The organism is Mycobacterium sp. (genome assembly GCF_965230835.1).
Taxonomy (GTDB): Bacteria; Actinomycetota; Actinomycetes; order Mycobacteriales; family Mycobacteriaceae; genus Mycobacterium.
Window position 1 is genome coordinate 4,093,290 of record NZ_CBDDLW010000002.1, and the last position, 115,343, is coordinate 4,208,632.

The window sequence follows — 115,343 nt, forward strand, 5'->3', positions numbered from 1 at the left end:
TACCTGTTCTTGGATGCCTCGAACTTTCGGATGCATCCCAACGCCCCGGCCGAGCCGGTGCTGGCCGCCTGGGGCATCTGCACCGACGGCAAGCCCCTGTTTATTGGGCTGGCCCCAGCCGCAGCGGAGTCGGCTGATGCGTGGGCCGACTTCTTGGCTGACCTGAGGAACCGGGGACTACGCCCGCCGCTACTGGGCATCTCCGACGGGGCGCCGGGCCTGATCGCCGCATGGGAGACCACGTTTCCGGCAAGCCTGCGTCAGCGGTGTCTGATCCATCGCTGCCGTAACGTCATCGCCAAGACACCTGTCGCGGTCCAGGACGAGATCAAAGCCGCGTTCTGGTCGATCTTCGATGACATTGACCAGCCACCCGGCCAGCAGGCCGTGGATGAAGCCACCCGCCGCGCCGAGGAGTTCACCACCACATACCGCGGGCTCTACCCAGCCGCGGTCGCTTGCCTGGCCAACGACTTCGCCTCGCTGAGCGTGCATTTGCGCTTCCCCCGCCAACACTGGACACGCATCCGCCATTCCAACCTCATCGAACGCACCTTCGGAGAATCCCGTCGCCGGGTCAAGGTCATCGGCCGCCTACCCGGCGAAACCAGCTGTCTGTCGCTGGTATGGGCCGTCCTCGACCGCGCCAGCCGCGGCTGGCGCGGAGTCACCCAAACATCAGCGACCAGCCGCCACCTCCAAGAACTACGCCACCAACTGCTCGAGCCACCCCGCCCACTGCATCCCCCCACCACAACAACCACGACCGACACCACCGCCGCGTAACATGACCACCAGGAACATGCGCCCAGCGTTTTTACACCAGTCCTAAGACGCCACCCTGGGTAGAGCCCGCGGTATGTGGTGGTGAACTCCTCGGCGCGGCGGGTGGCTTCATCCACGGCCTGCTGGCCGGGTGGCTGGTCAATGTCATCGAAGATCGACCAGAACGCGGCTTTGATCTCGTCCTGGACCGCGACAGGTGTCTTGGCGATGACGTTACGGCAGCGATGGATCAGACACCGCTGACGCAGGCTTGCCGGAAACGTGGTCTCCCATGCGGCGATCAGGCCCGGCGCCCCGTCGGAGATGCCCAGTAGCGGCGGGCGTAGTCCCCGGTTCCTCAGGTCAGCCAAGAAGTCGGCCCACGCATCAGCCGACTCCGCTGCGGCTGGGGCCAGCCCAATAAACAGGGGCTTGCCGTCGGTGCAGATGCCCCAGGCGGCCAGCACCGGCTCGGCCGGGGCGTTGGGATGCATCCGAAAGTTCGAGGCATCCAAGAACAGGTAGTCCAACACCAGCTCATCAAGGCGTCGAGACGACCACGCAGCGAACTCGTCTTTGATGGCCGCACAAATCCGGCTCACCGTCGAGCGCGACAACGCCGCCTGCGAGCCCAGCACCTCGGCCAACGCGGCCTCGATGTCGCGATCCGACAAACCGCGCACCCATCCCGAAATCACCAACGCCTCCAGAGCGTGGGTGCGCGTCACCCCGGCACCGAATAGCCGCGAACAGAACCGCTCGTCGGTGTCGCGTAGTTTCGGGCGGCATAATTCGACCGAGCCCATCGTGGTCTTCACCGTCGCCGGCGGTTGATACCCATTGCGGTACCCGCCCGGGCCGTCCTGAACCCGACGCTGGTGACGGGCTCGGCCCAACACTGCTTCTACCTCGGCCTCCACGGCGACCTGAAACACCAGACGCACCGATAACCGCCCGACCTCCTCCAAAATCTCGGTCAACGGCCGCTCGGTCGCGGCGAACAACTGATCCATCTCAACACGCACACGCTCAATCGGCGATACTCGCTTGGTCACGGGCGTAGCCCCTCCTTCATAGCTTTCGTCGGTTGCGACGGAACCTACGCCCGTGACCATTTACACCAGCGATGAGACGCGACCAGCTGCGATATGTCGTGGTGTTGGCTCGTAGACCGTCTCGGTCGGCTAAACGCTCCCGATCCTAGCCAAGATTCGGCAGGCTCTAGCCAGGGTAACTCGGGCAAAGGCCAACAGTACAACGGCTTCTCCATCCAAAGCGCCCAGCAGAACGCGGCGGTAGTACTCGAGGCACTCAGGTACCAATTAGGCGGCGAAATCAAGGAAATGAGCTCTAGGCGCACCCGCGCAATATGGCAGTCGAGCTCCGGCTCAGCCACGCCATCACCACAAAGGGACGGCATCAGTTCGCGTTGGCATGCTCCACATCGTCTCGGTATACCGCAACGACAGCCCCTACGGTCAAAGCCCGACTTCACCGAGACCCTGAGCGCACGACCATAACGACACTCACAAGCCGCGGTTGGACAGCGGCCCCGATTGCGATATCATGATGATATCGTTGAACCGAAGGGGGCCTAATGGCGAATGTACTGATCCGCGATGTTCCTGACGACGTGCTGGCCGCGTTGGACCAACGGGCCGCGCGGCTTGAACTGTCCCGAACCGAATATATTCGGCGACGGCTGGCGCGGGATGCACGCACAGCAACGATCACTATCACCGCCGATGAGATCAGCGTCACAACTGACGATTGGAGTGGGTCGGCAGCCCCTTACTGCGGCCTCGGGGCATCCACGGTGGATCGCGCCCAAGAATGACTCGGCTTGCTTTGACATCAACCGAACGAAGCACCAGCGTAGAATCGACGCTACCTCTGCGTTAGTGTTTCCAACCATTCCAGACCGCCCCGTCGATTGCGGCGAATGATGTTGACGGGGCGGTCGATTGGTTTGCCAATGCGGGAAGGGGGCCCCGCACCGTCAAACGGGGCTTGGCGGTGTCGAACCGTCGTAAAAACCCAGCAAACGCGCCGTTCACCTGGCCCAACATCACCTGTCGCCCCGACACGACCGCAATGCCAACGGCTAGCGTATACGCGTAGTAGATATCTGGGTATCGCTGTGCGCCTGGGCATCCCGACTCTCGTGCAACGCCATGTTGCGTAGCTGGCGACGGGCCTGCGAAGCCAGCTCAACTGCATCCCACCCGACGAGTACAAGGCCGCCTACTACGCCCAACTCCGGGCGTCTCAGCCGGCGACGTCTCAACCATGAAGCCGGCATCAAAGCCGCAACGGTTCAAACCGATTGGACCTTGGCGCTATCAGCCCCGCCTTGGCGGGGCTGGCTTCTACATCCAGGCGTGTGGCAATTGGAAGGTCGCTATTCGCACCCAACTCCATTGCCGTCACGATCAAGACCGTAGATGTCAACTCCGATGACAGTCACCGGACCCGAGACGTAGGCTGGGCCGTTACCGCTACCGCCGGCGCAGTCGACGTCACGAGCGATCGGTACACAGGCGCCCGAGTAATTGGGGTCGCATGATGATCTTGGCTCTTGCGGCAAAGGTGCCCGATGAGGGGCGAAGGGCTGCACAACCGGCGCAGCGTCTGGATCGGCATTCGCCGCCGGAGCAAAGGCGAGCCCAACTGCGAACCCGATTGACATCATTGTCAATCGCCTCATAGTGAGGGATTTTAGTCAATTCTGTGTTGCCGGTAGCCAATTTTTGGCAAAAGAAAACTAGCCGCCGCAGCAGGGACTGTCGCGGGGACCGAGGTGGTCACCGCGACAATCAGCGCCGGAGCTGATACCAACCTCCCAACATTTCTGACCTGCTGGGCTGAGCATCCGCATATCCGATACTTCAGCGATCGGCGCGGCTTCGTGCGTGTCCGCCTCTCACCTGCCAAGTTGTGCGCCGACTTGAGGGTCATACCGTTTGTCTGGCGTGCCGGTGCCCAGGTTCGAACTAGCGCCTCATTCGTGATACCCGATCGGCTGGCTACTCCAACAAAGAGGGTTGAAGCCTGAGCGAACACCAAAGCGGTTCGCCAAAACCTGTACATATTGCGCACACCGCTGACCCTGGATTCGCTTGAACTGCTTCTTTGCTCCCGGTCGTGGGTGCCGACGTCTTCCGTTTGCCTGACGATCACGAGCTGGTCATGTGTTGGTGGCAACGTTTCGGCGTGTGCGGGGACGCGTCGAGGTGGCGTCTTAGGACTGGTGTAAAAACGCTGGGCGCATGTTCCTGGTGGTCATGTTACGCGGCGGTGGTGTCGGTCGTGGTTGTTGTGGTGGGGGGATGCAGTGGGCGGGGTGGCTCGAGCAGTTGGTGGCGTAGTTCTTGGAGGTGGCGGCTGGTCGCTGATGTTTGGGTGACTCCGCGCCAGCCGCGGCTGGCGCGGTCGAGGACGGCCCATACCAGCGACAGACAGCTGGTTTCGCCGGGTAGGCGGCCGATGACCTTGACCCGGCGACGGGATTCTCCGAAGGTGCGTTCGATGAGGTTGGAATGGCGGATGCGTGTCCAGTGTTGGCGGGGGAAGCGCAAATGCACGCTCAGCGAGGCGAAGTCGTTGGCCAGGCAAGCGACCGCGGCTGGGTAGAGCCCGCGGTATGTGGTGGTGAACTCCTCGGCGCGGCGGGTGGCTTCATCCACGGCCTGCTGGCCGGGTGGCTGGTCAATGTCATCGAAGATCGACCAGAACGCGGCTTTGATCTCGTCCTGGACCGCGACAGGTGTCTTGGCGATGACGTTACGGCAGCGATGGATCAGACACCGCTGACGCAGGCTTGCCGGAAACGTGGTCTCCCATGCGGCGATCAGGCCCGGCGCCCCGTCGGAGATGCCCAGTAGCGGCGGGCGTAGTCCCCGGTTCCTCAGGTCAGCCAAGAAGTCGGCCCACGCATCAGCCGACTCCGCTGCGGCTGGGGCCAGCCCAATAAACAGGGGCTTGCCGTCGGTGCAGATGCCCCAGGCGGCCAGCACCGGCTCGGCCGGGGCGTTGGGATGCATCCGAAAGTTCGAGGCATCCAAGAACAGGTAGTCCAACACCAGCTCATCAAGGCGTCGAGACGACCACGCAGCGAACTCGTCTTTGATGGCCGCACAAATCCGGCTCACCGTCGAGCGCGACAACGCCGCCTGCGAGCCCAGCACCTCGGCCAACGCGGCCTCGATGTCGCGATCCGACAAACCGCGCACCCATCCCGAAATCACCAACGCCTCCAGAGCGTGGGTGCGCGTCACCCCGGCACCGAATAGCCGCGAACAGAACCGCTCGTCGGTGTCGCGTAGTTTCGGGCGGCATAATTCGACCGAGCCCATCGTGGTCTTCACCGTCGCCGGCGGTTGATACCCATTGCGGTACCCGCCCGGGCCGTCCTGAACCCGACGCTGGTGACGGGCTCGGCCCAACACTGCTTCTACCTCGGCCTCCACGGCGACCTGAAACACCAGACGCACCGATAACCGCCCGACCTCCTCCAAAATCTCGGTCAACGGCCGCTCGGTCGCGGCGAACAACTGATCCATCTCAACACGCACACGCTCTGTCAACGGCAAGTGAAAACTGATCAGGTTTCGGCAATCGAAAATTGACCAGCTTGGTTTCATTGGTCCTCGGCTGTGGTGGTGTGGCCGAGGTCTCGGTCTTTGATGCGGTAGCTGTCTCCTTTGAGGGCGATGACTTCGGCGTGATGGACGAGTCGGTCGATCATGGCGGCGGCGACTACGTCGTCGCCGAACACTTCGCCCCACCGCCCGAAGGGCTTATTCGAGGTGACGATGAGACTGGCCCGTTCGTAACGCGACGACACGAGTTGGAAGAACAGATTGGCGGCTTCGGGTTCAAACGGGATGTAGCCGACTTCATCGACAACCAGCAGGGGGTAGCGGGCCAGCCGCGCCAATTCGGCTTGCAGGGTGCTGTTGTGATGGGCGCGAGCAAGACGATCAACCCATTGCGAAGCGGTCGCGAACGCAACGCGGTGACCTGCTTGACAAGCGCGCATCGCAATCCCGATCGCCAGGTGGGTCTTGCCGGTCCCTGGTGGGCCGAGGAACACCACGTTGTCTTTAGCGGTGACGAAGTCCAGGGTGCCCAGATGGGCGATGATGTCGCGTTTGAGACCGCGGGCATGATCGAAGTCGAACTCTTCCAACGATTTACGTGATGGGAAGCGGGCAGCGCGGATGCGCCCTTCGCCGCCGTGAGATTCCCGAGCCGACACCTCACGCTGCAGACACGCCGCGAGGAATTCTTCATAGCTCCACGCTTCGGTTCGGGCGCGCTCAGCGAGACGTTCGATGGCCTCACGCAGCGTCGGGGCTTTCAACACCCGGGTCAGATACGCCAGCTCAGCGGTGACATCACGGCTGCTGGTCGCGGTCTTGGCAGCCATCACGCCACCGGCCCGTCAAGGCCCAACAAGGCGTCGTAATCAGCGAGACGGCGTTGTTCGACCTCCACGTGATGCGGTGGACCAACAACCTCGAGCCGTTTGCGCCGCAGCAGTTTCGCGGCCTGGACATGTTCGGGATCGCTGATCGTTTGATGTTTGGCCCAGATCCGGTCGTGGTCGGCGACCAGCGTGCCGTCACACCAGACCCGCACCCGGTTTAGATCTGCGATGATCTCGATACGGCGGCCGATCGCGGCCGGATGCACCGAGTAATCGTTGCTGTCGAGGCGCACGTAATGATCGCGAGGCAACCGCGTTGAGCGTCGCCATCCGATGCTGGGCCCAACCGGCGGCAATGCCAGCATCGCTGCGGTATCGGCGGCGATGCGATCTGCTGGCCGGCATCCCAGCACCCGATGCTGGCGGTGGTTGGCCCCCACCAGCCAGGCCTGCAACTGGATGTTGAAATCGGCTGGGGAGCCAAACACCCGCCCCGGCAAAAACGCCCGCTCCAAATAGTCATGGAACCGTTCAACCAGACCCTTGGCCTCAGGATCAGCGGGTTTACAGATCCCTACCGTGGTGGCCAAGGTCCCGCGGAAAGCCTGACATGCCGGGGTCAACTCTGGTCGGCGTGCCCGCCACCGCCCGACCGCGCCCTCACCATCCCACACCAACACCCGTGGAACCGCACCCAACGTCGAAAGATGCTGCCACCAACCGGCATACAAGTCTTCGGCAGCGCGTGTCGGAATCAACAGCGCCGAAGCCCACCGTGAATACCCACACACCATGGTCAACACCGGTAACGTCGCCGCCCTACGAACCTGGCCATACCCCACCGGCACCACAACATCGGGAAACCAGAAGTCACACTGCCCGACCTCACCGGCCACATACGTCGTCCGTGACACCGGATCCGGCGCCAAATACAGTGGCCGTAACTCACGCACCCGCCCACTCAGTGTGCGGATCGAATACGACCAACCGATCCGCTCAGCAATCACCGTCGCCGGCATCCGCGGATAGGCCGCCAACAACTCCCGAATCCGCGGCTCGGCCTCATCAGCAACAGAACCCCTCACCGCACGCCGATACTTCGGCGGCCCATCAGAAGCCAACGCCGACTTCACCGTATTCCGCGAAATACCCATCACCCGCGCAATCTCGGCAATCGGCAACTGCTCCGACCGGCGCAACCGGCGAATCTCAGCCCAATCCTCCACGTTCAACACCTGCCTCCTCCTTGACACATAGCCAAGGCACTCTAGGAAGCTGGTCAATTTTCAATTGCCGCCCACTGGTCAGTATTCAGTTGCCGCCGACAACGCTCAATCGGCGATACTCGCTTGGTCACGGGCGTAGCCCCTCCTTCATAGCTTTCGTCGGTTGCGACGGAACCTACGCCCGTGACCATTTACACCAGCGATGAGACGCGACCCGCGTCGAAATCGCGTCGAGCATGGCTGGCTCAACGATTCCACGGATTCTGCGTTAAGGCCGTCGCGCGCTTGCCATGGCGGCTGAATCGCATTGTCGCCCCCACGTTCGTTGGCTTCGCATTGATCAATGTCCTCACCTTCGGATCGGACTTGCTGCTGCTCACCGCACTGCACGGTGGCCTCAATGTGCCCTTGCCCATCGCGTTGACGGCGGCATATGTGTGCGCCTTGACGCTGAGCTACCTGCTTAACCGGGTCTTGAACTTTCGCTCGCACGCCCAGGTAAGACCCGAGGTGCTGGTATACACCGTGGCGGTGGCGGTGAACTACCTGGTGTTCATTCTTGGTGTCTCCACCGTTTTGACGGCTGTCGGTCTCGACTATCAGGTCGCGCGGATCGTCGCTGGCGGATGCGAAGCCGTATACATGTACAGCGCGATGCGCTGGGTTGTTTTCCGCCGTAAAAGGGTCGCAAACAGACTGCGCTGAAAACGTTTTCAAACCCTAGCGCAGCTGTGGCCAAGGCGCACAAAAAGTCTCCTGCCTGGTCGAGGCCAAGACGAGCTATCGGAGCCGAACCGCTAGGAAGCTGATTTCTCTAGGATATGGACTCCGCAGGCCGAGCCCAGGCCAATCACATGGGCCAGGCCGACCCGGGCGTTCTCGATCTGACGGTCGCCAGCTTCTCCGCGAAGGTGATGGCAGACCTCCCAAATGTTGGCGATACCGGTGGCCGCTATTGGGTGCCCCTTCGACTGCAGTCCACCCGACACGTTGACCGGCTTGGATCCATCGCGCCAGGGGGCGCCTGAGGCGAAGAAGTCTGCGGCGCCGCCCTCTTCGCACAACATCAGGTTGTCGTAGTGCACGAGCTCGGCGGTGGCGAAGCAGTCGTGCAGTTCGACCAAACTGAGGTCGCTCGGGCCAACGCCGGCCTGTTCATAAGCGGTCGCGGCAGCGTTGCGGGTCAGCGTGTTGACATTCGGCAGCACCTGGCAACCCGCCTCGTACGGGTCGGTAGTCAGTACCGATGCCGATACCTTCACCGCGCGTCGACGCTGTTCGAGAGACAGCGTTTTCAACGTCTCGCCACTGCATACAATTGCGGCCGCGGCGCCGTCGCAGTTTGCTGAGCACATCGGGCGAGTATTCGGATAGGCGATCATGACGTCGCTCATGATCTGCTCCAGCGTGAATCTCTTCTGGTAGGCAGCCAGCGGGTTCAGTGTCGAGTGGGCGTGGTTTTTCTCGCTGATCTTGGCGAATAACTCAAAGCTCGTGCCGCCGTATTTGTGTCCATACTCCGTGCCGATCTGGGCGAACACGCCGGGCATGGTTTCGGTGCCGATCCGCCCGTCGACCGGTGCCACCGCGCCGTATCGGCCTGCCGGCTCCCAGACGTCGGCGTCCCCTTTTTTCTTGCCGCCCGCGCCAAGCAGCCCGGCACCTGATAGCTTTTCCACGCCGACGGCCATGGCGTAGTCGACTTCTCCGGCCTTCACGGCCATGATCGCGGTCCGCAGCGCGGTGGCCCCGGTGGCGCAGGCATTGGCGACGTTGTATACCGGGATGCCGGTTTGACCGATTTGCTTCTGCAGCTGCTGGCCGAGGCCAGCGCTAGCATTCATCAGGTTGCCGGCCGCCAGTACGCCGATCTCGGCCATGGTGATGCCGGCATCGGAGAGCGCCCCCAGCGCGGCTTCTGCCGCCAGATCAACCGAATCTAGCTCGGGATGCTTGCCGAACTTGGTCATCCGGATCCCCAGGATCCAAATCTCGTCGCTGGCGCTCATTATTGCTGCTCCTTAACGTGATTTAGTGAACGTCGGTTACGGCGCCGGCTCGAAACCGAATCCGATCGCCTCGGTACCCGCAGAGTCAGTGCCGATGGGGTAGGTCGCGAGCCGCACCTTCATCCCGTCGCTGATCTGTTCGGGATCGGGATCGATGTTGATTATGTTGGCGCGTACCTGGGTGCCGTCGCAGTCGACGACGGACGCGATGAACGGGGTCGGGATTCCCGGTGCGGCGAAAGTGACAATGGTGAACGTCCGCACCGTGCCTTCGGTCGCGACCGGGACTGCGACGAACTCGGTTGAAAAGCAGCCCGCGCACGCGTTACGCCGGTCGAAGAACCGTGCGTGGCACTTGAGGCATTCCTGTGCGACGAGGTGCGGTTCGCCATCGTCGAGCACGAGATAGTCGACGATGGGAATCTGCCCGGCCATAAGTAACCTCCGCGTCCATTATCTACTACTGGCGTGCCATCTCGTTATTCCATACGCGGCTCTAGACGATGATGTCGGGTCCCGAGAGTTTGCGCTGGGAGCTCAACGTTTCGTGAATGCGGTATGCAGAACGAGCCAGCGCTATCGGTGGTCGGTCGCAGCTGAGTCGCTAGATCTTGGCTGCTCGATTCCTTAGTCCACCGTGGGGTTAGCCAACGGCTCCGCATCGGTCAGCCAGTGACGTCCGGCTCGGCGGGCCTCCTCCCACTTGGGGACGCTCACCGCATCTTCTTGGCCTAGATCCTCAGGGGTGGGGCCGATTCGCTCGGCAAGGGGTGCCAGGGCGCCCAGATCGAAGTTGTACACCTGCGCAGCCGCCAGGCCCAGGATCTGTCGGGTTTCCTCAACGGGAATATCCCAGAACGAGCGCCGCAGCCAGTCACGGGTATGCGGCCAGGTGCCTTCCGGATGGGGGAAGTCGTTTCCCCACAGCATGTTCGAAACACCGATCTCGTAGCGCCGCGCTAGCTCCCTGCGCTCGGTGGTAGTGGCTCCGATAAAGCAGTTGCGGTCGAAGTAAGCCGAGGGGGGCATCGTCAGATCACCCTCCATCTGGCGGCTCATCTTTTTGGCCGAGTGCTCGCGCAGGTAGCGGGTGTCCATCAGCCAGAGCAGGTCGTTGGCCCAAAATGCGCCGCACTCGGTGGCGCCCCATCGCAGCCGGGGAAACCGCTCAAACACCCCGGACCACAAGGCGAACCATAGCGGTCGGACCCCCCACCAACGGACCTCGGTGACATAGATGCCCAGGTGTCCGCCGTACTCCTCCTGGGGGGCGGCGCCGACGTGGGTATGTACCGGCATCTGCAGGTCCTGACATGCGGCCCAGACCTTGTCGTATCGGCGGTCGTGGTATGGCGGGTAGCCGGACCACAGCGCCGGGATCATGATCCCGCCGCGTAGCCCGGACTCGGCCGCTCGGGTGATCTCGGCTACCGCGGCGTCGACATCGGCCAGGATCGGCACGACAGCGACTCCGGCGCGCCGTTCGGGGCTGTGGCTGCACAGCTCAGCCAGCCAGCGGTTGTGGGCGCGCGCCCCGGCCATGGCCCGCCCGGGGTCCAGGTCGCCTGACTGCGCGAGGCCGGCGCCAAACGGTGCTCCGGCCACTCCGGTGACGGCGTCGGCGTCGGGGAAGATGACCTCGCCGACCACCCCGTCGCCGTCGAGTTCTTTGTCCCGCAGACCGACGTCCCATCCGCCGGCGATGCCGTCGCCGTGCTCGGAAAACCACTGCTCGGCGAACTGCTCATCGATGAAGCCGCCGACTTGCAACGCGGCGGCTTTCTCTGCCAGGAACGACTCGAAGTCCTCTCGGTATTCAGGGTCGATGTATTCGCGGTACTGCTCGGTGGGCAGCTCGGCGTGGCAGTCTGCGGAGATGATGATGTAGGGGTCCACGATGGTCCTTTCGCTACCAGGCACGGATGGGGTCGTCCTCGAAGGCGGTACTGCTGGCGTCGACGGGCACGGTCGCGAGTGGCTCGGCCACCTCGGCTACGGTCGGGCCGATGTGGTTCACCAGGGGGGCGAGCGCTTCGAGGTCGAAGCCGTAGGTGGCCGCGGCATTCCCGCCTAGCATGGCTGCCACCTCGTCAGTCGGCACGCCGCTGAAGGTGTGGCGCAGCGCCTCCCGGGTGTAGGGAGCGGTCCCCTCGAGATGCGGGTAGTCGCTTCCCCACATGATCCGGTCGACGCCGATTCGGTAGCGCTCGGCGCACTCGACCGGGCGAAGGAAGCTGGCGCCTACGTAACATTGCCGGGCCCAGTACTGGCTGGGCTTAAGGGCCAGCGCACCGGCGCTGGGTCCGGCGAAGCGGGCGATCGCCGAGTTCGGCCGTCCGTATCGGGCGGCTGCGACGTCGAGCGAGTCAAGCGTCGCTGGTATCCATCCGGCGCCCTGTTCGGTCAGGACCAGGTTGAGGTTTGGGTGGCGATCGAGTGCGCCGCTGAAGATCAGGTGCCACAGCGCCCGGTGCGCGAACCAGTGTGTCTCGTACACCCACACCGCCAACGAGCTGCCCCACCCGTCGGTCGGGCTAGGCCCGGCGCCGCCGGCGTGGTGGTTGATCACCAAGCCCGCCTCCTCGCAGGCCGCCCAAAGCGGTTCCCAGTGCTCGGCATAAAGCGGCGGGATACCGGTGCCGGGGGGTACCCCGGGCAGCAGCACGCCGCCGCGCAGCCCAAGCTTGGCTATTTGTGCCACCTCGGCGACAGCTTCGTCGAGGTCCCCGAGCAGGATTTGGCCCACACCGGCGCGCCGCTCGGGTGACAAGCCGCAGAAGTCGGCCAACCAGCGATTGTGTGCGCGCAGGCCGGCCCAGCGCAGCTCAAGTTCGCGGGTCGTTGTCGGTGGCGAGGTAGCCAGGCTTCCATGCGGAAAAAACGGCGGCACAGTATTGGGGAACAGGACTTCTCCAGCGATGCCTTCCCGATCCAATTCGCTGTTACGCCGCTCGCTGTTCCAGTTATGTTCGGCATCGGTGTCGGTGAGGTCGGCGAACGGGTTCTCATAGGTTTTCGCCCAGCCGTCGAACTCGTCGCGGTATCGCGGATCGAGGTACTCGCGATAGTCGAGCAAGTCCGCGCCGGCGTGACAATCAGCTGAAATGACCGTGTACCGCTCCATGCGTCACGCCTGCGCCGGTTCGGGGCGGGGGGTGGCCGGCAAGGTGTTCTGGGCAGGGGGGTCGTCGTATCGCTGGTGCACATAGGGCAGCAGCCACTCCTGTGGCACTCGCGTCGCGATCCGCCCCACCTGGATGGTGCGCCGACGGCACCATGTGATCGACCGCATCTCACGGACCACGATGTCGGCCACCGGGTCAAGGGGCGATTCTCCCAACGTGAGGGTGCCGTCGATGCTTTCCAGCAGCTCGTAGTGTCGGTGGTATTCGCCGTAGACCAGGTGGGGGTCGGTGATGCCGTTGCCGTCTGGAGCGCGCAAGAATTTGAAGTAGAACTCGGTGTTTACCTGGTCGGGGGGCAACGGCGCCTGCCCGCTGATCCGGCCGCCAACTGCGATGAACTCATAGCCCAGCCGATCAACGGTCGCGCTGACGCGATCACCGTCGCGCTCCAGCGTGATGTGAGCCAGCTTCTTGGGCTCACCGAACGTTTCGCGCCCGCCGGTGAGCGATTGCTCGGTGGACTGGGGCATGACGAGGGGGTAGTCGCCCCACAGGTCGCCGTGGCGGGCCGCTACGGAAAAAACTGCCGAGCCGAACGGAGGCTTGCCGGCTATCTGGACTCGCTGTACCTGGACCCGCACCAGTGGTTCGTCGGCCGGTTCCAGCGGCTTGGGCAGCACCGCGGCCACAATCTCGGGATCGGTGAGGTAGGTGACCGTCACCGCCTCGGTAGCGATGGGCGCCTTGGTTGCGTCGACCTCTTTATCGACTTGCGCTTCGGGTGGGCGGGGGCCATAGCGGATTGCGTTGGTGCTCAACGGTTCTCTCCTTCGTTATTAGGCTGTTTGGCAGCACTCTGGCTGAGAACGTCGATAAGGTAGTCGGGGTCGCTGCGACCGAGGATCGACGCCGCCTTGCGGCTAACGACTTTCTCCGCGGGGGTGGGCGGTCCCAACAGCCAGAAGTTGTCCGCCCGGATTCCCTCCACCACCTGTTCAGCAACCGTCTCGAGCGGGGTGAATTCGACACGGCCGCCGCCGGCTTCGAAGCGTGCCACCACCGCGGCCAGAGTCGGCTCGGGTGTGCGACGCTTCTGGGTCGCCGCGTAGCGTTCCGGCCGGTGTCGCCATGACTCCCAGATGCCGGTGTTTAAGAACCCGGTTGGGAAAAAGGCATGTGTGCGTACGTGCGTGCCGGTCATTTCCAGGTGGCTGTAGAGGCTCTCGGTCAGGCAGAGCACCGCGGCCTTGGTCATCGGGTAGACCGCCATCGCCGGTCCGCCGGTGGCGCCTCGAGCGATCGGCGCGAATCCGCCGTTGCCCGAGCAGGTGTTGATCACGTGTCCCTCGCCCTGCTCGAGAAGGATGGGCACGAAAGCCTTGATTCCGTGGATCACGCCCAGCACGTTGACGTCGATTCCCCAGCGCCAGTCAGCCAGGTCGTGTTCCCACATGTAGCCCTCGGAGACTCCGCCGGTGCCGGCGTTGTTGCATACCACGTGCACCGCGCCGAAGCGTTCACGTGTTTCTTTGGCCAGCGATTCGACCGAGGAATAGTCGGTGACGTCGGTGACTATGCCCGCTGCCTCAATGCCCTCGTCAGCGAGGGCGCGAGTGGCCGCGTCAAGCGGTTCGGCGAGGACGTCGGCCAGCACAACCTTCATGCCCTCGATACCGAAACGCCTGCCCATGGCCTGTCCGATGCCTCCGGCTCCGCCGGTGACGACAGCCACCTTGTCGTGGAGATCCTTCATTGTGGCAATCGTCACATGCTTGTGCGGCCGCCACAAGGCGTTGCGGTGATGCGATGACGGTCCGGGCTATGTGCCCCGAGCGACGGCTCCGAGCGGATGGGTTTTGTCTCAAAGCAGGCTGCTGACACCGGGCGTGGCGCCCGCGACACCGAATGCGATCGCCATTCGTCGTCCGGCCTCAGGCGCGCCGGTAAGGGTGCTGCCGTCGGCGGCAAGGGCCTGTGCGAACGAAATTGTGCCTGCGCCGAGGCCAAGCAGCGTTGCTAGATCGGTGCGAAGCGTTGCGGCCGGTGCGGCGGCCCTACCGGTAGCCATCTCGACCGAACCGTCGCTGACGACTGCGTGAAAGACGAGGTTGTCCACCCGGAATTCGTAAGATTCGTCAATGCCGCGCGTCGCCTGGGGCTGGAAGCGAGCTCCGACCGCGCCAATGATGCCGTGTTGGCCACCGGTCGCCTCCAGGTGCGGTCCGACGATCGTGATCGCACGCTCAGCGGCGGCGCGGTCTCCTTCGATGCTGACCACGCCCTGTGTTTCGGCGTCGTCTAGTGCTATGAGCTGCCCGCCGACTGCCAGCAACGACGTCATGTCCGTGGAGATCGCACAGGCCCGATCAGTAGCGGGGCCGTGCCGGACCCCGATATCGCCGTCGGCGATACGAATGTGGAACACCTCGCCGTCGACGTGGAACTCATAGGTCTCCCACAAGGCGGAGGCTAGTTCGGGCCGGAAACTGGCCCGCAGGCAACCGAGCAGCCAGCCGAGCCGAAAGCTGTCTCGGGGTTGTGGCCCGTCGAGCAGCTGTAGGCCCCAACGAGTCAGGGCATCGACAACAGGTCGCAGACCTTCTCCGAGATCGGTGAGCTCGTAGACCACCGCAACGCCCGGTGGCGGCAGCTTGGTGCGCCGGACGATTCCCGTCGTGCGAAGGTCGCGGAGCCGTGCGGCAAGGACATTGGGTGTCACTCCCGGCAAGCCTGCTTCGAGATCGCTGTACCGCTTAGGGCCTAGGAGCAACTCGCGAATGATCAACATCGTCCATCGCCCGCCGATCTTGTCGAGTCCACGCGCCACAGGGCAGAACTGGTCGTAGCTTCGCATCGCCTTATACCGTCCTGCTCGCACTAGTGGACTCGCGCCTGTGGAGAAATTCTATCCTATTGCAAGTTGGAACTATGTTTTCTATAGTTTCGGTCATGGTGGCCGATGCCGACACCGGCTTGTCGCAACCCCCGCCCATAACCGGGGTGCGGCGTTCGTTTGTCATGGCGCGCGACGTTCGGTTCCATGTCACCGAAGCGGGCCCCGCGGAGGGCAGACCCGTCGTGTTGCTGCATGGCTGGCCGCAACACCACTACGCGTATCGGGATCTGCTCGCCGACCCGCCGGCGGGACTGCGCATCATCGCCCCCGATCTTCCCGGCTATGGCTGGTCGGGCCCGCCGCCGCATAAGTGGGCCAAAGAAGACATCGCCCAAGATGTTCTGGCGCTGTTTAATGAACTCGGCCTCGGTAGGGTCGTGCTGGCCGGCCACGACTGGGGTGGCTGGATCGGCTACCTGTTGATCCTCAACGCTGCAGAGCGATTCGACGGCTTCATGCCGCTAAACATTGCCCACCCATGGCAGTCCCCGCGCAGGCTAGGCCCGCATCTGTGGCGGTTGTTGGCATACCAGCCGGCCATGGCGGCGTTCGGGGTGCCGCTGCAGCGTCACACGAAGATGATCGAACGGCTGGTCTTCGGAACCGAAGCAGCTCGCGGGGCCACCTTCGACTCAGCGGACGTCCGAATCTACGCCGAGCGTTTCCGCGACCCGGTGTGTGCGCGAGCCGGCCGGGACACCTATCGGACCTTCCTGCTGCGTGAAATACCTGCCTCGGCGCGCTCGGGCGAACGGCGCCGCGCGACCGTTCCGATTCGTGCCCTCTTCGGGGTCAAAGACTTCGCTGTGCATTGGTCGTTGGCGTCGCCGGACAACGCGCGGGCCGACGACTACACGCTTGAAGAAGTTGATTGCGGGCACTTCATCGCCGACGAGAGACCGGACCTAGTACGGCAGCGGCTAGTTGAGCTGGCGGCCGATACCGAGCCGACAAAGAAGTGAGATAAAAAGGGGCAGAAAGTGTCTGACGAGTCTGGCGCAACCCTCAAATCGCGTGACGGCGCCTCCACGACCGCGTGCATCCTGTGCGAGTGCAACTGCGGCATCGAGATCAAGCTGGACGGACGCCGATTCGATCGCATACACGGTGACGAGCATCATCCGGCAAGTCAGGGATACACCTGTCAGAAAGCGCTGCGGCTCGATCACTACCAGAACAACCCGGACCGCATCACCACACCGCTGAGGAGGTGCGCAGACGGCACATACGAAGAGATTGACTGGCCTACCGCGATCGACGAAATCGCGGCCAAACTGGCGAAGGTTCGTGACACCTACGGAGGAGACAAGATCTTCTTCTACGGTGGCGGAGGCCAGGGCAATCATCTCGGCGGCATGTACGGAGCCGCGCTGCAAACCGCCGTTGGCGCAAAGTACTACTCCAATGCAATCGCTCAGGAAAAGACGGGCGAAATATGGGTCGACGGCAAGTTATATGGCGGCCACACCAAGGGAGACTTTGCACAAAGCGAGGTCGTGGTATTCGTCGGGAAGAATCCGTGGCAATCGCACAGCTTTCCGCGGGCACGGCCGACGCTCAAGCAGATCGCACGAGACCCGGCGCGGTCCATGATCGTTCTCGACCCGCGTCGTTCGGAGACCGCCGAAATGGCGGACTTTCACCTCCAGGTGCGCCCCGGCACTGACGCCTGGTGTTTGGCGGCACTACTGGCGGTCTTGGTCCGCGACGACCTGATCGACCACGAATTCATCAACACGCACACGTCGGGATCCGACTCCGTGCTGGCCGCACTTGCCGCAGTACCGATATCCGACTATGCCCAACGGTGCGGCGTTTCAGAGGGACTCATTTCCGCCGCAGCGCATCGTATCGGCACGGCATCATCGGTGACGACCTATGAAGACCTCGGTACCCAGCAGGGGCCGCACAGCACTCTGGTGTCCTACCTGAATAAGCTTGTCTGGATTCTCACCGGAAATTTCGGCGAACCCGGCACAATGTTTCTGCACTCCAGCCTCGTGCCACTGACCGGATCGCCGTCGTCGGGAAAACCGGAGCGCACGCCGAATCTCCTGCGGGACAAAACTTCCAGTGCGCTTGCGGCGGGATTTTCGGTGCTGGCCGCGCGAGTCGGCAAGCTGGTTTCTGCGCTTGCCGGGCGCCCCCGTACCGCGCCGATGACCGACCGTATTGCCAAAGTCGTTCTCGACAAGATTGCCGCTCGCGCCGCGACCATGGCGCCTGTGGTCGCGCCGGGCGGCACCGAGAAGCGGACCCCGGTCACCAAGGCGCCGATCATCGCCGGGCTGGTTCCGTGCAATTCGATTACTGAGGAAATCCTCACCGACCACCCGAATCGATTGCGGGCCATCTGGATCGATGCCAACAACCCTGCGCATTCGTTGGCCGATTCGCCGCGGTGGCGGCGCGCCATGCGTGCACTGGATATGTCCGTTGTCATCGATGTAGCGATGACCGAGACGGCGCGCCTGGCCGACTACGTCTTGCCCGCGAGCTCGCAGTTCGAGAAATGGGAGGCATCGTTCTTTAATTTCGAGTTCCCCCACAACGTGTTTCAGCTACGGGCGCCAGTGTTGGAGCCGTTGCCCGGCACGTTGAGCGAACCGGAGATTTATGCTCGGGTCATTCGCGCACTCGGAGTGGTCGACCAGGCCAGGATCGCCGAGTTGCGTGCCGCTGCCGAGGGGGGACGGCACAGCTTTACCCTTGCCTTCTTCGCTGCCCTCGCGGCTGACCCCGCGATCACAATGCTGTCTCCTTACCTGCTGTATGAAACCCTCGGGTGCACACTGCCCGACGGTGCCCGGCCCGCGGCCGGTCTGTGGGCGGTCGCCCACCTGTGTGCGTTGCACAACCCGCAGGGCGTGCGCGGCGCTGGATACACCGGACCCGGTTTCGAACCTGGTGAGAAGCTTTTCGAGGCCATCCTGACTCACAGATCCGGTATCACCTTCACCATCGACGAGTGGTCGAACGTGTGGAACTACGTCAACCGGCCGGACCGCAGGTTCACCATTGCCGTGCCCGAACTGCTCGAACAACTCGCCGGAATTGTCGACGATCCGGGCGTCTGGACCACCGACGAGTTTCCGCTGGTGCTGTCGGCGGGGGAGCGGCGCACCTTCACCGCAAACACCATCATCCGCGATCCCACATGGCGTCGACGAGACGCGGACGGAGCGCTGCGGATCAGCCCTGCCGATGCGCAGCGCCATGGTGTGACGAGTGGCGACCGTGCCCGATTGGTTACCGAGCGCGGTGCCGCCGAGGTGCTCATTGAGGTGAGCCCCATGATGCAGGCAGGCCACATATCGCTACCCAACGGCCTTGGTACCCATCACCGCGGCGCGGACGGCGAGCAAGTCCAGACCGGTGTCGCACCCAACGACCTCACGTCCGTGGAACGGCGAGACTGGCTGGCCGGGACACCCTGGCACAAGAATGTGCCCGCCCGCATCGAGCCTGCCGCGTATCCGTCGAATCGACTATCTGCGGACAAAGCGCGACAATAGGTCTGCACACGCGACAGCAACACTGACTTTGGAGGACCGTGCCGGTCACCGCGTTGGGGATGCCGTCTGCGCCTATCTCCACGGCGCAGCGGCCAGATTCGCCTGCCTTGATCGATAGCTACGGGCGGGTCGCTACCGACCTGAGGGTTTCGGTGACCGACCATTGCAACCTGCGTTGCACCTACTGCATGCCGGCCGAGGGAGTGGAATGGCTGCCCCGCGAAGATCTGCTGTCCACCGCCGAGTTGCAGCGGCTGCTCCACATCGCGGTCACCCACCTGGGCATCGCTGAAATCCGATTCACCGGCGGCGAGCCATTGCTACGCCGCGACCTGCCCGAGCTGATCTCCTTCGCGGCGTCGCTGCGCCCCCGGCCGGATCTGTCAATCACCACCAACGGTCTCGGTCTGAAACACAAAGCAAAGGTACTGGCCGAAGCGGGCCTGAATCGGATCAATGTCTCACTCGACAGCGTCGACCGCGCCGCCTACGCAACGATTACCCGCCGCGATCGCCTCCATGATGTTCTGGACGGCTTGTCCGCCGCGGTGGCTGTCGGGCTTACACCCGTCAAAGTCAATGCCGTGCTACAACGAGGAATCAACGAACACCAAGCCGCTGATCTGCTCGACTTCTGCCTGGCAAGCGGCTACGAATTGCGCTTCATTGAGCAGATGCCCCTCGACGCCGACCACCGGTGGGACCGGGCATCGATGATCACCGCGGGGGAGATCCTCGATCGGCTCCAGCAACGGTTCGTTCTCACCCCTGACACCAAGCCGCGCGGTGCCGCGCCGGCTCAACGCTGGCTCGTCGACGGCGGACCTGCGTCGGTGGGTGTCATCGCATCGGTCACCAAACCCTTTTGCGGAGACTGTGACCGAGTGCGGCTCACCGCCGACGGCCAACTGCGCAACTGCCTCTTCGCCACCGGCGAGACCGACTTGCGCGGTCTTCTCCGAGCTGGCGGCGACGACCTCGCGATCGGACAACAGTGGCGAAGCGCCATCTGGGCGAAGAAGGCCGGACACGGTATTAACGCAGCTGGGTTTCAGCAGCCGGCCCGGCCCATGAGTGCGATTGGAGGGTGAGTCTCGTGTTGGCGGCCGAAGCTGAAGTGCCGCCGCACGAAAGCGACATCACATTTCGCGATGGCGCCCAGGATGTGCGGCCCAAGATCTGCCCGCCAGCGTGGCACCAACCAGGAGGCCAAGATGGACGATTACGTGGCGATCATGAATCTTGTCGCTCGGTTCTTGATGGAAGTTGACCAACGCGACTGGGATGCCGTTCGCGAGATGATGACGGATCCGTTTCATGCCGACTTCTCCTCTATCACCGGAAAACCCGCGACTACGTCAACTCCGGAGGCGTTCACGGATCAGTGGCGCTCGCTATTGTCTGCCTACGACGCAACACAGCATCAGATCGGGAATCAGATCGTCGAAATCGATGGCTCGCTAGCAGAATTCCGTTCACATGTCACGACGAGTCATTTCCGAGTCAACGGTCCGGAAGGCAGCACGACCGAGTTCATTGTGGGTTCCTACCGATTCTCGCTTGTCCGAACGGATCACGGTTGGAAGCTGGCCAGCGTAGTCTTTGCTCGCTCGTTCGAGACTAGCGGGTTCGCTTAGTCGGCGCCGTTCCCGGATGAACGCGAGGTATCCGGCGGGCGTTGCGTCCGGCAACGACCAACAGAGGCGAAAGGGTGAACAGGTTGAGACGCATCTTCTGGATCATTCTGTCTGCATTGGGTTTGTCGGCCGTCCTGATCAGAAGAGGCTTGTTCAGCACCAGCCTGTCGCGGGACGACGTCGCCGAGTTCGCGTTCGATACGCTGCGGTTACCCGACGGTATGGACGTGAATTTCACAGTCCAGGGCGACCGGTCGAAGCGAACATTGCTGCTGATCCATGGCGGCGGCGATTCTCTTTCGGTGTGGCAGCCTTGGATCGCCCATTTCGGTGACCAATTCTGTTTCATTTCCCTTGATTTGCCGGGTCATGGTCTCACGGCCCCATTCGCAGACGGGATCTACTCGACCAACCGATTCGCGCGGTTCGTTGCCAACTTTGTTGCCGCCATTGAGCTGACGGACTTCGTCGTTGTCGGACATTCATTCGGCGGCGAGACAGTGTTGCGCTACGTGCTGGCCAACCCGAGTGTGCCCGCAGCGATGATCTTGTCCTCACCCGGCGGCTACACAGACGAGAACTGCCTGGAGATGCCGCGTGCCGTGGCGACCGCCGCCCAGTCCGGACTCGGTCGATCGCTACTGCGGAACTTCGGCTCTTACCGGCTATTTTCGAAATTTCAATACGCGAAGTTTTTCCAAAACAGAACTGCGATCTCAAAGGCCGCCATCGATCGGCAGTTCAAACTGTTCCGCTACGAGAAGAACCGGGGTGTCCTTGTCAGCCTGGTTTCGCACGAGGCCCTTCACCATGAGGACGTGCTGGGTCTTTCGCGCATCACCTGCCCGGCGCTGTTCCTCCTTGGCCGGGACGACAAGATCGTCTCACTCGACGCCGGCTTGCGGTTGTCACGTGATACGCCAAACGCAGAACACGTGATCTATGACGACATGGGGCATATGTCCCACATCGAGATGGCTGCGCGAAATGCCGGTGATGCGCGCGACTTCCTGGCGAAGCACGGGCTTGTCCAGGCCGCTCGGGGACATTCGTAGCGGGACTTCGTAGACTCGGGCCATGCGGTTTTCTGTCTGGCCTAGTGCTGGCCAGCCCTGGTCAGGGGTAATGGATCTGGCTCGGCAGGCCGACGCCGGCTTCTGGCACGGCGTTTACGTCGCCGATCACTTCATGGCCAGCGCAGAGCACCCCGACGCAGAGACCGGGATGCTCGAGGCCACCGGCGCGGTGACGGCGCTGGCCGTCGCGACATCGAGGGTCCGGCTAGCGACTTTGGTGTTGTCGATGACGTATCGGCATCCCGCAGTGGTGGCTAACTGGGCCGCTACTGTCGACCATGTCAGCAACGGGCGGTTGACCTTGGGCCTTGGCGCCGGCTGGCAGGTCAACGAACACCAGCACTACGGGCTCCAGTTGGGCACGCCTCGAGAGCTGGTGGATCGATTCGCGGAGGGAATCGACGTCATCAGCGGACTGTTGACTCGGCCGCGGACCACACTGCACGGCCGCTATTACCAGCTTGACGATGCGCCATGCGACCCCAAACCAGTGCTAGCGGCGCTGCCGCTACTGATTGGGACCACCGGTCCGCGAATGCTGCGGCTCACCGCTCGCTACGCGGCGGAGTGGAACCACTGGTCGTCGCCGGGCCGATTCCGGGCCACGGCGAAAAAACTCGACGAGGCGTGTGAACGTGAAGGCCGGGACCCGACAACCATCACGCGCTCTACCCAGGCGCTGATCATCGTCACCAACACCCCCGAACAGGAAAAACGGGCTGCGGCAGCGGCCGAGCGAATGACATTGCCGGTGATCCACGGAAGCGCGGCCCGCATCGCAGAGTCTGTGGCGATCTGGCGCGACGAGGGAGTCGACGAGGTGATCGTGCCCGATCGCGCGATGCTTGGTGACGCGCGCCGCGACACCTTCGACGCGTTGGCCGAAGCTCTGGCTCCGCTGGCGTGAGCGGCTGGGCGGCGCCGCTTACCTGCGCCCGGGAAGTTGCATCACCATACGGACGATCGGCAATAGCGACTTCTGCCACAAGGCCGACGGAATGCCGAACGGCGCATCAAGATTGAGCACTCGGGCGGCCGCTATCGTCTGCGCCTCGGTGTACTTGAGCAGGCCTTCGGCGCCATGCCTACGGCCCACGCCGGAGAGGCCCATCCCGCCCATCGGCGCGCTAAGGCTGCCCCACGCGAACGCATAACCCTCGTCGACATTCACTGTGCCGGAACGCAACCGGGCGGCGATCTGCTCGCCTTCGGCGGTCGTGGCCGCCCACACGCTAGCGTTGAGCCCATACTCTGTGTCGTTGGCCTTCTGCACCGCTTCGTCCACGTCGGCGACCGGGTAGATCGAGACGACAGGTCCGAACGTTTCGTTGGCGGCGCACTCCATTTCGGGTGTGACACCGGTCAGCACGGTCGGCTCGTAGAACAGCGGTCCAATATCCGGGCGCGCCTTGCCGCCGGCAATCACCTTGGCGCCCTTAGCTGTTGCATCGTCGACGTGACCCGACACCGTTTTTACCTGAGCCTCGGAGATCAAGCTGCCCACGTCGACTGAGAAATCGTAGGCGGTACCGAGTTTCATGTTGCGCACCGCGGTGGCGAACTTCATCGTGAACTCGTCGGCGATATCCTTCTCAACGTAGATCCGCTCGATGGAGATGCATAGCTGGCCGGCGTTCGAGAAGCACGCGCGGGTGGCCGCCTTGGCCGCCTTGGCGAGGTTGGCGCCGCGCGCCACGATCATCGCGTTCTTGCCGCCCAGCTCGGCCGAGAACCCGATGAGTCGTCGGCCCGCCTGCTCAGCGAGGCTGCTGCCAGTAGCGGACGAACCGGTGAACATCAGGTAGTCGCAGCTGTCGGTGATCGCGGTGCCGACCACTGAGCCAGGACCGGGCATTATTGCGTAGAGCGCTTGCGGCAGACCCGCCGTGTACAACAGCTCAGCGTAAGCGAGCGCGCAGTACGGCGTCTGGCTGTCCGGCTTTAGCACCACCGCGTTGCCCGCAATCAGCGCGGGTACCGAGTCCGATGCGGTGAGCGTCATCGGGTAGTTCCACGGTGAAATCACCCCGACCACGCCTTTAGGCTGATAGGCGACGGTGGTCTTGCCGATGCCGGGCAGCAGTGGCTGTACTTTGTGCGGCTTCAGCAAACCTTCAGAGACCCGCACGTAATAGTTCGCGTTCGCCATCAGATCGACGACTTCCTCCTGGGCTGCCCACCGGGCCTTGCCAGCCTCGGCCTGTAGCAGGTCCATCAGGAAATCACGGTTTTCGACGACCAGATCGCGATAGCGGCGGACGACCGCGATCCGCTCTCGAACCGGCCGCTTCGCCCAGGCGACCTGCGCTTTTCGTGCCTTGGCGAATGCTGCTTCGACGTCGGCGGCCGTGCCGACCGGTATCGTCGTCAGCGGTTCTCCGGTGAAGACCTCGTCGATCGTCTTCGTCGGACGTGCGTTGACGTTCTCGATCGCCGCCAATCCGCGCAAGCGATCAAAGACCTCAGTTGATGGTGCAGACATGGCGTCACCTCTCACTACCACCACAGATGCGTAGTCACCAGCTTATAGACCTCAGATCTCCTGGTCTTGTCGTCGACGTGCGCATCCGGATTCGCGACCTGAAACAAGGATCAGCCGGTGCTAGCCGGGTGCGCTACGGTCCAGGTGTCTTCGTCGGTGTAGGCGTATCGACGGCCAATAGATCGCCGGGTACCCATTGAATAGCGATCGTGGCCTGCGGTAGGGCAGTTCGAAGATCGGCTTCGAGGACTCGGACATCTGGTTTCTGGTGCCCGATGATGGTGACCGTGATTGCGTTGGCAGATCCTGTGACGCTCAAGACCGCGGTGTTCGGTCTTGCCGAAACCCATGCTTTGGCAGTCTCGCGCACGGTGTTTAGAGCGGTCTCGGCGTCATCGGACCCGCCAGACTCGGGCACATGGGTCCAGGCGAGGCTAACCGGCATCGCGGAGTTGAACCGCGCGCTGATCAGCGTGGTCAGGTCGGCGGAGCTGGTGGGGGGGTGTGGTCCTGCGCTTGAGACGACAAGGGCTCCCGACTCGTAACTGAGCCCCTGCAACGTCAGCGATTGTTTGCCTAGCCACTTCTCGACCACCGGGCTTAGCTCGCTTAGTGGCAGCTGCTTTATACCCGGTTTGCTGTGTTCTGGATCCTGCTCCGGTATCCACCCCAATTGGACCGTGACCGGATTGCCTAGGGCGCGGCTAAGAGCCGCAGAAACGTCTTGCACCGGTGGCGGTGCCGTTGGGCCGATGATGTCGGCTCGGACCGTACTACCGGAAATCGTGATGTTGCTGAGTCGGCCATCGGCACTGAGTAGATTCGTGACTGTTTGGGTGGCGACCTTGAGATCATGGGCGCGGCCACTGATCGTGATAAACCGGGGTGTCAGGATCAAAGTGATGGCCAGAGCGGATGCGCCGGCCATCACGACAGAACCGATGATCCAGTGGCGATGCGTATCGAACCGGTGTTTGGGGACCAAACCTGTCAGCAAAAACACGACGACTGCCATCAACACGATTCCGACGAGGTTTGTTACGAAAAGCAGCGCCGCGCCACGAGCTAGCTGTGCTTGCCGGTATCCGAGTAGCACACCAACTGCGGCCAGGGGCGGGACGACGGCCACGGCGACCGCGACACCGGGCAGTGCTCCAGAGATCTTCTTGTGGACAGTGGCGTATGCGCCGGCAGCGCCTGCCCCGAGCGCAACCAGAAGGTCTCGGATGTCGGGGCTGGACCGTTCGACGACCTGATTGGGCAGTCCGGTTCCGGCGACCGCCAGCAACGTTGCGAACACCCACCCAACCGCGACCGCACCGGCCGCGGAAACAGATACCAATAGTAGCCCGCGCAGTAGCCGCTTTCCCCAGCCCATGATCAGGCAGGCGGCAATCCCCATGATCGGTGCCATCATGGGCGCGATCATCATCGCGCCAATCACCACGGCCGCGGAATTCTGCAGCAGCCCGATGGCCGCGATGAGGCTCGACAGAAACATCAGCACCGCGAACCGCCAGATCGCAGCGCCGGACGGCACTACCATCAGAGCATCCATAGCCGCGCGACGGTCTTCGATCGACATCCGATGCATCGGCCACGAAACCATCCGAGCTATCCGATCCGTCAGTCGGGTCACCATGCTATGGCCGTGCACCGCATCAATCCCGCCGCCTCCCGATTCAGCGAAGGCCAGCGGATTTGGTCATAAGGGATGATAATCCACCAATACCGCCCCCACACTCTAGGCGGTTTCGGCGAGCCGCCGTTGTCAGTTGGGGCACTTACTGCTGGTCGGCGTGCCATCCGAGCGGCTGCCGACCAGAGCCGTGCCCGTCTGGCCTCAAGTTTGTAGGCGGCTCTCTAGGGGCACATGAGTTCAAGCGCACGTATGGTCGAAGACCATGCGTGTACGACCGCAGACGCCGGGGCCGGGTCAGGAATCGGTGTGGGACTATCCGAGGCCGCCGCGGCTGGAATGGTTCGGCGGGCGGATCACTGTTGAAATCGCAGGTCAGGTGATCGTCTCGACAAGTGATAGCTGGCGAGTGCTCGAAACCAGCCACCCTCCCACCTACTATCTGCCGCGGGCCGCGTTCGGCGACGGTGTGCTTCAGGACGCTCCTGGCGAATCGTGGTGCGAGTGGAAGGGCAAAGCGCGCTATTTCGACATCGTCGCCGAGTCGAAGGTCGCCAGGAAGGCGGCATGGAACTATCCCAATCCCACATCGGGTTTCGAACCTATCGCCCAGGCTGTCGCTGTGATGGCTGGCCAGGTCGACCGTTGCACCGTCAATGGTGAGGAGGTCGTGCCGCAACCAGGCGACTTCTACGGTGGCTGGATCACCAGCTGGGTGGTCGGCCCGTTTAAGGGCGATCCCGGCTCGATGGGGTGGTGATATCGATGGCGGCATCGCATACATCGCGCCCGCTAGCGTCTGTCTGAAGCGTCGCGCCACGTTCTCATCATTCTCATCGACGACAATCGAAGGAGCCCTAGAGTTGGACATCGATCCCGCCGCTACCGCCTGGCTGCTGGTCAGCACGGCACTTGTGCAGCTTATGACGCCTGCGTTAGCCATCTTCTACGGGGGCATGGTGCGCACCACCGGTGTGCTCAACATGATCATGATGAGCTTCATTTCCATACCGCTGGTCACTGTGGCATGGCTGCTGTTCGGTTATACCCTGGCATTCTCCGAGGGCGGTGCGGGCGGGTTTCTCGGCGGGTTGGAGCACGTGGGGCTGCGGGGGATCGACCCGGGGTCGGTAAGCGGTTCGGTTCCCGAGCTGCTGTATGTCACCTTTCAGTTGAGTTTCGCGATCCTGACTGCCGCCCTGGTCAGTGGCGCGATCGCCGACCGCGCCAAGTTCGCGGCCTGGATAGTGTTTGTCCCGGTCTGGGCTGTGGCGGTGTATTCTGTTGTCGCGCACTGGGTATGGGCGCCTAACGGCTGGCTTTTCCAGCTAGGCGTGCTCGACTATGCGGGCGGCTTGGTCGTGGAGATCGTCTCGGGCGCCTCCGCGTTAGCGCTGGCATTGGTACTCGGTCCGCGTATCGGCTTCAATGTCGAGGCTATGCGCCCACATAACTTGCCGTTCGTGCTCCTTGGTGTGGGGTTGCTATGGTTCGGTTGGTTCGGGTTCAATGCAGGATCGGCGTTGGCTGCCAATGGATTAGCGTCCGCGATCTTTCTGAACACACTGGTCGCCGGATGTTTGGGCATGCTCGGTTGGCTTGCGGTGGAACAAATCCGGGATGGCAAACCCACTACATTCGGTGCCGCGTCGGGAGTGGTTGCTGGCCTGGTAGCGATCACCCCGTCGTGTGGCACGGTGGACACGCTCGGCGCCGTTGTCGTTGGGTTGGCTGCCGGTATCGTCTGCGCGTTCGCGATCGGGCTGAAATTCAAACTCAACTACGATGACTCACTCGACGTCGTCGGCGTGCACTTTGTTGGCGGTGTGGTCGGCGTGCTGTTAATCGGGCTGTTCGCCACCGCGGTGATGACTGACGGTCCGCAGGGACTTTTCTATGGCGGCGGAATAGGGCAACTCGGCAAGCAGGCTTTGGCGATGGTGGTGGTTGGCCTCTACGCCTTTGCGGTGAGCTATGCGCTTGCCGCGTTGATTGAGCGGGTTATGGGGTTCCGGGTCGGAGCCGAGGACGAGGTGAGCGGTGTCGATCTCACTCAGCACGCCGAGACGGCCTACGCCGAGGGGGTCTACGGGCACCCGCATTTGCGTCGCCCGCTTTTCGGTGAGCGGGACGCGTTTCGCCCGCCCCCGGCCGACGAGGAAAAGGAATGAGTCCTAGGCCGTATCCGATGGGGTCCAGAGGTTTCGATGGTCGTAGTACTGATTGGCTACCGGCGCGGCAGCCAGAAGGTACTATCCCGAAGTTCGGGACGCCAGTGCCGGTTTTGCAGGACAATTAGGTCAGCACAGGATGATGTCACCCGCCAAAGAGTAGGAGCCATCGTGACGGGACTAGGGGACAGCCAGAGCAGGGAGCTGGCAAAAACCCCGGACGGGCTCAAGGGCCGCGATCCTGAGTTCATTCGAGAAATGCTGCCTCGGCTCTGGCTGGCTGCTCAGCTGTACTTCCGAGCTGAGGTGGACGGCTTCGAGAACGTCCCCGACGAGCCGGTCCTCTTCGTCGGCAATCACAGCGGCGGAGCGAACATCCCCGATACGTTCGTGTTCACTCTCGCCTACCACACCTACTTCACTGTGGAGGGCCGTCCCTTGGTCGCTCTGGCCCACGAGCTTGTGGTGCGTATGCCGTTGATCGGCAATATGGCCCGCAAGTTCGGCATGGTTCAAGCCGGGCCCACAGCCGCGGCGGACGTTCTGGGGGAAGGGGCCAACGTGCTCGTCTACCCAGGCGGTGACGTAGAGGCGCTGCGCCCCTGGAAGGACCGCAACACGTTAGTGTTCGACGGCCGGCAGGGCTTTTTGAAGTTGGCCCACGCACGCCGGGTGAAAATCGTGCCTGTTGTTGCTACCGGCGGGCAGGAGACGTTTTTTGTTTTCAACGACGGCCGGAAAACCGCGAAGATGCTTCGTTTCGACAAGTTGCTTCGGGTGAAGTCGGTGCCGATCAGCTTCAGTCTGCCGTGGGGTCTGCTACCGGGGGACCTGCCGCATATCCCGTTCCCGGCCAAGATTCGGATTCAGGTGCTGCCGCCCATCGACCTGCGCGAGTTGTTCGGCGATGACCCGGATTGGGACGAGGCATATGGCTACGTGACCTCCCGGATGCAGGTTGCTCTGACAAGCCTCGCTGCAAAGACGGTTATCCCGGTGCTGGGCTGATGAGGGGTGTTACCAGGTCCGTGCTGGTGCGTCGGCCCGTTGATGAGGTCGCGAAGGTGGCAACTGACCCGGAGTTAGTTTTTCCGATCATCAATGGTTTCGGCTCGTTCGATCTCATTTCTCGAAATCCCGATGGCTCGCAGGAATGGGATATCTACCTCGACGTCGGAGCTGTCCATGTGGGGGGCCGGGTACTGGTCGAGCCGCCGAGCGGCCACGCCGTCGCCTGGCGTTCCCAACGCGGCACGCGGCACAGCGCGCAGATTGAGGTTGCCTCAGCCGAAGGTGGCGCGTCGGTATCGATGTCGGTCACCGTCGAGTTCGCCGGATTGTTAACGGGCTGGATTACCACCTTTCTGGCCAATGGAATCCTGGCTCGACGTGTCGAAGCTGGGTTGCAACGGCTACGCCACCGTATTGAGTACGGAGATTGAGTTCGCGCTAGCCGCGCTCGGCAGTGCTATCCGATTGGTCTGCTCGGCCGGGTGTCGACGAGCGTATGTGACGTATCATCGCGCCGTGTCTTCGCCCGTGAGTTGGTTGCGCGTATTCATCGCCGGCACGCTTGCGGCGATCGTGGTCGAAGGTGGAACGACACACCCGCGACATTGACGGCTTCACCCGTCGAGCGACGTTCTTTCGACCTCGACGCGACCCATTACGCGATAATCCCGACAAGGAGACGGTCATGCCGGTCACTGTGATACTCGAACTCACATTTAAGCCCGAGTCTGTTGCTGCGGCGCGCGATGTTATGGGCCGAGCGCTTCGCGACACGCGGGCTTTCGACGGGAACCTCGATACCGAAGTATTGGTCGATGAGGACGATGAAGCACATTGGCTCATCTACGAACGGTGGGCGACCGTCGAGCAGGACGAGGCCTACCGCAGCTTTCGCGCCGGCGCGGGCCAGCTGACCGAGCTGCCTCCACTGCTTGCCGCGCCTCCGGTCAAAACGAGATACACCACCGCCGACATCTGACCCGCATCGCCGCGCAAGCGCGGTTCTACCCTCGCTAGGTGCGGCGAATACCATTGCAGCGCGCAAAACGTCTCATCGACGTCTTTGAATCTGGCCCGGACTCCTCACCGAGACCGGATCCACCGCGAGCCGTAGGCTCAGGTCCATGACGACTCGCCGCGCGTCAGGAAATCGCCGATTGACCGTGGACGATTGGTTGCAGGCCGGCTACGCAACTCTTGCTGAAGAGGGGCTCAATGCGCTCAAACTCGATCAACTCTGCACCCGCCTCGGTGTGACGAAGGGCAGCTTTTACTGGCATTTCGTCGACATGGAGGGCTATCGGAGTGCGCTGATCGAATCGTGGGCGCAACTGCGCGATGAAGACCGTCGTGAAATTGAGGGACTGGGCGACGTGCCGCCGCGAGAGCGGCTGGCCCAGATGATGGCGTCGTTGATCAGGCCTCGACTTTGGAAGTTGGAACGGGCGATGCGCGAGTGGGCGCGGTCGGATGAGAAGGTCGAGGCGGCGGTCCGGTCGGCCGACCGCCGGTTGCTGAAGGCTGTGCGGCAGGCGTACTGCGACTATGGGTTCGACGCAGAGGAAGCTGAATTGCGCGCCAGGACCACCTTCGCTGCCGGCCTGGGTCTGCTGCACCTGTCCGGTTCGGTGTCGAAGAGCCCCTTCGGTGTGGGGGCGAAGAAGCCGTCGGCGCAGAAAAAATCGGCGCTACAGAACGCGTGGTTTCTCGACTTTATGCTGCGGCCGTAAGCCGGTCCGTCCTCGAAAATACAGACAAGGCCGGCTGACGCGGCCGTTCCGTGCGGCTATCGGGGCGACGAGAATTACTGCAGCCGACCGGCGACGAAGTCGGCGGCCTGGTTAGTCATCCCAGACGAAATGTAGGCCTCGGGGAGATGTTGCGGGAAGTTGGCCTCCCACGTGTTCGGGTCGGTCGGGTTGCAGATCGGGTCGGATCCGTGACACAACTCGATGGTTCTGTCTTTGAAGACCGGGTTGAAGTTTGTGATCGGGCCAACCCATTGGCTTCCGTTGCCGAACAGTGCGACGGCGGCGATGTGCTGGTCGACGCCAGCCGGCAGCGGATCGCTGAAGCGCAACACCGGTGTGGGAACCGCGAGCATCACGTCGGCGACTGCCGCGCCCAGTGAGTAGCCGCCCGGCACTAGCCGGGTGTCTGGGCAACTATCGGCCATACTCTGGATGTGCCGACTCATGTCGGTGGCGCCTTGGTCTATCTCAGTGTCAGCCGGGTAGTTCACCGCGTAGACGCCTATATTCTTGCCGGGAACCTTGGAGCGCAGATCGTTGATGAACGCGTTGCCGACGGCACCGACGCCGGGTGGCTCAGTGCGGCCGCGGGCAAATACCACCTCGGCGTCTGGGCAAGCTGCCGCGGCCGGCGCGACGGCACCGGGGTTGCCGGCAGGAATCACAACGGGGGCGGTCAGCACGGCTGCGGCCAGCAGCACCGTCCCCGCTCCAGCGAATAGAAGTCGGCGGCCCAGTAATTTGCTCACACTGTGCGATGGTAGCGGGCTGCGGCGACCGGCGCCGAAAAAGTTAGCCAGCCTGCGACGATGCGACCGCAAAAGGCGGTCTTGCGGCCGGAAACTCATCAAGGACCCACCACGTGCACCTGTGCGGGGACACCGTGGCCGGCGGCTGTCCTGTTCGCATCTACGGGGTAGTCAATTGCGTTGTCGCCGCCGTTCTGCGCGCCCGTTTCTGGCTGACCCCGCGCCGCAGGCACGAAACGGATCCCGGTAGATTCGACCGCTATGTCGTCGAACGGAATCTCATGAACGCGCACGTTGAGCAGTTGGAGTTTCAGGCGGAGGCTCGACAACTGTTGGATCTGATGGTCCATTCAGTCTACTCGAACAAAGATTCGTTTTTGCGGGAGCTGATCTCGAACGCCTCCGATGCTTTGGACAAGCTGCGGCTTGAAGCGTTCCGGAACAAGGACTTAGACGTCGACACCGCGGATCTACATATTGAGATCGAGGTGGACAAGGATGCGCGCACCTTAGCCATTCGCGACAACGGCATCGGTATGACGCGCGGGGAGGTTGTTGATCTGATTGGCACTGTAGCCAAGTCGGGCACCGCCGAGCTGCGACAACAGCTGCAAGAGGCCAAGAACGCGGCCGCCTCGGAGGAGCTGATCGGTCAGTTTGGTATCGGCTTCTACTCAAGTTTCATGGTGGCCGACAGGGTAGAGCTGCTCTCACGCAAGGCTGGCGAGAGTGAGGCCACCAGGTGGGAGTCGAGCGGTGAGGGGACCTACACCATCGAATCTGTGGATGACGCTCCGCAGGGAACGGTGGTAACTCTGCATCTCAAGCCTGAAGACGCCGAGGATGAGCTGCACGACTACACCGCGGAGTGGAAGATCAGGAACCTGGTCAAGAAGTACTCCGACTTCATCGCTTGGCCTATCCGGATGGAGGTCGAGCGGCGCACCCCGGCGGATGCGGAAGAAGGCGCAGATGGCGGCGAAGATGTCGTCACCATCGAAACAGAGACCATCAATTCGATGAAGGCGCTTTGGGCCCGGCCCAAAGAAGAGGTCTCCGCAGACGAGTACAAAGAGTTTTACAAGCACATCGCGCACGCCTGGGATGACCCGCTTGAGGTGATTGCGATGAAGGCAGAGGGCACGTTCGAGTACCAGGCTCTGCTGTTCATTCCGTCGCATGCGCCATTCGATCTGTTCAATCGCGACGCCAAGGTCGGTATACAGCTGTACGTCAAGCGCGTCTTTATCATGGGCGATTGCGACCAGCTCATGCCTGAGTACTTGCGTTTCGTCAAAGGTGTGGTTGACGCGCAGGATATGTCGCTCAACGTGTCCCGCGAAATGTTGCAGCAGGATCGGCAGATCAACGCGATTCGCCGTCGGCTAACCAAGAAGGTCCTTTCCGCGATCAAGGATCTGGCCACGGAGCGCCCGCAGGACTACCGAACCTTCTGGACCCAGTTCGGCAAGGTCCTCAAAGAGGGGCTGTTGTCGGACCTGGACAACAAGGACACCTTGCTGGGTATTTCGTCGTTCGCCTCAACGCACAGCGATGAGGAACCCACCACCCTCGCCGAGTACGTCGAGCGCATGAAGGAGGGACAGCAGCAGATCTTCTACGCCGCTGGTGAGACGCGCCAACAGCTGCTCAAGTCTCCGCATCTTGAGGCATTCAAGGCCAAGGGTTACGAAGTATTGCTGCTCACCGACCCTGTCGACGAAGTATGGGTGGGATCGGTGACCGAATTCGACGGGAAGCCGCTGCAGTCGGTTGCCAAGGGCGAGGTGGATCTCGATTCCGGCGAAGAGGAAAGCGAGGCCGAGCGTGAGGAGCAGCAGAAAGATTTCGCCGACTTGCTGACCTGGCTGAAGGAGACCCTGAGCGATCACGTTACTGAAGTGCGCTTGTCGCACCGGCTAACGGAGTCGCCGGCCTGTTTGATCACCGATGCCTTCGGAATCACGCCGGCGCTCGCGCGGATCTATCGTGCCTCAGGGCAGGATGTTCCGGTGGGTAAGCGGATTCTCGAACTCAACCCGAGCCATGCGCTCGTGACCGGTTTACGTCAGGCCCACCAGGACAGCACGGACGACGACCAAAAGGCCAGGCTCGCTGAAACCGCTGAATTATTGTATGGCACAGCACTTCTCGCTGAAGGGGGTGCGCTCGACGACCCAGCTCGGTTCGCCGAGCTGCTCGCGGGCCGACTAGCCCGTACTGTGTAGCCGAACCGCACCATGCCCAAGCCGGGGTGTGGCACTCCAGTCCTCGGCAAGGCATCCGAGTAGGTAGTGCTCAGCGCCTGGCAAAGCCTGCGCCCGAGTGCGTCTGGAGGGTCTGCTGCCTAACGGAGTGCCTGACCACGGGCCAGTGGCTGATGAGGCGTTTGGTGGGGATCTGCCGCGTCATGTCCCGCCGCCGCCGGATCCGGACATGCCGGTGTTTCCTGCTCCGGTGCGTCTGGATGATCTGTCTGCTGCTGATGATCTGGTTGGGCAGTATCGTGCCGGTTTTGACGAGCACGCGGGTGTGCATGCTCAACGCGCTGGTCAGTTTGCACAAGAAAGTGCTGATGTTGACCGGCGCGCTCGGATTGTTGGTGACCAAGCCCTCGACTACCAACGACAAGCCCAGCAGGCCGGCGCGCTAGCAGACCTGCACGAAAACTGGCAGCAGCACGCCCAGGAGGCCGAACAGCAAGCCCAGCAGGCCCAAGACGAAGCACAAGAGGCTCAGGAGGCTGCGGGTAACGTCCAGGAGGACGAGGAGTTCTACCAGCAGCAAGCACGGAATGCTGAGCAAAAGGCCGCGGAGGCCGAGCAGCGCGTGGAGGTCCTGCAGCGACAGGTGCGTGAGGCTGAGGATCACGAGGAGGATTGGCAGCAGCAGGCGCAGTGGGCCGAGGAGGAGGAACAGGAGGACGCGCTAGAACAACAGCGGCTCGTGCGGGAGTCCGAGCAGCAACTGGACTACTACCAAAAGCAGGTGCGCGAGGCTCAGCAGGAAGCGCGGGAGGCCCAGAAGCATGTGCGGGACGCTCGGACGGAAGCGCAGGACTACCAGCAGTGGGCGCAGGAGGCCCATGAGAATGCGCGGGTCGCGCAGCAGCAAGCGCAGAACGCTGAGCAGAGGGCTCGGGTGGCTGGGCAGCGTGCGCGGGAGTTGCGGGAGCAGTCGCCGGAGGATCATCGGCGAGACGCCCAGCATTTTCGTAAGCGGGCTCAGCGGTTGGGTGGTGATCAAGCGCTGCAGCTGGATAGTGATCAGCCGCCCCGGTTGGGTGGGATGGCCGGTGAGGCCACCACGCATGCCCATGATTTGTGGTCTGTTGGGCGTCAGGCACGGCTGGGGCGAGATGAGGAGCTGCGTCGTGAGCATGCCTATCGGCTCCTGGGTGGGCATTTCGCTGTCCCGCCGCCACCGCCGATCGGCGGTGGCGACGCTGATGAGGGGCGTCTGGTTTATGACCATCGCGCTATTGATGCTGGGGTGCGTGAGATGCAGCAGGTCGCTGCTCGGGCTCAGGCCAATCTGGATGCCGCTCGCCAGGCGCGGTTGCGGCTCCAAGACGGTGGGGCAGGGCAGGCCGCAGACGCGACCCAATCCAAGCTATTGATGATCGAGAGGGTGAGCCGGCGCCTGGTCGTGGCCGTCAAAGCGACACTGCGTGACCTCGGCGCGGTCAACCACGACATGGCCGCCCTCGACCAACAAATAGCCGCCGAGTTCTACTAATCCACTAGTTCGGCTCGGCGGGTGCGCGCTATTTGGTGCGGAGACGTCCCCACATTGCTGTTGGTTGCTAACTATCGAAGCGGTTGGCCGTAATCTGGTCCGCTTGTTGCATGTTTTGGCTGTTGACGCTTATATCCTCGACGGCGCATTCGCCCGCGCTGATAGCCTGCCGATTCGCATCTTCAACTCGCCGATACGATTGCTGAAGTGCTGTGGCCGCAGCGCCGCTCGACGTGGCCGCGAGCGAGGATCGGGCTTCTTGGCCGATACGAAGAAGTTGTTTCGCGCGCGTCAACACCTTATTCAAGCGGCCCACGTTGTGCTCAATAGCGTCGAAATCGTAGACGACCTCCGTGGCTTGGGCGTGCGCGGCTTCGGCCAATGTTGAAGCTTCTCTTGCGGTGCGGTTGGTCTTCATTCTGGCGTCTGCGTAACGGCCAGCAGCGCAAGACCGGAGTTCACGCCAGCCATCGGGGTCGGTGCTTAATCCGGCGAGTGTTTTGACCAAGTCGGATTTGGTGTCAGGGTCAAATACGCTGGGATCAGCACCGGCGGCCCTGCCGACGAGACCTCTGAAGGCGCGGTGCGCGACATTATTGCCGGCCATTGCGCTGAATCTCGACGCGACCTTGGCATGGGAGCCTTGTACTTTGAGTTGGGCATTGAGGAATCCTGCTCGGTTTACCTGGGATCGGGCCTCTGCAAGCTCGGGCGTTGCATCGGCGCTGTTCCGCAAGTTCTCATCGAGCCGGGCTAGCTGTTGATCTAGGCCCTGGCCGGCCTGGGTGACCCCGGGGAACCAGGTTCCTTTTTTCGGGTCGAAGAAGAGGTCGCGTCCGAATTTCTCGGCGTTCGAACTCGTCATTTGTCCTAGCTCAAGCCGTTCCGCGAAATCAAGCTCGGAGTCGTCGAGCCAGGCTGCGGGGTTGGTGGTGGCCAGGTTATCGGCCGCTTGATGGCTGAGATCGGAGAGGATATCGAGGTCACCCCCGTGGTTCACCAGTCCCTTGAGGGTTTCGCTTTGAACATGAAGGCCCTTGGAGTCGGCCATGTCTGCCAGGGCCGTCAGAGAAGCTTTGCCGTATTTGTCGGTAGCTAGCCTGCTGAGATATTGGGCGTAGGTGGCTTGGCCGCGTAACTCGGACTCGTAGGCGTCGAGCGATTCCGATGCTGCACTACGGATAAAGTCGTCTGTATTCGGCACGAAGACGCCGTCGACGGTGTCGATCGTCGACATGCTGGCGGCATGGGCGACGAAGCGGTCAAACAGATCTGGGTCGACAGATTGGCGAAGAACGTTGCTGTCAAGAATGTCGTTTCTTGGTGAGTCCGGGGTTCCGTCTCCCGAGGGCGTCCAGGTCATCTTTATGGCAGCCGATTCACTCGCTGATTGGGTGTGCGCAGAACCCGGCTACAGAAATGCTGGACCAAGTGGTGGGAATAGCCGGTGACCGTGCCGGTCGTTTTCTCACTGGCGGTACGATCCGTCGTCTTGGTAAACCGACTCACAAGAACCTCCTTGACTCCGGCGCAAGGCTCACCTGCGGTTTTGCGGGGGCTGTCGTGCCGTTCGACGAAACTGCGCAACAGCAGGCCCCGGTACGTCCCGGCGATTGAAACGTCAAAAATCCCAACGATATTGGCCGTGTGAAGTGACACTAAGTGATCACTGTGATTGTTCACACGGGGGTGTAGAAATTCACGGCGATTAGACAGGCAAACGTCAGCTATCTGCCAGATTCGCTGGGCGATCGATCGCGTCGATGCGCGTCACAGGTGATGCGGGTGTGGCTCGTCTTCTGCCGGGTCGCGCGTCGGTCCTCGAACGTGACCGTGGTCTGATCCTTGTCAGGGGCAAACATGTGCGGCGCCAACCAGCAGAAGCAACGCCGTTCGGCCGGTGCCTGCGCGCACGCTGATCGACGTTCACATACCTTGCGACGTGGGCGTCGGTGCCAAGCTACGTGCTTGTCACCGGTTTGCGTCATTCCCGCTGGGAGTTACGGACGACGGTCGACAGACCCGGCTTGCTGGAACCGTCGAATTACTCTATGGCACAAAATTTCTCGTTGAGGAGAGTGGACGCGACGATCGAGCTCGCTTCGCTGAGCTGCTCGCGAGACGATTTGACCCTGCCGTGCCAGCGGCGGCAGGGTCGTCGACTCAGCGGTGTTGAAGCTTCTCGCGAACCACATCGGTGACGAATTGTCTGGTTGCCACGGGACGGAAGGCGCGGGCCGCGTTCGTCAACGCGTTGTGGGAATCAGCGCTGAGTTCGATCTCGGCGGCGGCCACGTTGAATTCGAGCTGCTCGACACTGGAGGCGCCGGGAATGGCGACCACCCCCGGCAGACTGATCAGCCAGGCCAGCGCCACCTGCGCCGGTTTGGCGCCGACATCGGCGGCGACAGCCCGCAGTGTCTGCAGCAGCGGCTCGATGCGGCGCAGATTCTCAGTGCCGAAAAGCGGGTTCAGTGCCCTGACCCCACCCGGCCGGTTGTCGAGTCCGTACTTGCCGCCCAGCAGTCCCTGCGCCAGCGGGCTGTAGGCGATCACGATCCTGTTCTCGCGTTCAGCAAAGGGGACGAGATCGTCGAGCGCGCTCGGGTGGGCAAGCGAGAAGTGCACCTGATTGCTGATAACTGGACGGCCCAGCGCGGTGTCGGCTTTTCGCCAGCGACTCAGCGAGTAGTTGGACACGCCAGCCGCGCCAATTTTGTCGCGGTCAAGCAGCTCGCGCATACCCGGCATGATCACCGAATCGGGCACGATCGGATTGGGTTGGTGGATCTGATACAGCGGTATGCGGTCCAGTTGCAGTCGCCGCGCGCTGGCGCGCTGGCGCTGCTTGATCACGGCTGGAAACGGGGCGACTGGGAAAATCTTGCTCGCTACCGCAACCTCGGCGCGTTCGTCGCCAAGCGCCTCGCCGAGAATCCGCTCGCTCTTGCCCATTCCGTACACTTCGGCGGTGTCGAAGAGGGTGACCCCCAAGGCGCGGGCACGTCGTACGATCTCGCGGGCGGCGCCCGACGCGTAGGGGGCGCCATACCCCCACTCGCGTGAACCAAACTGCCAGGTGCCGAGCCCGATCCGGCTGACCTTACCGACTCCGTCGACGTTGAGATCCTTCATGGATCCCACCGTAGTGCGTCGATGTCCGGGGGTTTCCCGAGGAATACCGACTGCGCTAACGGCGCCGTTGCGTGCGCGGCAGCCAGGAGATATCACACTCGTGTGCTGGCACTACGGCGCCGCGTTGCTTAGCGAACGGGGTCGTTGTCGACGTGGTCGAAAGGCCTTCGGCTAGTTGCCCCGGTCAAACCGGCCTGGTGGCAAGATCAGGCTCTGCTGACCTCGATCATCTCGAAGTCTGACTTGGCCGCGCCGCAGTCCGGGCAGCTCCAGTCGTCGGGGATATCTTCCCACCGAGTTCCTGGGGCGATGCCGTCTTCGGGCCATCCCTGTGCTTCGTCGTATTCGAATCCACATTGCATGCACCGATACAGTTTGAAATCGGTTGTCATGTGAGGCCTCCTGGTGAACAACGGCGATCTTCTAACCGACACTTCAGCACGGACTGGCGCAGTTGTCATCAAAATCGTCGCATGCGGATCCGGCCAGCTAACCGCTTTCAGGGCGAGTTGGCCCACAAGCCGGGCTTCGAATCGCGCCCGTAGCTACCTGTTCGCCGCAACAGTGGGCAGGCCGCTATCGCTGTCCTCGGGCCATCCCTTTGGGCACGCCTCCTGTAGGTCGGCGGCGGTGTTGTAGATCAAGTCTCCGGCTTGGTCGAAGTCCGGCTGCCGGCCTGGCTTCCCACTTTCGTGAGCGGGCTGACCGGTTGCGTCGCGTTGGAGTTGGGCAAACAGGGCAAACCCTTCTGCCCACTTGGTCAAGTCTTGCTTTAACGCTGGCGTCGAGACTGAGTCCGCTCCGGCGCGGGCCTTGTCGCTCATGACCGACCATCGATCAAAAACGTAAGACGGGTCGCGCTCGTCCGAGTCCGCCGCGACGTTGGTCGCCGCAGCCCGCACGCTCCATTCACGGGCAAGCTGTTCAACGATCGCGCAGTCGTCTGGTGGGGCCGCGGCATCGGTGGTGTTCCGTACGATCCAGATGGCTGCCGCAACGCCATAGAAAACGAGTACGAAGGCGGTCACAGCGGACAACCAAGGGTTTCTGATCGTGCTAATCCTCACCTTCGCACCCCTACCTTTGGGAGATCCATCGGAATCTGGCGCCAATTGCCAACCGAGTTCAGCAGGCGTAGCGCCAAGAAGAGGATAGTGGTGCCCAGAGCACCGATGTCCTTGATGCTATGCGGGTTCGGCTGCTGATGACTATCGGTGGACAACAGATCACCGCCTGCACTATTGCCTACCACGAAGGTGGTTATGTGATCGGCGGGGATGATGATTGAGGGTCCTCTAGTCGCGATCATGTCATGATCAACCATGCCACGTAGGCTCCGTGCCGATGCCCCAGGTCGCTGAAACTCTCGTCGCCATAGGCGAACGAAGTCTTACATGCACGTACCGAGATCGGTGTAGGGGTCTGCTCAATATGAGGGGACTCAATGATCGACCGGCGTGTGCGGCGACTTAATCTGTTCGGTCAAATCGCTTGACTGCGGTGAAGCGGGAAAGCTGACGTGTTTACTTTGTGAATCCAGACGCCCCGTTCTCGCGCAGGGGCGAAATCTCGTTCAGCAGGTTCGCTGCACGTCAACGCCGTTTAGGTCGGCCGGGGCAGTGCGGTGTCGGGGGTTTCAGATGGCGCTTGCGTGCCGCGATCGTGCCAGGATAATTCTGATAATGATTGACCTCAGGCGAAGTGGCCAAGTGAATTTTCTGTGGGCTCGCACCACGGCGGTTTTGGGTTGCGCCGCATTGATTTGCTTTGGTTGCGGGATTTCGACCCAGCCAGATGCAAAAACGGCTGCAGCAGCGGCAGATACGGCGTCATCCGATTCGGTACCAGACACGCTGACGCCGTTGATCGGGTCGGTGCCCGTAGCGCCGATTCCGTTCGCCGGGTCCGACGGCAAAATTCACCTGATTTACGAATTGTCGGTCACGAACTTCAGCAGTGCTGACCTGTTCGTCGACAGCCTTGAGGTTCTCGACGCGTCATCGGACGAGGTCGTTGAAGACCTCGATGCTGAAGCGCTGCAGCAACGACTACACCCGGCCGGCAGCCCTAAGGGCGCCAATCATCTCACGCCGGGCCAGTCGGGAATGGTATTCCTCCATGTGGTTTTCGCCAAGGACGCCGTTCCCGACGAACTCGTCCACAGGGTAAGGGTGATCGCGGAGGCAATGCCTGACGAACAGAATCCGATGTCCGAGCGAATCGGCGTCTCAACTGTGGACAGGCGCAGGCTGCCGGTGTTGTCGGCGCCCTTGGCGGGGGACGGCTATATCGTCGGCGATGGCTGTTGTGAGGTCTCTTGGCGCACTCGCAAGGTGCTGCCGATAAACGGAAAGGCGTCCGTTGCTCAGCGCTACGCGATCGACTATGAGCAGGCCGACGAGAAGGGCAGGATCTTTACCGGCGACGCCAGCGATCCGGCCAGCTATGCCATCTATGGCAACGAGGTGCTTGCCGTAGCCGACGGCACGGTCGTGGATACCCGCAACGATCTGCCCGAACAGATCCCCGGCGGTTTCCCCACTGATATTCCGTTCGATGAGACTGAAGGTAACTTCGTTGTTTTGGACATCGGCGACGGCTTTTATGTCAACTACGCGCATTTGCAGCCTGGCAGCATTCGGTTCAGGATTGGCCAGAAGGTCGCACGCGGTGATGTCGTCGGGTTGGTCGGCAATACCGGTAACACCGTCGCTCCGCATTTACATTTTCACGTGATGGACGGACCGTCACCGCTCGCCGCGCCCGGCATACCGTACCTGCATGACCGCTTCGCGCTGACCGGTCAGGTCGCCAACTCGGCTGCGTTCGAAGAGGCAAAGTCACAAGGAATTCCGCTCGTCTTGGTGCCCGGGATGATGACCACAAATCACGTGAACCAATTGTTGCTGAATCTCAACGTGGTCACGTTCACGCCGTGAGCTGGCAAGGACGAGGTGTTCCTAATCGTTTAGTAGGGATTGGTTACCGGTCCGGGTGTTGGTGACCGGGGCCTGTTTCTTGCGGGATCTGCCGTCAGGTGACGTCTGGTGTTCCCGTCGTTCGACGACTTGAGAAAGAGCGGCGCGTCTGGCGGCAGGTCTTGTCGGGTTGGTGGTGAGATTCCGTTGCCCGAGCCCGTCGCAGGGGTGACTTCCTGATGGTTGTTCTCGAGCCTTGAGCTCTTCGACAGAACGAAGTCCTGCGATGTGCTGGAGTCACGGACGGCTAGTGAGATGACGGACCTTGGAGTCCCGCGATTAGGGCGCCGCGTGAGTCCACCGGTAACGGCGCAACCATCCACCGACGAAAAAGTGAGGACGTCTTGGGCTTGTTTTGTGGAATCGACTGGGCTACTGAGCATCACGATGTTGCTGTGGTTGATGACGACGGGAGGGTGGTAGCCCGTGCACGGCTGGGCAATGATGCGGCCGGGTTCGCGCAGCTGTTGACGTTGCTGGCTGAGGCCGGTGACAGTGCCGCTGATCCGATACCAGTGGGGATGGAAACTGATCGTGGCCTGTGGGTGGCGGCGCTGCGAGAAACTGGCCGGGTGATTTATCCGATCAACCCGTTGGCGGCTTCGCGGTATCGGGCACGGTATGCGGTGTCGGGGGCCAAATCCGATGGTGCCGACGCGGTGCTGCTGGCCAATATTGTGCGCACCGACCCCGGCGCGCACCGCCCATTGCCCGCCGACACCGAGTTGGCCCAGGCGATCCGGGTGCTGGCCCGCGCTCAGCAAGACGCGGTATGGGCACGTCAACACATCGGCAACCAGATTCGCGATGTGCTCAAAGATTTCTACCCGGCGGCCATCACCGCGTTCGCCGACCTGCCCGAGGGCGGGCTGGCTCGTCGAGATGCGCGCACCATCTTGGCTGCTGCACCAACCCCCACCCAGGCGACCAAGCTGACCCCGGCCCGACTGCGCCGACTGCTGGCCAAGGCCGGCCGCCGCCGCCATCTCGACCGTGACATCGAACGGTTGCGGGAGGTGTTCACCGACACCTACCTGCACCAACCACCGGTCGTGGAGAACGCGATGGGTATCCAATTGGCAGGGCTGCTGGGTCAGTTCGAGGCTGCCTGCACCACTGCTGCTGATCTCGCCGAGGCGGCAACCGCCCATTTTGAGCAGCACCCGGACTCCACGATCATCACCAGCTTCCCCGGACTGGGGAACCTGGCCGGTGCCCGGGTACTCGCCGAGATCGGTGATGACCGCGCCCGCTTCACCGACGCCCGCGGACTGAAAGCATTCGCCGGAGCCGCGCCGATCACCCGCGCCAGCGGCAAGAAAACCCTCGTGTTGCACCGCCATATCAAGAACCGGCGCCTGGCCGCCGTGGGTCCCATCTGGGCTTTGGCATCGCTGCGCGCCTCGCCGGGCGCCCGTCGCCACTACGACACCCGCCGCGCCGCAGGAGACTGGAACCACCAAGCCCAACGACATCTGTTCAACAAATTCCTCGGCCAACTCCACCACTGCCTGCAAACCGGCCAGCACTACACCGAACATCTAGCCTTTCCACCTCCTCCCTCGCTCGTGGCTTGACTTTTAACTTCGTGAGATGTCTTTCTCTGTTCTTGGCGCAGTGAGAATTCGATGTGCGACATCGGCGTGAGTTCCATGACTCGCTAGCACGAGGCTTACGGCATCGCGCCAGGTATTCACGCACAATGTGCGGACATCGGCTCCGCAGCACCGATTATCCCCTGTTTTCTGTCCCTAATCGTTCGTTTCGGCCAGAAATTTCACGTGCGCTAGCTCTATCTGGATACGTGAACAGGCGTGGCCGCGTACCGCCCAGCCGCGGCGCGGCTAAACACAGAACTAATAACCTCTCCATAGCGAGTCGCGGACTCCCGAGCAATGGGATTGTTCGGGAAGGAAATCATCAACGAAACCTCGTCGAAGAGACGGATTACCGACATATACAAGTATGCGGGGCTTCGGCCGTCGTTGTAGGCGGTCGCATTCACCCCTTTCAAAGCTGTAGCCACGACTGCGGAGAGCGGAGGAAGGCCGGCATCCATGTAATTCATCATCGTGAACTGAGGGCTATATCTCTTCAGCCAAGGAGCTAATTCCAGCACGCGATCATAAGACACATTCGCAAGGTCCATATTCTCGTCGAATGAGGCTTGAGTGGCACGGGCAGTCTCTTCGAATGAGTTCGGGTCGACTGGAACGGTGAACGGCACAATACCGGTGAACCAACCCATTGTCATGTAGTCGTCCGGTGTCTTGCGCTTATCCACCGGAGTCAGTCCGTAATAGATTTCCTCACCGGTCAGCTCATAGTGGGCCAGGGCTGCGCAGGCGAACAACCCGCCGCTGAATCGGGCACCAGCGGCCATGCATGTGGATTCGAAACGCGCAGTCTGGGCCGGGCTCATCAGCGGCACTACCATCATGTCGCCGCCGCATGGTATCGACTGATCGCCGAGGGGTAGGGGGAAGTCCGGCATGCCGCCGTTGTTGTTCTCAGCGAATTCGATCCATTTGCGGACCTCGGGGGAGTCCAGCGTCATAGCGTCAGCCTGCATGCGCTCCTGTATGCAGAATTCATCATGGCTGGCTGTAGCCGGCATCGTGATTGGTGGTTTGCCAGCTACTAGGGACTGGTAGTTGGCCAGAATCTCGACATACAGTCCGGTGATCAGGGCCGGGTCGCAGTGGAGATGGTCGACAATCGCAAAAAGAGTGCAGTGGTCCGGATGCTGCACCAGCCCGAACCTGAAGCAGTCCCACTCCAGCGGGTTCGGCGTAGACAGGATGAGGTCGCGCCACTCTGGCTGCGTCAGCTCGCCATGCTGAACGGCCACGAACTTGATATCACGAGGATTGCTGATTTTGTGCCGGGCGATATTCTTAGCGTCTTTGTACTCGAACCAACTGCGGTAGGTTTCGTGGCGGCGAAGGTGTGCGTTGATGACATGGGTCATCGTGCGGATATCGCAAGTGCCGGGTATCTCCCAAGAGCCCATGACCAACCGTGAATAATCAAGCCCCCGCTCTCCGAATTCGACATAACCCCGCAAATGTGCTGCCTGCATGGAGCTAGGAGGAGCCGGAACTACTGGCGCTTGCCGGGCTTTTGTAACCGACGCGGGTGTTGGCTGCCATGTCACGACTGAACCTGGTCCGGGTTCCCAGTCATAAACCAATCCCACGCCCAGAGTGACTTCCTCCGAGCCCCCACCTATGATCACGGTTCCTCCTCGTTTCCGGCCCCTGCGGCGCTGTTGGCGCGTTGGTCCATTCCTACCTCACGAGGGTGCTGCAATGTCGGCTTTTGATGTCAATTGGTCATAAAGGAGATCGGCCAAACCTCGGATGGTGGTGATGTCGGACGTTGTAATGCGGATCTTCGTCTCGGCCTCGATGTGAGTACGCAGTTCAAGGTTCCCCAGCGAGTCAAGGCCGAACTCGGAGAGCGGCCGGTCGGCATCGACTGTGCGGCGCAGAATCAGGCCGACTTGCTCGGAGATCAGCCGCCGGAGCCGGGTTGGCCACTCCTGCTGGTCCAGATCGTCCAACTCGGCAAGGAACTTGCTTGTGCCCGAACGGCTTTGTCCCATCGATTGGAACATTTCCGCGAAAGGGCTTCGCTGCGAAAAGGCTTTCAGCCAGGGTGATCCAATCACCGGGGCGTAGCCGGTGTAGGCGCGGTCGTGGCGGAGGACCGTCTCGAAGGCGTAGGCACCCTCGTCCGGAGCGATCGCGTCGCCTGCATCCTCGGCGAAGGTGGTTGCCCGACCGATCTCACCCCAGGCGCCCCACGCGATTGAGGTGGCCGGAAAGCCATTTGCGCGTCGCCAGTGGGTGAAAGCGTCCAGCCAGCTGTTGGCCGCCGCGTAGGCTCCCTGCCCCGGTGAGCCAACAAGGGCTGCCGCCGATGAGAACGAGCAGAACCAGTCCAGCGGTTCGCCAGCTGTGGCCTCGTGCAGATGCCATGCGCCATAGACCTTGGGGGCCCAGTCGCGCTCGATTAACTCGTCGGTGATGTTGGTCAAGGTGGCATCCTCGACGACCGCGGCGGCGTGCAGCACACCGCGTAGCGGCAGACCAGTGGCGGTTGCCGTTGCCACCAACCGCTGCGCGGTATCCGCTTGGGTGATGTCGCCACATTCGACCACGACATCAGAGCCGATCGCCCGGACCAGTTCGATTGTCTCCAGGGTTTTTTGATCGGGCGCTGACCGCGAGGTAAGCACGATCCGGCCGGCGCCCGCGCTGGCCATCTTCTCGGCGAAAAACAATCCCAGACCGCCGAGGCCGCCGGTAATGATGTAGGAACCATCACGACGGTAGATGTGGGCCTGCTCCGGAGGCATCACAACGCTGCTGCGTCCGGCGTGGGGAACGTCGAGGATGAGCTTGCCGGTGTGTTCGGCTGCGCCCATCACCCGGATCGCCGTTGCGGCCTCGGCAAGAGGGTAGTGGGTGCTCGGGGGCAGTGGCAGCACCCCTTCGGCGGTCGATCGGTAGACCGTGCTTAACAATTCGCGGACCGCATCGGGGTGGCTCAATGACATCAACCCGAGGTCCACACCGTAGAACGCGAGATTCTGACGGAACGGAAAGAGGCCGAGTTTGGTGTCACCATAAATGTCGCGTTTGCCGATTTCCACGAATCGCCCGCCCAGGGCCAGCAGTTTGATTCCCGCCAATTGGGCAGCACCGAACACGGAGTTGAGCACGATGTCGACGCCGTAGCCGTCGGTGTCGCGGCGGATCTGTTCGGCGAAGTCGATGCTGCGGGAGTCGTAGACGTGTTCGATTCCCATGTCGCGGAGCATTTGTCGGCGTTTCTCGCTGCCGGCGGTGGCGAAGATTTCGGCTTCGGCGGCGCGGGCGATCGCGATCGCGGCCTGTCCCACCCCGCCGGTCCCGGAGTGGATGAGCACCTTCTCGCCGGCTCTGATACGAGCCAGGTCGTGCAGCCCGTACCAGGCAGTGGCCGATGCGGTGGTCACGGCGGCAGCCTGAGCGTCGGTCAGACCATCGGGTATGGGGGCAGCTAGGCGGGCATCACAGGTGACAAAAGTGGCCCAGCAACCGTTGGCGGACATCCCGCCGACGTGGTCACCGACTTGATGATCGGTGACGTCGGGTCCGACCGCGGTCACCACGCCGGCGAAATCGGTGCCCAGCTGCGGTTGTTGCCCGTCCACGGTCTGGTATCGGCCGAACGTGACCAGGACGTCGGCGAAGTTGATGCTGGACGCGGTGACTGCGACCTCGATCTCGCCGGGGCCTGGCGGGGTGCGGTCGAACGAGGTGAATTCCATCGACTGCAGGTCGCCGGGAGTGCGGATCTGCAGCCGCATGCCCTGCTGTCCGTGGTCGACGATCGTGGTCTGGCGCTCCTCGGGGCGTAGCGGGCTGGGGCTTAGCCGGGCTGTGTACCACTGGTCGTTGCGCCAGGCGGTTTCGTCTTCATCCGACTCGGTCAACAGGAGTTGCCGCGCTACGGGTTCGGCGCAGGATTGTCCGTCGACGTCGATGTAGGTCGCATGTAGATGTGGGTGTTCGGCGCTGATCACTCGCAGCAGTCCGCGCAGTCCGCCTTGCTCGAGGTTGGCGTTGTCGTCGGGTAGCACCGTTTGAGCGTTTCTGGTCACGACATACAAACGCGGCACTTTGCCGACGATCTCCGGCAGTTCGCGGGCGATGCGAACAACGTTTTGGACGTATTCGCCTCCGCGGGAACCGGAGTCGGCGTCGGCTTTGTTGTTTTTGGGTGCGGTGAGTACGACTACGCCGGTGAATGCGCCGGCTTCAAGCTGGTCGTGTAGTTGTTTGGCTTGGGCCGCGTGGTCGGCGTGGTTTGGCCAGGACATGGTCGTGCATTGGGCGCCATGCAGTTTGAGCGCATCGGTGAGTTCTGTGGTGAGGATGTCGGCTGCATCGGAGGTGCTGATCAGCAGCCAGGCACCAGGATCGTCGTGGTTGTCTTCGGGTAGTTCGCGGTGCTGCCAGTCGATGGTCAGCAACCGTTCGTTGAGCACGCGTTCGCGCTCGCTGCTTTGTGAAGCGCCGGTGCCCATCTGTAGGCCGCGTACGGCCAGCAAGACGGTGCCGTGTTCGTCTAGGACGTCGAGGTCTGCTTCCACTCCTGAACTGCACGCGGTCACCGTCGTGTGGCAGTAGCGGGCGTTGCGAGCTGGGCCGTAGCTGCGCAGTCTGCGAACACCGAGCGGTAACAACAGCCCGCCATTGCCGGCGTTACGCACGCTGGGGTGTGCGGCTACCGACTGGAAGCATGCATCCAGCAGAGCCGGGTGCACGCCGTAGGCGCCCTGTTGTGACCGGATAGAGCCAGGCACGCTAACTTCGGCCAGCACGGTGGTGCCGCCGGTTTCCTGGGCGGTGTGAGCGGTCGCGAGGCCGGTGAAGGCTGGGCCGAACTGGATGCCCCGTGTGTCGAAATCTTGTCGTAGGCCATCGCCTTCCGCAGGGTTTGGATGAGCCGCCAGGAGGTCGGCTATGTTCTGCGTGGCTGGGAGGTTCTGGTCGTCGGCGGCGTGCAGCACAGCCGATGCCTGTCGGGAGCGTTCGCCGTCCTGGCTGGTTTCCACCGTGAATGGGGCGACACCGGGTGCTTCTACTGTTGCGGTGACGCCGATCGGAGTTTTGTCGTCGAGGAGCAGCATCTTCTCGAAGCGGACGTCGCGGACTTCGGACCTCTCGCCGAGAACCGCTCGCGCCGCGGCCAACGCCATCTCACAGTAGGCTGCTCCCGGAAGGGCGGCCGCATTGTGTATTTGGTGGTCACCCAACCACGGGTGCGCTTCGGTACCGACGTCGCCCTGCCACACGTGGCGCTCCGGGTCTTCGGGCAGCCGCACATGTGAGCCCAACAGTGGGTGGACCGCCACGGTGTTGTCGTGCGCAAGGCGATCCTTTTCGTCGACAATGAGTAGTCGACGGTGGGCCCATGCGGGTAACGCGGCGTCGACGAGGTGTCCGTTGGGGTAGAGCGTGGAGAAGTCGATGGCGGCGCCTGCGGCGTGTAGGTCGCCCACGAGTTTGCGCAGCCCGTGTGGCAGTGGCTGGTCGCGTCGCATGCCGGCCAGAGCCGCCACGGACATGTCGAGGCTGCGCGCGGTTTGATCGACGGCGTGGGTTAGCAGTGGGTGTGGGGACAGTTCGGTGAAGACGCGGAAGCCGTCTTCGAGTGCGGCTTGCACTGCTGCGGCGAAGCGCACCGTGTGACGCAGGTTGTCTACCCAGTAGCCGGCGTCGCAGTAGGGCTCCTCGCGGGGGTCGAACGAGGTCGCCGAGTAGTAGGCGACGTCGGGTTCTTGGGGGGTGATGTCGGCCAGGATCTCCTCGAGTTCATCGAGGATCGGGTCGACCTGTGGCGAGTGCGATGCCACGTCGACGGCCACCTCGCGGGCCATCACGTCACGCTCTTCCCAGGCGGCGACGAGGTCGTGCACGGTCTGGGTTGCTCCACCGATGACGGTGGATTGCGGTGAGGCCACCACCGCCACCACCGCATCGTTGACCCCACGCGCCATTAACTCCGAAAGGACTTGCTGGGCGGGTAGTTCCACCGATGCCATTGCTCCGCAACCGGCGATACGGGTCATCAGTTTCGAGCGGCGGCAGATGACACGCACCCCGTCGTGAAGCGACAGCGCTCCGGCGACTACGGCTGCGGCGGACTCGCCCAGGGAGTGACCGATGACCGCGCCGGGTGTGACGCCGTGTGCTTTCATCGTGGCGGCCAGTGAGACTTGCATGGCGAACAGGGTGGGTTGCACCCGGTCGATGCCGGTGACGACCTCGGCGGCGGTCATTGCTTCGGTTACCGAGAATCCGGATTCGGCGGCGATCAGTGGTTCGATGCTGGCTACTGTTGCGGCGAAGACCGGCTCGTTGGCCAGCAGGTCAGCGCCCATGGCTGCCCACTGTGAGCCTTGTCCGGAGAATATCCATACCGGGCCCCGGTCGTCTTGGCCGACTGCGGGTGGGTAGGGGATTTCGTCAGTGGCGACGTCACGCAGGGCCTCGGTTAGCTCGGCTGTGGTGCTGGCCAGCACGGTTGTTCGGACCGGCCGGTGTCCACGTCGGCGGGTGAGCGTGTAGGCCAGATCCGATGCCGCCAGGTCTGGGCCCTGGGCGTGTACCCAGTCGGCAAGGCGGCCGGCGGTTTGGCGCAGGCCGTCCTCTGAACTCGACGACAGCGGGAACAGCAGTGCGTCGCTGATAGCGGTGGTGGTTTGGGTGGCAGCGGTTGTTGCGGGTTCGGGGGCTTGTTCGACGATGGCATGCGCGTTGGTGCCCGAGATGCCGTAGGACGATACCGCGGCGCGGCGGGGGGCGTGCTGACTGTTTTTGGGCCACGGTGTGTTTTCCTGTGGCACAAACAGTTCGGTGTCGATTTGGGCGAGTTCGTCGGGCAGGCTGGTGAAGTGCAGATTCTGCGGAACCACGCCGTGTTGCAGGGCCAGGACCGTTTTCATTAGCCCCAATGCGCCTGCGGCTGACTGGGTGTGGCCGAAATTGGTTTTCACCGACCCGAGGGCGCAGGGGCCGTTGCTGCCATAGACCTCGGCCAGGCTGGAGTATTCAATGGGATCCCCCACCGGCGTGCCCGTGCCGTGGGCTTCGACCATGCCGACGGTGTCTGGGTCCACGTCGGCGGCAGCTAACGCGGCGTGATAGGCCGCTGTTTGCGCCTCGGCTGACGGTGTCACGATGTTGACGGTGTGGCCGTCCTGGTTGGCGGCTGTGCCGCGCACGACCGCCAGGATCCGGTCACCGTCGGCCAGGGCGTCCGGCAACCTCTTCAGCAACAGCATGACAGCGCCCTCGCCTGACACGAAGCCATCCGCGGCGACATCGAACGCATGACAGCGACCGCTGGCAGACAGCATTCCCGACGCGGACCCAGAGGCAAACCTCCGGGGTTCCAGCATCGCGTACACGCCACCCGCGAAGGCAAGGTCGCTTTCGCCGTCATGCAGGCTGCGGCAGGCTAGATGCGCAGCAAACAGACCGGAGGAGCATGCGGTGTCGACTGTGACCGCCGGCCCGTGGACTCTGAGCGCGTAGGAGACACGTCCGGACGCGAAGCAAGAATTGGTGCCGGTGTTGCCGTAGGGACCTTCGAAGGTATGAGCGTCGGCATGCACGAACTGATAGTCGCCGTGATTTAACCCGACAAAGACGCCGGTGAGCGAGTTGGCTAGCTTCTGGGGGGTGAGGCCGGCGTGTTCCATGGCCTCCCAAGATGTTTCCAGCACCATTCGGTGCTGTGGATCCATCGCTGTCGCTTCCTTCTCGGTGATGCCGAAGAACTCGGGATCAAAGTCACCGATGTTCTCCATGAAAGCGCCCCACTTGCAGATGGACCGGCCGGGCACACCAGGCTCGGGATCGTAATACTCGTCAATATCCCAGCGATCCGGCGGAACCTCGGTGACCAGATCGTCGCCGCGCAGCAACGCCTCCCAGAACAGGTCGGGGGAGTCGATGCCCCCCGGCAGCCGACACGCCATACCAATGACGGCAACCGGCGTAACGCGTGTCTTATCCAAGGCTATTCATGTCTCCTTAACCCGAGATTTACCCTTTTGTCGGTGGCGTATCGTCGACTCTCGGTATCTGTTCACATAACCGTGGCATCGAAGACGCGCGCAGACCCCCAAACTTCATGCCGGCCCAATAGCTGGCTGGCGTGAACAGAAGCGTAGCCGGTTGCTTGTATGCATGTGGAAAAATCGTGCAAACGTACAAAAAAACCTCTTGCCGCTGGCGTCAATATCAATCTGTGCCTGCCGTCGCAATGATCTGCTGGGAATTTGACGCAGTGGCAGGTTATCCCGGCGGCGTGCGTTGTCGGGCAGTGGTTTTGAAACCAGATAAGCTCGCGCAGTCCGATTTCGCCCTGCTCGTCTCGCGGTGTGGGCTTGATAGTCGCAGGCAGCCTGCGTCAGCTTTGCATCGGTAGCCGGCAGGGGCGACAGCAACGTATGGTCGCGTTGCTGTGAAGCTGGATTGCTGAGGTATGGAAGCGCAGTCCGAGCTTCGGTCTATAGGGTAGGCCGTTCGACGCGCGAACACGGCAGAATCGCAATATTCTCGGGTGTTTCTCCGGCTGTGATCAACGCCGTTGATGCTGATCTCGACCGGGGTCGGTCGCGGCCCTGCTCCTGAAGTTGGACTGGGCGAGGTGGTACGCCGCCCCTGCCCTCGGCGACGCGGGTGCAGAGCGATTTCCCCGTGCCGAGGTACCGCGCGACCGAGTCATGGGCGATGGGATTGCTGCGGACGCACGCTGTGCCTGGGGTTTCCTATTGGAACGTGACAACCCGCATGCACAGCGATCCTGCCTTTGTTCAACACCGTGACATTCCTTCTGCCCAGCTGCGTTGTGATCATGGCGGATAGTGCAGGAATGCTCGCATCGAGGAATGACAGCACGGGGAAACTGGCAAGGTAGTCCTGCTCACAACTGCCCGCGGCCGGCGGTGAGATAGGCCCGGCGTCGTCGATAGGAGCGGTTTTCATGCCGTGGATCTCCTAGAGCGGAGCGCAGCCGAACATCGTGTCCATATGGAGGTGACCCGCGCCGATGCGGAAGGTCAAGTGGTTATCGCGCTGGATGACGCCGAAGCCGAAATAATCCGACTCCAGCGGGGTTAATGTCGCCGTTATGTGGTCTTGCCGCTCTCTAGGCGTCATTTTGCGGTGTTCTGCGGGAATCGACTCGATATCGGCTGGATCGCTGATCGTATGCCGAACGGTGTGTCCAGTCCCCGGGAATTCGAGCTAACTTCGGTACGTGTCGCGTCTGCGCAGATGTGTGTTGAAGACGTAGGTCATCGCGCTGATATCGCACCGACAATATTCAAACGCTGCTACCACTTGCCGCGACATGGCAAGGCCGCGCGCGTTCTGGTCGCGGTGACCAGGTAGCTGCCGGATTGGGATATAGCGTGGTGGTACAGCGCTAATCGGTGCTTGCTGTGCGGTTTTTAGCAAGGCCAGCCAAGTGTGCTTCAGCCGCGCCGAACCCAGCAGCTGGGTGCCAGTTTCCCACTGTTTCTAGAGCTACATGGCCCAACAGGGCTCCGGCGTTGTTGATTTACAGCTTTCTGACCTGCGGTAACGGACCCGTTCACAGGCCAACAAGTCTCGAATCTCGCCGGTCCCGACCACCGAGTGGCCGACCCAACGAATCTTGACCTGGAAGTTTCGTTCTGCACAGCTTCGCGCGTGGCCGAAGGCCGGCGGCACCGGAAGTGAAAACTACTGATCACAGCCCTGCTAGTCAACAACGCCGTCGCCCTGCATGGCCCAAGACAACCACTGTGCCTCCGCAAGATTCAGTGTTGAGTCCTGAGCAATTCCATATCCGCGGTCGAGTCTTATGTTGTCGTCGTTTCGTTTTTCAGCGGGCGCCGGAGTCTTGCGCAATTTGTCCGCCAAAAATCGAACGGCTGTGACGGCGGTCGAATGGACGCAGACCCTGTTTTCTGCCTCGATCCAGATGCGCGCAGTTCCAGGTTTCCTAGTGAATCGAGCCCATGTTGGGAAAGTGGACAATCGAAACCAACTAGGCTGCTCAGAATCTGAATGTACCGCCCATATTTAGCGTGATCTGGCCAATGCGGCCCAGTTGTACCCCGATGCTGTCCGGGTTGCTGATGCGCTGCAGGCGTTGATCCGCCACGTGGACCAGGCCCGTCGGGTCGGTGTCACCGGTACCGATCCGGTTGAGCGTCAGGCCGTGCCGCTCCCGAATGTGGATCGGCGTACAACACACCAGACAAACCGCCAGCGGCAGCGGTGTGTCAGCGCCCGAGTGAACGCAAAACCCGACCTGTTCCACGGCCACACCCGGTATCAACCGTTACGACGCGTTTTGTCAGGTGATCGTCGCGGTGCCCTGGATGCCCACCTGACTCCGGCTCTACCAAATTCTGCCGTGACCGCACAGCCGTATGACATCGGCGTCGACCCCCTTCAAATTCACCCATGACCCAACTAGCGTGATACTGCTCACAGGAGGAGACGCGAGAGCGAGGTTGAGCATGAATGCTCCGAAGTATCCGGGGTACAAGCCTCCGGACTACTTCGCCGATCCAGATGACAGCATCGTTTTGACTCCTGATGACAGCATCGATGGTTTCTTGGGGGCAGGCGCCTACGCGTTGGAGAAGCTGGCAGCTGCGGGGTCGTGGTTTTTTGGTTGGGGCAAAGAGACCGAGGATGCATCGAATTCCGGCCCGACCTCCGTGCCCGGGGGCGTGCCGGAAGACGGCATACATGGTCAGCCTGTGGGACTGGACCTGCTGGAGTCTTATGCGCCTAGGCCAAAGTCCGGCAAGCGGGTGCACTGGGAAGACGAGCCAGAGCGGCCGGATGAAAGGCATTGGAACGACCACGGTTTCGACGGGGATCGAGGTAGCAGCGGCGACGGATACGGCCTGCGGTCAGGCGATGAGCCCGCGACGCACGGTTCTTCTTCGGGTTCGTTGAGTCATCATTCGCAAGATTTCCCCCCACCGCCGCCGGTTGATCCCCCGGACAGGCCCAGGGGTCATATCGATGCTTCGCCTGGTGCCGAAGGCGGTAGCGATGCGCTGCCGGGGCGCGCTGAGTCTGGGCTGACCTCTGCCGGCGATAATCATCTGCCGCAATGGGCCGAAGATGCGGCCCGCTGGCAGGAGTTGGCTGACTATCATGGCACGCGGGCCAATGACTACGCCGATCAGGCGGTAAAGGCTGCAGATCGGGCTCGGCTTGATCCAAGTAACGCTGAGATTCACCGCGCCGAAGCTGAACAGCTCCGCGGTTTCGCCGATCAGCAAACCCAGCTCCAACGCCAAGCCCACGAACAAACCTACCGTGCTCTTGAACACGACCCCGAGTTGACGCAGATCAAAGGCGGAATCGATGAGCAGGCGCATTTTGTCGCTGAAAACGAGCGGCTGGCTGAGGAACAGGAACAGCTAGCGGCTCGGGCTCGCATCGCGGGTGACTACACCAGAGCCAACGACCATGTAGGGCAATCTGTTCAGCATCGAGTCCAGGCGGACCAGCACTGGGACGAGGAGGCGTCGCTTCGCGACGAAATGTACCGGCGCCTCAGCGCCCCACCACCGCCGGGGGAAACAGGCGGCGGGACCCCATCGGCGCCGGGGGGTGATCCGCCTTCCGGGCCAGAACACGCTGTGGCCGATTCACTGCCGTCGAGCTCTGTCTACGGACAGCAGCCAATTTCAGCATCATATGCCGCGGTCCCGGGTGAGGTTAGTGCCACCGACTTAGAGCGAAGCGGTGATTCCTTTCAATCATCTATTAGCAGCGATTCCTTCAAGTCATTTGCTAGCAGCGAATCCTTCCAATCCGCTTTATCAAGGCAAGATGCGCCAAGCTTTTTCAAGAATCTGGATTCTGATGGCATTTCGGGTGAAAGCTATAGCCACGGTGATTCGTTGGCGCCTGGCTTTGAACAGAAAAAATATTCGGCCGCAACGCGGAACGTTTCACTTGAGTCCGTTGCGGATGAGTTCTCGCGGCCGGGTCTAAATCATCTAGATCATACCGCCGTCACCGCCCCTTTTTCACCGGAGTCGGGGATGGAACACAGTGTGGGTTTGCCGCCTCCTGGTGTCATCGTCAACCAGTATGGAGAACCTATAGGAACCATAGAGGCAGAGGGGGCGAGTTATAGCGCGGAACCCCTTTCTGGGCAGGTCATGCCCGATGCGCGTCAGCGCGAAATGCAAAAGCACCAGCAGCTAGCCGCTGAGTACCAAAGTGAAATGCAAAAGCATCAACTCCAAGAGCAAGAGCACCAGCAGCTGGCGGCACAGTACGAAAAGATGGACGCTGAGTATCAGCAGCTGAAGCGGAAAATTAGATTTCACGACCGGCAGGTCAGGAAGATCGGGCAGCAGCTAAGGGCGAACCGGTCTTCGGCCCAGTTTATCGATCAAGGCATCGCGATTCCCGGACTCGGTACGGGAAAAATATGGTTTGCACAGCTGTTAGCCGAGCCGTTCAAGCATTGGGAGAACGCTAACGCGAGGAGTATCCAGTGGCACCGGGAGCAGGCCCGCAAGCTGCGGAGTCAGCTAGCGGAAAAGTGGAGCCGGGCAACAGAAAAAGAGCCCGGACTACGAGCCCAAGAGCAGCGGCGGCTGGCCCAAGAGCAGCGGAGCCGGGTAAGAGCGGATGAGCAGAACAAGCAGTACCACGAGCAGCAAGCGCGACATTTCACAAGGAATCGGAATCGCGAACATTCCGGTCTGACCGAGGATCTAGGCGCCGGTGGGTCGGGGGTGGTGGTTAGTGATCCGGTCCTCATAGCAGATGCCACGCGGCGGATGCGGCGGATCAGTGGGAGCTTGCGTGATATTCATGGGCAGGTCTCGGCCATGGGGGTGGGGATCCGCGAAAGCGGTGAAGGAGCCACCAATCGTGCTGTCGTCCAACGGGTAAACACCCTCGCTAGTCAAGGCCAGCGCCTTACCGAGAGCATCGACGCCGCAACCAGGGGCATGGACGAGGAGACGCAAAACCTCGCGGCTGTCGAACGGGAAAATGCGCAGCAGTACAGCCGATAGCTTGAGAACACGGTTTCCCGTCCACCCGCTTGGGGCCTTTTCTGGTATCGCCGCGTTCATCCGCGCCAACTCCGCGGTTCGCTTCTCCAGCGTGCCGCGAAGTACCCCATCCGGTCCAGAGACTGATTTCCTAGAGAAGCGAAACGATGCCTCTATCGGTTTCCGGCTGGGCGGCTTGAGGTCATCTTTCCTGTTCAGGACCAACCGGCCCATGATCGACGCGCCCAATTGGCCAAAATTCGCGGATGTACGCCGCGCGTTGGCGGTAGTGTGCTGCCCGTGGTCGGATCCTCGATTCCCACGGTGCTGCGAGAGCGTGCCAGCCTGCACCCCAACGGTGTGGCACTGACCTACATTGACTATGAGCGGGGCTGGGATGGTATTGCGGAAGACCTGACGTGGTCGCAGCTGTATCGGCGAATGCTCAACGCTGCCGATCAGCTCAGGCTCTGTGGCTCTCCGGGCGACCGGGCAGTGATACTGGCCCCGCAAGGACTTGAATACGCAATCGGATTTCTTGGTGCGTTGCAGGCCGGTCTTGTCGCCGTTCCACTGTCGGTTCCGTTTAGTGGTGCCCACGACGAGCGTACGGTTTCGGTGCTATGCGACACGTCGCCCGCTGTCGTTCTCACGACGTCCTCTGCCGTTGAGAACGTCAACGAGTATTTACAGCCCCAGCCCGGCCAAAAGGCGCCGTCAATCGTTGAAATTGACTTGCTCGACTTGGATTCGCGGCAGCGGTCCCGAACTGTCGGCTCTCGGGCGGCAGCAAAAGACGCAACGGAACCTCTGTATCTGCAATACACGTCGGGGTCAACTCGCACGCCGGCCGGTGTCATGATTTCAAACGAAAACGTCTTCGCCAATTTCGAACAGTTGATGTACGACTTCTTTGGGGTTCACGGAAAGAGTGTCTCGCCGGACTCTACTGCCGTATCGTGGCTGCCGTTTTACCATGACATGGGTCTTGTCTTCGGGATTATCTTTCCAATTCTCGCGGGAATTCGTGGAGTGCTGACCAGCCCGGTCGGTTTCCTGCAGCGACCGGCCCGGTGGATGCAATTGCTGGCAGGCAATACTCACGCAATTTCGGCGGCTCCGAATTTTGCTTTCGAGTTGGCTGCCCGCAAAACCTCAGATGAGGATATGGCGGGCTTTGATCTTGCCGACGTGGTTTATATCCTCAACGGTAGCGAGCGAGTACAGCCGGTTACCCTTAAACGTTTCACCGATCGTTTTTCCCGCTTCAATCTTGACCCCGCGGTGCTGCGGCCCTCCTACGGTATGGCCGAAGCCACTGTATATGTGGCAACTCGCACATCGGGTGAGCCACCGGAAATCGTTCATTTTGAATCTGAGCAACTGGTTTCAGGCCAAGCGGAGCGGTGTCCAGCTGGCAGCGGCTCGCCGTTGGTCAGCTACGGCGTTCCGAGGTCGCCCGCGGTATGCATTGTGGATCCAGACACCGGTGCGGCGAGTCCAGACGGAACGGTCGGCGAAATCTGGGTACACGGCAGCAACGTCGCGGCCGGCTACTGGCACAAGCCTGACGAGACCGAACAGCGGTTCAAGGCAAAGTTGGTCACCGCTTCGGCAGGAACGCCCGAAGGCCCGTGGCTGAGGACCGGAGATTCGGGCTTTCTCGCTGACGGCGAGCTGTTCATCATCGGTCGTATCAAGGACCTCTTGATCGTTTATGGGCGCAACCACTCTCCCGACGACATTGAGGCGACGATCCAGACGATCACCCCAGGGCGCTGCGCGGCGATCGCGGTTCCGCAGGATGGTGCCGAGAAGCTGGTCGCGATCGTGGAGCTCAAGAAGCGTAACGACCCCGACGAGGACGCGCTCGACCGGCTTCGTGCCATCAAACGGGACGTCGCAGCGGCGATATTCGAGTCACACGGTCTGAGCGTGGCTGATCTGGTTCTGGTATCGCCCGGATCGATTCCGATCACCACAAGTGGCAAGGTCAGGCGGGCGCAGTGCGTCGAGTTGTACCAACAGCGGGAGTTCGCTCGCTTGGAGCCGTGACGGCAACGCGAGCCGCGCTCGCCCTGTCGTGTGTGACGGTGTCGCAGCTCGGCGTTTGAGCCGGGTGTGCTTCCGGCCACAATATGCTGATATAGACAGTGTGAGGGCACGGGCTTTGGTGTTAGAGAGGCCACGTAGCCTGACGGTACGAGAGTGTCCGCTGCCGACTATCGGTACCGACGATGCGCTGGTGCGGGTAGAGGCGTGCGGGTTATGCGGAACCGACCACGAGCAGTACACGGGCGAACTTGCCGGAGGCTTCGCGTTTGTCCCTGGTCATGAGACGGTCGGGACGATCGAGCAGATCGGGCCGCAGGCAGCCGAGCGATGGGGCGTCGCTGTGGGCGACCGAGTGGCCGTCGAGGTGTTCCAGTCGTGCCGCGAATGCGAGAACTGTTTGGGTGGTGAGTATCGGCGCTGCATTCGGCACGGTCTCGCCGACATGTATGGGTTCATCCCCTTCCAGCGGGAGCCTGGGTTGTGGGGTGGGTACGCCGAATACCAGTACCTGGCGCCTGATTCCATGGTGTTGCCGGTAGCCGATGGTATGAGTCCAGAGGTGGCCACCTTGTTCAACCCCTTAGGAGCGGGAATACGTTGGGGGGTAACGGTTCCCGAAACCCAGCCAGGAGACGTTGTCGCAGTTCTGGGGCCGGGTATTCGGGGGCTTTGTGCCGCCGCGGCGGCAAAAGAGGCGGGTGCCGGTTTCGTGATGGTGACCGGGTTGGGCTTCCGAGATGCCGACCGGTTGGCGTTGGCTGTGCAGTTTGGTGCGGACCTGGCGGTTGACGTCGGGGTCGACGATCCGGTTGTGGCGTTGGAGCAGGCGGCTGGGACGCTTGCAGATGTCGTTATCGATGTGACGGCGAAAGCGCCATCCGCGTTCGCGCAGGCCATCGCCCTGGCCCGTCCGGCCGCGAAAGTAGTTGTTGCCGGCACACGAGGGATCGGTGGTGGTGCGCCGGGATTCTCCCCAGACATCTTGGTGTTCAAGGAACTACAGGTTATCGGAGCGCTCGGTGTGGATGCGGCCGCGTACCGAGCTGCACTCGATTTGCTTGCATCTGGTCGCTACCCTTTCGCAAGCTTGCCCCGCCGCTGTGTGCGGCTCGAAGAGGTCGAGGATTTGCTGGCTACGATGGCCGGTGAACGTGATGGCATCCCACCAGTTCACGGAGTACTCACACCATGACATCATCTCGCGTGCCCCGATTGCCGGCCGAAGAGGCGAAAGCCGCTGCAGATGAGGCCGGCGTGCCCGACTATATGGCCCAGCTCAGCATCTTTCAGGTATTGCTCAACCATCCGAGGCTCGCGCGTGTCGTCAACGACATGCTCGCAACCATGCTGTGGCACGGCGCCCTTGACTCGAGGCTGCGTGAATTGGTGATCATGCGGATCGGTTGGCTCACCGCATGCGATTATGAGTGGACCCAACATTGGCGCGTCGCTTCCGGTCTCGGAGTGTCGGCCGACGATCTGCTCGGTGTCCGCGATTGGCAGGAATATCCTGGGTTCGGGCCGACTGAGCAGGCCGTGCTGGCTGCCACCGATGATGTCGTGCGTGACGGCAGGATTAGCGCCGATAGCTGGGCCGCTTGTGAACGTGAGTTATGCGGCGACAGAATTGTTCTCGTTGAGCTTGTCACCGCTATTGGGGCATGGCGGATGATCGCTTCGTTGCTGCACAGCCTTGGTGTCCCGCTGGAGGAAGGCGTGTCCAGTTGGCCGCCTGACGGTCGCTCGCCCTGATCGCGCAATCGGCTTTGTCCGCTTCAATTCCTCGAAAGGTCCTCGAAAGGCGAAGCGGAATACGGCGTGGGTGGTTCATACGATCCGGTAGGTCTGCACGGCGTGGGCGACGATGTTGCCGTCAGTATCGGTAGCGGTGATCTCGGTGAAGGTGAGTTCCTTGCGTCGCCGCGTGGTGCGTGCGTGGCACAGCAAGTCGCAGCGTTTGGCGGCGCCTGTGTATTGGATGCTCATTGCCACGGTGGAGGCGCGCATTCCCTTGTCGAAGTCGTGGTTGGACCAGGCAGCGGCGGCGCCGGCGGTGTCCATCGCTGAGGCGATAACCCCGCCGTGAAAGTAGATGCCGTCATTGGTCAGATCGGCTCGAAACGGAAGTCGGAGTGAGACGTCGTCGGGTTCATAGCGTTCGAACAGGATGCTAAGTCCGCCGATGAACGGTGTGTTTGTCATCAGGTCGCGTACGGCCTGGCGACGCGTGTGCTGTTCCTCGTCGGTCAATGGCTCAGCCATGGGAGCTAGGGTACCCGATGCGATTGACACATCAATCAGTAACTTGCGCCATGCCGAAACGCCTACTGGGGTCGCTGAAATCTGTGTTAGGGCCATCATTTGCGGCAGCAAATCGTCGTCGAGGCATTCTGGCTGCAGTGGACCGGCGTCGCTGGGCCAGCAAAGCCCGTCATTGCCGGCCCAGTCGCGTTGCGCGGGCATAAATCCAGGTCAGGGCGTTGCATTCTGGGTGAATCCTGTCAACGCTTGCAATGAAAGCGTAAAACTTGCAGCATGCGCCCCCATCGCGTTGACCCGGTTGTGATCGGTGGTGCATCATCGAAGACGTAAGCACCTCGTTAGGTGAGGCGTCTACACGAATACAGGCCACTGACCCCGAACGTCGAAAGACGCCCCGGGTCAGGACAGCTCTTCCCGGCTTAAGGGTTGAGCCCAGGTGGCTTCCGGCTCAACGGACACGTCGTGTGGTGCCGAAGCTCTGACGAGTGGGGTGCGGATTTCCGGCGTTTGCCGGTATTTCTGTGCTCCTTTGCTGCGCCTAGATCGTGCGGATAGCCGTGCGTCGCGACCGCGAGGAGGTGAGGGACCTAATGCGTACCGGCGATAGTCCAGACCGATATCCGTGCTTCGTTTCGTCCCGATCCGGTCTGCGGTGCGGCGTCCTCAGCTAAGTCGCCAAATCCACGGCACATTCCTGGATCGGAACCGCTGACGAAGCGGGATTAAGTCCCCACAGGTCAATCCACGAAGTGCTCGTTTGATTTGCGTCTAGGAGGCGATCATGACCGCTGCTCTGAACCAGGAACAAGGAGAAGTTGCAGCCGCAACTGACGTTGTCACCGCAGTGAACGCGGCGCAGCTGCACATTGTGTGCAATGCATCCGAGGTCCGAGCCAGCAGACCTACCAAGGCTGCACGACGACTCGACACGCAGTCGAAAAGGAATGTCGGCGACCCGCTTGTGGATGGCGCCGCCCGTTTGCTCAGCATCCCGCTGCGGCACCTGTACGCCGTGCTGTGGCGTGCTGGGCTGCTCGAAGTCCATGTTGTCGCTGATGGACAGTAAGCGGTCAGGACAGCAAGGCACTCGTCGACCGCAGGCGTTTGCTGCGGCCGACTAGTGCCTTGCCGTCAGGCTGGCGCCGCGCAATGTATGTCAATGGATTTGCGGTGTTTGAGTAGAATCGGTGCAGCGGCACTGATCCGGCCATCACCGGGGAGTCTTCGGAAGAACAGCCAGCTGGCCCAGTAGACCCGAACGGGTAGGCCCGTCATAGCCGAAGTTGAGCGGCCACGTTCGAGGTGGCAAGCGGGGTGGTACCGCGGCGTTTGCGCACCGGCGTGGCGTCGTCCCCAGGCACGTAATGCCCTAAGTGGCACAGTGGCACAGGAGACGATGCGCGCAGTGAACGAAAACTGTTACCCGAAGCCGCCTAGCGGGGCACCCAACTTCCCGGCTCTGGAACTCGAGGTCCTCGACTACTGGGCCCAGGACGAAACTTTTCAGGCCAGCATCGCCCAACGAGAGGGCGCTTCGGAGTTCGTGTTCTATGACGGGCCCCCGTTTGCCAACGGCCTGCCGCACTACGGGCATTTGCTCACCGGCTATGTCAAGGACATCGTGCCGCGGTACCGCACCATGCGCGGTGACAAGGTCGAACGACGCTTCGGCTGGGACACCCACGGCTTGCCTGCCGAACTCGAGGTCGAGCGCCAGCTCGGCATCACCGATAAATCCGAGATCGACGCCATGGGAATCGCCGCGTTCAACGATGCCTGCCGTGCATCCGTGCTTCGCTACACCGACGAATGGCGGGCGTACGTGACTCGTCAAGCCCGCTGGGTCGACTTCGACAACGACTACAAGACACTGGATCTCAGTTACATGGAGTCGGTGATCTGGGCTTTCAAACGACTATCGGACAAAGGTCTTGTCTACGAGGGCTACCGGGTTCTGCCGTACTGCTGGCGTGACGAAACTCCGTTGTCCAACCATGAATTGCGGATGGATGACGACATCTACCAAAGCCGCCAAGACCCTGCGCTCACGGTTGGCTTCAAGGTAGTAGGCGGCCCACCGGAAGCTGGATTAGACGGCGCCTACCTCTTGGTTTGGACGACCACACCGTGGACCCTGCCGTCCAACCTCGCGGTTGCTGTGAACCCGGATGTTAGCTATGCGAACGTCAGAGTCGGCGATCGTCGTTTCTTGCTGGCCGAGGCGCGGCTAGCCGCTTACGCGCGCGAACTCGGCGACGAGCCCGAGATTCTTGGAACCTTTCGCGGAGCCGACTTGGTCGGGATCCGGTATGCGCCGCCTTTTGCGTATTTCTACGATCCAGTGTCCTCGCCCAACGCTTTTCAGGTACTGCCGGGCCACTTCGTGACGGTCGATGATGGCACAGGAGTCGTCCACATGGCGCCGGCCTACGGCGAGGACGACATGGCAGTTACCGATTCGGTTGGCATCGTGCCTGTCACACCGGTGGACGCGAAGGGCCGGTTCGACGCCACCGTTGACGACTACCGGGGGCAACACGTCTTCGATGCCAATACACAGATCATCCGGGATCTAAAAAACCAGACTGGTCCGGCGGCGGCGAACGGAGCGATTGTGATCCGCCACGAAACCTATGAACACCCATACCCACACTGTTGGCGCTGCCGCAACCCGTTGATCTACCGGGCGGTGTCGTCTTGGTTTGTCTCGGTGACCCAATTCCGGGACCGGATGGTCGAACTAAACCAGCAGATCACCTGGTATCCCGAACATGTCAAAGATGGGCAGTTCGGCAAATGGCTGCAGGGCGCCCGCGATTGGTCGATCTCACGGAATCGCTACTGGGGAACTCCGATCCCGGTGTGGAAGTCCGACGACCCGGCTTACCCGCGCATCGATGTATACGGCAGTTTAGACGAGCTGGAGCGCGACTTCGGTGTTCGCGTCGACAATCTGCATCGGCCCCACATCGATGAGCTCACCCGACCCAATCCCGACGACCCCACAGGGCGCAGCACAATGCGCCGTATCCCCGACGTGCTCGACGTGTGGTTCGACTCGGGCTCGATGCCTTACGCCCAGGTGCACTACCCATTCGAGAACGGTGACTGGTTTGTGGGCGGGGCTGTCGCAGAAGCGCACTACCCGGGAGACTTCATCGTCGAGTACATCGGGCAGACCCGCGGCTGGTTCTACACCCTGCATGTGTTGGCGACCGCCCTGTTTGATCGACCGGCATTCAAGACTTGTGTGGCGCACGGGATTGTGCTGGGCTCCGACGGCCAGAAGATGAGCAAGTCGCTACGCAACTATCCGGACGTAACCGAAGTGTTCGAACGCGACGGCTCCGATGCCATGCGATGGTTCCTGATGGCCTCGCCGATTCTGCGCGGCGGCAATCTGATCGTTACCGAACAGGGCATCCGCGACGGTGTTCGGCAGGTTTTGCTGCCGCTGTGGAATGCCTACAGTTTCCTCTCCCTTTACGCGCCGAGAGTTGGTACCTGGCGCACTGATTCGTCACACGTGCTAGACCGCTACATCCTGGCGAAGCTGGCTCAACTGCGCGCCGATCTCAGTGCGGAGATGGAGGTTTGCGACCTGTCGGGGGCCTGCGAGCAGTTGCGGCAATTCACCGAGGCTTTGACGAACTGGTATGTGCGACGGTCGCGTTCGCGCTTCTGGGAAGAAGATATCGATGCAATCGACACGCTGCACACCGTCTTGGAGGTCACCGCGAGACTGGCCGCTCCGCTGCTTCCCCTGATCACAGAGATGATCTGGCGCGGCCTTACCGGCGGGCGCTCGGTGCACCTCACGGATTGGCCGCAGGCGGGGGAACTGCCCGCCGACGCCACCCTGGTCGACGCGATGGATATGGTTCGCGAGGTGTGCTCAGCAGCTTCTTCACTGCGAAAGGCCAAAAAGTTGAGAGTGCGCCTTCCGCTGCCAAAACTCACTGTGGCGGTGGAGAGCCCGCAGCTACTGGAACCGTTCACCGATCTGATTGGCGACGAACTCAATGTGAAGCAGGTTGAACTCACTGACGCGATTGACACCTATGGACGGTTCGAGCTCGCCGTCAACGCCCGGATTGCTGGGCCGCGGCTCGGCCAGGAGGTGCAGGGAGCAATCAGAGCGGTCAAGGCCGGTGAAGGTGTCGTCAACCCGGACGGCACGTTGACGGCGGGGTCCGTGCTGCTGCAGCCCGAGGAGTACAGCTCCAGGTTGGTGGCGGCCGATCCCGAGTTCACCGCGGCACTGTCCGCGAGCGCCGGTCTGGTCGTCTTGGACGGCGGGGTGACTCCGGAGTTGGAGGCCGAGGGCTGGGCCAAGGACCGTATTCGTGAACTGCAAGAGCTGCGCAAGTCCACCGGACTGGATGTTTCCGACCGTATCCGCGTGGTGATGTCGGTGCCGGCAGACCGCGCGGACTGGGCGCACACTCACCGCGATCTCATCGCTGGCGAGATCCTGGCCACCGATTTCGAGTTCGGCGATCCGGCCGATGCTGTAGAGATCGGTGACGGTGTGCGGGTGGCGCTCGCCAAAACGTGAGCACGGAGGTACGCGGGCGGTATCTCGAGGCGATGGGCCCCGGGTTCGACAGAAATGCGAAATCCGGCCGGGTAGCGACATCGCGAGGCGGAGCCGGTGACCACCGCGCCGGGCGGCAGTCCTCTGGAATGGGTTGGCCAGAGGGCTGGTCTTGCCGGTAAGTGAGGCTGCGTGACGCACCGCCGAGTCGACGTCAGCCAGCACCGACGACTGTTGACGTTCCACCGGCCGAGCACAGGCCGTTGAGTTCGATGCGCCGTGGGTGTCTGCGAGAAGCGTCTTGTCGTCGGCGAGACGTCAGTTTGAGCGGGGGACCAATAGCATCGACAAGTGTGGAGGCCCGCTGGGTGCTGCACCTGGACATGGATGCGTTCTTCGCTTCCGTCGAACAGCTCACACGTCCGACTCTGCGGGGTCGGCCGGTGCTTGTTGGCGGGCTTGGTGGGCGTGGAGTCGTGGCTGGGGCGAGCTATGAGGCGCGGGCTTTTGGCGCCCGGTCGGCTATGCCGATGCATCAGGCCCGCCGGCTCATCGGTGCGACGGCGGTGGTACTGCCGCCGCGTGGAGCGGTATACCGGGTCGCCAGCCGGCGAGTCTTCGACGCTGTGCGCGCAATGATGCCGGTTGTCGAACAGCTGTCCTTCGACGAGGCTTTTGGGGAGCCGCATCAACTTGCCGGGGCGTCGGCCGAGGACGTCGAGATGTTCTGTGAGGACTTGCGGCGCTGCGTTTACGAATCGACCGGCCTGACTGCCTCGGTGGGCGCGGGCTCGGGTAAGCAGATCGCGAAGATCGCGTCTGGTCTGGCTAAGCCGGACGGAGTGAAGGTGGTCCGGCGCGCTGCAGAGCGATCGCTGCTCGACGAGTTGCCGGTGCGGCGGCTGTGGGGGATCGGTCCGGTTGCTGAAGAGAAGTTGCATCGGCTTGGGATCGAGACGATTGGGCAGTTGGCCGCGCTGAGCGACGTCGAGGTGGCCAACATCTTGGGCGCCACTGTAGGGCTCGCTCTGCACCGGCTGGCCCGCGGCATTGACGATCGCCCGGTCGCGGAGCGGGCCGAAGCAAAACAAATCAGCGCTGAGTCCACATTCGCGGTAGACCTGACAACTTTGGAACAGGTGCGAGAAGCGATTGACCCGATTGCTGAGCAAGCTCATCAACGGCTGCTGCGAGACGGCCGCGGTGCGCGCACCGTCACAGTGAAGCTAAAGAAATCAGACATGACGACACTGACCCGTTCGGCGACGATGCCCTATGCGACCGCCGACGCCGCTGCGCTGCTCGTGGTCGCTCGGCGACTGCTGTTGGATCCGGTTCAGGTGGGGCCTATTCGTCTTGTCGGCGTTGGGTTTTCGGGATTGACCGACGTGCACCAGCAGTCGTTGTTCCCAGATCTGGACTTGTCGGGAGAGGTCTCGGACACCCGTCAGCCGATCGAATCGAGAGGAGCGATACCGCCAGTCCGGCAAGACACTTCGCCGTTGTGGTCGGTCGATGCCGCGCGGTGGCGCGTGGGAGACGATATTTTCCACCGTGACCTAGGGCACGGCTGGGTTCAGGGCGCCGGGCACGGTGTTGTTACGGCCCGATTCGAGACCCGTGATTCGGGCCCGGGCCAGGCTCGGACATTTCCCATCGATACTGCCGACGTCACGGTCGCTGATCCGGTCGACAGCCTGGACTGGCCGGATTTTGTCGGTGAGCCTGGAGCCGAAGAGCTGACCGCTAGCTCAGCCCCAACGGTCGACGACCTCGAGGACCGGTAGCCTGGCCGCCAGCGCGGCCATCAGCAGTACTCGAGTCTGGGACGGCGGCAGCTGTGGAACCATCACCGCGCCAGCTTCGACCAGGTCGTATCCGGGACCATACCCCGCACCCACCGTCCCGCCGGCGACTCGGGTGGACACCGCGACCAGCACACCGGCGCGGCAGTGGCGGCGCACGCCGTCGATCACGGCGGGCCCAGCATTGCCTGAGCCCAGGGCCTCTAGCACTATGGCGCGAGCCCCGGCGGCGACACAGGCGTCTAGCGCGACCGCATCGCTGCCCGGGTACACCGAGATGATGTCAACCCGTGGCGCTTCGGCGGCGCGAAGATCGCCGAGATGGGGCCGAGCTTTGTTGGCTCTCGTCATGCCACCCGCCGCGCTGCCGACCATCTTCCCGGCGAAAGCGTTCAGGTCACCGGTGGCCACCTTGTGCAGGCCCAATGGTTGTAATACTCGGCCGGCGAAACATACCAGCACGCCGAGGTCGCGGGCAGCCGGGTCAGCGGCCACCGCCAGCGCGTCGCGCAGATTGGCCGGACCGTCGGCGTCGGGGGAATCGGCACTGCGCATCGCCCCGGTCAGCACCACCGGGGCAGTTCCTGAGTAGGTGAGGTCTAGCCATAGTGCGGTCTCTTCGAGGGTGTCGGTTCCGTGCGTGATGACTACGCCGGTGGCGCCGTCTGGTCCGCTTTCGGTCGTGGCTTGCACCGCGACGTGGATCCGATCCCAATCGGCAGGGGTGAGCTGTGAGCTGTCAACCGCCAGCAGATCGACTACCTCGACGTCGTGGCCGGCTTCGAGGCCCGCGGTCAGCTCCCGTCCGCTGCGGGCGGGCCGGCGGACCCCCTCGGCGCTGACATTGGTTGAGATGGTCCCTCCGGTGGTGATGACGGTGAGCCGGCTCATGCTGGGATCATCCCGCATCGGTCGCGCTCGCATCCGGGCGCGGGGGTGGGCCCGCGACAGGCTGTCACTAGGGGATGATGGGGGAGTGCCTGACGAACCGACCGGATCGGCTGATCCGCTGACTCCACCCAGGGAAGCCGACGGGACCGGGGAACCTGACGATGCGGCCCAGCGGAGGCCTCCGAGGCGGCGGTTGCGCCTGCTGTTGTCGGTCGCAGCGGTCGTGCTGACCCTTGATGTCGTCACGAAAGTGCTGGCTGTGAAGCTGCTCCCGCCCGGTCAGCCGGTTTCGATCATCGGCGACACAGTTACCTGGACCTTGGTACGTAACTCAGGGGCCGCCTTCTCGATGGCGACCGGATATACCTGGCTACTGACGTTGATAGCGACGGGAGTGGTGGCCGGGATCTTCTGGATGGGACGGCGGCTGGTGTCGCCGTGGTGGGCTCTTGGCCTCGGCATGATCCTCGGTGGCGCCATGGGCAATCTGGTCGATCGTTTCCTGCGGGCGCCTGGCCCGCTGCGGGGACATGTCGTGGATTTCTTGTCGATTGGCTGGTGGCCGGTGTTCAATGTCGCCGATCCGTCGGTTGTCGGTGGCGCCATCCTGCTTGTCGTCTTGTCGATATTCGGCTTCGACTTCGACACGGTTGGGCGGCGACGGGCCGACCAGCTCTGATGGTCGATCGCTCGATGTTCGTTCCGGAGGGACTGGCGGGCATGCGCGTTGATGCCGGGGTGGCCCGTCTGCTGGGCCTGTCCCGCAGCGCCGTGGCTGTGCTCGCCGAATCCGGCGAGGTCGAACTCGACGGTAACCAGGTAGGAAAGTCCGATCGCCTGACGTCAGGTGCCTGGTTGCAGGTGCGACTGCCCGAGCCGCCGGCGCCACCAGAAAACACTCCGGTCGACATTGAAGGTATGCGGATTCTGTATTCCGACGAAGACATCGTCGTCGTCGACAAACCGGCTGCGGTGGCTGCTCACGCGTCGGTGGGGTGGACCGGTCCGACGGTGCTCGGTGGGCTTGCTGCGGCTGGCTACCGAATTACCACGTCAGGAGTGCACGAACGGCAGGGCATTGTGCATCGCCTCGACGTCGGCACATCCGGGGTGATGGTCGTGGCGATCTCCGAACGTGCCTACACCGTGCTCAAACGGGCGTTCAAGCAGCGCACCGTAGAAAAGCGCTACCACGCTCTGGTGCAAGGGCATCCAGATCCCGCCAGGGGAACGATCGATGCACCGATCGGGCGTCACCCCGGTCATGATTGGAAGTTCGCGGTCACCAAGAGCGGCCGGCACAGCATCACCCACTACGACACGCTGGAGGCTTTCGTCGCGGCCAGCCTGCTTGACGTGCATCTGGAAACCGGACGCACGCACCAGATTCGGGTGCATTTCGCCGCGTTGCATCACCCGTGCTGCGGCGATCTCGTATACGGCGCTAACCCAGCACTCGCGACAAAACTTGGTCTGGAACGCCAATGGCTGCACGCGCGTTCGCTGGCATTCACCCATCCCGCGGATGGTCGCCGAATAGAGATTGCCAGCCCGTATCCGGCTGATCTGCAGCACGCACTGGATGTGCTGCAAGACGAGCAGTGACCGAAACCGGCCGTTAGTCGGCCTGCCGTTGTGGTTTGTGGGCCTCAACGAGAACCCGCGCGGCGTAGGTGACGAAGGGTCCGTCGGTCTCAATACTGCGATGGAGTTCCTGCAGCCGGTGGTAGTAGCGCTCCACGGTAAAGTCCGGCACCGCCCAAATCACTTTGCGCAGGAAGTAGATGATGGCGCCGATGTCGAAGAACTCTTCGCGTAGCCGTTCCATGCGCATGTCCACGACCTGTAGTCCAGCAGCTTCGGCCTGCGCGCGTTGCGTGTCAGGGTGCCGTTGGGTCCACGCTTCGGGCTGCGGCCCGATGAAATACTCGACGAGTTCGGACACCGTGGCGGGTCCGACGTGGTGCGCGAAGTAGGTTCCGCCGGGGCGCAGCACGCGGGCGATCTCCGGCCACCATACTGTGTTCGGGAAGCGGCTGGTTACCAGGTCGAACGCCTCGTCTGCGAACGGCAATACCGATTCGTCCGAAGTGGCGATGACCACCACTCCGCGCGGGTGCAGGCGCTTGGTTGCCAGTGCAGCGTTGGGCGGCCACGACTCTACGGCGGCCATGGTTGGTGGGAATATCTCTGCCCCAGCCAGTACCTCTCCACCTCCGGTTTGGATGTCCAACGCGGCCGACGCGACGGCCAACCGCTGGCTCATCAGGTGTTGGTATCGCCACGACGTGCGTTCCTCGGTCGCGCGGCCGTCCAGCCAGGAGAAATCCCAACCGTCTACGGACGCCGACTCAGCTTCTGCCACCAAGTCCTCGAACGTAGGTCCCATGTTGGCATTCTGGTCAACAACGAGCTGCCATGTAGCCGAAGGAGAAAGCTGGGTCGGCCGGTATTTTGACTGCGTTTGGTAGGCGACCGGGTGTTTCGTTAGCCGGGTTTGGTAGACGTCCAGTACGCAGACGGGCAGATCGGCGTTTGACCGGCAACCGGCCGCGGTGTGGCGTCCAATTGTTCGTTGCGTCACGCAGGATGGTTTTGTCGGGGTGGCGTCTTAGGACTGGTGTAAAAACGCTGGGCGCATGTTCCTGGTGGTCATGTTACGCGGCGGTGGTGTCGGTCGTGGTTGTTGTGGTGGGGGGATGCAGTGGGCGGGGTGGCTCGAGCAGTTGGTGGCGTAGTTCTTGGAGGTGGCGGCTGGTCGCTGATGTTTGGGTGACTCCGCGCCAGCCGCGGCTGGCGCGGTCGAGGACGGCCCATACCAGCGACAGACAGCTGGTTTCGCCGGGTAGGCGGCCGATGACCTTGACCCGGCGACGGGATTCTCCGAAGGTGCGTTCGATGAGGTTGGAATGGCGGATGCGTGTCCAGTGTTGGCGGGGGAAGCGCAAATGCACGCTCAGCGAGGCGAAGTCGTTGGCCAGGCAAGCGACCGCGGCTGGGTAGAGCCCGCGGTATGTGGTGGTGAACTCCTCGGCGCGGCGGGTGGCTTCATCCACGGCCTGCTGGCCGGGTGGCTGGTCAATGTCATCGAAGATCGACCAGAACGCGGCTTTGATCTCGTCCTGGACCGCGACAGGTGTCTTGGCGATGACGTTACGGCAGCGATGGATCAGACACCGCTGACGCAGGCTTGCCGGAAACGTGGTCTCCCATGCGGCGATCAGGCCCGGCGCCCCGTCGGAGATGCCCAGTAGCGGCGGGCGTAGTCCCCGGTTCCTCAGGTCAGCCAAGAAGTCGGCCCACGCATCAGCCGACTCCGCTGCGGCTGGGGCCAGCCCAATAAACAGGGGCTTGCCGTCGGTGCAGATGCCCCAGGCGGCCAGCACCGGCTCGGCCGGGGCGTTGGGATGCATCCGAAAGTTCGAGGCATCCAAGAACAGGTAGTCCAACACCAGCTCATCAAGGCGTCGAGACGACCACGCAGCGAACTCGTCTTTGATGGCCGCACAAATCCGGCTCACCGTCGAGCGCGACAACGCCGCCTGCGAGCCCAGCACCTCGGCCAACGCGGCCTCGATGTCGCGATCCGACAAACCGCGCACCCATCCCGAAATCACCAACGCCTCCAGAGCGTGGGTGCGCGTCACCCCGGCACCGAATAGCCGCGAACAGAACCGCTCGTCGGTGTCGCGTAGTTTCGGGCGGCATAATTCGACCGAGCCCATCGTGGTCTTCACCGTCGCCGGCGGTTGATACCCATTGCGGTACCCGCCCGGGCCGTCCTGAACCCGACGCTGGTGACGGGCTCGGCCCAACACTGCTTCTACCTCGGCCTCCACGGCGACCTGAAACACCAGACGCACCGATAACCGCCCGACCTCCTCCAAAATCTCGGTCAACGGCCGCTCGGTCGCGGCGAACAACTGATCCATCTCAACACGCACACGCTCAATCGGCGATACTCGCTTGGTCACGGGCGTAGCCCCTCCTTCATAGCTTTCGTCGGTTGCGACGGAACCTACGCCCGTGACCATTTACACCAGCGATGAGACGCGACCTTTGTCGGCGCACGTTGGCGTGGCGTCGTTAGACCTCGGCCGTGACGTTCCCCGTCGATACGACGTCGGCCGCCAGCGGTGAGATGAGGTCGAGAATCTCGGTGACCGTGCCGGAGGGAACTCCCGCGGCGGTTAGCGCTTCGCCCAGGTGGTTCGCAACCAGGTTGAAGTGCTGTATCGATATTCCGCGACCCTGGTGCACCTGCTTCATCGGGGCGCCGGTGTACGGTTCGGGACCGCCAAGAGCGGCCGCGAAGAATTCGGCCTGTTTGCCTTTGAGCCGGCTCATGTTCGTGCCGGTGAAGAAGGTGGACAGTTGATCGTCGGCAAGCACACGGCTGTAGAAGTCCTCGACGACGACTTCAATCGCCTCAAGGCCGCCGATCTTGTGGTAGATGCTGATCGTTTCACGCTTGCGGAATCGGGACAGTAGACGCATATAACTAGCTGAACATCGCCTGGTTGCGCCTCCGTTAGGCCACTATCACGTTCGGATCACCGTACGTAACAGGCGGGTTGATTGAGGTTCAGGGGGATCGGTCAGGCACGCCAGCGTCCACGAGACGCGGGCTGTGCATCCGGGGGTGCCCTCTAATCTGTTTCCCACGAATGCCTTAGGTTGGTTGTATGACTTGTGTCACGTTTCTCACACCGTCTGCAGGAGCGACAAACGATGAATCTTGGTGAACTAACGAACCTTGTCGAAAAACCGTTCGCAGCAATTTCCAACATCGTCAACACTCCGAATTCGGCTGGGCGATATCGGCCTTTCTATCTCAGGAACCTCTTGGACGCGATGCAGGGCCGCAGGCTGAGCGATGCAGTCGATGGCAAGGTCGCGCTCATCACCGGCGGTTCGTCCGGAATCGGAGAAGCCGTCGCAAAGAAGATCGCGGAAGCGGGCGGCACGGTGGTGCTGGTCGCACGGACTCGGGAGAATCTGGAACGAGTCGCCGACGAGATCACGGCGATGCGAGACGTCCACGGCAACGGTGGGCGCGCCCACGTTTATCCGTGCGATCTGTCCGATATGGACGCCATCGCAGCGATGGCCGACCAAGTCCTGGCGGATCTCGGGCGCGTCGATATTCTGATCAACAACGCGGGTAGGTCTATTAGGCGCTCGCTCAAGTTGTCCTACGATCGAATACACGACTACCAGCGGACAATGCAGCTGAATTACCTGGGCGCGGTGCAGCTCATCCTCAAAGTCATTCCCGGAATGCGCGAACGGGGTTTCGGGCACATCGTTAATGTTTCCTCAGTCGGCGTGCAGACACGTGCGCCGCGGTTCGGTGCCTACATAGCCAGCAAAGCGGCGCTCGACAGCTTATGTGACGCGCTGCAGGCCGAAACCGTGAACGAGGACGTGCGATTTACCACCGTGCACATGGCCCTGGTCAGGACGCCGATGATCAGTCCGACGACGATGTACGACCGGTTTCCGGCGCTGTCGCCAGAGCAGGCAGCCGGGGTGATCGCCGATGCGATCGTGCACCGCCCCCGCCGCGCAAGCTCACCGTTCGGGCAGTTCGCCGCCGTGGCCGACGCAGTCAACCCGGCCGTGATGGACCGTGTTCGTAATCGCGCATTTGGCATGTTCAGAGATTCCGCCGCTGCCAAGGGAAGCGAATCCGTTACTGACGTCGCAGATCTCGACAAACGAAGTGAAACGTTTGTGCGAGCTACCCGAGGGATACATTGGTGACACCATGAGCCTTCCCAAACCGGACAATCAGACCACCGTTGTCGTGACCGGCGCGTCCTCTGGGATCGGTACCGAATTGGCTCGTTGCCTGGCCGGGCGGGGTTTCCCGCTGATGCTGGTCGCACGGCGCCGCGAGCGCCTCGACGAACTGGCCGAGCAGTTGCGCGAAGCGCACCAGATCGCGGTTGAGGTCTTGCCGCTTGACCTCGCCGACGCACAATCGCGGGCACAGCTGCTGGACCGCTTGCGTAGCGACTCGATAGCCGGTCTGTGCAACAGTGCGGGCTTCGGCACCAGCGGGCGATTCTATGAGTTGGCGTTCGAGCGCGAAAGCGAGCAAGTCACCCTCAATGCGTTGGCGTTGATGGAGCTCACTCGTGCGGTTTTGCCCGGGATGGTGGAGCGCGGCACGGGTGCGGTGCTCAACATTGCCTCGATCGCTGGTTTTCAGCCAATTCCCTACATGGCGGTGTACTCGGCGAGCAAGGCGTTCGTGCTCACGTTCTCGGAAGCCGTCCAGGAGGAGTTGCACGGAACGGGCGTGTCGGTCACGGCGTTGTGTCCGGGTCCGGTGCCCACCGAGTGGGCCGAGATCGCTAGTGCGGAGCGGTTCAGCATCCCCCTTGCGCAAGTCTCGCCACGCGACGTAGCCGAGGCCGCGATCGAGGGGATGTGTGCCGGCAGGCGCGGCGTGGTGCCGGGCTTGGTGCCCAAGGCCGTCAGTATTGGCGGCCGCCTGGCTCCGCGGGGTCTGCTGCTACCTGCGCTGCGGATCGGAAACCGGCTACGCGGCGGACCCAGTCGCTAGCGTCCATCGTCGCGTCGGCGGCTAGGCTTTGACAATGGCTGCCGTCGAGATGAGCGCCAACGTGCCGTTGTCACCGCAGCGCACATGGGACCACGTTTCGGATCTGTCGGAGTTGGGCGACTGGCTTGTGTTGCATGAGGGATGGCGCTGCGAGCTTCCCAGCGAGCTCGCGGTTGGCACCGAGATCGTCGGCGTGGCACGTGCGAAGGGTATGCGGAACCGGGTGACGTGGACGGTGACGACGTGGGCCCCGCCGAACGCCCTTGCATTGTCCGGGTCGGGTAAAGGCGGCATGAAATACGGTGTGACGCTCGCCGTAGAGCCCAGCAAAGACGGCTCCGCGCTGAGTCTGCGCCTTGAGTTGGCTGGGCGTGCGTTGTTTGGTCCGCTCGGCTCCGCGGCAGCTCGCGCTGTCAAGAAGGATGTGGAGCAGTCGCTGAAGCAGTTCGTCGAGCGGTATGCGTAGCAGGTTACGGATGCCTCATCGGTACCGGACACGCTCGGCGACACGCCGACCAGCCGTCAGTGCTCAGTCATAGACTGGCGTCTCTATGAACCAGTCTTTCGTGCACCTGCATAACCACACCGAATATTCGATGCTGGACGGTGCCGCGAAGATCGCCCCCATGCTTGCTGAGGTGGAGCGGCTAGAAATGCCTGCGATCGGGATGACCGATCACGGAAACATGTTTGGCGCCAGCGAGTTCTACAATTCAGCGACAAATGCCGGTGTAAAGCCGATTATCGGGGTCGAGGCCTACATAGCTCCGGCGTCTCGGTTCGATACCCGGCGGATTCTCTGGGGTGATCCCAGCCAGAAGGCCGACGATGTCTCAGGAAGCGGTTCCTACACACACTTGACGATGGTCGCCGAGAACGCGACTGGCCTTCGTAACCTGTTCAAACTATCTTCGCTGGCGTCTTTTGAGGGCCAGCTAAGTAAATGGTCGCGAATGGATGCCGAGCTGATCTCGGAAAACGCCGACGGCATCATTATCACCACGGGATGCCCTTCTGGGGAAGTTCAGACTCGCCTCCGGCTTGGTCAGCAGCGCGAGGCGCTGGAGGCGGCGGCTAAGTGGCGGGAGATCGTCGGAGCCGACAACTACTTCTTGGAGTTGATGGACCACGGGCTCGCGATTGAACGACGTGTCCGAGACGGGCTGCTCGAGATCGGTCGGGCGCTCAACATTCCACCGCTGGCCACCAACGACTGCCACTACGTCACCCGTGACGCCTCCCACAATCACGAGGCGCTGCTTTGTGTGCAGACCGGGAAGACGCTGTCGGATCCGAATCGATTCAAGTTCGACGGCGACGGCTACTACCTGAAGTCGGCCGCAGAAATGCGCCAGCTGTGGGACGACGAGGTGCCGGGCGCCTGCGACTCCACGTTGTTGATTGCCGAGCGAGTGCAGTCCTATGCCGAGGTGTGGACTCCACGTAGCCGGATGCCCGTCTTCCCGGTGCCCGATGGGCACGACCAGGCTTCATGGCTGCGCCACGATGTGAACTCCGGTCTGGCCCGGCGGTTCCCTGCGGGTCCGCCGGATGATTACGTTGCGCGCGCGGACTACGAGATCGAGGTCATCTGTTCCAAGGGTTTCCCGTCCTATTTCCTGATCGTCGCCGATCTGATCAGCTATGCGCGGTCGGTGGGCATTCGGGTCGGCCCTGGCCGGGGTTCGGCCGCCGGCTCGCTGGTGGCTTATGCCTTGGGCATAACCGACATCGATCCGATTCCGCACGGCCTGCTGTTTGAGCGGTTCCTCAACCCAGAGCGTACGTCGATGCCCGACATCGATATCGACTTCGACGACCGCCGCCGCGGTGAAATGGTGCGCTACGCGGCTGACAAGTGGGGCCACGATCGAGTCGCTCAGGTCATCACTTTTGGCACCATTAAAACCAAAGCAGCGCTAAAGGATTCGGCGAGAATTCACTACGGGCAGCCGGGATTCGCGATTGCGGACCGGATCACCAAGGCGCTGCCGCCGCCGATCATGGCTAAGGATATTCCGCTGTCGGGAATCACCGACCCGGACCATGACCGGTACAAGGAAGCCGCAGAGGTCCGCGGTCTGATCGAGACCGACCCGGACGTCCGAACCATTTACCAGACGGCGCGCGGGTTAGAGGGCCTGATTCGCAACGCGGGCGTGCACGCCTGCGCGGTAATCATGAGCAGCGAGCCGCTGACCGAATCTATCCCGCTGTGGAAGCGACCGCAGGATGGCGCCATCATCACCGGCTGGGATTACCCGTCTTGCGAGGCCATCGGCCTGCTGAAGATGGACTTCTTGGGTCTGCGAAATCTGACGATCATCGGCGACGCGATCGACAACATCAAGGCCAACCGCGGCATCGACCTGGACTTAGAGGCGTTGCCGCTCCATGACACGGCCGCCTTCGAGCTGCTGGGCCGTGGCGACACGCTGGGAGTATTCCAACTTGACGGCGGGCCGATGCGTGATCTCCTGCGTCGGATGCAGCCTACCGGTTTCGAGGATATCGTCGCGGTGTTGGCGCTCTATAGGCCCGGTCCGATGGGGCAAAACGCGCACAACGACTACGCGGACCGCAAGAACGGCCGTCAGGCGATCAAGCCGATCCACCCGGAGCTTGCCGAACCTCTTGCGGAGATTCTATCTGAGACCTACGGCTTGATTGTCTACCAAGAGCAGATCATGCGTATCGCGCAGAAAGTGTCCGGCTACTCGTTGGCCCGCGCCGATATTCTGCGTAAGGCGATGGGCAAGAAGAAGCGCGAGGTGCTAGACAAAGAGTACGAAGGCTTCGCAGAAGGAATGCGGGGCAACGGCTTCTCTGCGGCGGCGATCAAAGCGCTATGGGATACGGTTCTGCCGTTTGCTGACTACGCGTTCAACAAGTCTCACGCGGCTGGCTACGGCCTGGTTTCTTACTGGACTGCCTACCTCAAGGCAAACTATCCCGCCGAGTACATGGCCGGCCTGTTGACATCGGTGGGTGACGACAAGGACAAGGCGGCCGTTTACCTGGCAGACTGTCGCAAGCTCGGCATCACGGTATTGCCGCCCGACGTCAACGAGTCCGGCCTGAACTTTGCGTCAGTTGGCACTGATATCCGCTATGGCTTGGGGGCGGTGCGAAATGTCGGAGCCAACGTTGTGGGTTCGTTGATCAAAACCCGCAGTGAGAAAGGCAAGTTCACCGACTTTTCGGACTACCTGAACAAGATCGACATTTCGGTATGTAATAAGAAGGTTACCGAATCCCTGATCAAGGCGGGTGCTTTCGATTCGTTAGAGCATCCTCGTAAAGGGCTTTTCCTGGTGCACACCGATGCTGTGGACTCGGTGCTGGGCACCAAGAAGGCCGAGGCCATGGGGCAGTTTGATCTGTTCGGCGGCAGCGACAGCGGAACTGACGCGGTGTTCACCATCAAAGTGCCGGCCGAGGAGTGGGAAGACAAACACAAACTTGCCCTAGAACGGGAGATGTTGGGCTTGTACGTGTCCGGTCATCCGCTCAATCGGGTCGCACACCTTCTCTCCGCGCAGGTCGATACCGCAATTCCGGCGATCCTTGACGGCGATATTCCCAACGACACCCAGGTAAGGGTTGGCGGCATCCTTGCCTCTGTCAATCGTCGAGTAAACAAGAACGGAATGCCCTGGGCGTCAGCGCAATTAGAAGATCTAACTGGTGGTGTCGAAGTGATGTTCTTCCCGCACACCTACTCCAGCTATGGCGCTGAAATTGCCGACGACGTGGTGGTACTCGTCAACGCCAAGGTGGCCATCCGCGATGACCGCATCGCACTGATCGCCAATGAACTCGCGGTGCCTGACTTTTCCGGTGCTGACGTCGATCGGCCGCTGGCGGTGAGTCTGCCCACAAGGCAATGCACCTTAGACAAAGTCAGTGCACTCAAACAGGTGCTCGCCCGCCACCCGGGGACGTCGCAGGTGCATCTGAGGCTTATCAGTGGAGATCGAATCACCACACTCGAGTTGGATCAGTCGCTGCGGGTTACTCCATCGCCTGCCTTGATGGGAGACCTCAAAGAGCTGCTCGGCCCGGGGTGTTTGGGCGGCTAGCGGTGGTCGCCGGGCTGGACTAAGAACCTGCTGCCGTGTGCGCGGACGTGGTTTTCCGTGGCTGGTTCTAACGTACGCTTCACCGGCGTGACAAGGGCGATGTAGAACTGGCGCTAAGGAGAACGGAAATGACCACAGCCGAGCGTCCGGCCACCATCTGCGCGGCTTTTCAGCGCAACGTGGAGATCGATCCGGACGCCGTCGCCGTGCGAACGCCGGGCGACACGCAGACGCTGACTTGGCGAGAGTACGCGACGCAAGTACAGCGAGTCGCAGCCGGCCTGGCGGGTTTGGGTATTCGGCGGGGCGACACGGTTTCGCTCATGATGGCTAACCGCGTCGAATTTTATCCGCTTGAAGTCGGAGCCCAACATGCTGGCGCCACGTCATTTTCGGTGTACAACACGTTGCCAGCTGAGCAGCTCGCCTACCAGTTTCGCAATGCCGGAGTCAAGGTGGTGATGTGCGAGGAGCAGTACATCGATCGCATCCGCGCCAGCGGTGCGCCGATCGAGCACATCGTCTGTATCGACAGCTCTCCGGCCTGCGGCGCCGAGGCGAACGTCTTGTCAGTCGGAGAACTGTATGCGGCGGCTCCCGACGACTTCGACTTCGAGTCAGCTTGGCGCGCAGTGCAGCCTGACGACGTTGTCACTCTCATCTACACCTCTGGCACGACCGGAAACCCTAAAGGTGTCGAAGTGACGCACACCAACCTGCTGTTCGAGGGCTACGCGATTGATGCGGTGTTCGGAATCCAGTTCGGTGATCGGGTTACCTCCTTCCTGCCGTCGGCGCACCTTGCAGACCGCATGACCGGTTTGTACGTCCAAGAGATATTCGGTACTCAGGTCACGGCGGTCTCCGACGGTCGCACTATCGCGGCGGCCCTGCCCGACGTGCGGCCCACCATTTGGGGCGCTGTGCCGCGGGTATGGGAGAAACTTAAGGCCGCAATCGAGTTCGCGATCGGACACGAGACCGACGAAATGAAGCGACAGGCGACGCAATGGGCGCTGTCGGTTGCCGCTAAACGCGCCACAGCCCTGCTCGCTGATGAAACGATGTCGGAGGAGATCGCCGCTGAATGGTCGAAGGCCGACGAGTTGGTATTTTCGAAGATTCGGGAGCGGCTCGGTTTCGGCGAGCTTCGCTGGGCGGTTTCGGGGGCCGCGCCTATCCCCAAAGAGACACTGGCTTTCTTCGCCGGAATCGGTATCCCGATCGCAGAGATCTGGGGCATGTCGGAGCTGAGTTGCATAGCAAGCGCAAGTCATCCGCGCGATGCGCGCGTGGGAACAGTCGGCAAACTGCTGCCCGGGCTGGAGGGCAAGATCGCCGAGGACGGCGAATATCTGGTCCGTGGGCCCCTGGTGATGAAGGGCTACCGCAACGAGCCCGCGAAGACGGCTGAAGCGATCGACGCCGACGGCTGGCTGCACACCGGCGATATTTTGGAGATCGATTCCGACGGCTATCTGCGGGTGGTGGATCGGAAGAAGGAATTGATAATCAATGCAGCCGGAAAGAACATGTCGCCGGCAAACATCGAAAACACCATCTTGGCAACGTGTCCGATGGTCGGGGCGATGGTCACTATCGGAGACGGACGTCCTTACAACACGGCGCTGATGGTATTCGATGCCGATTCAGTCGGTCCGTACGCAGCCCAGCATGGACTATCTGATGGGTCTCCTGCGGCCCTAGCGGCGAACCCCGAGGTGATCGCGCGAATTGCCGCCGGAGTGGCCAAAGGCAACGCCAAACTGGCGCGGGTGGAACAGATCAAGCGGTTCCGCGTTTTGCCCACGTTGTGGGAACCCGGAGGCGATGAAATCACGTTGACGATGAAGCTCAAGCGCCGCCCGATATTCGCCAAGTACTCCGCGGAGATCGAGGAGCTCTACGAGCATGAGATACGACCGGGAGTCCATCTGCCGGCTGCTGGGCTATCGGGGGGCCGATGATGATCGCACGGGAAGTCGGACATTTGGGGGTGCCAAAGCTCCTTGAGGGCAACGGAATTTTTGACGAGGCACTGAAGCCTTTGGTCAGCTGACCCAAGAGCCTGCTCAGGGATTGCGGGCGATCTGCGTAAAATACGCGGCATCGCCGGATGACCCGGCTGCAACGTTCGTATTCGCCTTTCTCATCGTTTGGTCAAAGATCCGGTGGGCGGAGCACAAGATGCACGCCGAAACCATTGAGAATTCGGCGATTTCAGGCAGCAGCTTGGTAGTGCGCTCGATTGTGCGGGACGAGGCGATCAGACTTTCTGGGCTGTTGAAATTCGGGATTTTGCGTGAAGTGGGTGCTGTTTTGGGTTTGTGAGATTTTTGTATTGAAGGGGGGCCCTTGGGGTTTTTGGTGTCTGGTGTTACGGTTGTGCCCCTCGGATTTAGCACAGGTAATGCTCAGTCCTTTGGCAGGAAAGGCTCAGGTTGATGGATGGTTGCGGGTTTTTTGGGGGTGTGTGGTTGTGATGGAGTTTGCGTTTTTGCCGCCGGAGGTTAATTCGGCGCGGATGTTTTCGGGTGCGGGGGTTGCTCCGATGTTGGCTGCTGCGGCGGCTTGGGAGGGGTTGTCTGCGGAGTTGAGTGCGGCCGCGGAGTCGTTTGGGTCGGTGACGTCGGGGTTGGCCAGTGGGTGGTGGTCGGGTCCGGCGTCGGTGGCGATGACGGTGGCGGCGGCTCCGTATGTGCAGTGGTTGAGTGCGGCGGCTGGGCGTGCGCGCCAGGCTGCTGGGCAGGCCTCGGATGCGGCGGCTGTGTTTGAGGCTGCGCAGACGGCCACGGTGCATCCGGGGGCGGTGGTGGCTAATCGTGGACAGATGCAGGCGTTGGTGACCACGAATGTGTTGGGGCAAAACACGCCGGCGATTGCTGCGACCGAAGCGGTCTATGTGCAGATGTGGGCGCAGGATGTGGGTGCGATGACCGGCTATGAGTCGGGTGCGGCTGCGGTGGTTTCGTCGTTGACACCAGCTGCGCCGTTGCAGGTGGTGATGTCGGGTGCGGCTGCGGGGGAGCCGGCGGCAGCGGCTGGTGGGACGTCGGCGGGGTTGGGGTCGCAGGTGGTGTCGGCGGCGACGTCGGTGGCGCCGTTGGTGGCGACGCCGGCTGGGTATGCGATTTCGCCGTTGATGTCGTTGTTGAGTGGTGGGTCTGGTGGTGCCGGGGTGCCGATTGCGGCGAGTCCGGCTACGGTGGGGCCGGAGGCCGCGGCGGACTATTCGTTGGCAACGGTGGCGCTGGTGGCAACGCACCGATCGCCGCCGCTGGCGGTGATGGCGGGGTCGGCGGTGCGGGCGGAGCGGCCGGACTCTTCGGTAACGGTGGCGTCGGCGGCAACGGCGGCAGCGCTTCGGCCGGTGCAATCAGCGGTGACGGTGGCGCCGGTGGTTCTGGCGGCCGCGGTGGTGTGCTGCTCGGCGACGGCGGCGACGGCGGTGATGCGGGCTCTCCAGGGTTTTTCGGTGATGGCGGTGATGGCGGTGCTGGCGGCAGTGCTGGTCTGCTGTTTGGCAATGGCGGCGATGGCGGCAACTCCAGTCTGCAGGCCGACACCTTCGGTGGTGACGGTGGTGACGGTGGTAACGGCGGTCTGCTATTCGGTGGCAATGGAGGCAATGGAGGCAACGGAGGCACCGTAAACAATGTCGGCAGCGTCGGCGGCCCGGGCAATGGAGGTGCTGGCGGCAACGCGGGGCTGTTCGTTGGTGCTGGTGGGAATGGCGGTTCTGGTGGCAACGTATTCGCTATGCCCGATGCCGGTGGTAACGGCGGGGTCGGCGGGAACGCGGGCCTCTTGTTCGGCGCCGGCGGAAACGGCGGGGACTCCGGGACCTTCGGTACAGGCGGGAACGGCGGCCGGGCGGGTCTCCTGATCGGCGACGGCGGCGCCGGCGGTGACTCGGGAACCGGCGGCAGCGCCGACGGTGGCGGATTGAATGGCGGTGCCGGGGAGGTCGGCGGTGCTGGCGGCGATGCCGGGCTGCTGGTCGGCGACGGTGGTGCCGGCGGTAGCGGGGGAGTTGGCGGCAACGCCGCTCGTGACGGCTTCAACGCGGCGGCAGGTGGAGCAGGCGGGGCTGGTGGCAGGGCAGGTTTGCTGATCGGCGAGGGTGGCGCCGGCGGCACCGGTGGCGCCGGCGGCAACGCGGCCGACGTTGCGTCCGAAGCTGGAGCAGGTGGCGCCGGCGGCAGCAGCGGCAGTTCTGGGCTGTTATTCGGAGATGGCGCTGATGGTGGCGGCGGCGGGGAGGGCGGTGACGCTGGAACCGGGTTCTTCTCGAATGCCGGAATAGGAGGCGCGGCAGCTAACGGTGGCGACGCTGGGCTGTTGTTCGGCAACGGCGGAGCCGGTGGCAACGGCGGAGCCGGTGGAGCGGGCGGGACCAGCGGTAGCGGCGGTCCAGGTGGGGCCGCCGGTAACGGCGGCAACGCGGGACCGGTGTTCGGCAACGGTGGGGCCGGAGGCAACGGTGGGGCCGGAGGCAACGGCGTAGTCGACGGCAACGGTGGGGCCGCTGGCACCGGAGGAACTGGTGGGCTGCTGCAGTTTGGAATGGATGGGCCAAACGGTTCGCCAGGCGCTGATAGCTGAAGTAACCGCCCTCGAAAAATGACCGCCATCAGTGTCGCGGCGGTGCGATGAGCGCACGCGTTGTGCCGCGATCCGTTGAGGCGGTCTTTAACAGCGGCATACTGCTCTGTTGGATCGCGCAGTCTGTATCAGGCCCAACCGAAACCGCCCCGGGAGCAACCGAAATCGCGGGCGTGAAACAGGGCTCTATTGACGAGTCTTGACAGTTGTTCTGGTTAGCGCTGATGTCGGCCGACTACTTTGAGCGCCAGTCCGATGATGACGGCCGCTGCCGCGCCGCTGAGCACAGACGGTGCCGCGCTGGCTGTAATCGCGCCCACGAGCAGCAGCGTGATGCCCCCGGCGATGACGGCGAACAGCTTGTGTCGTGGCCAGGGCACACCAGCAATAAGAACAACCGAAGTGTTCGAGGTGGGCGCGATCATCGGGCTGAGGCTATCCCTAACTTCAAGTTTCGAGCAACCGAAACAACGGATGGGGCTGGCCCCACACCGGCACGGGGTGATCGGGTCGGGCATAGAATGCCGATATGCCACTTTCCGGTGAATACGCGCCCGGCGCTGTCGATTGGTCTCGCGAGCAAGCCGACACTTACATCGAGTCCGGCGGAACTGCTGGTACCGAAATTATGGGAAAGCCCGTCGTTCTCCTGACCACTGTGGGAGCCAAGACCGGAAAGCTTCGGAAGACGCCGCTGATGCGTGTCGAGTATGACGGCGAATACGCTATCGTCGCCTCACTCGGTGGGGCACCGAAAAATCCGGTCTGGTACCACAACGTAGTGAAGAATCCGCGGGTCGAGCTACAGGATGGCACTGCGAGCGCTGACTATGACGCACGTGAAGTGGTGGGCGACGAGAAGGCAGTGTGGTGGAACCGGGCCGTCGAGGTTTGGCCCGACTATGCGACCTATCAGGCCAAGACGGACCGCCAGATTCCGGTGTTCGTGCTGACCCCCGTGCGCTGAGCCGCCTAACGAGGCAGCCGGGGCCGCGTGGCACCATTGATCGGTGCCCGCCGACCTGCCCCGAAGCTCGAACGCCGCGCCGTTTCCTGGACTTTCTGCGCAGGATATCGACGGCGCGGTCAAACGAATCAGTCCGGCGGTGACGGCCACGCCGTTGCAGCTCAGCGATCGGTTGTCGAATATCACCGGCGCTACCGTGTACCTGAAACGCGAAGATCTGCAGACGGTGCGTTCCTACAAGTTGCGCGGCGCCTACAACCTATTGGTGCAGCTCTCTGACAAAGAGTTGGCGGCAGGCGTCGTGTGCTCCTCAGCCGGAAATCACGCGCAGGGGTTCGCCTACGCGTGCCGATCGCTAGGTGTCCACGGCCGCGTCTATGTGCCGGCCAAGACGCCCAAGCAAAAGCGGGACCGGATTCGTTACCACGGCGGGGAGTTCATCGAGCTGATTGTGGGTGGGTCGACTTACGATCGTGCCGCGGCATCGGCCCTCGACGACGTCGAACGCACCGGCGCTACGTTGGTGCCACCATTCGACGACGTGCGTACCATGGCCGGCCAGGGCACGATTGCCGTCGAGATTCTCGCTCAGCTCGACGTTGAACCTGACCTAGTGGTAATCCCAGTCGGTGGAGGCGGCTGTATCGCTGGGATCAGCACCTATTTGGCCGAGCGGACGGCAACCACGTCGGTGCTCGGCGTCGAGCCGGCAGGTGCCGCCGCGATGATGGCGGCGTTAGCGGCGGGTGAGCCGGTGACACTGGACCATGTTGACCAGTTTGTCGACGGCGCCGCAGTGAGTAGGGCCGGTGCGCTGACCTATGCGGCATTGGCCGCCGCTGGTGACATGGTGTCAATCACTACCGCCGACGAGGGGGCGGTCTGCACCGCGATGCTTGATCTCTATCAGAACGAAGGGATCATCGCCGAACCAGCCGGTGCCTTATCGGTGGCCGGTCTGCTGGAAACCGATGTCGAACCCGGATCGACTGTGGTGTGCCTGATCTCAGGTGGTAACAACGATGTATCTCGTTATGGCGAGGTGCTGGAGCGCTCGTTGGTCCATCTTGGCCTTAAACACTATTTCTTGGTCGACTTCCCGCAGGAGCCCGGTGCATTACGCAGATTTCTCGACGACGTGCTCGGCCCAGGTGACGACATTACTTTGTTCGAATACGTAAAACGGAATAATCGGGAGACCGGCGAGGCGCTGGTGGGTATCGAGCTGGGGTCAGCTGCGGATCTAGACGGTTTGCTGGACAGGATGCGAGCGTCTGACGGCCACGTCGAAGCCCTTGAGCCCGGTTCGCCCGCATACCGCTATCTGTTGTAGCCAAAGAGGCCTCGCGCAAACCGCCATCGGTTTTCCGAGGTCTTCGCGAGCTGGTTCTTCGCCAGCGAGGGTGTTCCACCGTGGGAGGGCATGAATCCGACGGAGGCTGCGGGCCGCGTACCCTTCCCGTTGGAGAGGCAACGCTGGTCCTTGATCAGCACCACAGCGGCTTTCTGATCCTCTTCGGGCAGGTGCGCCCACTTTTGCACTCATCACCTAAGCTCATCCACAAGTTTCGGTCATTGCTCACCCAACCCTGACTACAGTGGGTGCTTTTCGTGGATGGTAGGACAGTCTTTATGGTCCCTTCTGGTTTGCCTCCCGATCCGTTTGCCGAACCCGCGAGCGATAGCCCTATTCCGGGTTTCAGCGTGACCCCGGCCGCGTTCCGCAATGTCCTCGAATACCAGATTTCAACCGCCCATGTGTTTGAGCGTGTCCTGTCCGCTTACGGCTTCAAGGGTGTCGCCACGTTTTGCCAGGCGTGCGGCGTAGACCATTGTTTAACGTGGCATGCGATGGTCGATGGCATGGAATGCCTTCGTGCCGGGGCGCCGCCACCACCGCATGAACCCGCACACCACACCGACCCGGAAAACTATCGTTCCTGGCTGTATTGTGTCGGATTTCTTGACGGGCTAACCAACACCACCGCTCAACACGCCGCACAAGCGGATATTGACCAACAGTTCCTTACTCCAATGGAATTCGAATCCGAAATCGGAGACGATCTTCTTGTTGACATTCCCGATGATGCCGAACCGCAAATAGATCGACTTGACCAGAATGATGGGGATGGATGTTTTGTTGCACCAGACCCCGACGCCGTGATCAGCACTCGTGACATGCTGCAGCCGCACGGCATCCGGGGACTTGTGGTCTTGTGTGACCGCTGCCATGAGCCGCACTGCTACACCTGGGGAGCGATCCAACGCCACCACGCCAGCAGTCACAGTGACGGGCCGGTTTCTGTGACGAACCCCAACCCGCGGTTATACGCGGACTGGGAATACGCCACCGGATTTCTCGCCGCAACACAAACACACCACAAACCCGCATAACAACACGCTATTTTCCGCATTCCGGCGTATTCAGAACTTCCCCCGAAGCCCACGCAATAGCTGGACCGTTACCCATGCGCGGCACGTTGGGCGGACGGCCGGGGGCGGCGAGCACCCTGTCAGAGCAGCCTTTCTTCGCCCCTGCCAGCCTATGGTTTGGGCCCCGAAGAGCTCGCCGAACGCGCCGCAACGAATTGCGCGACGCAAATGTAATAGTACATAATTTCGTACATGGGGGTGCAAAGTGGCTTAACGGGTACCGGTGCTGAGTCGATCGCCGCCAGCGTCGAACGAGCGATCTCCCAAGGTGCGCTGGCGCCGGGCGAGGCACTGCCACCCATCCGGCAGCTGGCTACCCAGCTCGGTGTGAATGCCAATACCGTTGCCGCGGCCTACCGCCAGCTGCGTGATCGTGGGGCAGTCGAAACCGGGGGACGGCGCGGTACCCGAGTGCGTGACCGGCCCGCGACGACGCCTCGGTCCCTACTTGGGCTTGATGTGCCCGAGAGTGCACGCGACTTGTCGACGGGCAACCCGAATCCCGCCCTACTGCCGATAGCCGCCGTGCGAACGGCGAGTACGTCGGTCTCCTCGCTTGGGCCACAGCTGTATGGCGAACCGGCGATCTCGGCCGGGCTGGTCGAATACGCCCGCGACACCCTGATTGCCGATGGCGTCCCGGCTGAATATCTGGCGGCGACCAGCGGTGCCCTGGATGGGATTGAAAGGGTGCTCACGGCATACGTGCGTCCGGGTGACCGCGTTGCCGTCGAGGATCCAGGCTGGGCCAATCTGCTTGATCTGCTTGGAGCAATGGGGCTTTCAGCTGAACCGGTGCGGGTTGATGAGGAGGGGCCGGTGGCTGCCGACATGGCTCGCGCGCTGCGTCGGGGCGTGCGGGCGCTGGTGCTTACTAGTCGGGCGCAGAACCCCACCGGTGCAGCGTTATCCGCGGCTCGTGCCGGTGAACTGCGCGGCCTGCTAGCCGACCAGGCCAACGATGTCCTGCTCATTGAGGACGACTACTGCGCCGGCATCGCCGGCGCGCCGCTGAACACCCTGGCTGGATCAACGGCTAGCTGGGCCTTCGTGCGGTCAGCGTCTAAGGCGTACGGGCCCGACTTGCGTCTTGCGGTCCTCGCTGGAGATCAGCGCACCGTCGAGCGGGTCCACGGGCGGCTGCGGCTCGGGCCGGGCTGGGTCAGCCATCTCCTGCAAAGTCTGGCGGTCAGGTTGTGGTCGGATGACGAGGTAAAGCGTCAAATCGTCGCGGCCGAGCACCGATATGCGCACAATCGCGTCCGGTTGTGCACCGCGTTGCGGGAGCGTGATGTCAGCGCATACGGGCGATCCGGGCTGAATGTCTGGATTCCGGTACCCGATGAGACGGTTGCGATCACTCGGTTGCTCAATGCGGGCTGGGCCGCGGCGCCGGGAACACGGTTCCGGATTCGTACGTCGCCGGGCATGCGGATCACCGTCGCAGACCTGGCCGACAACGAGATCGACCCGCTTGCCGACGCGGTCGCCGCAGCAGTGCACGGCATCGGCCGCCGCAGCATGTGAGTCGATATCTATTCGATCGCTACCGGCCAGTTAGTGATGCTCCGTCTATGGTGTCCAGACGTATTCACGACCGGACGCTTTAGCAGTCGCTCGCCATGGGAGTCGCTTATTCGTAGCGGATCCTGAGTTTGGGTGATGTAGCCAGCGACTGACAAGTGAGTATGGCGCCGCCGTTGATCTCAGTGTCCTCCAGGGCCATGTGTGCCCGCATGTGGACTGAGCCGCTTATCAGGCGTGCCCGGCAAGTTCCGCAGACACCAGACACGCAGGAGAAGGGCGGGTTCAGTCCAGCCGCGCGGACCGCATCCAGAATTGATTGATCTGCGGCGACCGGCACGGTATGGGCCGTTTCATCCAGTGCGACGTGGGCGCTCGCCGGGATGCCCTGCACGGTGTCATCTATTTCTCCTGCGCCGCCATAGCTTTCCATGTGCAGTCGGTTTGGTGGAACATCGAGCTCGACCAGCGCGGCTTTGATCGAGCTGTTCATGCCGCCCGGGCCGCAGATGTAGTACTGCGCATCTTGCGCGTAGGGAGGGTTTTCGTCGATCAGTGCCCGGATAGCGGCTTTATCGATGTGACCTGTGCGCCACGGCGTGGACAGGGACCAGATCAACGGCCTTGAGAACACATGGTTAAGCGTAAGGCGGTCGGGATACTGGGTGGCCAGGGCGTCCAGAGCGTCCTTGAACAAGATGGTCTTGTGGTTAGTGTTGCCATACGCCAGATGCGCCACGGAATGCGGCTCGGCGGTCAGGACCGAGTTCAGCATGGCATACAGCGGGGTGATGCCGCTGCCGGCGCCAAAGAAGTAGTGGGTACGCCTTTTTGCTGCGCCAGGGTCTAAGCAGAATCCGCCGGTGGGCGCCAAGGCTTCGATTCGATCACCGGCGCGAACATGGTCGTTGATGTAGTTCGAGACGAGGCCACCATCGACGCGTTTGACCGTGATCTGTATCGGACCATTAGTGCCAGGGGATGAGATCGAATACGTTCGACGCAATTCCGCACCTTTGTGATGGAAACGCAGCGTGACGTGTTGGCCAGGCAGCCAGCTGAACACATCGCGAAGCCTAGACGGCACTTCGAGCGTTACCGTTGTGGCTTCCCCGCCGAGGTGGTCATCGGTCTCGATAACTCGCAGGGGGTGAAAATCGCCGCTCATTGCTGTGCTGCCATCCAGTCGAGGATGACCTGCTGGTGATCGGTAACAGGGCGTTCGCCCGCCGAAGCCGGGCCCACCTCGAAATATGGGCTTTTCAGGGACTTCTGCTGTTGTTCGCAGGCGTAGATGTCCTCGGCGGTGAAGTCTCCGCTCGTCATAGGATCGTCGTTGGGCGGGTTGCCCTGGCGCTCATATTTTCCCGTTATTCTGTTACTCCAGAAGGAGGCTGAGCGCCATTCTTGCCGCATAAATTTCCAGCTGGAAACGTTCGCGACGCGAACGCGGTTTTCGACGCGAGAAAGTTCCGGCTCTAGCGGGGTGATGATGAAAGTAGCCCAACTGGTTTCACCTTCGCCGAGCCCGATTCCCGGGAAAAGCATGGGTACCGATACGCCCAGCTTGTCTTTCGGAACTATCAATGGTGCAGGTGCGTTATTATCGATATCCGCGGCATATTCAGGAGCCAAGGGTTCACGAAAAGCGTAGTGCGGACCAACGAAGCCGTATTCTGCGTTGGCGTGGTCATACATGGTGAGCGTCCCGGAATGTAGATGCGCCAGGTGGTAGACGTCGATGAAGTTCTCGACGACAATCTTCCAATTTGCTTTGACGTCATAAGTGTTGCGCGCATCCGGGTATTCGACCAGCTTTTCGACTTTGTGCGGTCCGAGGTGGGGCTCAATATCGCCGAACCACTCTATAATCGATCCAGCATCGGATGCAGGATGTACGAATAACATTCCGCGCCACAGGTCAACCGATGCTGGTTTCAGGCCGAGGCAGGATTTGTCGAGGCCGGCGAACTCGCGGCGTTCTTCCGGCACCGACATCAGTTTTCCTTCGAGGTCATAGGTCCAATCATGGTAAGGGCAAGTCAATGCCTTCTGGGTTTTTCCGACAGCGCGGATGAGCTGGGTACCGCGGTGGCGGCAAATGTTGTGGAACGCGCGCAAACGGCGATCTCTGCCCATCACAACGAAGATGTTGTTCAGGCCGACTTGAACTGAAATATACTGGCCCGGTTCGGCGACGTCCTCCATGAATCCGGCATAGCGCCAAGTTCGGGAAAAGATTAGTTCCTGCTCACGGTCGAACGGGGCTTGACCCCTTGGGTTGGACACGCTGAATCCCAGGATGTTCCTGGGGGAAGCGAGATGATCCACCCCTATGGCAAGGAAAAGTTACCCTGATGAGTTCAAGCGGGATGCGGTTGCGTTGTATCGGGATACCGCTGGTGCGACGATCAGCATGATCGCTGCTGAGCTTGGCTTGAGCGACCCAACGTTATCGGCGTGGTGCAAGGCCCACGGTGTGCCGATTCGGCACCGTAAACCCGGTTCGGTTGCCGTAGGGGCCCCGGGTGGCGAGACCCCCGAACAAGCGGTGGCACGGCTCCATGCTGAGAACCAGGCGTTGCGTGCCGAGAAGACCCGGCTGGCCACCGAGCGGGACATTTTGCGGTCGGCGGCCAAGTATTTCGCTGGGGAGACGAACTGGTGAGTCGCTTTCAGTTCGTTGCCGATCACCGACACGCCTTCGAGGTGAAGCGGCTATGCCAGGTCGTCGAGATCGCTCGATCATCGTTTTACACCTGGTGTCAGGCAGCAGCCACGCGGGCAGCTCAAACCGCTGCTGATGCGGTGTTGGCCGAGCGTATTCGCGCAATACATGATCAGGACAACACCTATGGGTGCCCGCGGATCACCGCTGAACTCAACGACGGTGTTGCTGATACTGAGCGGGTCAACCACAAGCGAGTAGCCCGAGTCATGCGCGTAGCGGGGATCGCTGGGTATCGGTGCCGCCGCCGTGTCCGCACAACCAGACCAGATAAAACCACACAGAAATATCCTGACCTGCTTAAACGAGATTTCACCGCTTCTGAATCCAACAAGAGATACGTTGGGGACATCACGTACTTGCCGCTGGCTAGCGGCGCTAACCTGTATCTGGCCACCGTCATCGACTGCTGGTCTCGGCGGATCACTGGGTGGGCGATCGCAGAGCATATGCGCACCGAACTGGTCGAAGATGCCCTCAAGGCCGCCGAGGCGCTACGGGGCAGTCTGGGTGGTGCGGTATTCCACAGTGACCACGGACGCCAGTACACGTCACAGGATTTCGCGAAACTGTGTACCCGGTTGGGGGTCACCCAGTCCATGGGCGCTATCGGATCGAGCGCCGACAACGCCCTGGCTGAATCGGTCAACGCCGCCCTCAAACGCGAGGTCCTCCAAGACCGACACAGCTGGGACGACGCCCCCACCTGCCGACGCGAGGTCTTTCGCTGGCTGGCCCGCTACAACACCACACGACGCCACTCCTACTGCAACCAGCTCAGCCCCGCCACCTACGAGAGGACCCACCTATCCGCTACGCTGCCCCAAGCCGCCTAACCACAAATCCCGTGTCCAACCCAAGGGGTCAAGCCCCAACCAATCCTGCGAAGTGTAGGCGGCCACCGGAAGTCTGTGCAGCATGCGCATTGTCGTCTCCGTGTCAGATAAAGTTGGCTAGATCGTAGGCGATCATGAAAATGCTTAGGGCGACCCACGTTCCGACGATAAGCCAGAACAAAACCGGGTTGTTACGCCGATCGATCTCTTCGACGAAATATGTACGACCTGAATAGAGAGCGGGCACTGTCCACATAATGAACAATACGCCCCAAGGCCAGTTCCATTCTTTGAAAACGGCAACGTACACAATTGCCAGGGCCAGAATAGTCTTCCACTTAAACCTCTGCGTGCTCATTGACTCCTGACTTTCTTTCGCGGCGCTAGTTATTGGAATATTCAGGCAGGTGCTAGACGGTTCCCGGGCTGCGGGATCAGTTGTCTTCGGCGATGTCGTTTCGGATTCGAAGCTCAAGCCGTTCGAGGCCGGTGGTGAAAAGATGCTCATGATCGATCGGTCTGTCGATGGCGCTGATGATGGGATACAGCTTCGACGGAAGAGCGTTCGGATCGATTCGGTTCTGTCGTTGCTGGACGTTGGGATGGATCGCGACGCTGCCCAGCACGAAACTCAACAATGTTGTGTACCAAGTCAGGGCCGTATCGACGGTGAGGCCAGCGTCAACCAAACGCGCCATCACCCACTCGAAAGGTTCCATCGCTGCCTCGGTGGCGAGCATCCTTGGTGTCATCAGGGGTACCAGCCCGGGGTGTTCGACGAGATCGTGCCAGAAGTTTCCGAACGCGACCATCACATCGGTGATCGGGTCGCCACTTGACACTGGCTCTGATGCCGCCACGATGTACCGATAGGCGGCATCGAGCAGCGTTTCTTTAGACGCGAAGAGTCGGTAGGCGACCATGGCATCCACGCCGAGCTCAGATCCCAGGCGGCGCATCGAGAGTGCGGCGAAACCCTCGCTGCGGACAAGTCGAACTGCGGCGCGTAGAACGTCATCACTATCTACTGTTGCCGGCCGGCCGGTGCGGCGGCGATCAGGCGACTCTCGCATAGATCTACAGTGTAGAGATATGTGGGCCTGATGTCACCGACCGACTGGCTCAGACACGCCCATGGTGCGAGAAGGAGCGTCGGATGGGTACGGCGGGAAAGCAGTGCTTCTAGACGTGGCCGCACGGCGAACGAACTCGGCTCTATCTCAGTAGCGGCGCTTCGACCTAGCCGTGCAGATCGTCGACCAGCATCGAGGAGGTCACGATCGGCAGCGCAGCATCGCGAACGAATGCCCAGGCAGCTCGGTGTCGGTGTGGGTGATAGTCGGCCGATTCCAGGCCAGCACCAGTTCACCGCTAACTGGCACCCTTGTGGCGTTCACGCCGAGGTTACAGGCAATGACAAGCCGGTTGCGGCGCAACGTTATCCAGCGCTGCGCTTCGTCGTAGTCGACAACGAGGTGGTCTAGCCAAGGGTCGGCCATATCAGGTTCGTTGCGCCGCAAACTAATCAGGTCGCGGTACAGCTGGTGCAACCGGGCGTGCCCGCCGGAACTCACTTCATCCCAGTTTAGTTTGGAGCGTTGAAATGTCTGCGGATCTTGCGGGTCGGGTATCCCGTCAGCAGGCCAACCGTGCTCGGCGAATTCTGCCCGTCGTCCTTGTGAAGTTGCTCGGGCCAGCTCGGGTTCGGGATGGGAGCTGAAGAATTGAAAGGGCGATGATGCTCCCCATTCTTCTCCCATGAAAAGCAGTGCGGTGTAGGGAGACGCAAGTACCAAAGCAGCCTTGATCGCGAGCTGGCCTTCGGTCAGGCGCTGCGAGGGACGGTCCCCAAGGGCGCGATTGCCGACCTGATCGTGCGTACAGGTGAAGGCAATCAGGCTGGTTGCTGGTATTCCGGAGATCGCGGTTATGTCGAGCGCACGCCCGTGACGACGCCGTCGGAACGACGAATACGTACCCGCGTGAAAATAGCCGTGCCGTAGCGTCCGGGCCAGCACGCCGATTGAGCGTGAGTCCGCTCCGAAATCGGCATAGTAGCCTTGGTGCTCGCCGGACACCGCGGCATGGATGGCGTGGTGAATGTCGTCACTCCATTGTGCAGTGAGCCCGTAGCCGCCCTGGCGGCGCGCGGTGATCAACCGCGGATCGTTGAGATCACTTTCGGCGATCAGTGACAGGGGACGGCCCACCTGTTCCGACAGCCAACTGGTTTCGCTGGCGAGCTCCTCAAGGATGTGGATTGCGGTGGTGTCCAGCAACGCGTGAACGGCGTCGAGCCGTAGGCCATCGGCATGGAAGTCCCGCATCCAGCGCAGCGCGCACTCGATGATGTAGCGACGCACTTCATCGGAGTCGGCATCGGCGATATTGATTCCTTGACCCCAAGGGTTTTTTGCTTTCGACAGATAGGGGCCGAAGTGCGGCAAGTAATTGCCGGACGGACCCAGGTGATTGAAGACCGCGTCGATGAGCACACCCAAACCACGTGTGTGGCATGCGTCGATGAAACGGACCAGACCGTCGGGACCGCCATAGGGTTCGTGCACGCTATACCAGAGAACGCCGTCGTATCCCCAGCCGTGCACGCCGGCGAAGGAATTGACCGGCATCAGTTCGACGAAGTCGATTCCGAGATCGACCAGGTAGTCGAGCTTCGCTATGGCAGCGTCGAAAGTACCTCGCGCAGTGAAGGTGCCGATATGCAGCTCATAGATCACTGCGCCGTCAACTGACCTGCCAACCCAGTCGCCGTCGGTCCAGCTTGCGTCCGCAGGGCCGGCGGACTGCCATAGTTGCGAGCGGGCATGCACCCCGTCGGGTTGCCGCGCCGATCGCGGGTCAGGTAGCACGGTGGGATCGTCGTCAAGCAGGTATCCATAGCGGGCCGTCGGGGTTGTCGGCACGGTCGTGTGCCACCAGCCATCGTCGGAGCGCGTCATCGCATGCACCGTGCCTTCGACGTCGAGGCGTACCAGCGCGGGTGTGGGAGCCCAAACTCGGAATTCAGTCACGGTTGCGCGCCAGTAGAGCCACGGGCAGCGTCGCGAACAAGTCGGCAGCTGGCGTCGGTCCGCGAGCGACGAATCCGGTGAGAGTATCGGTCCAGCGGCTGTCCGGCAATGGCAGCGCAGTATGACCCCAACCGGTCTGCCCGAGCCGAATCGTCCAACGGGACACCGCGACCAAGACGTCGTCGCCGCGCCAGAACGCCAGAATGTGGTTGCTGGCCGGCCCGGTGGCAAGCATCGGCACGTATTTGCCGGCTAAGAAGCTGTCGGGGCGGGTGCGTCGCAGCCGAAGCGCGGCGGCGACTACGCGCATCTTGGGGTGCTGCAACTCTTGTAGCGCCAAGCGTCGAGCGGTGAAGTCAATCGGGCGGCGGTTGTCGGGGTCGACCAAGCTGTCATCCCAAAGCTCGCTACCCTGGTAGATATCGGGTACGCCCGGGACGGTTAGTGCTAGCAGTTTCTGCCCCAGCGCATCGTTCTGGGCGTGTGTGTTGAGCTGGACAACCAGGCCGGTGAGCTCACCGGCTACTGGGCCGTCCAGGACGCCGTCGAGCCATCGGTGCACCGCGCCTTCGAAGGCGCGGTTGGGATCAATCCACGAGGTGTGCCAAGCAGCTTCGCGGATGGCCTTCTCGGTGTAGGCGTGCATCCGGTTGCGGAGTTGATCATCGATGATTCCATTCACCGGCCATACTCCGAAGATGTTCTGCCACAGAAACCGCCCGGTCGCGGGATCAGGGGAGGGGACCACCATTTCTGCGCGGGAGATGAAGGAGGCCCACAGCGAAGGTACCTGTGACAGCACGCCGATGCGGGCGCGCACATCCTCGCTGCGTTTGGTGTCGTGGGTGGATAGGGTGGTCATCGCGTGTGGCCACAGCTGGGCGCGGGTGGCAGCGCGGTGATGGAACTCTGCTGCGCCGACACCGAACCGGCGCGGATCGCCACCCACCTCGTTGAGGGACACCAGACGCGCGTCGCGGTAGAACATGCAGTCTTCGACGGCTTTAGCGGTCACCGCGCCACACAGTTGTTGCAGGCGGACGGCCGGTTCGCCGCCGCGTGCCAATGCTGCCGCGATCATCTGTAGGCCGGACGTCAATTGCGGCATTGCCAATGACGTTTGGGCCAATGCGTTGGGTAGGACCGCGGTTTGGCCAGGGTAATCGCAGCGATAGAACGCGATGCGGCTGAGTAGGGCTGCGATGGCGGTTGGCAGCAGTGGGTGATCTGCGCCTGTCGTCGTGGCGATGCAACGGCGCAGTCTCTGCAGTTCACTTGACAGGGTGTCAAGAGCCACCCGTATCTTGAGGTCGGCCATCATTGCCGGTGTGGCCTGGTAACCCGACCCTGAGGATTCGGCCAACGCAGTCAGTTCTGACTCCCCACTCGGGTCGATGAAGATGCCGCCTACTTCTCGAAGCACGTCGTAGCCCGTGCTGCCGTCAACGGGAAGCGTCGGTGTCAGCGCCTCATCGACCGACAGAATCTTCTCGATCACGATCCACGCGTTAGAGCCAATGAGTTCTCGCAGCCAGGTTAAATATTCGCAAGGGTCCGACAAGCCGTCGGCGTGGTCAATCCGTACGCCGTCCACGATCCCCTCGGCGAACCAGCGGCCGATTTCGACGTGAGTGGCGTCGAATACCGCGCGATCTTCTTGGCGAATTCCGGCTAGCGACGTAATAGAGAAGAATCGGCGATATCCACACAGTCCGCGGCGCCACTCCACTAGCCGATAGTGCTGGCGGTCGTGCACTTTACGGCTGCCGTCGTCAGTTTCTGCGGTACCCGCAGCGATGGGCAACGTCAGGTCCCCCAGCCTAAACAGGTCACCATCGATGCGGAAATTATCGATGTCGTCGTCAGAACCTAACAACGGCAGGATGACTCGGCCATCACCGAGCTCCCAGTCGATGTCGAAGTAAGTCGCATACTCGGAAGCTCGGCCGCACCGCAAAACGTCCCACCACCACTTGTTTTGCATGGGCTTGTCGACCCCGACATGGTTGGGTACGAAATCAACGACTAAACCCATGCCGCGACCTTGTGCCGCTGCAGAAAGCTGGGCCAGGCCCTCGGCGCCACCGAGCTCCGGTGACACGGTTGTCGGGTCGCTGACATCGTATCCATGGGTGGACCCGTTGACCGCAGACAAGACTGGTGAAAGATGCAGGTGAGACACGCCAAGCTCGTCGAGGTAGTCGAGCAGGTTCTCCGCGTCGGCGAAAGTGAAACCGAATCCGCTAGACGGACCACGCAGCTGTAGCCGGTAGGTCGAAAGAACGGGAAACGCCATGTTTCACAAAGTCTTACGCAGAACCAGCAGTGATCGCGCCGCTACCGAAACCTTGTGGACCGCATCCACCACCAGGTGGCCATCACCAACCGGATCGTTGGTGTCTAGCTCCAGGGTCCACTGCTGGGCGTAGTCGCCGTCGGGCATCACAAATTCCATTTCATGATGATGGGCGTTGAAACACAACAGGAATGAATCGTCGACAACCCGCTCGCCTCGCGCATTGGGTGAGTTTATGGCGTCGCCATTGAGAAACACCGCCACACATTTGTCGAATTCTCGACCCCAATCGTCGTGTGTCATCTCTCGACCGCTCGGGGTCAACCATGCGATATCTCGTGTTTGGTCAGCTCCTCGGGTTGGCTCACCGCTGAGGAACCGGCGTCGGCGAAACACCGGGTGGCTCTTACGCAATTCGGCGGCTTTCCGGGCAAAAGCGAGCAGATCGGCGTTCTTTTCAACCAACGACCAATCCATCCAGGACAACTCAGAGTCCTGACAATAGACGTTGTTGTTGCCTAGTTGGGTACGGCCGATCTCGTCGCCATGGGCGATCATCGGTGTGCCTTGACTTACCATCAGGGTGGCCCAGATGTTGCGCATCTGGCGGGCGCGCAGAGCCAGGATGTCAGGGTTATCGGTGGGGCCCTCAACGCCGCAGTTCCACGAGCGGTTGTGGGTTTCCCCGTCGCGGTTGTCTTCGCCGTTGGCCGCATTGTGTTTCTCGTTGTAGGACACCAAGTCGGCGAGCGTGAAGCCATCGTGGGCGGTGACGAAATTGATGCTGGCGCTGGGGCGTCGGCCGGTTGCTTCGTACAGATCCGAGGAGCCGGTCAGCCGGGAAGCGAACTCGCCAAGAGTGGCCGGCTCGCCACGCCAGTAGTCGCGCACGGTGTCGCGGTACTTGCCGTTCCATTCGGTCCACAAACCCGGGAAATTACCGACCTGGTAGCCACCTTCGCCGATGTCCCATGGCTCGGCGATGAGCTTCACCTGGCTTACCACGGGATCTTGCTGCACCAGATCGAAGAACGCTGACAACCGGTCGACGTCATAGAACTCGCGAGCCAGGGTGGATGCAAGGTCGAACCGGAACCCGTCGACGTGCATTTCGGTCACCCAGTACCGCAACGAGTCCATGATCAGCTGCAGGGTGTGTGGGTGCCGTGCGTTGAGGCTGTTCCCGGTTCCGGTGAAGTCTTTGTAGAGCCTCGGGTCACCGTCGACCAGCCGATAGTAGGCGGCGTTGTCGATGCCGCGGAAGTTGATCGTTGGGCCGAGGTGGTCGCCTTCGGCGGTGTGGTTGTATACCACGTCCAAGATGACCTCGATGCCTGCCTCATGCAAGCTACGGACCATCGTTTTGAATTCGGCTACCGCGCCGCCGGTCTGTTGGGTTGACGCGTACTGGTTGTGGGGAGCGAAAAATCCGAAGGTGTTGTAACCCCAGTAGTTTCGCAACCCCAGATCTAAGAGTCGGTGGTCGTGCAGGAACTGGTGGATGGGCATCAATTCGATAGCGGTGACGTTAAGTGATCTGAGGTGATCGATGATCGCGGGGTGCGCGATGCCAGCGTATGTACCACGCAGTGATTCGGGCACACTCGGATGTGTTTGGGTCATTCCCTTGACGTGCGCTTCGTAGATGACAGTTTCGTGGTACGGGGTGCGTGGTGACCGATCAGAAGCCCAGTCGAAAAAGGGATTGATCACCGTGCTGGTCATGGTGTGCCCGAGCGAGTTGACCATAGGGAGCGCGCCGGAATCCACGTCGCCATGTGAGTCGATCGCGTCTCTGTTGTAGGAGAACAGTGCCTGCCCGAAGGCGAAATCGCCTTCGAATGCCTTCCCGTAGGGGTCGAGCAGCAACTTGCTCGGGTCACATCGATGACCGGCCGCTGGATCAAATGGCCCGTAGACTCGGAATCCGTAGCGCTGACCCGGGGCGATGGTTGGCAGATAGGCATGCCATACGTAGCCGTCGACCTCGGTGAGCGGAATTCGGGTCTCGGAGCCGTGTTCGGCGATCAAACACAGCTCGACTTTGTCGGCGATCTCGGAGAAAAGCGAGAAATTGGTTCCTCTGCCGTCAAAAGTGGCGCCGAGCGGATACGCATCCCCTGGCCACACGGTCGGTGGGGAGTTCGGCCTCACCTCGTCCCCGCCTAACTCCACCTGGCCAAGCTGCGGTGTCGGCGGAGTCGGTGCCATATCGGACGACATCAGCTTGACTGTATCCGCCGTGCGGGTCGAATGAGTATTGACGCTCTGCCTTCTCAGATTTTTTCGATCTGCTCGAAATGGCTCTGTCGGATGGCGGATGTCACCACCAGTCGGTTTTCGCGGCGATTTGCCGCCCCAGCTCGGCAGCCATGGTTCGCATGTAGGTAGCGGACAGGTGATGGGAGTCGCGGTAGATCAACACGTTTCCTTCGACGGCGCGGCAGAAGTCTGCGCGACACACCGCATCAGACATATCCAGCGGCTTGAGTCCGGGGAACTGAGCGACGAAATCCAAGGTTGGATTACGGTCTACCAGGACCTTGGTGCGTGCGATTCCGCACGACTTTGCGTTGCCGCCTTTGGATAGACAGTCCCGGGGAGTGAGCGGTTTGCCGTCTTTGACCAGCCACGGGGTGTCGCGCATAGCGAGAATCGGAATGTTGTTGTCGGACAATGTCTGCCAGATTCCGATGTAGGTTGCTGGCATCACATCGCCGGGTTTGATGTTCCACGGTCGAGTCGACGTGGTGAACACATAATCGGGATGGTTGGTTACCAACTTGGTCATCGTCTTTTGCACCCAGTCGTGGCACTGGGGATACGGATGGTTGTTACCCATGATTAGTGGGACTTCCTCGGTCGACAATGGGCAGCCCATTTTGAGGTATGTCACCACTTTGAAATGATGCAGACGGCCGAGCAAGTTCAGCGCTGCCAGCCAATGCTCCGCGTGCGACCCGCCAGCGAGGGCAATTGTTCGGGCGGCATTCGGATCGCCGTAGGTGCAGTTGACGACCGCGGGGTTGAAAAAGTCGCTTATGCAGCCGTCTTTGGTGGACGCCGGGAGGTCGCTTTTGACTTCCATGACGGTGGGTCGCATCCGCAACTTGGGCACTCGCACGTGCTTGATTAAGGCACGTGCGCCGGGGTAGTCGCGGGAACTTAGTCCGCTCAACTCCTTACCTGTGGCGCGTTGGATGATGACGTGTTCGCGCCACGTGAATGACGTGGCGGTCAGAGTGACGCCCAATAGCACCACCACAGATCCCAGCGCGATGGTCGGTCGGCGCAGCCGCATTCGCCAGGGGATGGTGGGAACGGTCGCAGCGGCATCAGTTCCCGCGGGTGCTCGATAGCGCAGCGGATTTTCGACGAGTCGGGTTGTCAGGTAGGCCAGTAGCCCGGAAAGCAGCAGCAGGGCTGTGCCTTCGATGAAATTGGCGTGCCGATGGCCGGTATAGGACAGCCAGAAAATAAGCAGCGGCCAGTGCCACAGATAAAGGGAGTACGCCATTGCGCCCAAGGCGACCAAAGGACCGGCCGCCAGCAGGCGATTCGGCGCAGGGAGCTGGCCGTTTGTGCTGGGGTGGCCTTGCAGGTTGGCTCCGGCCAGGATCATCAGGATTGTGGCGCCCACCGGAACCAACGCCCAGGGGCCTGGAAATTCCTTGACACCGTTGATCAGCGCACCACAGGACAGGATCGTTGCCAGCGCGATGGTCGCCAGGACAGTGCGCAGCCACATCGGCCAGCGCAGATAGGGCACCAACGCGCCTACGAGGGCTCCCAACAACAACTCCCACGCCCGGGCGAAACTGTTGTAGTAGGCGGTGGCCTGATATGTCTGGTGCGCAATGATCGCATAGACGAACGACGCCACCGTCAACACGCTCAGCAGCAGTACGAACACGGTTCGTACGTACTGGGCCCGTGGCCCCCGAAGCAGGCCGCGCATCAGGTAGGCGCACCCGGAAACCAGGAGTAGGAAGGCGACGAAAAACTGGCCCTGCACCGACATTGACCAGATGTGCTGCAGCGGGCTGACCGCTTCACCGGCGCGCAGGTAGTCGGCAGCAGTGTTGGCTAGCTCCCAGTTTTGGTAGTAGCCGAGGCTGGCCAGGCTTTGATCGGCGAAAGTTTCCCATCGAGTCTGTGGTTGCACCAGGATGGTGAGTAACGCGCAGCCGGCCAGAACCACGACCAGCGCTGGAAGTAGGCGGCGAATCAGTCGTACGACTTCGGTTATCGGTGACAGCGTGCGTGCTGGGTCGAGCGCGGCCCGCAGAATTTTTCCACCGAAGAAGAAGCCGGATAGGGCCAGAAACACGTCGACGCCGCCGGAGACTCGGCCGAACCACACGTGGAACATGGCGACCAGCACGATCGCGATACCGCGCAGGCCATCGAGATCGTGACGGTAAAAACCGGTTGTACGACTCCCCATTGTGATCGGCTCGGTAGTGGCGGCCGGTGGGGTGGCTGGTGGCGGAGGCGGGGACACGGTCAGCATGATCGACAGACAATTTACCTAAGCCTGCCGCTTGCCTTCTCGCTGACCAGCAGTCGCAGTCAGTGAGCAAGCAAGCGGCAGGCTTACCGGCGGCTGGTGGCTATTGGCTAGCTACCGCATAGTTGTGACGGGCGCCTGCTGCGCTGGTGTCCATTGATTGGGGGATTGTGGGACTGGGGCTTGTTGGATGGGGCTCCGCTGGGTTGGGGCTTGTTGGATGGGGCTCCGCTGGGTTGGGGCTTGCTGCACGCGGCCTCGTTGAATCGGGGCTTGCGAGGTCGGCGATTGCTGCAGCGGTGATTGCTGTGCCGGCTGGGTTCCCAGTATTCGGACCAAATAGGGCATCATGTCGCGGCTGCGGACCGGCGAGACCTGAACCGTGTCGCTTACCTCTAACATCTTGCCCTTGCCGAGGTACATCGTGACGCTCTGGGTGCCTTCGGGGCCGTAAAAGATCAGATCGCCTTTGCGGGCTTGTTGCGGCAGGACTTTCTGGCCGACTTTGTACATCTCACCGGAGGAGCGTGGCAGCTTGATGCCGGCGCCAGCGTAGGCGTATTGGATCAGGCCTGAGGCGTCGAAGCCGACGGTGTAGATCCCGGTACCTTGGCCGCGGGTTGGGCCGCTGATCCCGCCGCCGGCCCAGGAGAATGGCACACCACGTTGTGAAAGGCCGCGCGCTATCACGACGTCGGTGGCTTGCTGGTAGTCGATCGGCCTGATACCCGGGTCCGCGGCTGCGAGACCGGGCGCGGCCACCATGGGAGCTATCACCATCACTAGGCCGATAGCGAAGGCGTAGATACGTTTCATGGCGTTTCCAATCTTTCTTCTGCGATCTCAAGGTCCGTTTGGGTGGGACCTCTAGAGGGTTCCTGTGCCTCAGCGCAGTGACTTCGGGTGCTTACGCGGCTGTTCCGCGACTCACACTCTGGCCGCCGTGGCGCGGCAGAAAACCGTTGCGTGGCGGGTGGGTGCGTGAGTTGACCGGGTAAGTCGGTGTAATCACACGAGTCACTACAGCAACCTTGGCAACATAAATTGCTGCCTGCAACAACTGCCGTCGTCCGCGCAAGATTTTTTGTCTTACCGTGACCGGACAGTAACTGGCGCCGGCGAATCTGATGCCGTTCGTCGTGATTTCAATCTCACCTATCTGCCGGTGTGATCGGTGTCGGGGTTTCGGCGCGTCGGTGGCGCGCATGCCCTGCGCGGTAGACGCGGTTGGGTCCGCAACGTTTGTGCTGCCAACTCGCGGCGGTCGGCGGTATAAGGCGATTGCGTCTTCAGTACCAATACGTCTGGCAGAAGGTGGTCATCGCGTAGCCGGCCAGCGAGCTGACGAATACGATTGCGATCGCGACAACCAGCCACACGGACATGTACCAGCCCTTTATGAGGGATACGCAGGGGCCGATGATGGCCGCGGAGATCGCCGCGCCAATCCCACCCCACACGACCGGGTAAATCCATATGTCGACTCCGTAGGGCACCGGTGCGCAGGTACCGGGTGCGCATACGTCGTCAAGAAAACCAAAGAGTTCAGCTGGCCAACGTGTCGTCGTTGCCACCACGAAGACGGCGATCCACATCGCCACGGTGCAAATCACGTCCAAGACCACCACCCGCACCCGATCTATTGGTGGTTCGTCGTCGTAAGGCTCCGGTGCGGAGTCGGTGTCGTCGCCCGGTTCGGGGCTGTTGAGCTTGTTCGGCAAAGCCACAACGATCCATGCTCCCCGATAGCCGGGGTTTCCGCGACCTTACGGCGCGTCCACCGCGCTCAGCGACGCCCGCAACATGCTGCTCTACGCTCGACCCCTATGCGCGAGGGGACTGCGATTTTGACGCCAGAGCAAATCAGCGCGATCGACGCCGCGCATGTGTGGCATCCCTACAGCACGATAAGCGGGTCGGCGGCTGGTCCGCCGATACCGCCCGTTGTCGCAGTCAGCGCCCACGGCGCATGGTTGAGGCTCGTCCGCGACGGCGAGCCGATCGAGGTGCTCGACGCAATGAGTTCCTGGTGGACGGCGATTCACGGCCATGGGCATCCTGTCCTGGACGCGGCCATCGTCGCTCAGCTGCGCACGATGAGTCATGTCATGTTCGGCGGGCTGACCCACGAGCCTGCCGTGCGGCTGGCGAAGTTGCTGGTGGACATCACCCCTGCCGGGCTAGAAACGGTCTTCTTCAGCGATTCCGGCTCGGTGTCGATCGAGGTAGCGGTGAAGATGGCGTTGCAGTTCTGGCGTAGCCATGGGCAGCCCGGCAAGCGGCGATTGATGACGTGGAGGGGCGGCTACCACGGAGACACCTTTACGCCGATGAGCGTCTGCGATCCGGACGGCGGGATGCATTCCTTGTGGACCGACGTACTTGCCGAGCAGATCTTTGCTCCGCAGGTTCCGTCCCACTACGACCCCGCCTACAGTGCGGCATTCGAGGCGCAGCTGGCGGCGCATCGCGACGAGCTTGCTGCCGTGGTCATCGAACCGGTCGTACAGGGTGCTGGCGGGATGCGTTTCCACGACCCACGCTATCTACGCGATGTGCGCGAGGCCTGCGCGAATCACGAGGTGCTGCTTATCTTCGATGAGATCGCGACGGGATTCGGGCGCACCGGTGAATTGTTCGCCGCCGACCACGCCGGGGTGAGCCCGGACATTATGTGTGTCGGCAAAGCGCTGACCGGCGGATACCTTGGCTTGGCCGCCACACTGTGCAGCATTGAGATCGCGCACACTATTGGCGCCGGTGAAGCCGGTGCTCTGATGCACGGGCCTACCTTCATGGCTAATCCGCTCGCGTGTGCGGTCTCGGTGGCCAGCGTCGAGGTGCTGCTCGAGCAAGACTGGCGGTCGAGGATTTCCGAGATCGCCGCTGGGCTGACCGCGGGCCTAGCGGCTGCGCGCGAGTTGCCTGGTGTGACCGATGTGCGGGTATGTGGCGCCATCGGCGTCATCGAATGCGACCGGGCCGTCGACCTGGCTCTCGCGACGCCCGCCGGGCTCGATCGTGGCGTGTGGCTGCGTCCATTCCGCAACCTGGTCTACGCGATGCCGCCGTATGTCTGCTTGCCGGATGAGATCTCGCAGATCGCTTCGGCGATGGTCGAGGTCGCCACGCTCACCGGCTCTCGTAGGCTTTAGCCGATGAAGACACCGATCGACACGTCACCGCTGGAATGGTTGGGGGCGGTGGAGGAGCGGCGCCGTCAAGCCGGCCTACGTCGCTCCCTGCGGCCGCGCCCGGCGGTTGCCGCCGAGTTGGATCTGGCCTCCAATGACTATCTTGGTTTGTCCCAACATCCCGAAGTCATAGATGGTGGCATCCAGGCGCTGCGTATGTGGGGTGCGGGTTCGACCGGTTCTCGCCTGGTCACCGGCGATATCGAGCTGCACCACGAATTCGAAGCTGAGCTTGCTGAGTTTGTCGGCGCATCCTCGGGGTTGTTGTTCTCGTCGGGTTACACCGCCAACTTGGGGGCCGTTGCCGGTTTATCGGGCCCGGGCTCGCTGTTGGTATCCGATGCGTACTCACATGCATCCTTGGTCGACGCATGCCGGCTTTCGCGGGCCCGGGTCGTCGTAACACCGCATCGCGACGTCGGCGCGGTGGAAAAGGCACTCGAATCGCGCGGTGAGGAGCGCGCCGTTGTTGTTACTGATTCGGTCTTCAGCGCCGACGGTGCGCTGGCGCCGCTGCGCGAGTTGCACGACACGTGCCGCCGCCACGGCGCATTGCTCGTGGTTGACGAAGCACACGGCCTCGGCGTGCGCGGCGGCGGACGCGGGCTAGTACATGAGGTTGGGTTGGCGGGCGCACCCGATGTGGTCTTGACTACGACGTTGTCCAAAGCGCTCGGCAGCCAGGGGGGAGCGGTGCTTGGGCCGGCTTCGGTGCGGGCTCACCTGATTGATGGGGCTCGATCGTTCATCTTTGATACCGGCCTGGCGCCAGCTGCGGTAGGTGCCGCACGGGCGGCACTACGAGTTCTCACATCAGAACAGTGGCGGCCGGACGCGGTGCTGCGACACGCTGGCGTCCTGGCCGAGATTTGCGGGGTTCCCGAGGTACCCCAGTCGGCGGTGGTGTCGGTGGTTCTGGGTGATCCGGAGGTGACCCTGGCCGCGGCGACGGCCTGCCTGGATTCGGGCGTGAAGGTGGGGTGCTTTCGTCCTCCGTCGGTGCCAGAGGGAACGTCGCGGTTGCGGCTGACCGCACGGGCATCGCTGCATGTGGGAGAACTTGAGCTTGCCCGACGAGTGTTGACAGACGTGCTTAGCGAGCGAGTCGCAGCGCGCCCATGACTGTCCTGATTGTTACCGGAACCGGCACCGGGGTCGGCAAGACAATCGCCAGCGCGGCGCTCGCCTCGCACGCGCGGCAAGCGGGCATTGATGTGGCGGTGTGCAAACCCGTGCAGACCGGCACTGGCTCCGGTGCGGACGCCGGTGATGACGATCTCGCTGAGATAGGCCGGCTGGCCGGAGTGACAGAGTTGGCCGGATTGGCGCGGTACCCATTGCCTATGGCGCCAGTCGCCGCCGCTGAGCAGGCGGGGACGCGGCTGCCTACCCGACAGGACATGACTCGGTTCATCAGGAACGTGGATCGTCCGGATCGGTTGACGTTGGTCGAAGGAGCCGGCGGGCTGCTGGTCGAACTCGCTGAATCGAATGTCACCCTGCGAGATCTCGCTGTCGACCTCGGCGCCGCGACGATAGTGGTGACTACCCCAGAATTGGGCACTCTCAACGTGACCGCCTTGACGCTGGAGGCGCTTGCTGCACAACGTGTTTCGTGCGTCGGTTTGGTTATTGGCAGCTGGCCGCCGGGACCCGGTTTGGTGGAGACCTCGAATCGTTCCGCGTTGGCCCAGCTAGCTCCGGTCCGTGCGGTGCTGCCCGCAGGGGCCGGAGCCATGGATACTTCCGAATTTGCGATCATGAGCGCGCAGGCGTTCGACTTCGACTGGTTAACCACGCTGGTTCATTGATGGTGCACTCGATCGAGTTCGTTTTCGACCTCGATACTGAGGCGGCGATCTATCGCATCTGGGAGGAGCTGGTCGCTGCCGGAATACCGAGCCAGGCGCCAGCTGGTCGGCCACATGTGACGCTGGCCGTTGCCGAGCGTATCGGCACGGAGGTCGACGAGCTATTGGGTTCGATCGCCGCCCGCCTGCCACTGGCTGCGACGATCGGTGCTCCGGTGTTGTTCGGTCGGTCGAACGTTGTGTTCGCTCGGCTTGTATTGCCAACGACCCGACTGCTGGCGCTACATGCCGAGGTGCACCGGCTGTGCAGTTCATATCTGGCCCCGGGGGCGATGCACAACAGCTTGCCAGGCCAGTGGACCGCTCACGTCACGTTGGCCCGCAGTGTCGGTGGTGCTGAGCTGGGACGCGCTTTACGTATTGCGGGCCGGCCGAAACGAATCGATGGCAGCTTCGTGGCTCTGCGTCGCTGGGATGGAAGTAAGCGGGCGGAACATCTAATCAGCTGACCGAAACTGCGCCCCGATACCGGACCGCATCGCGTTTGTACAGGTGCGCACCGTTACCCTAACCTCAACACCGTTCACGTCAGGGCGCGGTTAGGCTGTTGACAGATTGTCTGTCTGACGGCCTCGAAGCGGCAAGACCTGACAATATTCAAGGGGAGTACTTGGTGACTCAGGCGGCTACTGAACCGACTACCGACGACGGCCAGAGCGGCGCTACCGAATCAGATATTCTCGCGATCGCGCGAAGGCAGGTCCTTGAGCGTGGGGAGGGTTTGAACCAGGACCAAGTGCTCCAGGTGCTGCGGCTGCCCGACGACCGGCTCGAAGAGATGCTCGCCCTGGCTCACGAGGTGCGAATGCGTTGGTGCGGCCCCGATGTGGAGGTCGAGGGCATCATCAGCTTGAAAACCGGTGGCTGTCCCGAGGATTGCCATTTCTGCTCCCAGTCCGGGCTGTTCACCTCGCCGGTGCGCAGTGCGTGGTTGGACATTCCAAGCTTGGTCGAGGCGGCCAAGCAGACCGCGAAGTCCGGAGCCACCGAGTTCTGCATCGTGGCTGCGGTACGCGGACCCGACGAGAGGCTGATGGCTCAGGTCGCGGCGGGTATTGAAGCGATCAACAACGAAGTCGAGATCAACATCGCCTGCTCGCTGGGGATGCTGAGCGCGGAGCAGGTCGATCGCTTGGTGGCGATGGGTGTGCATCGCTATAACCACAACCTTGAAACAGCCCGTTCGTTCTTCGCTGACGTCGTTACCACGCACTCCTGGGAAGAGCGCTGGCAGACGCTGTCGATGGTGCGCGACGCCGGCATGGAGGTGTGCTGCGGCGGCATCCTCGGCATGGGCGAGACGCTGGAGCAGCGGGCGGAATTCGCGGCAAATCTGGCCGAGTTGGGCCCCGACGAGGTTCCGTTGAATTTCCTCAATCCGCGACCAGGTACCCCCTTCGGTGAGCTTGAGGTCATGCCGGCAAGCGAAGCATTGAAGGCGGTAGCCGCTTTCCGCCTAGCGCTGCCGCGAACGATGTTGCGCTTCGCCGGTGGACGCGAGATCACGCTGGGTGATCTCGGGGCTAAGCGAGGCATTCTGGGTGGCATCAACGCGGTGATCGTCGGGAACTACCTGACCACTCTGGGGCGCCCCGCCGAAGCCGATCTGGAACTGCTTGACGACCTGCACATGCCAATCAAGGCGCTTAACGCCAGCTTGTAGAGATTTCAAAAGCAGTGGCTGAGAGACTGGGCGATCTGCGCAAGCTGGGCGCGGCAGTCGGTGCTGGCGTGTATAACGTCTATACCGGCGACCTGGCGGGGACGTCATTGCCGACGGCTGCTCAGCTAGGTCTTGAGCCGCCTCGGTTCTGCGCGGAATGCGGCCGGCGGATGGTTGTGCAGATTCGTCCTGATGGCTGGTGGGCGCGATGTGCACGGCATGGCCAGGTGGACTCGGCCGACGTGGAGGAACAGCGGTGACTGAACAACCCGAGTCGTCTGGGCCGGCGGCTTCCTACCCGCTTTCTGATTCCCCCCGAATGCCCAGGGCGCAGGCGACTCTCTTGGTGATGCTGGGGCTGGCGGTGACTGGTGTATTCGTTGGTGGGCTCTGGGCGTGGATTGCCCCTCCGATCCATGCGGTGGTGGCGATAACGAACGCAGGTGAGCGGGTTCACGAGTATTTGGGCGCGGAGTCACAGAACTTTTTCGTTGCGCCGCTTCTGCTGCAGGGGCTGTTGGGTGTGATTGCGGTAGTGGCGGCGGTACTGGTGTGGCAGTGGCGCGATCACCGGGGCCCGGCGATGATTCTGGGGCTCTTGATCGGGTTGGTGGCTGCGGCTTTGGCTGCTGCTGCGGTGGGGGCGGTGTTGGTTCGGTTGCGCTATGGGGCGTTGGAATTTGACACCGTGCAGCTTTCGGACAGAGACCACGCGCTCACGTATGTTACGCAGGCACCGCCGGTGTTCTTTGCCCGCCGGATGCTCGAGGTGGCTGCCACCCTGGTATCGCCGGCTGCGGTTGGCTCACTGGTGTATGCCCTGTTGGCAGCAGGGATCGCACGCGACGACCTGGGCGGCTTTCCCGCGGTTGATCATCTTTCGAGCGTGGTGTCCGAGGAGTCGGCAGCTCCCAAAGCTACAGAGTCATAGCGAGATTCAGAGCGGACGGCGACCGACTTTCCTGCCGGTGATGACCTTCGCCGCGATGGCAATGAGACGCGCCATGCCCGCATACGTCATCGGGTTGAACATCGTTGGCCATTTGGTCCGGATGATGTGGTCGGTCAGCGGTCGGCCGTCAAATCGGTCGGTGAGCCAGCGAAGCGCCATCGGTGCAGACAGCGGGTGCAGGCAAATGTGTTCGCTGAACGCATCCCGATGGTAAGTGACGTTGGCTCCACCGGCCGAGTACGTATCGGCCAGCTCATCAATGTCTTTGACGTCGATGAGGTAGTCGTGGACGGCTTGGACGATCAATACCGGTGGTGTGGGCACTACGGCGCCCAACTTCGTGTCGTCGAAGACATGGGCAACCGCCGGTGTCGACAGTATGTCGTCCAGCGGCTCGTCGAGGAATTCGCCCAGGTCCTTGCGTACCATCCGAATGACGGCGCCTGCGGTTGTCATCTTCTCAAGTCGTTTGAGGAGATCGAGGCCCTCGTCGCTCGTGTGCTCTTTGATCTCCCTGTCGAGGTCGGGGTAGGTGTGGGCGAGCGCGGCCACCACCATTGCGGGCAAACCGGAAAGGAAACTGCCGTTGAGTCGGCGGAAGGTACGGCCGAGGTCGCCCACGGGTGAGCCCAATACCGCGCCGACGATGTCGAGCTCAGGTGCGTATTCGCCGCACATTTCGGCTGCCCACGCACTGGCCAGCCCACCGCCGGAATAGCCCCAGAGCCCGATGGGCGTCGTTGGGGATAAGGCGATGCGTTCTGAATTCAGAGCCGCGCGAATACCGTCCAGAACACGGTAGCCAGGTTCGTACGGTGTCCCCCAAAGGCCCTCCCGGCCTTCATGGTCGGGGATCGATACGGCCCAGCCTTCGGCGAGAGCGGCCGCGACCAGAAATAACTCCAATTGGGCTATCGCCCCAATTGCTTTCGCGCGCCGTCGCAGTGCATATGAGGGGAAACAGCGGGACGCCACCGCGTCGATCGCGCACTGATAAGACAGCAGCGGACAGGTTTGTCCTGGGGTGAAGTCGGAGGGCAAAAGCACAGTGGTTGCCGTCGCCTCGGGCTTGTCGTTCATGTCCGTCGTCCGGTACAGCAACTGAGTAGCGGTTACGGCTTGTGGTATCACCCCAAGAAACGCCAGCTCGACGTCGCGCGAGCGCAGGACGGTTCCGGGTGCGGAATGTTGGTAGCCGGCCGGCGGGTGGTAGAACGGATCGTCGGATGGCAGCAGCGGGCGAACATTGCGCTGCAATTCCTCATGCGGCGGCTTGCCGATCCACTCTGCGCCGCTCGCACTTGCCAGATTGCCGACCTCCACCATTGAGGCTCCCTTCGTGGCTAATCAGCATTTTCGCGCATTATCACCCCGGGGCCAAATAGGGTTTGCCGCGCGGGTTGCCGTTAGCCAGTCACTGCCAGCGGCCCCGCTATCCGCTGGCATCTCTTAGTCAAATCTTATACAACTTACTATCAATGATGTCGATGTGGCCCATCACACAATGTGGTGCCCGTCACATTGTGTGGATGGCAATCAGTCAACCGAGCTGCTGGTATTTCGTATCTGTCGTAATCCGTTTCAACTACGATCAACCGGTTGCCGACGCGAACCGCGTCAGGCCGCCGATCGCAGTCACGGCACCACGGCTCGCCGAGGCCACCGCTGGCCCGGATGGCGCGGTGCAAGATGTCAGCCACGCGGATCTTTGGCCCAGCAGCCGGGGATTCCGCGCCTCGCGTTGCCTGACGCGGTTGCGCGGCGTCGGGTCTTATGCCGTCTACGCCGCCGGCGAGTCATCATCGGCTGATAGCGGGCCGCTTTGCCGGCAGCGGTATTACCCGAAAATTCGTAGCGCGGGAAAGCCCCGCATCTTTAGTGCGGGGATGGAGCGCATCAATTTTGTTTCCGGGGTGGCCACTGCCTGGGGTCGCGGCGTGGCCGCCGCTTGTCGGTGCCCGGCACTATCGTGACTGGTATGAGTGCCGGGGCTGGTGAGGATGCGGGTAGCGGCAAAGCCCGCTACACCTACCGGCTGCGCATGTCGGGCGTCGCCGAAAAGGCTCTCCTGGTCGAGTGGGATCGCTGCCGCTGGGTGTGGAACCAGTGTGTCGCAGAATCGAAAAAAGCGCATCAGGCAGGCCAGACCTGCGGATACGCGGAACTCGACAAGCAACTAACTGGCTGGCGCCAACAGCAGGATTGGCTGGCCGCTGGATCGGCGGTACCGCATCAACAAACCGTGCGTGACTTCGCGAAATCGCGGGCAAAAGCGCTCAAGGACATCCGGAACCGGCTGCCGATGCGAGCCCGTGCTGGATTCCCCACATTCAAGAAGAAGCAACTCGCCGCGCCCACCCTCAACTACAACCGCAACGCCTTCCGGCTCGTAGACCGGGTGCTGTTTTTGGCGAAAGGTGTTGTGGTGCGGCCGGTGTGGTCGCGGGAGCTGCCTACTGCGCCGTCGAGTGTGCGCGTCTACCGCGACAGTCTGGGGCACTGGTATGCCTCGTTTGTGGTGAAAGCCCAAGCCGAGCCGCTACCAGTCACGGGCCGGGTAGTTGGTATCGACTGGGGTGTGAAGGCTATAGCTACCACCACCAGCGCTGAGCATGATTTGGCGCACCCGCAGCACGGTAAAACCGGATCCGACAAGCTGGCCCGCTATCAGCGGGCCATGGCGCGACGGCGCCCCGGAAAAGGGAAGCCAGGTAGTCGGCGCTACCGGGCGGCTAAAAGGTTGGCGGCCAAGGCGCACAAGAAGGTTGCGCGTCAACGCCAGCAGGACGCACGAATGTGGGCGAAAAACCTGGTCAATGATTTCGATGCGGTAGCAGTCGAGGACTTCAAGCCAAAGTTTTTGGCGAAGTCGACGATGGCGCGTAAGGCCGCCGATGCGGGTATCCGTATCGCGAAAACAGAACTTGTGAACATGGCGGGCAAGCATGGCCGTTGTGTTGTGATGGTGGACCCGAAGTACACCAGCACCGACTGCGGACAGTGCGGGGCAAGAGCCACGCACCGCCTGCCGCTGTCGCAACGCATCTACACCTGTGCCACGTGCGGCACAGTCGCGGACAGGGATCGAAACGCGGCGCAGGTGGTTTTAAACCGGGCAGGGCTGAACCCCGGCGGCGTAGACGGTGTAAGACCCGACGCGGCGTAGCTGCGCTAGGCAACCCGAGCTGCGGAATCCCCCGCATTTATGCGGGGGAGCAGTCAACGTGCGGGCTACACACCGCCGCCAGCTGGTGGATGGATCGAGCTAGCTCAGCGTTGGGCTAACCGGGTGTGGGCCTCGCGGCGATGCTCATCGAGCCGTGCCCTCACCAGCTCAAGTTTGACGTCATGACCGAGGATGCGGCTGGCCTCTCGCACCCCGCTGTCGATCGCGCCGTCGACATAGCCGAAGCGGAGGACGTTGGTTGCCTCGCCGGCGAATAACAGCCGTGAAGCGACCGGTGCGAGCAGGTCGGCGAAGTGCTTCTGGGTGGTCTCGGGCCGAACGGTCGAGTAGCTACCTAGCGCGAGAGGATCGAGTTGCCATGCTGTGGTGTGCGCTGCCGTCGGCTTCGTGACGCGGCCGGGGAACATGGTTTCGAGGATGACAAGCGCCTGGGCGATCATGGGCTCCGGATCGTCCACGAGGCGGGTTCCGTGGTCGCTGGTCAGCAACGCAACCAGCGTCGGCCGGCCGGCTCCGGTGCTGAAATCGAAGAATACCGGGCACGGTGTGCCATCGTCGATGTTGTAGAGGTTCCGCGCTCGCGTGGGGTTGGTACGCCAGAACGGCTCGTCGAATCGGAGGACGATCTTTTCGAGGCGCCCCACTCCGATCCCGTCGATCGCAGCGACTTTTGCGGCGGGGAGCGGCGGGTCGAACGCGATTGTGCCGGCTTTGAGGACCCCGAGGGGAACCGTCACGATGGCGTGGCCGCCACTGAACGTCCCGTTGGTGGTGACGATCTCGACACCCTTGTTGCTGTATCTGATGGACTCGACGACGTGCTGGAGCCGGATGTCGAGTCCATCGGCCAACACATCCACAAGGCGTCCGTACCCACCGACGATGACCGATTCCCGCCCGGCGTAGTCCATTCCGATCTCTGCGGTATGAGCGCCAAGCAGGTCGGCTCGATCCGCCCAGCTCAACTCGGCCAACCGGCGAACCAGGAACCTGCGAACGCGGCGGACGTCGTCCGTACGGCCCCGCTGATTGACCACCCTGTCTATCCGATCGGCAAAGTTTGCCGATTCCGTAGTGTCGGGCTCTGAGAGACGCTTGGCGGCGCGTGCGCCGGCCACGAAGTGGCGGAACGACTTGACGCGTCCGAGCCACATTCGCCTGACTGGGTCGAACGCCGCTATCCGGAACGGGTCGACATAGTCGGCGCGCAACGTCGCCAAACCGGCGCTCTCGGCGAGCCCAACGATCGGGTTGGTCTTGTGACCGTCGATCCATGCTGCGCCCTCATCGATCACAGCGCCATCGACGTCGACAGTGCTCGTTCGGCCCCCGATCCTTGGCCGTCCCTCAAGCACCACCACGTCTCGTCCATGGCTCTGCAGCAGGCGCGCTGCTGCGAGACCCGCTGCCCCGGCGCCGATCACGATCACCCGATTGACGTTTCGATCCGTCTCTGCATCCATGACCGAACACTATCAATTGATTGACGACCTGTCGATCAATTGTATACAGTCGAGACGTGCCATCGTCCGGCGATCCCGATACCAGTCGCCGTCGCGGCCGCCCCAACGTCGCCGACGAACGCCGAGCAGCGATCGTCGAGGCGCACATCCAGCTGATCTCCGAGCAGGGCTCGCCTACGGTTCCCATGGCCGACATCGCCGAACGAGCCGGAGTGGGTCGGACCGCGATCAGCCACTTCGTCGGCGACCGCAAAGCGCTGCGCGTCGCCACGCTCCACGAGCTTGGCCGCCGCTACGAACTCACGATCCGGCAAGCAGTAGGTCCGGACCCCACCCCAGAGAACATCATCGACCTACTGTTCTCCCGGGCCTGGACGATCCACCGCTCGACCGACGACCGCGCATTCGCCCTCCTGCAAGCGACGGCGAGCCGACACGCAGAAACGCGCCAGGCCGTGCGGGACTCGTACACCCTTCTCGTGGACGAGCTTGCCGCAGCGATCACGCGCCACTCGGAGACACCCCCGCAGCGTGCCGCTGCCATCGCCTACGGAATCGTCTGCCTCTCCGAGTCCAACACCGTGTTGCTCGATATCGGATTCGCCGAACAGTACAGCCGGGACGCGGCCAGGCTGGCCCGCTCGATGCTGACGACCGGCTGGCAAACCACTCAGTTCAACACCGACAATCCCCCTGACCAGGACCATGACCGCACCGACCACTACGACCACTGCGCCCACGACCACGCCCAATCAGACTGAGCCAGTTGCCGTCTGGGTCATGATTGACCGCGCAATTCTGGGGTGTAGGGGCCGGGTCGAGAACATACAACACACGCTCTAGTAGAGCGCGGCCACAACAAACGCCCGGTGTCGACGGCCATCAGGCACACTCTGGAGTCAACCTCGATGTTGCGCGCCAGCGCGCTGGGGTACTGATCGAAATAGAAGCCGGTGCGGTTATCGCGCAGGAATACCGTTCCGGCAGGGCTGATGTGTGGTGCGCGATCAGAGCCAACCGACGCGATCGCACAGTGCCGAGGCGATTGTTTAGCCCGGACGACGATCTGTTGGATCGTTGTCCAGCTGTCATCCTCGAACGCGGACTGCCCCTCGTCCCTCATGCAAGCTGCCACGTTGTGGGCGGTCTTTAGATCTGGCCGGGCGGTCGCAGTGCGGCGAATTCATCGGTGACTCTCAGCTGGGAGTCGGTAAATCGGTACAACGCGGCCGGGCGCCCCCCGCTGCGACCGGGCGCTGCGACGGTGCCGGTGTGGTTGATAACACCGCGACGGACGAGGACGCGTTGCAGGTTCGTGGCATCGACCTGATAGTCGAGCGCGGCACCATAGATGTCACGCAGGGTTGAAAGGGCGAATTCCGTTGGAGCCAAGGCAAATCCGATATTCGTGTAGGACATTTTGGCTACTAGTCGGGCGCGGGCGTGGGTCACCATCGGGCCGTGGTCGAACGCCATCGTCGGTAGCGAGCTCACGGGGTGCCATCGCGTGTCGGGGGGTAATTCGGGAGTGGCGGGGGAGGGCACCAATCCCAGAAAGGTGGACGCGATCATGCGGGTATGTGGCACGCGCGCGGGGTCTGAGAACACTGCGAGCTGCTCTAGGTGGGCCAGTTCTCGCAGATCTACTTTTTCGGCGAGTTGGCGCCGAACCGAGGTGGTCATGTCCTCGTCGTTGCGCAGGCGGCCGCCCGGCAATGACCATCTGCCGAGCTGCGGCTCTCTCGCGCGTTCCCATAGCAACACGTTGAGCTTTGGTTTTGTCTTGCCGCCGGTCGTAGTAACTCCGCCTACCTGAAACACGACGGCTAGCACTTCATGGGAGGTGTTACCATGGTCCATGTTTTCGATTGTAAGTCGAAAACCATCAGGACGCGAAAGGTAGTGACAATGGAGGTCCTGAATCGGACGGACACGCCGGCAGT

At 62.1% G+C, this 115,343-nt stretch carries 95 protein-coding genes, 3 pseudogenes and 1 riboswitch (2 of these 99 cut by a window edge); of the genes and pseudogenes, 53 read left to right on the plus strand and 45 right to left on the minus strand.

Annotation, left to right across the window (positions count from 1 at the left end; translation table 11 throughout):
• Nucleotides 1-786: the 3' portion of an IS256 family transposase gene (locus tag ACO07W_RS18800; RefSeq protein ID WP_421840071.1), read on the plus strand. Its footprint begins 489 nt before the window's first position; only the last 786 of its 1,275 coding nucleotides appear in the window; its start codon lies beyond the left edge, outside the window; its stop codon occupies nucleotides 784-786.
• A 56-nt stretch (nucleotides 787-842) separates the two neighbouring features.
• Here the strand turns inward: ACO07W_RS18800 and ACO07W_RS18805 are convergent.
• Nucleotides 843-1,778 (minus strand): annotated as a pseudogene (locus ACO07W_RS18805) (IS256 family transposase); the annotation flags it as partial.
• Between the two features lie 584 nt (nucleotides 1,779-2,362).
• Here ACO07W_RS18805 and ACO07W_RS18810 point away from each other — a divergent pair.
• Nucleotides 2,363-2,602 carry a FitA-like ribbon-helix-helix domain-containing protein gene (locus ACO07W_RS18810; RefSeq protein WP_421845189.1) on the plus strand — a complete coding sequence of 80 codons (240 nt, stop codon included), beginning with the start codon at nucleotides 2,363-2,365 and terminating at the stop codon, nucleotides 2,600-2,602.
• Between the two features lie 564 nt (nucleotides 2,603-3,166).
• On the opposite strand, the gene ACO07W_RS18815 is transcribed toward ACO07W_RS18810, so the two are convergent.
• The 5 genes from ACO07W_RS18815 to ACO07W_RS18835 form a co-directional block, all read right to left on the minus strand.
• Nucleotides 3,167-3,472, minus strand: coding sequence for an excalibur domain-containing protein (locus ACO07W_RS18815; RefSeq protein WP_421845191.1), 306 nt, complete (start codon nucleotides 3,470-3,472; stop codon nucleotides 3,167-3,169).
• A 580-nt stretch (nucleotides 3,473-4,052) separates the two neighbouring features.
• Nucleotides 4,053-5,327 (minus strand): IS256 family transposase, encoded by a 1,275-nt coding sequence (locus ACO07W_RS18820; RefSeq protein WP_421840071.1) that lies wholly within the window; start codon nucleotides 5,325-5,327, stop codon nucleotides 4,053-4,055.
• A gap of 77 nt (nucleotides 5,328-5,404) precedes the next feature.
• Entirely contained in the window at nucleotides 5,405-6,196 is a 792-nt protein-coding gene (istB, locus tag ACO07W_RS18825) for an IS21-like element helper ATPase IstB (protein WP_421839995.1), read from the minus strand.
• Nucleotides 6,196-7,431, minus strand: coding sequence for an IS21 family transposase (gene istA / locus ACO07W_RS18830; RefSeq protein WP_421839994.1), 1,236 nt, complete (start codon nucleotides 7,429-7,431; stop codon nucleotides 6,196-6,198). Before istA ends, istB begins: the two co-directional genes overlap by 1 nt.
• 44 nt (nucleotides 7,432-7,475) lie before the next feature.
• Nucleotides 7,476-7,613: a hypothetical protein gene (locus ACO07W_RS18835; RefSeq protein ID WP_421845192.1), complete on the minus strand. Its 138-nt coding sequence runs from the start codon at nucleotides 7,611-7,613 to the stop codon at nucleotides 7,476-7,478.
• Here ACO07W_RS18835 and ACO07W_RS18840 point away from each other — a divergent pair.
• Nucleotides 7,612-8,127: a GtrA family protein gene (locus ACO07W_RS18840; protein ID WP_421846102.1), complete on the plus strand. Its 516-nt coding sequence runs from the start codon at nucleotides 7,612-7,614 to the stop codon at nucleotides 8,125-8,127. The genes ACO07W_RS18835 and ACO07W_RS18840 overlap by 2 nt on opposite strands.
• Nucleotides 8,128-8,219: 92 nt before the next feature.
• On the opposite strand, the gene ACO07W_RS18845 is transcribed toward ACO07W_RS18840, so the two are convergent.
• The 7 genes from ACO07W_RS18845 to ACO07W_RS18875 form a co-directional block, all read right to left on the minus strand.
• A complete protein-coding gene (locus ACO07W_RS18845) occupies nucleotides 8,220-9,431 on the minus strand; it encodes a thiolase family protein (protein WP_421845193.1) in 1,212 nt (403 codons plus the stop codon).
• Nucleotides 9,432-9,467: 36 nt separating this feature from the next.
• Nucleotides 9,468-9,866 (minus strand): Zn-ribbon domain-containing OB-fold protein, encoded by a 399-nt coding sequence (locus tag ACO07W_RS18850; RefSeq protein WP_421845194.1) that lies wholly within the window; start codon nucleotides 9,864-9,866, stop codon nucleotides 9,468-9,470.
• 192 nt (nucleotides 9,867-10,058) lie between these two features.
• Nucleotides 10,059-11,327 (minus strand): amidohydrolase family protein, encoded by a 1,269-nt coding sequence (locus ACO07W_RS18855; RefSeq protein WP_421846103.1) that lies wholly within the window; start codon nucleotides 11,325-11,327, stop codon nucleotides 10,059-10,061.
• A gap of 13 nt (nucleotides 11,328-11,340) precedes the next feature.
• A complete protein-coding gene (locus ACO07W_RS18860; protein ID WP_421845195.1) occupies nucleotides 11,341-12,555 on the minus strand; it encodes an amidohydrolase family protein in 1,215 nt (404 codons plus the stop codon).
• 3 nt (nucleotides 12,556-12,558) lie between these two features.
• Entirely contained in the window at nucleotides 12,559-13,374 is an 816-nt protein-coding gene (locus ACO07W_RS18865) for an acetoacetate decarboxylase family protein (RefSeq protein ID WP_421845196.1), read from the minus strand.
• Nucleotides 13,371-14,309, minus strand: coding sequence for an SDR family NAD(P)-dependent oxidoreductase (locus ACO07W_RS18870; protein ID WP_421845197.1), 939 nt, complete (start codon nucleotides 14,307-14,309; stop codon nucleotides 13,371-13,373). The genes ACO07W_RS18865 and ACO07W_RS18870 overlap by 4 nt, the downstream gene beginning before the upstream one ends.
• Nucleotides 14,310-14,417: 108 nt before the next feature.
• The gene (locus ACO07W_RS18875) at nucleotides 14,418-15,410 is read right to left on the minus strand and encodes a winged helix-turn-helix transcriptional regulator (protein WP_421845198.1); all 993 of its coding nucleotides are present in this window, start codon (nucleotides 15,408-15,410) and stop codon (nucleotides 14,418-14,420) included.
• Between the two features lie 95 nt (nucleotides 15,411-15,505).
• Here ACO07W_RS18875 and ACO07W_RS18880 point away from each other — a divergent pair, with 95 nt between their 5' ends.
• The 6 genes from ACO07W_RS18880 (at nucleotide 15,506) to ACO07W_RS18905 (ending at nucleotide 22,587) form a co-directional block, all read left to right on the plus strand.
• Nucleotides 15,506-16,414 carry an alpha/beta fold hydrolase gene (locus ACO07W_RS18880; RefSeq protein WP_421845199.1) on the plus strand — a complete coding sequence of 303 codons (909 nt, stop codon included), beginning with the start codon at nucleotides 15,506-15,508 and terminating at the stop codon, nucleotides 16,412-16,414.
• Nucleotides 16,415-16,432: 18 nt separating this feature from the next.
• On the plus strand, nucleotides 16,433-18,967 hold the full coding sequence (locus ACO07W_RS18885; RefSeq protein WP_421845200.1) for a molybdopterin-dependent oxidoreductase: 2,535 nt from the start codon (nucleotides 16,433-16,435) through the stop codon (nucleotides 18,965-18,967).
• 38 nt (nucleotides 18,968-19,005) lie between these two features.
• Nucleotides 19,006-20,058 (plus strand): GTP 3',8-cyclase MoaA, encoded by a 1,053-nt coding sequence (gene moaA, locus ACO07W_RS18890; protein WP_421845201.1) that lies wholly within the window; start codon nucleotides 19,006-19,008, stop codon nucleotides 20,056-20,058.
• 123 nt (nucleotides 20,059-20,181) lie between these two features.
• Nucleotides 20,182-20,604 carry a nuclear transport factor 2 family protein gene (locus tag ACO07W_RS18895; RefSeq protein WP_421845202.1) on the plus strand — a complete coding sequence of 141 codons (423 nt, stop codon included), beginning with the start codon at nucleotides 20,182-20,184 and terminating at the stop codon, nucleotides 20,602-20,604.
• An 83-nt stretch (nucleotides 20,605-20,687) separates the two neighbouring features.
• Nucleotides 20,688-21,659, plus strand: coding sequence for an alpha/beta fold hydrolase (locus tag ACO07W_RS18900; RefSeq protein ID WP_421845203.1), 972 nt, complete (start codon nucleotides 20,688-20,690; stop codon nucleotides 21,657-21,659).
• Between the two features lie 22 nt (nucleotides 21,660-21,681).
• Nucleotides 21,682-22,587, plus strand: a complete 906-nt coding sequence (locus tag ACO07W_RS18905) for an LLM class flavin-dependent oxidoreductase (protein ID WP_421845204.1) — start codon at nucleotides 21,682-21,684, stop codon at nucleotides 22,585-22,587.
• A gap of 18 nt (nucleotides 22,588-22,605) precedes the next feature.
• Here ACO07W_RS18905 and ACO07W_RS18910 read toward each other — a convergent pair whose 3' ends face one another.
• Nucleotides 22,606-24,162 (minus strand): succinic semialdehyde dehydrogenase, encoded by a 1,557-nt coding sequence (locus tag ACO07W_RS18910; protein WP_421845205.1) that lies wholly within the window; start codon nucleotides 24,160-24,162, stop codon nucleotides 22,606-22,608.
• A 133-nt stretch (nucleotides 24,163-24,295) separates the two neighbouring features.
• The gene (locus ACO07W_RS18915) at nucleotides 24,296-25,804 is read right to left on the minus strand and encodes a DUF389 domain-containing protein (protein WP_421845206.1); all 1,509 of its coding nucleotides are present in this window, start codon (nucleotides 25,802-25,804) and stop codon (nucleotides 24,296-24,298) included.
• 262 nt (nucleotides 25,805-26,066) lie between these two features.
• Here ACO07W_RS18915 and ACO07W_RS18920 point away from each other — a divergent pair, with 262 nt between their 5' ends.
• From ACO07W_RS18920 to ACO07W_RS18945, 6 genes are all read left to right on the plus strand, one after another.
• Nucleotides 26,067-26,561 (plus strand): DUF427 domain-containing protein, encoded by a 495-nt coding sequence (locus ACO07W_RS18920; RefSeq protein ID WP_421845207.1) that lies wholly within the window; start codon nucleotides 26,067-26,069, stop codon nucleotides 26,559-26,561.
• A 163-nt stretch (nucleotides 26,562-26,724) separates the two neighbouring features.
• Nucleotides 26,725-27,972, plus strand: coding sequence for an ammonium transporter (locus tag ACO07W_RS18925; protein ID WP_421846104.1), 1,248 nt, complete (start codon nucleotides 26,725-26,727; stop codon nucleotides 27,970-27,972).
• Between the two features lie 171 nt (nucleotides 27,973-28,143).
• Nucleotides 28,144-28,980: a 1-acyl-sn-glycerol-3-phosphate acyltransferase gene (locus ACO07W_RS18930; RefSeq protein WP_421845208.1), complete on the plus strand. Its 837-nt coding sequence runs from the start codon at nucleotides 28,144-28,146 to the stop codon at nucleotides 28,978-28,980.
• Entirely contained in the window at nucleotides 28,980-29,414 is a 435-nt protein-coding gene (locus ACO07W_RS18935) for an SRPBCC family protein (RefSeq protein WP_421845209.1), read from the plus strand. Before ACO07W_RS18930 ends, ACO07W_RS18935 begins: the two co-directional genes overlap by 1 nt.
• 254 nt (nucleotides 29,415-29,668) lie before the next feature.
• Complete coding sequence (locus ACO07W_RS18940) at nucleotides 29,669-29,962, plus strand: putative quinol monooxygenase (RefSeq protein ID WP_421846105.1); 294 nt, start codon at nucleotides 29,669-29,671, stop codon at nucleotides 29,960-29,962.
• A gap of 145 nt (nucleotides 29,963-30,107) precedes the next feature.
• Complete coding sequence (locus tag ACO07W_RS18945; RefSeq protein WP_421845210.1) at nucleotides 30,108-30,713, plus strand: TetR/AcrR family transcriptional regulator; 606 nt, start codon at nucleotides 30,108-30,110, stop codon at nucleotides 30,711-30,713.
• Nucleotides 30,714-30,787: 74 nt separating this feature from the next.
• Here the strand turns inward: ACO07W_RS18945 and ACO07W_RS18950 are convergent, their stop codons facing one another.
• Complete coding sequence (locus ACO07W_RS18950) at nucleotides 30,788-31,483, minus strand: cutinase family protein (protein ID WP_421845211.1); 696 nt, start codon at nucleotides 31,481-31,483, stop codon at nucleotides 30,788-30,790.
• 281 nt (nucleotides 31,484-31,764) lie between these two features.
• On the opposite strand from ACO07W_RS18950, the gene htpG reads away from it, so the two are divergent.
• Together htpG and ACO07W_RS18960 are read left to right on the plus strand one after the other, a co-directional pair.
• On the plus strand, nucleotides 31,765-33,711 hold the full coding sequence (htpG, locus tag ACO07W_RS18955) for a molecular chaperone HtpG (protein WP_421846106.1): 1,947 nt from the start codon (nucleotides 31,765-31,767) through the stop codon (nucleotides 33,709-33,711).
• Between the two features lie 97 nt (nucleotides 33,712-33,808).
• A complete protein-coding gene (locus ACO07W_RS18960) occupies nucleotides 33,809-35,221 on the plus strand; it encodes a hypothetical protein (protein ID WP_421845212.1) in 1,413 nt (470 codons plus the stop codon).
• 67 nt (nucleotides 35,222-35,288) lie between these two features.
• On the opposite strand, the gene ACO07W_RS18965 is transcribed toward ACO07W_RS18960, so the two are convergent.
• The 5 genes from ACO07W_RS18965 to ACO07W_RS18985 all read right to left on the minus strand — a co-directional run bounded on the left by ACO07W_RS18965 (nucleotide 35,289) and on the right by ACO07W_RS18985 (nucleotide 39,680).
• Entirely contained in the window at nucleotides 35,289-36,584 is a 1,296-nt protein-coding gene (locus tag ACO07W_RS18965; protein WP_421845213.1) for a hypothetical protein, read from the minus strand.
• An 800-nt stretch (nucleotides 36,585-37,384) separates the two neighbouring features.
• Complete coding sequence (locus ACO07W_RS18970) at nucleotides 37,385-38,356, minus strand: aldo/keto reductase (RefSeq protein ID WP_421845214.1); 972 nt, start codon at nucleotides 38,354-38,356, stop codon at nucleotides 37,385-37,387.
• A 206-nt stretch (nucleotides 38,357-38,562) separates the two neighbouring features.
• On the minus strand, nucleotides 38,563-38,748 hold the full coding sequence (locus ACO07W_RS18975; RefSeq protein ID WP_421845215.1) for a rubredoxin: 186 nt from the start codon (nucleotides 38,746-38,748) through the stop codon (nucleotides 38,563-38,565).
• A gap of 153 nt (nucleotides 38,749-38,901) precedes the next feature.
• The gene (locus tag ACO07W_RS18980) at nucleotides 38,902-39,384 is read right to left on the minus strand and encodes a hypothetical protein (RefSeq protein WP_421845216.1); all 483 of its coding nucleotides are present in this window, start codon (nucleotides 39,382-39,384) and stop codon (nucleotides 38,902-38,904) included.
• 35 nt (nucleotides 39,385-39,419) lie between these two features.
• Entirely contained in the window at nucleotides 39,420-39,680 is a 261-nt protein-coding gene (locus tag ACO07W_RS18985) for a hypothetical protein (protein ID WP_421845217.1), read from the minus strand.
• Between the two features lie 550 nt (nucleotides 39,681-40,230).
• Between ACO07W_RS18985 and ACO07W_RS18990 the strand changes: the two genes are divergently transcribed.
• On the plus strand, nucleotides 40,231-41,295 hold the full coding sequence (locus ACO07W_RS18990) for a M23 family metallopeptidase (RefSeq protein WP_421845218.1): 1,065 nt from the start codon (nucleotides 40,231-40,233) through the stop codon (nucleotides 41,293-41,295).
• Between the two features lie 389 nt (nucleotides 41,296-41,684).
• Nucleotides 41,685-42,911, plus strand: coding sequence for an IS110 family transposase (locus ACO07W_RS18995; RefSeq protein WP_421845748.1), 1,227 nt, complete (start codon nucleotides 41,685-41,687; stop codon nucleotides 42,909-42,911).
• Nucleotides 42,912-43,126: 215 nt separating this feature from the next.
• On the opposite strand, the gene ACO07W_RS19000 is transcribed toward ACO07W_RS18995, so the two are convergent.
• The 3 genes from ACO07W_RS19000 to ACO07W_RS19010 form a co-directional block, all read right to left on the minus strand.
• Entirely contained in the window at nucleotides 43,127-44,572 is a 1,446-nt protein-coding gene (locus tag ACO07W_RS19000) for a condensation domain-containing protein (RefSeq protein WP_421845219.1), read from the minus strand.
• Nucleotides 44,573-44,629: 57 nt separating this feature from the next.
• Nucleotides 44,630-50,914 (minus strand): sulfolipid-1 biosynthesis phthioceranic/hydroxyphthioceranic acid synthase, encoded by a 6,285-nt coding sequence (pks2, locus tag ACO07W_RS19005; protein WP_421845220.1) that lies wholly within the window; start codon nucleotides 50,912-50,914, stop codon nucleotides 44,630-44,632.
• A 2,030-nt stretch (nucleotides 50,915-52,944) separates the two neighbouring features.
• Nucleotides 52,945-53,211 carry a hypothetical protein gene (locus ACO07W_RS19010; protein WP_421845221.1) on the minus strand — a complete coding sequence of 89 codons (267 nt, stop codon included), beginning with the start codon at nucleotides 53,209-53,211 and terminating at the stop codon, nucleotides 52,945-52,947.
• A gap of 202 nt (nucleotides 53,212-53,413) precedes the next feature.
• Between ACO07W_RS19010 and ACO07W_RS19015 the strand changes: the two genes are divergently transcribed.
• The 4 genes from ACO07W_RS19015 to ACO07W_RS19030 all read left to right on the plus strand — a co-directional run bounded on the left by ACO07W_RS19015 (nucleotide 53,414) and on the right by ACO07W_RS19030 (nucleotide 59,740).
• The gene (locus ACO07W_RS19015) at nucleotides 53,414-55,954 is read left to right on the plus strand and encodes a hypothetical protein (RefSeq protein ID WP_421845222.1); all 2,541 of its coding nucleotides are present in this window, start codon (nucleotides 53,414-53,416) and stop codon (nucleotides 55,952-55,954) included.
• A 279-nt stretch (nucleotides 55,955-56,233) separates the two neighbouring features.
• Nucleotides 56,234-57,988 carry an AMP-binding protein gene (locus tag ACO07W_RS19020; RefSeq protein WP_421845223.1) on the plus strand — a complete coding sequence of 585 codons (1,755 nt, stop codon included), beginning with the start codon at nucleotides 56,234-56,236 and terminating at the stop codon, nucleotides 57,986-57,988.
• Nucleotides 57,989-58,079: 91 nt separating this feature from the next.
• The gene (locus ACO07W_RS19025) at nucleotides 58,080-59,180 is read left to right on the plus strand and encodes a zinc-dependent alcohol dehydrogenase (protein WP_421846107.1); all 1,101 of its coding nucleotides are present in this window, start codon (nucleotides 58,080-58,082) and stop codon (nucleotides 59,178-59,180) included.
• Complete coding sequence (locus tag ACO07W_RS19030; protein ID WP_421845224.1) at nucleotides 59,177-59,740, plus strand: carboxymuconolactone decarboxylase family protein; 564 nt, start codon at nucleotides 59,177-59,179, stop codon at nucleotides 59,738-59,740. The genes ACO07W_RS19025 and ACO07W_RS19030 overlap by 4 nt, the downstream gene beginning before the upstream one ends.
• Nucleotides 59,741-59,815: 75 nt before the next feature.
• Here the strand turns inward: ACO07W_RS19030 and ACO07W_RS19035 are convergent, their stop codons facing one another.
• Nucleotides 59,816-60,250, minus strand: a complete 435-nt coding sequence (locus ACO07W_RS19035; RefSeq protein ID WP_421845226.1) for a PaaI family thioesterase — start codon at nucleotides 60,248-60,250, stop codon at nucleotides 59,816-59,818.
• A gap of 327 nt (nucleotides 60,251-60,577) precedes the next feature.
• Nucleotides 60,578-60,747: riboswitch (M-box (ykoK) riboswitch) on the plus strand.
• A 284-nt stretch (nucleotides 60,748-61,031) separates the two neighbouring features.
• Between ACO07W_RS19035 and ACO07W_RS19040 the strand changes: the two genes are divergently transcribed.
• The 3 genes from ACO07W_RS19040 to ACO07W_RS19050 all read left to right on the plus strand — a co-directional run bounded on the left by ACO07W_RS19040 (nucleotide 61,032) and on the right by ACO07W_RS19050 (nucleotide 66,574).
• Nucleotides 61,032-61,316 (plus strand): Rv1535 family protein, encoded by a 285-nt coding sequence (locus ACO07W_RS19040; RefSeq protein WP_421845227.1) that lies wholly within the window; start codon nucleotides 61,032-61,034, stop codon nucleotides 61,314-61,316.
• 339 nt (nucleotides 61,317-61,655) lie between these two features.
• Complete coding sequence (ileS, locus tag ACO07W_RS19045) at nucleotides 61,656-64,808, plus strand: isoleucine--tRNA ligase (RefSeq protein ID WP_421845228.1); 3,153 nt, start codon at nucleotides 61,656-61,658, stop codon at nucleotides 64,806-64,808.
• Nucleotides 64,809-65,155: 347 nt separating this feature from the next.
• Nucleotides 65,156-66,574, plus strand: coding sequence for a DNA polymerase IV (locus tag ACO07W_RS19050; protein ID WP_421846108.1), 1,419 nt, complete (start codon nucleotides 65,156-65,158; stop codon nucleotides 66,572-66,574).
• Here the strand turns inward: ACO07W_RS19050 and ACO07W_RS19055 are convergent.
• Entirely contained in the window at nucleotides 66,539-67,516 is a 978-nt protein-coding gene (locus ACO07W_RS19055; RefSeq protein WP_421845229.1) for an asparaginase, read from the minus strand. The two genes, ACO07W_RS19050 and ACO07W_RS19055, sit on opposite strands and share 36 nt — an antisense overlap.
• A gap of 52 nt (nucleotides 67,517-67,568) precedes the next feature.
• On the opposite strand from ACO07W_RS19055, the gene lspA reads away from it, so the two are divergent.
• Nucleotides 67,569-68,162 carry a signal peptidase II gene (gene lspA / locus ACO07W_RS19060; protein WP_421845230.1) on the plus strand — a complete coding sequence of 198 codons (594 nt, stop codon included), beginning with the start codon at nucleotides 67,569-67,571 and terminating at the stop codon, nucleotides 68,160-68,162.
• The gene (locus ACO07W_RS19065; protein ID WP_421845231.1) at nucleotides 68,162-69,088 is read left to right on the plus strand and encodes an RluA family pseudouridine synthase; all 927 of its coding nucleotides are present in this window, start codon (nucleotides 68,162-68,164) and stop codon (nucleotides 69,086-69,088) included. Before lspA ends, ACO07W_RS19065 begins: the two co-directional genes overlap by 1 nt.
• A 13-nt stretch (nucleotides 69,089-69,101) precedes the next feature.
• On the opposite strand, the gene ACO07W_RS19070 is transcribed toward ACO07W_RS19065, so the two are convergent.
• The 3 genes from ACO07W_RS19070 to ACO07W_RS19080 all read right to left on the minus strand — a co-directional run bounded on the left by ACO07W_RS19070 (nucleotide 69,102) and on the right by ACO07W_RS19080 (nucleotide 71,980).
• Nucleotides 69,102-69,872, minus strand: coding sequence for a class I SAM-dependent methyltransferase (locus ACO07W_RS19070; RefSeq protein ID WP_421845232.1), 771 nt, complete (start codon nucleotides 69,870-69,872; stop codon nucleotides 69,102-69,104).
• A gap of 268 nt (nucleotides 69,873-70,140) precedes the next feature.
• Nucleotides 70,141-71,415, minus strand: a complete 1,275-nt coding sequence (locus ACO07W_RS19075) for an IS256 family transposase (RefSeq protein WP_421840071.1) — start codon at nucleotides 71,413-71,415, stop codon at nucleotides 70,141-70,143.
• A 154-nt stretch (nucleotides 71,416-71,569) separates the two neighbouring features.
• A complete protein-coding gene (locus tag ACO07W_RS19080; RefSeq protein ID WP_421845233.1) occupies nucleotides 71,570-71,980 on the minus strand; it encodes a group I truncated hemoglobin in 411 nt (136 codons plus the stop codon).
• Nucleotides 71,981-72,214: 234 nt separating this feature from the next.
• On the opposite strand from ACO07W_RS19080, the gene ACO07W_RS19085 reads away from it, so the two are divergent.
• The 8 genes and pseudogenes from ACO07W_RS19085 to ACO07W_RS19120 all read left to right on the plus strand — a co-directional run bounded on the left by ACO07W_RS19085 (nucleotide 72,215) and on the right by ACO07W_RS19120 (nucleotide 82,744).
• Nucleotides 72,215-73,249: an SDR family NAD(P)-dependent oxidoreductase gene (locus tag ACO07W_RS19085; RefSeq protein ID WP_421845234.1), complete on the plus strand. Its 1,035-nt coding sequence runs from the start codon at nucleotides 72,215-72,217 to the stop codon at nucleotides 73,247-73,249.
• Nucleotides 73,250-73,253: 4 nt separating this feature from the next.
• Entirely contained in the window at nucleotides 73,254-74,057 is an 804-nt protein-coding gene (locus ACO07W_RS19090; protein WP_421845235.1) for an SDR family NAD(P)-dependent oxidoreductase, read from the plus strand.
• A gap of 34 nt (nucleotides 74,058-74,091) precedes the next feature.
• Nucleotides 74,092-74,523 carry a type II toxin-antitoxin system Rv0910 family toxin gene (locus ACO07W_RS19095; protein WP_421845236.1) on the plus strand — a complete coding sequence of 144 codons (432 nt, stop codon included), beginning with the start codon at nucleotides 74,092-74,094 and terminating at the stop codon, nucleotides 74,521-74,523.
• 85 nt (nucleotides 74,524-74,608) lie between these two features.
• Nucleotides 74,609-78,139, plus strand: coding sequence for a DNA polymerase III subunit alpha (dnaE, locus tag ACO07W_RS19100; protein WP_421845237.1), 3,531 nt, complete (start codon nucleotides 74,609-74,611; stop codon nucleotides 78,137-78,139).
• A 128-nt stretch (nucleotides 78,140-78,267) separates the two neighbouring features.
• A complete protein-coding gene (gene fadD11, locus ACO07W_RS19105; RefSeq protein ID WP_421845238.1) occupies nucleotides 78,268-80,106 on the plus strand; it encodes a fatty acid--CoA ligase FadD11 in 1,839 nt (612 codons plus the stop codon).
• A gap of 220 nt (nucleotides 80,107-80,326) precedes the next feature.
• The gene (locus ACO07W_RS19110; RefSeq protein ID WP_421845239.1) at nucleotides 80,327-80,470 is read left to right on the plus strand and encodes a hypothetical protein; all 144 of its coding nucleotides are present in this window, start codon (nucleotides 80,327-80,329) and stop codon (nucleotides 80,468-80,470) included.
• Nucleotides 80,471-80,663: 193 nt separating this feature from the next.
• Nucleotides 80,664-81,059: pseudogene (locus tag ACO07W_RS19115) on the plus strand (PPE family protein); the annotation flags it as partial.
• A gap of 593 nt (nucleotides 81,060-81,652) precedes the next feature.
• Nucleotides 81,653-82,744 carry a hypothetical protein gene (locus tag ACO07W_RS19120; protein ID WP_421846109.1) on the plus strand — a complete coding sequence of 364 codons (1,092 nt, stop codon included), beginning with the start codon at nucleotides 81,653-81,655 and terminating at the stop codon, nucleotides 82,742-82,744.
• Nucleotides 82,745-82,959: 215 nt separating this feature from the next.
• Here the strand turns inward: ACO07W_RS19120 and ACO07W_RS19125 are convergent, their stop codons facing one another.
• Nucleotides 82,960-83,169, minus strand: coding sequence for a hypothetical protein (locus ACO07W_RS19125; protein WP_421845240.1), 210 nt, complete (start codon nucleotides 83,167-83,169; stop codon nucleotides 82,960-82,962).
• Between the two features lie 104 nt (nucleotides 83,170-83,273).
• On the opposite strand from ACO07W_RS19125, the gene ACO07W_RS19130 reads away from it, so the two are divergent.
• From ACO07W_RS19130 to ACO07W_RS19140, 3 genes and pseudogenes are all read left to right on the plus strand, one after another.
• Nucleotides 83,274-83,711: a nitroreductase family deazaflavin-dependent oxidoreductase gene (locus ACO07W_RS19130; RefSeq protein WP_421845241.1), complete on the plus strand. Its 438-nt coding sequence runs from the start codon at nucleotides 83,274-83,276 to the stop codon at nucleotides 83,709-83,711.
• A 43-nt stretch (nucleotides 83,712-83,754) separates the two neighbouring features.
• A complete protein-coding gene (ilvA, locus tag ACO07W_RS19135; protein WP_421845242.1) occupies nucleotides 83,755-85,044 on the plus strand; it encodes a threonine ammonia-lyase in 1,290 nt (429 codons plus the stop codon).
• Between the two features lie 299 nt (nucleotides 85,045-85,343).
• Nucleotides 85,344-85,631, plus strand: a pseudogene (locus ACO07W_RS19140) (DUF5319 family protein); the annotation flags it as partial.
• 51 nt (nucleotides 85,632-85,682) lie between these two features.
• On the opposite strand, the gene ACO07W_RS19145 reads toward ACO07W_RS19140, so the two are convergent.
• A complete protein-coding gene (locus tag ACO07W_RS19145) occupies nucleotides 85,683-85,997 on the minus strand; it encodes a hypothetical protein (protein WP_421846185.1) in 315 nt (104 codons plus the stop codon).
• Here ACO07W_RS19145 and ACO07W_RS19150 point away from each other — a divergent pair.
• Nucleotides 85,908-86,105: a DUF5319 family protein gene (locus ACO07W_RS19150; protein WP_421846110.1), complete on the plus strand. Its 198-nt coding sequence runs from the start codon at nucleotides 85,908-85,910 to the stop codon at nucleotides 86,103-86,105. The two genes, ACO07W_RS19145 and ACO07W_RS19150, sit on opposite strands and share 90 nt — an antisense overlap.
• A 231-nt stretch (nucleotides 86,106-86,336) precedes the next feature.
• The gene (locus tag ACO07W_RS19155) at nucleotides 86,337-87,671 is read left to right on the plus strand and encodes an aminotransferase class I/II-fold pyridoxal phosphate-dependent enzyme (RefSeq protein WP_421845243.1); all 1,335 of its coding nucleotides are present in this window, start codon (nucleotides 86,337-86,339) and stop codon (nucleotides 87,669-87,671) included.
• Nucleotides 87,672-87,777: 106 nt separating this feature from the next.
• Here ACO07W_RS19155 and ACO07W_RS19160 read toward each other — a convergent pair whose 3' ends face one another.
• Nucleotides 87,778-88,836 carry a 2Fe-2S iron-sulfur cluster-binding protein gene (locus ACO07W_RS19160; RefSeq protein ID WP_421845244.1) on the minus strand — a complete coding sequence of 353 codons (1,059 nt, stop codon included), beginning with the start codon at nucleotides 88,834-88,836 and terminating at the stop codon, nucleotides 87,778-87,780.
• A complete protein-coding gene (locus ACO07W_RS19165; RefSeq protein ID WP_421845245.1) occupies nucleotides 88,833-89,999 on the minus strand; it encodes an aromatic ring-hydroxylating oxygenase subunit alpha in 1,167 nt (388 codons plus the stop codon). The genes ACO07W_RS19160 and ACO07W_RS19165 overlap by 4 nt, the downstream gene beginning before the upstream one ends.
• 4 nt (nucleotides 90,000-90,003) lie before the next feature.
• Between ACO07W_RS19165 and ACO07W_RS19170 the strand changes: the two genes are divergently transcribed.
• A protein-coding gene (locus ACO07W_RS19170; RefSeq protein ID WP_421840068.1) for an IS3 family transposase occupies nucleotides 90,004-91,232 on the plus strand; the annotation gives its coding sequence in 2 pieces (ribosomal slippage) (nucleotides 90,004-90,319 and nucleotides 90,319-91,232; 1,230 coding nt in all).
• Between the two features lie 103 nt (nucleotides 91,233-91,335).
• On the opposite strand, the gene ACO07W_RS19175 is transcribed toward ACO07W_RS19170, so the two are convergent.
• The 8 genes from ACO07W_RS19175 to ACO07W_RS19210 all read right to left on the minus strand — a co-directional run bounded on the left by ACO07W_RS19175 (nucleotide 91,336) and on the right by ACO07W_RS19210 (nucleotide 102,797).
• On the minus strand, nucleotides 91,336-91,590 hold the full coding sequence (locus ACO07W_RS19175) for a hypothetical protein (protein WP_421845246.1): 255 nt from the start codon (nucleotides 91,588-91,590) through the stop codon (nucleotides 91,336-91,338).
• 76 nt (nucleotides 91,591-91,666) lie between these two features.
• Nucleotides 91,667-92,305 carry a TetR/AcrR family transcriptional regulator gene (locus ACO07W_RS19180; RefSeq protein ID WP_421845247.1) on the minus strand — a complete coding sequence of 213 codons (639 nt, stop codon included), beginning with the start codon at nucleotides 92,303-92,305 and terminating at the stop codon, nucleotides 91,667-91,669.
• A gap of 201 nt (nucleotides 92,306-92,506) precedes the next feature.
• Complete coding sequence (gene treZ, locus ACO07W_RS19185; RefSeq protein WP_421845248.1) at nucleotides 92,507-94,264, minus strand: malto-oligosyltrehalose trehalohydrolase; 1,758 nt, start codon at nucleotides 94,262-94,264, stop codon at nucleotides 92,507-92,509.
• Nucleotides 94,257-96,560, minus strand: a complete 2,304-nt coding sequence (gene treY / locus ACO07W_RS19190) for a malto-oligosyltrehalose synthase (RefSeq protein ID WP_421845249.1) — start codon at nucleotides 96,558-96,560, stop codon at nucleotides 94,257-94,259. Before treY ends, treZ begins: the two co-directional genes overlap by 8 nt.
• Before the next feature lie 3 nt (nucleotides 96,561-96,563).
• Nucleotides 96,564-98,771, minus strand: coding sequence for a glycogen debranching protein GlgX (gene glgX, locus ACO07W_RS19195; RefSeq protein WP_421846111.1), 2,208 nt, complete (start codon nucleotides 98,769-98,771; stop codon nucleotides 96,564-96,566).
• A gap of 112 nt (nucleotides 98,772-98,883) precedes the next feature.
• A complete protein-coding gene (locus ACO07W_RS19200; RefSeq protein ID WP_421845250.1) occupies nucleotides 98,884-101,073 on the minus strand; it encodes an acyltransferase family protein in 2,190 nt (729 codons plus the stop codon).
• 111 nt (nucleotides 101,074-101,184) lie between these two features.
• Nucleotides 101,185-101,886: an NlpC/P60 family peptidoglycan-binding protein RipD gene (ripD, locus tag ACO07W_RS19205; protein ID WP_421845251.1), complete on the minus strand. Its 702-nt coding sequence runs from the start codon at nucleotides 101,884-101,886 to the stop codon at nucleotides 101,185-101,187.
• A gap of 473 nt (nucleotides 101,887-102,359) precedes the next feature.
• On the minus strand, nucleotides 102,360-102,797 hold the full coding sequence (locus ACO07W_RS19210; protein ID WP_421845252.1) for a hypothetical protein: 438 nt from the start codon (nucleotides 102,795-102,797) through the stop codon (nucleotides 102,360-102,362).
• Between the two features lie 99 nt (nucleotides 102,798-102,896).
• Between ACO07W_RS19210 and ACO07W_RS19215 the strand changes: the two genes are divergently transcribed.
• From ACO07W_RS19215 to ACO07W_RS19245, 7 genes are all read left to right on the plus strand, one after another.
• The gene (locus ACO07W_RS19215; protein ID WP_421845253.1) at nucleotides 102,897-104,225 is read left to right on the plus strand and encodes an adenosylmethionine--8-amino-7-oxononanoate transaminase; all 1,329 of its coding nucleotides are present in this window, start codon (nucleotides 102,897-102,899) and stop codon (nucleotides 104,223-104,225) included.
• A gap of 3 nt (nucleotides 104,226-104,228) precedes the next feature.
• Nucleotides 104,229-105,386, plus strand: a complete 1,158-nt coding sequence (locus ACO07W_RS19220) for an 8-amino-7-oxononanoate synthase (RefSeq protein ID WP_421845254.1) — start codon at nucleotides 104,229-104,231, stop codon at nucleotides 105,384-105,386.
• Entirely contained in the window at nucleotides 105,383-106,075 is a 693-nt protein-coding gene (gene bioD, locus ACO07W_RS19225; protein WP_421845255.1) for a dethiobiotin synthase, read from the plus strand. The genes ACO07W_RS19220 and bioD overlap by 4 nt, the downstream gene beginning before the upstream one ends.
• Entirely contained in the window at nucleotides 106,075-106,584 is a 510-nt protein-coding gene (locus ACO07W_RS19230) for a 2'-5' RNA ligase family protein (RefSeq protein ID WP_421845256.1), read from the plus strand. The genes bioD and ACO07W_RS19230 overlap by 1 nt, the downstream gene beginning before the upstream one ends.
• A 164-nt stretch (nucleotides 106,585-106,748) precedes the next feature.
• Nucleotides 106,749-107,798: a biotin synthase BioB gene (bioB, locus tag ACO07W_RS19235; RefSeq protein WP_421845257.1), complete on the plus strand. Its 1,050-nt coding sequence runs from the start codon at nucleotides 106,749-106,751 to the stop codon at nucleotides 107,796-107,798.
• Nucleotides 107,799-107,824: 26 nt separating this feature from the next.
• The gene (locus ACO07W_RS19240; RefSeq protein WP_421846112.1) at nucleotides 107,825-108,058 is read left to right on the plus strand and encodes a hypothetical protein; all 234 of its coding nucleotides are present in this window, start codon (nucleotides 107,825-107,827) and stop codon (nucleotides 108,056-108,058) included.
• Nucleotides 108,055-108,729 (plus strand): DUF2567 domain-containing protein, encoded by a 675-nt coding sequence (locus ACO07W_RS19245; RefSeq protein WP_421845258.1) that lies wholly within the window; start codon nucleotides 108,055-108,057, stop codon nucleotides 108,727-108,729. Before ACO07W_RS19240 ends, ACO07W_RS19245 begins: the two co-directional genes overlap by 4 nt.
• 6 nt (nucleotides 108,730-108,735) lie before the next feature.
• Here ACO07W_RS19245 and ACO07W_RS19250 read toward each other — a convergent pair whose 3' ends face one another.
• Nucleotides 108,736-110,076: a lipase family protein gene (locus tag ACO07W_RS19250; protein WP_421845259.1), complete on the minus strand. Its 1,341-nt coding sequence runs from the start codon at nucleotides 110,074-110,076 to the stop codon at nucleotides 108,736-108,738.
• Nucleotides 110,077-110,279: 203 nt separating this feature from the next.
• Here ACO07W_RS19250 and ACO07W_RS19255 point away from each other — a divergent pair, with 203 nt between their 5' ends.
• Both ACO07W_RS19255 and ACO07W_RS19260 read left to right on the plus strand, forming a co-directional pair.
• Entirely contained in the window at nucleotides 110,280-110,723 is a 444-nt protein-coding gene (locus ACO07W_RS19255) for a hypothetical protein (protein ID WP_421845261.1), read from the plus strand.
• 5 nt (nucleotides 110,724-110,728) lie between these two features.
• Nucleotides 110,729-111,916 (plus strand): RNA-guided endonuclease InsQ/TnpB family protein, encoded by a 1,188-nt coding sequence (locus ACO07W_RS19260; RefSeq protein WP_421841682.1) that lies wholly within the window; start codon nucleotides 110,729-110,731, stop codon nucleotides 111,914-111,916.
• A 104-nt stretch (nucleotides 111,917-112,020) separates the two neighbouring features.
• On the opposite strand, the gene ACO07W_RS19265 is transcribed toward ACO07W_RS19260, so the two are convergent.
• A complete protein-coding gene (locus ACO07W_RS19265; protein WP_421845262.1) occupies nucleotides 112,021-113,400 on the minus strand; it encodes a flavin monoamine oxidase family protein in 1,380 nt (459 codons plus the stop codon).
• A 56-nt stretch (nucleotides 113,401-113,456) separates the two neighbouring features.
• On the opposite strand from ACO07W_RS19265, the gene ACO07W_RS19270 reads away from it, so the two are divergent.
• The gene (locus ACO07W_RS19270; RefSeq protein ID WP_421845263.1) at nucleotides 113,457-114,161 is read left to right on the plus strand and encodes a TetR/AcrR family transcriptional regulator; all 705 of its coding nucleotides are present in this window, start codon (nucleotides 113,457-113,459) and stop codon (nucleotides 114,159-114,161) included.
• Between the two features lie 17 nt (nucleotides 114,162-114,178).
• Here the strand turns inward: ACO07W_RS19270 and ACO07W_RS19275 are convergent, their stop codons facing one another.
• Nucleotides 114,179-114,523, minus strand: a complete 345-nt coding sequence (locus ACO07W_RS19275; RefSeq protein WP_421845264.1) for a pyridoxamine 5'-phosphate oxidase family protein — start codon at nucleotides 114,521-114,523, stop codon at nucleotides 114,179-114,181.
• 26 nt (nucleotides 114,524-114,549) lie between these two features.
• Nucleotides 114,550-115,260, minus strand: a complete 711-nt coding sequence (locus tag ACO07W_RS19280; RefSeq protein ID WP_421845265.1) for an NUDIX hydrolase — start codon at nucleotides 115,258-115,260, stop codon at nucleotides 114,550-114,552.
• Nucleotides 115,261-115,308: 48 nt separating this feature from the next.
• Here ACO07W_RS19280 and nadA point away from each other — a divergent pair, with 48 nt between their 5' ends.
• A protein-coding gene (gene nadA, locus ACO07W_RS19285; RefSeq protein WP_421845267.1) for a quinolinate synthase NadA crosses the window boundary here: on the plus strand, nucleotides 115,309-115,343 show its 5' portion. The gene runs 1,015 nt beyond the window's last position; only the first 35 of its 1,050 coding nucleotides appear in the window; it begins with the start codon at nucleotides 115,309-115,311; the stop codon falls past the right edge of the window.

What these genes read in the sequence shown, in the direction of transcription:
- ACO07W_RS18985 (WP_421845217.1), bottom strand. Translation starts at nt 39,680, where the DNA reads ATGGTTGATCATGACATGATCGCGACTAGAGGACCCTCAATCATCATC.
- ACO07W_RS18875 (WP_421845198.1), bottom strand. Translation starts at nt 15,410, where the DNA reads ATGCGAAGCTACGACCAGTTCTGCCCTGTGGCGCGTGGACTCGACAAG.
- ACO07W_RS19155 (WP_421845243.1), top strand. Translation starts at nt 86,337, where the DNA reads ATGGGGGTGCAAAGTGGCTTAACGGGTACCGGTGCTGAGTCGATCGCC.
- ACO07W_RS19130 (WP_421845241.1), top strand. Translation starts at nt 83,274, where the DNA reads ATGCCACTTTCCGGTGAATACGCGCCCGGCGCTGTCGATTGGTCTCGC.
- ACO07W_RS19075 (WP_421840071.1), bottom strand. Translation starts at nt 71,415, where the DNA reads ATGGATCAGTTGTTCGCCGCGACCGAGCGGCCGTTGACCGAGATTTTG.
- ACO07W_RS19275 (WP_421845264.1), bottom strand. Translation starts at nt 114,523, where the DNA reads ATGAGGGACGAGGGGCAGTCCGCGTTCGAGGATGACAGCTGGACAACG.
- ACO07W_RS19090 (WP_421845235.1), top strand. Translation starts at nt 73,254, where the DNA reads ATGAGCCTTCCCAAACCGGACAATCAGACCACCGTTGTCGTGACCGGC.
- ripD (WP_421845251.1), bottom strand. Translation starts at nt 101,886, where the DNA reads ATGAAACGTATCTACGCCTTCGCTATCGGCCTAGTGATGGTGATAGCT.
- ACO07W_RS18870 (WP_421845197.1), bottom strand. Translation starts at nt 14,309, where the DNA reads ATGAAGGATCTCCACGACAAGGTGGCTGTCGTCACCGGCGGAGCCGGA.
- ACO07W_RS18835 (WP_421845192.1), bottom strand. Translation starts at nt 7,613, where the DNA reads ATGGTCACGGGCGTAGGTTCCGTCGCAACCGACGAAAGCTATGAAGGA.
- ACO07W_RS18910 (WP_421845205.1), bottom strand. Translation starts at nt 24,162, where the DNA reads ATGTCTGCACCATCAACTGAGGTCTTTGATCGCTTGCGCGGATTGGCG.
- fadD11 (WP_421845238.1), top strand. Translation starts at nt 78,268, where the DNA reads ATGACCACAGCCGAGCGTCCGGCCACCATCTGCGCGGCTTTTCAGCGC.
- ACO07W_RS18820 (WP_421840071.1), bottom strand. Translation starts at nt 5,327, where the DNA reads ATGGATCAGTTGTTCGCCGCGACCGAGCGGCCGTTGACCGAGATTTTG.
- ACO07W_RS18945 (WP_421845210.1), top strand. Translation starts at nt 30,108, where the DNA reads ATGACGACTCGCCGCGCGTCAGGAAATCGCCGATTGACCGTGGACGAT.
- istB (WP_421839995.1), bottom strand. Translation starts at nt 6,196, where the DNA reads ATGGCTGCCAAGACCGCGACCAGCAGCCGTGATGTCACCGCTGAGCTG.
- ACO07W_RS18815 (WP_421845191.1), bottom strand. Translation starts at nt 3,472, where the DNA reads ATGAGGCGATTGACAATGATGTCAATCGGGTTCGCAGTTGGGCTCGCC.
- ACO07W_RS18935 (WP_421845209.1), top strand. Translation starts at nt 28,980, where the DNA reads ATGAGGGGTGTTACCAGGTCCGTGCTGGTGCGTCGGCCCGTTGATGAG.
- ACO07W_RS19080 (WP_421845233.1), bottom strand. Translation starts at nt 71,980, where the DNA reads ATGCGTCTACTGTCCCGATTCCGCAAGCGTGAAACGATCAGCATCTAC.
- ACO07W_RS18880 (WP_421845199.1), top strand. Translation starts at nt 15,506, where the DNA reads ATGGTGGCCGATGCCGACACCGGCTTGTCGCAACCCCCGCCCATAACC.
- ACO07W_RS18850 (WP_421845194.1), bottom strand. Translation starts at nt 9,866, where the DNA reads ATGGCCGGGCAGATTCCCATCGTCGACTATCTCGTGCTCGACGATGGC.
- ACO07W_RS18810 (WP_421845189.1), top strand. Translation starts at nt 2,363, where the DNA reads ATGGCGAATGTACTGATCCGCGATGTTCCTGACGACGTGCTGGCCGCG.
- ACO07W_RS19110 (WP_421845239.1), top strand. Translation starts at nt 80,327, where the DNA reads ATGCACGCCGAAACCATTGAGAATTCGGCGATTTCAGGCAGCAGCTTG.
- ACO07W_RS19065 (WP_421845231.1), top strand. Translation starts at nt 68,162, where the DNA reads ATGGTCGATCGCTCGATGTTCGTTCCGGAGGGACTGGCGGGCATGCGC.
- ACO07W_RS18975 (WP_421845215.1), bottom strand. Translation starts at nt 38,748, where the DNA reads ATGACAACCGATTTCAAACTGTATCGGTGCATGCAATGTGGATTCGAA.
- ACO07W_RS18915 (WP_421845206.1), bottom strand. Translation starts at nt 25,804, where the DNA reads ATGGTGACCCGACTGACGGATCGGATAGCTCGGATGGTTTCGTGGCCG.
- ACO07W_RS19085 (WP_421845234.1), top strand. Translation starts at nt 72,215, where the DNA reads ATGAATCTTGGTGAACTAACGAACCTTGTCGAAAAACCGTTCGCAGCA.
- ACO07W_RS19220 (WP_421845254.1), top strand. Translation starts at nt 104,229, where the DNA reads ATGAAGACACCGATCGACACGTCACCGCTGGAATGGTTGGGGGCGGTG.
- ACO07W_RS19035 (WP_421845226.1), bottom strand. Translation starts at nt 60,250, where the DNA reads ATGGCTGAGCCATTGACCGACGAGGAACAGCACACGCGTCGCCAGGCC.
- ACO07W_RS19260 (WP_421841682.1), top strand. Translation starts at nt 110,729, where the DNA reads ATGAGTGCCGGGGCTGGTGAGGATGCGGGTAGCGGCAAAGCCCGCTAC.
- ACO07W_RS19095 (WP_421845236.1), top strand. Translation starts at nt 74,092, where the DNA reads ATGGCTGCCGTCGAGATGAGCGCCAACGTGCCGTTGTCACCGCAGCGC.
- ACO07W_RS19200 (WP_421845250.1), bottom strand. Translation starts at nt 101,073, where the DNA reads ATGCTGACCGTGTCCCCGCCTCCGCCACCAGCCACCCCACCGGCCGCC.
- ACO07W_RS19040 (WP_421845227.1), top strand. Translation starts at nt 61,032, where the DNA reads ATGACCGCTGCTCTGAACCAGGAACAAGGAGAAGTTGCAGCCGCAACT.
- ACO07W_RS19030 (WP_421845224.1), top strand. Translation starts at nt 59,177, where the DNA reads ATGACATCATCTCGCGTGCCCCGATTGCCGGCCGAAGAGGCGAAAGCC.
- ACO07W_RS18860 (WP_421845195.1), bottom strand. Translation starts at nt 12,555, where the DNA reads ATGGAGCGGTACACGGTCATTTCAGCTGATTGTCACGCCGGCGCGGAC.
- ACO07W_RS19230 (WP_421845256.1), top strand. Translation starts at nt 106,075, where the DNA reads ATGGTGCACTCGATCGAGTTCGTTTTCGACCTCGATACTGAGGCGGCG.
- ACO07W_RS18925 (WP_421846104.1), top strand. Translation starts at nt 26,725, where the DNA reads ATGACGCCTGCGTTAGCCATCTTCTACGGGGGCATGGTGCGCACCACC.
- ACO07W_RS19070 (WP_421845232.1), bottom strand. Translation starts at nt 69,872, where the DNA reads ATGGGACCTACGTTCGAGGACTTGGTGGCAGAAGCTGAGTCGGCGTCC.
- htpG (WP_421846106.1), top strand. Translation starts at nt 31,765, where the DNA reads ATGAACGCGCACGTTGAGCAGTTGGAGTTTCAGGCGGAGGCTCGACAA.
- bioD (WP_421845255.1), top strand. Translation starts at nt 105,383, where the DNA reads ATGACTGTCCTGATTGTTACCGGAACCGGCACCGGGGTCGGCAAGACA.
- ACO07W_RS19015 (WP_421845222.1), top strand. Translation starts at nt 53,414, where the DNA reads ATGAATGCTCCGAAGTATCCGGGGTACAAGCCTCCGGACTACTTCGCC.
- ACO07W_RS18970 (WP_421845214.1), bottom strand. Translation starts at nt 38,356, where the DNA reads ATGAAGGATCTCAACGTCGACGGAGTCGGTAAGGTCAGCCGGATCGGG.
- glgX (WP_421846111.1), bottom strand. Translation starts at nt 98,771, where the DNA reads ATGGCACCGACTCCGCCGACACCGCAGCTTGGCCAGGTGGAGTTAGGC.
- ACO07W_RS19255 (WP_421845261.1), top strand. Translation starts at nt 110,280, where the DNA reads ATGGCAATCAGTCAACCGAGCTGCTGGTATTTCGTATCTGTCGTAATC.
- ACO07W_RS18895 (WP_421845202.1), top strand. Translation starts at nt 20,182, where the DNA reads ATGGACGATTACGTGGCGATCATGAATCTTGTCGCTCGGTTCTTGATG.
- ACO07W_RS19250 (WP_421845259.1), bottom strand. Translation starts at nt 110,076, where the DNA reads ATGGTGGAGGTCGGCAATCTGGCAAGTGCGAGCGGCGCAGAGTGGATC.
- ACO07W_RS19180 (WP_421845247.1), bottom strand. Translation starts at nt 92,305, where the DNA reads ATGCGAGAGTCGCCTGATCGCCGCCGCACCGGCCGGCCGGCAACAGTA.
- ACO07W_RS19280 (WP_421845265.1), bottom strand. Translation starts at nt 115,260, where the DNA reads ATGGACCATGGTAACACCTCCCATGAAGTGCTAGCCGTCGTGTTTCAG.
- ACO07W_RS19175 (WP_421845246.1), bottom strand. Translation starts at nt 91,590, where the DNA reads ATGAGCACGCAGAGGTTTAAGTGGAAGACTATTCTGGCCCTGGCAATT.
- ACO07W_RS18965 (WP_421845213.1), bottom strand. Translation starts at nt 36,584, where the DNA reads ATGACCTGGACGCCCTCGGGAGACGGAACCCCGGACTCACCAAGAAAC.
- ACO07W_RS18940 (WP_421846105.1), top strand. Translation starts at nt 29,669, where the DNA reads ATGCCGGTCACTGTGATACTCGAACTCACATTTAAGCCCGAGTCTGTT.
- ACO07W_RS18920 (WP_421845207.1), top strand. Translation starts at nt 26,067, where the DNA reads ATGCGTGTACGACCGCAGACGCCGGGGCCGGGTCAGGAATCGGTGTGG.
- ACO07W_RS19055 (WP_421845229.1), bottom strand. Translation starts at nt 67,516, where the DNA reads ATGCGAGCGCGACCGATGCGGGATGATCCCAGCATGAGCCGGCTCACC.
- ACO07W_RS19125 (WP_421845240.1), bottom strand. Translation starts at nt 83,169, where the DNA reads ATGATCGCGCCCACCTCGAACACTTCGGTTGTTCTTATTGCTGGTGTG.
- treY (WP_421845249.1), bottom strand. Translation starts at nt 96,560, where the DNA reads ATGGCGTTTCCCGTTCTTTCGACCTACCGGCTACAGCTGCGTGGTCCG.
- ACO07W_RS19215 (WP_421845253.1), top strand. Translation starts at nt 102,897, where the DNA reads ATGCGCGAGGGGACTGCGATTTTGACGCCAGAGCAAATCAGCGCGATC.
- ACO07W_RS19265 (WP_421845262.1), bottom strand. Translation starts at nt 113,400, where the DNA reads ATGGATGCAGAGACGGATCGAAACGTCAATCGGGTGATCGTGATCGGC.
- dnaE (WP_421845237.1), top strand. Translation starts at nt 74,609, where the DNA reads ATGAACCAGTCTTTCGTGCACCTGCATAACCACACCGAATATTCGATG.
- ACO07W_RS18905 (WP_421845204.1), top strand. Translation starts at nt 21,682, where the DNA reads ATGCGGTTTTCTGTCTGGCCTAGTGCTGGCCAGCCCTGGTCAGGGGTA.
- ACO07W_RS18845 (WP_421845193.1), bottom strand. Translation starts at nt 9,431, where the DNA reads ATGAGCGCCAGCGACGAGATTTGGATCCTGGGGATCCGGATGACCAAG.
- ACO07W_RS19160 (WP_421845244.1), bottom strand. Translation starts at nt 88,836, where the DNA reads ATGAGCGGCGATTTTCACCCCCTGCGAGTTATCGAGACCGATGACCAC.